General features: G+C 40.8%; 98 protein-coding genes, 6 tRNA genes, 3 rRNA genes and 1 riboswitch (2 of these 108 running past the window's edge). Of the genes, 50 read left to right on the top strand and 57 right to left on the bottom strand.

Annotation, left to right across the window (positions count from 1 at the left end):
• Together M1D52_RS05835 and ytxJ are read left to right on the top strand one after the other, a co-directional pair.
• On the top strand, positions 1-478 hold the 3' portion of the coding sequence (locus tag M1D52_RS05835) for a hypothetical protein (RefSeq protein ID WP_437391833.1). Its footprint begins 242 nt before the window's first position; the window shows 478 of its 720 coding nt (coding positions 243-720); the start codon falls outside the window, past its left edge; it ends in the stop codon at positions 476-478.
• Between the two features lie 9 nt (positions 479-487).
• The gene (gene ytxJ, locus M1D52_RS05830) at positions 488-820 is read left to right on the top strand and encodes a bacillithiol system redox-active protein YtxJ (RefSeq protein WP_013668446.1); all 333 of its coding nucleotides are present in this window, start codon (positions 488-490) and stop codon (positions 818-820) included.
• Here the strand turns inward: ytxJ and M1D52_RS05825 are convergent.
• Complete coding sequence (locus M1D52_RS05825) at positions 804-1,217, bottom strand: OsmC family protein (protein WP_013668447.1); 414 nt, start codon at positions 1,215-1,217, stop codon at positions 804-806. The genes ytxJ and M1D52_RS05825 overlap by 17 nt on opposite strands.
• 105 nt (positions 1,218-1,322) lie before the next feature.
• On the opposite strand from M1D52_RS05825, the gene lipA reads away from it, so the two are divergent.
• Positions 1,323-2,204, top strand: coding sequence for a lipoyl synthase (gene lipA, locus M1D52_RS05820; protein ID WP_130858586.1), 882 nt, complete (start codon positions 1,323-1,325; stop codon positions 2,202-2,204).
• 11 nt (positions 2,205-2,215) lie between these two features.
• Here lipA and M1D52_RS05815 read toward each other — a convergent pair whose 3' ends face one another.
• Both M1D52_RS05815 and metE read right to left on the bottom strand, forming a co-directional pair.
• Entirely contained in the window at positions 2,216-3,715 is a 1,500-nt protein-coding gene (locus tag M1D52_RS05815) for a bifunctional ADP-dependent NAD(P)H-hydrate dehydratase/NAD(P)H-hydrate epimerase (RefSeq protein ID WP_013668449.1), read from the bottom strand.
• A gap of 169 nt (positions 3,716-3,884) precedes the next feature.
• A complete protein-coding gene (gene metE / locus M1D52_RS05810) occupies positions 3,885-6,206 on the bottom strand; it encodes a 5-methyltetrahydropteroyltriglutamate--homocysteine S-methyltransferase (RefSeq protein ID WP_013668450.1) in 2,322 nt (773 codons plus the stop codon).
• Positions 6,207-6,348: 142 nt separating this feature from the next.
• Positions 6,349-6,550: riboswitch (cobalamin riboswitch) on the bottom strand.
• Positions 6,551-6,728: 178 nt separating this feature from the next.
• Here metE and M1D52_RS05805 point away from each other — a divergent pair.
• Positions 6,729-7,223 carry a cation:proton antiporter regulatory subunit gene (locus M1D52_RS05805; protein ID WP_013668451.1) on the top strand — a complete coding sequence of 165 codons (495 nt, stop codon included), beginning with the start codon at positions 6,729-6,731 and terminating at the stop codon, positions 7,221-7,223.
• 30 nt (positions 7,224-7,253) lie between these two features.
• Complete coding sequence (locus M1D52_RS05800; protein ID WP_130858589.1) at positions 7,254-8,522, top strand: cation:proton antiporter; 1,269 nt, start codon at positions 7,254-7,256, stop codon at positions 8,520-8,522.
• A 16-nt stretch (positions 8,523-8,538) separates the two neighbouring features.
• Here M1D52_RS05800 and M1D52_RS05795 read toward each other — a convergent pair whose 3' ends face one another.
• From M1D52_RS05795 to M1D52_RS05780, 4 genes are all read right to left on the bottom strand, one after another.
• The gene (locus M1D52_RS05795) at positions 8,539-9,210 is read right to left on the bottom strand and encodes an MgtC/SapB family protein (RefSeq protein WP_437391831.1); all 672 of its coding nucleotides are present in this window, start codon (positions 9,208-9,210) and stop codon (positions 8,539-8,541) included.
• Between the two features lie 9 nt (positions 9,211-9,219).
• A complete protein-coding gene (locus M1D52_RS05790; RefSeq protein ID WP_013668454.1) occupies positions 9,220-9,540 on the bottom strand; it encodes an iron-sulfur cluster assembly protein in 321 nt (106 codons plus the stop codon).
• Between the two features lie 11 nt (positions 9,541-9,551).
• On the bottom strand, positions 9,552-12,410 hold the full coding sequence (uvrA, locus tag M1D52_RS05785) for an excinuclease ABC subunit UvrA (protein ID WP_437391829.1): 2,859 nt from the start codon (positions 12,408-12,410) through the stop codon (positions 9,552-9,554).
• Positions 12,411-12,631: 221 nt separating this feature from the next.
• Entirely contained in the window at positions 12,632-13,426 is a 795-nt protein-coding gene (locus M1D52_RS05780; RefSeq protein ID WP_013668456.1) for a lytic transglycosylase domain-containing protein, read from the bottom strand.
• Positions 13,427-13,637: 211 nt separating this feature from the next.
• Between M1D52_RS05780 and M1D52_RS05775 the strand changes: the two genes are divergently transcribed.
• Positions 13,638-14,903 carry a pseudouridine synthase gene (locus M1D52_RS05775; protein ID WP_437391827.1) on the top strand — a complete coding sequence of 422 codons (1,266 nt, stop codon included), beginning with the start codon at positions 13,638-13,640 and terminating at the stop codon, positions 14,901-14,903.
• A 366-nt stretch (positions 14,904-15,269) separates the two neighbouring features.
• On the opposite strand, the gene rrf is transcribed toward M1D52_RS05775, so the two are convergent.
• The 5 genes from rrf to M1D52_RS05750 all read right to left on the bottom strand — a co-directional run bounded on the left by rrf (position 15,270) and on the right by M1D52_RS05750 (position 20,451).
• A 5S ribosomal RNA gene (rrf, locus tag M1D52_RS05770) occupies positions 15,270-15,381 on the bottom strand.
• 133 nt (positions 15,382-15,514) lie between these two features.
• A 23S ribosomal RNA gene (locus tag M1D52_RS05765) occupies positions 15,515-18,391 on the bottom strand.
• A 216-nt stretch (positions 18,392-18,607) separates the two neighbouring features.
• Positions 18,608-18,681, bottom strand: a tRNA-Ala gene (locus M1D52_RS05760).
• A 58-nt stretch (positions 18,682-18,739) separates the two neighbouring features.
• Positions 18,740-18,813: transfer RNA gene (locus M1D52_RS05755), tRNA-Ile, on the bottom strand.
• A gap of 116 nt (positions 18,814-18,929) precedes the next feature.
• Positions 18,930-20,451: ribosomal RNA gene (locus tag M1D52_RS05750) — 16S ribosomal RNA — on the bottom strand.
• The 16S, 23S and 5S rRNA genes sit together here with 2 tRNA genes alongside, the layout of an rRNA operon.
• Positions 20,452-21,673: 1,222 nt before the next feature.
• Here M1D52_RS05750 and dnaA point away from each other — a divergent pair.
• Positions 21,674-23,104, top strand: coding sequence for a chromosomal replication initiator protein DnaA (dnaA, locus tag M1D52_RS05745; RefSeq protein WP_013663329.1), 1,431 nt, complete (start codon positions 21,674-21,676; stop codon positions 23,102-23,104).
• 74 nt (positions 23,105-23,178) lie between these two features.
• Here the strand turns inward: dnaA and M1D52_RS05740 are convergent, their stop codons facing one another.
• Complete coding sequence (locus M1D52_RS05740; RefSeq protein ID WP_013663330.1) at positions 23,179-23,616, bottom strand: Hsp20/alpha crystallin family protein; 438 nt, start codon at positions 23,614-23,616, stop codon at positions 23,179-23,181.
• A gap of 130 nt (positions 23,617-23,746) precedes the next feature.
• Between M1D52_RS05740 and M1D52_RS05735 the strand changes: the two genes are divergently transcribed.
• Positions 23,747-24,193 carry an acyl-CoA thioesterase gene (locus M1D52_RS05735; RefSeq protein WP_437394379.1) on the top strand — a complete coding sequence of 149 codons (447 nt, stop codon included), beginning with the start codon at positions 23,747-23,749 and terminating at the stop codon, positions 24,191-24,193.
• Between the two features lie 90 nt (positions 24,194-24,283).
• On the top strand, positions 24,284-24,637 hold the full coding sequence (locus M1D52_RS05730; protein ID WP_013663332.1) for a HesB/IscA family protein: 354 nt from the start codon (positions 24,284-24,286) through the stop codon (positions 24,635-24,637).
• A 93-nt stretch (positions 24,638-24,730) separates the two neighbouring features.
• On the opposite strand, the gene M1D52_RS05725 is transcribed toward M1D52_RS05730, so the two are convergent.
• Positions 24,731-25,705, bottom strand: a complete 975-nt coding sequence (locus M1D52_RS05725; RefSeq protein ID WP_013663333.1) for an NAD(P)-dependent oxidoreductase — start codon at positions 25,703-25,705, stop codon at positions 24,731-24,733.
• Between the two features lie 8 nt (positions 25,706-25,713).
• Complete coding sequence (gene rsmA / locus M1D52_RS05720) at positions 25,714-26,496, bottom strand: 16S rRNA (adenine(1518)-N(6)/adenine(1519)-N(6))-dimethyltransferase RsmA (protein ID WP_041386989.1); 783 nt, start codon at positions 26,494-26,496, stop codon at positions 25,714-25,716.
• Positions 26,497-26,713: 217 nt separating this feature from the next.
• On the opposite strand from rsmA, the gene pdxA reads away from it, so the two are divergent.
• From pdxA to M1D52_RS05665, 11 genes are all read left to right on the top strand, one after another.
• The gene (gene pdxA / locus M1D52_RS05715; protein ID WP_437394380.1) at positions 26,714-27,769 is read left to right on the top strand and encodes a 4-hydroxythreonine-4-phosphate dehydrogenase PdxA; all 1,056 of its coding nucleotides are present in this window, start codon (positions 26,714-26,716) and stop codon (positions 27,767-27,769) included.
• Between the two features lie 165 nt (positions 27,770-27,934).
• Positions 27,935-28,471, top strand: coding sequence for a YceD family protein (locus M1D52_RS05710; RefSeq protein ID WP_013663336.1), 537 nt, complete (start codon positions 27,935-27,937; stop codon positions 28,469-28,471).
• A 14-nt stretch (positions 28,472-28,485) separates the two neighbouring features.
• Positions 28,486-28,677, top strand: coding sequence for a 50S ribosomal protein L32 (gene rpmF / locus M1D52_RS05705; RefSeq protein WP_013663337.1), 192 nt, complete (start codon positions 28,486-28,488; stop codon positions 28,675-28,677).
• Between the two features lie 105 nt (positions 28,678-28,782).
• On the top strand, positions 28,783-29,721 hold the full coding sequence (gene plsX, locus M1D52_RS05700; RefSeq protein WP_013663338.1) for a phosphate acyltransferase PlsX: 939 nt from the start codon (positions 28,783-28,785) through the stop codon (positions 29,719-29,721).
• Between the two features lie 8 nt (positions 29,722-29,729).
• On the top strand, positions 29,730-30,719 hold the full coding sequence (locus tag M1D52_RS05695) for a beta-ketoacyl-ACP synthase III (RefSeq protein WP_437394382.1): 990 nt from the start codon (positions 29,730-29,732) through the stop codon (positions 30,717-30,719).
• A gap of 104 nt (positions 30,720-30,823) precedes the next feature.
• Positions 30,824-31,309: an acetyl-CoA carboxylase biotin carboxyl carrier protein gene (gene accB, locus M1D52_RS05690; protein WP_013663340.1), complete on the top strand. Its 486-nt coding sequence runs from the start codon at positions 30,824-30,826 to the stop codon at positions 31,307-31,309.
• A gap of 49 nt (positions 31,310-31,358) precedes the next feature.
• On the top strand, positions 31,359-32,699 hold the full coding sequence (accC, locus tag M1D52_RS05685; RefSeq protein ID WP_013663341.1) for an acetyl-CoA carboxylase biotin carboxylase subunit: 1,341 nt from the start codon (positions 31,359-31,361) through the stop codon (positions 32,697-32,699).
• 227 nt (positions 32,700-32,926) lie between these two features.
• Entirely contained in the window at positions 32,927-33,811 is an 885-nt protein-coding gene (gene tatC / locus M1D52_RS05680; RefSeq protein ID WP_013663342.1) for a twin-arginine translocase subunit TatC, read from the top strand.
• 12 nt (positions 33,812-33,823) lie between these two features.
• Positions 33,824-34,264, top strand: coding sequence for a ribose 5-phosphate isomerase B (gene rpiB / locus M1D52_RS05675; RefSeq protein WP_013663343.1), 441 nt, complete (start codon positions 33,824-33,826; stop codon positions 34,262-34,264).
• Positions 34,265-34,274: 10 nt separating this feature from the next.
• Complete coding sequence (locus M1D52_RS05670; RefSeq protein WP_437394384.1) at positions 34,275-35,855, top strand: M28 family peptidase; 1,581 nt, start codon at positions 34,275-34,277, stop codon at positions 35,853-35,855.
• 42 nt (positions 35,856-35,897) lie between these two features.
• Positions 35,898-37,286, top strand: a complete 1,389-nt coding sequence (locus M1D52_RS05665; RefSeq protein WP_013663345.1) for a LutB/LldF family L-lactate oxidation iron-sulfur protein — start codon at positions 35,898-35,900, stop codon at positions 37,284-37,286.
• 17 nt (positions 37,287-37,303) lie between these two features.
• On the opposite strand, the gene M1D52_RS05660 is transcribed toward M1D52_RS05665, so the two are convergent.
• The 5 genes from M1D52_RS05660 to M1D52_RS05640 all read right to left on the bottom strand — a co-directional run bounded on the left by M1D52_RS05660 (position 37,304) and on the right by M1D52_RS05640 (position 44,255).
• On the bottom strand, positions 37,304-38,104 hold the full coding sequence (locus M1D52_RS05660; protein WP_437394385.1) for a DUF4198 domain-containing protein: 801 nt from the start codon (positions 38,102-38,104) through the stop codon (positions 37,304-37,306).
• A 172-nt stretch (positions 38,105-38,276) separates the two neighbouring features.
• A complete protein-coding gene (locus M1D52_RS05655; protein WP_437394386.1) occupies positions 38,277-40,070 on the bottom strand; it encodes an acyl-CoA dehydrogenase family protein in 1,794 nt (597 codons plus the stop codon).
• Positions 40,071-40,132: 62 nt separating this feature from the next.
• Positions 40,133-41,305, bottom strand: a complete 1,173-nt coding sequence (locus M1D52_RS05650; protein ID WP_013663348.1) for an acetyl-CoA C-acyltransferase — start codon at positions 41,303-41,305, stop codon at positions 40,133-40,135.
• Between the two features lie 22 nt (positions 41,306-41,327).
• Positions 41,328-43,757, bottom strand: a complete 2,430-nt coding sequence (locus M1D52_RS05645) for a 3-hydroxyacyl-CoA dehydrogenase/enoyl-CoA hydratase family protein (protein WP_013663349.1) — start codon at positions 43,755-43,757, stop codon at positions 41,328-41,330.
• Positions 43,758-43,817: 60 nt separating this feature from the next.
• Positions 43,818-44,255, bottom strand: coding sequence for a MarR family winged helix-turn-helix transcriptional regulator (locus tag M1D52_RS05640; protein ID WP_437394388.1), 438 nt, complete (start codon positions 44,253-44,255; stop codon positions 43,818-43,820).
• A gap of 255 nt (positions 44,256-44,510) precedes the next feature.
• Here M1D52_RS05640 and M1D52_RS05635 point away from each other — a divergent pair, with 255 nt between their 5' ends.
• Positions 44,511-45,377 (top strand): cupin-like domain-containing protein, encoded by an 867-nt coding sequence (locus tag M1D52_RS05635; protein ID WP_013663352.1) that lies wholly within the window; start codon positions 44,511-44,513, stop codon positions 45,375-45,377.
• Between the two features lie 27 nt (positions 45,378-45,404).
• Here the strand turns inward: M1D52_RS05635 and M1D52_RS05630 are convergent, their stop codons facing one another.
• Positions 45,405-47,198, bottom strand: coding sequence for an AMP-dependent synthetase/ligase (locus M1D52_RS05630; RefSeq protein WP_437394389.1), 1,794 nt, complete (start codon positions 47,196-47,198; stop codon positions 45,405-45,407).
• Between the two features lie 268 nt (positions 47,199-47,466).
• Between M1D52_RS05630 and M1D52_RS05625 the strand changes: the two genes are divergently transcribed.
• Positions 47,467-47,961: a hypothetical protein gene (locus tag M1D52_RS05625; RefSeq protein ID WP_013663354.1), complete on the top strand. Its 495-nt coding sequence runs from the start codon at positions 47,467-47,469 to the stop codon at positions 47,959-47,961.
• A gap of 50 nt (positions 47,962-48,011) precedes the next feature.
• On the opposite strand, the gene M1D52_RS05620 is transcribed toward M1D52_RS05625, so the two are convergent.
• The gene (locus tag M1D52_RS05620) at positions 48,012-49,781 is read right to left on the bottom strand and encodes a M61 family metallopeptidase (protein WP_437394390.1); all 1,770 of its coding nucleotides are present in this window, start codon (positions 49,779-49,781) and stop codon (positions 48,012-48,014) included.
• Positions 49,782-50,049: 268 nt separating this feature from the next.
• Between M1D52_RS05620 and M1D52_RS05615 the strand changes: the two genes are divergently transcribed.
• The 5 genes from M1D52_RS05615 to M1D52_RS05595 all read left to right on the top strand — a co-directional run bounded on the left by M1D52_RS05615 (position 50,050) and on the right by M1D52_RS05595 (position 57,016).
• Positions 50,050-51,108: an efflux RND transporter periplasmic adaptor subunit gene (locus M1D52_RS05615; RefSeq protein ID WP_013663356.1), complete on the top strand. Its 1,059-nt coding sequence runs from the start codon at positions 50,050-50,052 to the stop codon at positions 51,106-51,108.
• A gap of 3 nt (positions 51,109-51,111) precedes the next feature.
• Positions 51,112-54,228 (top strand): efflux RND transporter permease subunit, encoded by a 3,117-nt coding sequence (locus tag M1D52_RS05610; protein ID WP_013663357.1) that lies wholly within the window; start codon positions 51,112-51,114, stop codon positions 54,226-54,228.
• 13 nt (positions 54,229-54,241) lie between these two features.
• Positions 54,242-55,549 carry a TolC family protein gene (locus M1D52_RS05605; protein WP_013663358.1) on the top strand — a complete coding sequence of 436 codons (1,308 nt, stop codon included), beginning with the start codon at positions 54,242-54,244 and terminating at the stop codon, positions 55,547-55,549.
• A gap of 90 nt (positions 55,550-55,639) precedes the next feature.
• Positions 55,640-56,491, top strand: coding sequence for an N-acetylglucosamine kinase (locus M1D52_RS05600; RefSeq protein ID WP_013663359.1), 852 nt, complete (start codon positions 55,640-55,642; stop codon positions 56,489-56,491).
• Between the two features lie 12 nt (positions 56,492-56,503).
• The gene (locus tag M1D52_RS05595; RefSeq protein WP_013663360.1) at positions 56,504-57,016 is read left to right on the top strand and encodes a glutathione peroxidase; all 513 of its coding nucleotides are present in this window, start codon (positions 56,504-56,506) and stop codon (positions 57,014-57,016) included.
• Positions 57,017-57,420: 404 nt separating this feature from the next.
• Here M1D52_RS05595 and M1D52_RS05590 read toward each other — a convergent pair.
• A tRNA-Val gene (locus M1D52_RS05590) sits at positions 57,421-57,495 on the bottom strand.
• Between the two features lie 52 nt (positions 57,496-57,547).
• Positions 57,548-57,625 (bottom strand) — tRNA-Val (locus M1D52_RS05585).
• A gap of 333 nt (positions 57,626-57,958) precedes the next feature.
• On the opposite strand from M1D52_RS05585, the gene M1D52_RS05580 reads away from it, so the two are divergent.
• Positions 57,959-58,594, top strand: coding sequence for a hypothetical protein (locus M1D52_RS05580; RefSeq protein WP_013663363.1), 636 nt, complete (start codon positions 57,959-57,961; stop codon positions 58,592-58,594).
• Between the two features lie 68 nt (positions 58,595-58,662).
• Here the strand turns inward: M1D52_RS05580 and M1D52_RS05575 are convergent, their stop codons facing one another.
• The 5 genes from M1D52_RS05575 to M1D52_RS05555 all read right to left on the bottom strand — a co-directional run bounded on the left by M1D52_RS05575 (position 58,663) and on the right by M1D52_RS05555 (position 61,905).
• Positions 58,663-59,562, bottom strand: a complete 900-nt coding sequence (locus M1D52_RS05575; RefSeq protein ID WP_437365352.1) for a DUF72 domain-containing protein — start codon at positions 59,560-59,562, stop codon at positions 58,663-58,665.
• Positions 59,563-59,630: 68 nt separating this feature from the next.
• A complete protein-coding gene (locus M1D52_RS05570; RefSeq protein WP_013663365.1) occupies positions 59,631-60,590 on the bottom strand; it encodes a M20/M25/M40 family metallo-hydrolase in 960 nt (319 codons plus the stop codon).
• 25 nt (positions 60,591-60,615) lie between these two features.
• Positions 60,616-61,338 carry a DNA repair protein RecO gene (gene recO, locus M1D52_RS05565; protein ID WP_013663366.1) on the bottom strand — a complete coding sequence of 241 codons (723 nt, stop codon included), beginning with the start codon at positions 61,336-61,338 and terminating at the stop codon, positions 60,616-60,618.
• Complete coding sequence (locus M1D52_RS05560; protein ID WP_130858338.1) at positions 61,328-61,702, bottom strand: diacylglycerol kinase family protein; 375 nt, start codon at positions 61,700-61,702, stop codon at positions 61,328-61,330. The genes recO and M1D52_RS05560 overlap by 11 nt, the downstream gene beginning before the upstream one ends.
• 2 nt (positions 61,703-61,704) lie before the next feature.
• Positions 61,705-61,905, bottom strand: a complete 201-nt coding sequence (locus tag M1D52_RS05555; protein WP_437394392.1) for a signal peptidase — start codon at positions 61,903-61,905, stop codon at positions 61,705-61,707.
• A gap of 207 nt (positions 61,906-62,112) precedes the next feature.
• Between M1D52_RS05555 and ileS the strand changes: the two genes are divergently transcribed.
• The 8 genes from ileS (at position 62,113) to dapA (ending at position 74,054) form a co-directional block, all read left to right on the top strand.
• The gene (gene ileS / locus M1D52_RS05550; RefSeq protein ID WP_437394393.1) at positions 62,113-65,526 is read left to right on the top strand and encodes an isoleucine--tRNA ligase; all 3,414 of its coding nucleotides are present in this window, start codon (positions 62,113-62,115) and stop codon (positions 65,524-65,526) included.
• 82 nt (positions 65,527-65,608) lie between these two features.
• Positions 65,609-65,992 carry a TraR/DksA family transcriptional regulator gene (locus M1D52_RS05545; RefSeq protein WP_013663370.1) on the top strand — a complete coding sequence of 128 codons (384 nt, stop codon included), beginning with the start codon at positions 65,609-65,611 and terminating at the stop codon, positions 65,990-65,992.
• A gap of 82 nt (positions 65,993-66,074) precedes the next feature.
• Entirely contained in the window at positions 66,075-66,725 is a 651-nt protein-coding gene (locus tag M1D52_RS05540) for a lipoprotein signal peptidase (RefSeq protein WP_130858337.1), read from the top strand.
• Positions 66,726-66,877: 152 nt separating this feature from the next.
• Complete coding sequence (locus M1D52_RS05535) at positions 66,878-67,588, top strand: SIMPL domain-containing protein (protein ID WP_013663372.1); 711 nt, start codon at positions 66,878-66,880, stop codon at positions 67,586-67,588.
• A 148-nt stretch (positions 67,589-67,736) separates the two neighbouring features.
• Positions 67,737-70,460 (top strand): aconitate hydratase AcnA, encoded by a 2,724-nt coding sequence (gene acnA / locus M1D52_RS05530; protein ID WP_437394394.1) that lies wholly within the window; start codon positions 67,737-67,739, stop codon positions 70,458-70,460.
• 202 nt (positions 70,461-70,662) lie between these two features.
• Entirely contained in the window at positions 70,663-70,848 is a 186-nt protein-coding gene (locus tag M1D52_RS05525) for a hypothetical protein (protein ID WP_013663375.1), read from the top strand.
• 215 nt (positions 70,849-71,063) lie between these two features.
• Complete coding sequence (ligA, locus tag M1D52_RS05520) at positions 71,064-73,082, top strand: NAD-dependent DNA ligase LigA (protein WP_013663376.1); 2,019 nt, start codon at positions 71,064-71,066, stop codon at positions 73,080-73,082.
• Positions 73,083-73,148: 66 nt separating this feature from the next.
• On the top strand, positions 73,149-74,054 hold the full coding sequence (gene dapA / locus M1D52_RS05515) for a 4-hydroxy-tetrahydrodipicolinate synthase (RefSeq protein ID WP_013663377.1): 906 nt from the start codon (positions 73,149-73,151) through the stop codon (positions 74,052-74,054).
• Between the two features lie 97 nt (positions 74,055-74,151).
• Here dapA and M1D52_RS05510 read toward each other — a convergent pair whose 3' ends face one another.
• The 14 genes from M1D52_RS05510 to mraZ form a co-directional block, all read right to left on the bottom strand.
• Complete coding sequence (locus M1D52_RS05510; RefSeq protein ID WP_013663378.1) at positions 74,152-75,393, bottom strand: aminotransferase class I/II-fold pyridoxal phosphate-dependent enzyme; 1,242 nt, start codon at positions 75,391-75,393, stop codon at positions 74,152-74,154.
• A gap of 317 nt (positions 75,394-75,710) precedes the next feature.
• Positions 75,711-77,408: a cell division protein FtsZ gene (gene ftsZ / locus M1D52_RS05505; protein WP_013663380.1), complete on the bottom strand. Its 1,698-nt coding sequence runs from the start codon at positions 77,406-77,408 to the stop codon at positions 75,711-75,713.
• 256 nt (positions 77,409-77,664) lie between these two features.
• A complete protein-coding gene (gene ftsA / locus M1D52_RS05500) occupies positions 77,665-78,999 on the bottom strand; it encodes a cell division protein FtsA (RefSeq protein WP_013663381.1) in 1,335 nt (444 codons plus the stop codon).
• Between the two features lie 2 nt (positions 79,000-79,001).
• The gene (locus tag M1D52_RS05495) at positions 79,002-79,835 is read right to left on the bottom strand and encodes a cell division protein FtsQ/DivIB (protein ID WP_013663382.1); all 834 of its coding nucleotides are present in this window, start codon (positions 79,833-79,835) and stop codon (positions 79,002-79,004) included.
• The gene (murC, locus tag M1D52_RS05490; protein ID WP_437394396.1) at positions 79,828-81,192 is read right to left on the bottom strand and encodes a UDP-N-acetylmuramate--L-alanine ligase; all 1,365 of its coding nucleotides are present in this window, start codon (positions 81,190-81,192) and stop codon (positions 79,828-79,830) included. Before murC ends, M1D52_RS05495 begins: the two co-directional genes overlap by 8 nt.
• Positions 81,193-81,213: 21 nt before the next feature.
• Positions 81,214-82,329, bottom strand: a complete 1,116-nt coding sequence (gene murG / locus M1D52_RS05485; protein WP_013663384.1) for an undecaprenyldiphospho-muramoylpentapeptide beta-N-acetylglucosaminyltransferase — start codon at positions 82,327-82,329, stop codon at positions 81,214-81,216.
• An 11-nt stretch (positions 82,330-82,340) separates the two neighbouring features.
• A complete protein-coding gene (locus tag M1D52_RS05480) occupies positions 82,341-83,534 on the bottom strand; it encodes an FtsW/RodA/SpoVE family cell cycle protein (RefSeq protein ID WP_130858329.1) in 1,194 nt (397 codons plus the stop codon).
• Positions 83,535-83,564: 30 nt separating this feature from the next.
• Positions 83,565-84,938, bottom strand: coding sequence for a UDP-N-acetylmuramoyl-L-alanine--D-glutamate ligase (murD, locus tag M1D52_RS05475; protein WP_437365367.1), 1,374 nt, complete (start codon positions 84,936-84,938; stop codon positions 83,565-83,567).
• A gap of 7 nt (positions 84,939-84,945) precedes the next feature.
• A complete protein-coding gene (gene mraY, locus M1D52_RS05470; protein ID WP_013663387.1) occupies positions 84,946-86,190 on the bottom strand; it encodes a phospho-N-acetylmuramoyl-pentapeptide-transferase in 1,245 nt (414 codons plus the stop codon).
• A 23-nt stretch (positions 86,191-86,213) separates the two neighbouring features.
• On the bottom strand, positions 86,214-87,677 hold the full coding sequence (locus M1D52_RS05465; RefSeq protein WP_013663388.1) for a UDP-N-acetylmuramoyl-L-alanyl-D-glutamate--2,6-diaminopimelate ligase: 1,464 nt from the start codon (positions 87,675-87,677) through the stop codon (positions 86,214-86,216).
• Positions 87,674-89,755 carry a penicillin-binding protein gene (locus M1D52_RS05460; RefSeq protein WP_013663389.1) on the bottom strand — a complete coding sequence of 694 codons (2,082 nt, stop codon included), beginning with the start codon at positions 89,753-89,755 and terminating at the stop codon, positions 87,674-87,676. The genes M1D52_RS05465 and M1D52_RS05460 overlap by 4 nt, the downstream gene beginning before the upstream one ends.
• A complete protein-coding gene (locus tag M1D52_RS05455; RefSeq protein WP_013663390.1) occupies positions 89,756-90,169 on the bottom strand; it encodes an FtsL-like putative cell division protein in 414 nt (137 codons plus the stop codon).
• A gap of 4 nt (positions 90,170-90,173) precedes the next feature.
• Positions 90,174-91,085: a 16S rRNA (cytosine(1402)-N(4))-methyltransferase RsmH gene (gene rsmH / locus M1D52_RS05450; protein WP_013663391.1), complete on the bottom strand. Its 912-nt coding sequence runs from the start codon at positions 91,083-91,085 to the stop codon at positions 90,174-90,176.
• Positions 91,078-91,542 carry a division/cell wall cluster transcriptional repressor MraZ gene (gene mraZ, locus M1D52_RS05445; protein ID WP_013663392.1) on the bottom strand — a complete coding sequence of 155 codons (465 nt, stop codon included), beginning with the start codon at positions 91,540-91,542 and terminating at the stop codon, positions 91,078-91,080. Before mraZ ends, rsmH begins: the two co-directional genes overlap by 8 nt.
• Before the next feature lie 497 nt (positions 91,543-92,039).
• Here mraZ and M1D52_RS05440 point away from each other — a divergent pair, with 497 nt between their 5' ends.
• Entirely contained in the window at positions 92,040-92,270 is a 231-nt protein-coding gene (locus M1D52_RS05440; RefSeq protein ID WP_041386995.1) for a BON domain-containing protein, read from the top strand.
• A 68-nt stretch (positions 92,271-92,338) separates the two neighbouring features.
• On the opposite strand, the gene M1D52_RS05435 is transcribed toward M1D52_RS05440, so the two are convergent.
• Together M1D52_RS05435 and gap are read right to left on the bottom strand one after the other, a co-directional pair.
• A complete protein-coding gene (locus tag M1D52_RS05435) occupies positions 92,339-93,529 on the bottom strand; it encodes a phosphoglycerate kinase (RefSeq protein WP_130858326.1) in 1,191 nt (396 codons plus the stop codon).
• Positions 93,530-93,792: 263 nt separating this feature from the next.
• The gene (gap, locus tag M1D52_RS05430; protein WP_437394398.1) at positions 93,793-94,797 is read right to left on the bottom strand and encodes a type I glyceraldehyde-3-phosphate dehydrogenase; all 1,005 of its coding nucleotides are present in this window, start codon (positions 94,795-94,797) and stop codon (positions 93,793-93,795) included.
• A 114-nt stretch (positions 94,798-94,911) separates the two neighbouring features.
• Here gap and M1D52_RS05425 point away from each other — a divergent pair, with 114 nt between their 5' ends.
• Positions 94,912-95,097 carry a hypothetical protein gene (locus tag M1D52_RS05425; protein WP_013663396.1) on the top strand — a complete coding sequence of 62 codons (186 nt, stop codon included), beginning with the start codon at positions 94,912-94,914 and terminating at the stop codon, positions 95,095-95,097.
• Here M1D52_RS05425 and M1D52_RS05420 read toward each other — a convergent pair.
• Positions 95,094-95,921: an alpha/beta fold hydrolase gene (locus M1D52_RS05420; RefSeq protein ID WP_437394400.1), complete on the bottom strand. Its 828-nt coding sequence runs from the start codon at positions 95,919-95,921 to the stop codon at positions 95,094-95,096. The genes M1D52_RS05425 and M1D52_RS05420 overlap by 4 nt on opposite strands.
• A gap of 235 nt (positions 95,922-96,156) precedes the next feature.
• Between M1D52_RS05420 and M1D52_RS05415 the strand changes: the two genes are divergently transcribed.
• Positions 96,157-96,230, top strand: a tRNA-Arg gene (locus M1D52_RS05415).
• 246 nt (positions 96,231-96,476) lie between these two features.
• On the opposite strand, the gene M1D52_RS05410 is transcribed toward M1D52_RS05415, so the two are convergent.
• Positions 96,477-97,871, bottom strand: a complete 1,395-nt coding sequence (locus M1D52_RS05410) for a hypothetical protein (protein WP_437394401.1) — start codon at positions 97,869-97,871, stop codon at positions 96,477-96,479.
• A gap of 266 nt (positions 97,872-98,137) precedes the next feature.
• Between M1D52_RS05410 and M1D52_RS05405 the strand changes: the two genes are divergently transcribed.
• The 4 genes from M1D52_RS05405 (at position 98,138) to obgE (ending at position 101,385) form a co-directional block, all read left to right on the top strand.
• Positions 98,138-98,518, top strand: a complete 381-nt coding sequence (locus M1D52_RS05405; RefSeq protein ID WP_013663400.1) for a helix-turn-helix domain-containing protein — start codon at positions 98,138-98,140, stop codon at positions 98,516-98,518.
• Between the two features lie 82 nt (positions 98,519-98,600).
• Complete coding sequence (locus tag M1D52_RS05400; protein ID WP_013663401.1) at positions 98,601-99,356, top strand: SDR family oxidoreductase; 756 nt, start codon at positions 98,601-98,603, stop codon at positions 99,354-99,356.
• Between the two features lie 434 nt (positions 99,357-99,790).
• Complete coding sequence (locus M1D52_RS05395; RefSeq protein WP_130858321.1) at positions 99,791-100,363, top strand: adenylate kinase; 573 nt, start codon at positions 99,791-99,793, stop codon at positions 100,361-100,363.
• 23 nt (positions 100,364-100,386) lie between these two features.
• Positions 100,387-101,385, top strand: coding sequence for a GTPase ObgE (obgE, locus tag M1D52_RS05390; RefSeq protein WP_437394402.1), 999 nt, complete (start codon positions 100,387-100,389; stop codon positions 101,383-101,385).
• A 56-nt stretch (positions 101,386-101,441) separates the two neighbouring features.
• Here the strand turns inward: obgE and M1D52_RS05385 are convergent, their stop codons facing one another.
• Together M1D52_RS05385 and M1D52_RS05380 are read right to left on the bottom strand one after the other, a co-directional pair.
• On the bottom strand, positions 101,442-102,128 hold the full coding sequence (locus tag M1D52_RS05385; RefSeq protein ID WP_437394404.1) for a hypothetical protein: 687 nt from the start codon (positions 102,126-102,128) through the stop codon (positions 101,442-101,444).
• Between the two features lie 24 nt (positions 102,129-102,152).
• Positions 102,153-103,115: a hypothetical protein gene (locus tag M1D52_RS05380; protein WP_437394405.1), complete on the bottom strand. Its 963-nt coding sequence runs from the start codon at positions 103,113-103,115 to the stop codon at positions 102,153-102,155.
• Between the two features lie 177 nt (positions 103,116-103,292).
• On the opposite strand from M1D52_RS05380, the gene M1D52_RS05375 reads away from it, so the two are divergent.
• Positions 103,293-103,643: a VOC family protein gene (locus M1D52_RS05375; protein ID WP_013663406.1), complete on the top strand. Its 351-nt coding sequence runs from the start codon at positions 103,293-103,295 to the stop codon at positions 103,641-103,643.
• Positions 103,644-103,693: 50 nt separating this feature from the next.
• Here M1D52_RS05375 and M1D52_RS05370 read toward each other — a convergent pair whose 3' ends face one another.
• Positions 103,694-104,887, bottom strand: a complete 1,194-nt coding sequence (locus M1D52_RS05370; RefSeq protein ID WP_013663407.1) for a pepsin/retropepsin-like aspartic protease family protein — start codon at positions 104,885-104,887, stop codon at positions 103,694-103,696.
• 223 nt (positions 104,888-105,110) lie between these two features.
• Positions 105,111-105,680: a porin family protein gene (locus M1D52_RS05365; RefSeq protein WP_013663408.1), complete on the bottom strand. Its 570-nt coding sequence runs from the start codon at positions 105,678-105,680 to the stop codon at positions 105,111-105,113.
• Positions 105,681-105,785: 105 nt separating this feature from the next.
• Here M1D52_RS05365 and nhaA point away from each other — a divergent pair, with 105 nt between their 5' ends.
• Both nhaA and M1D52_RS05355 read left to right on the top strand, forming a co-directional pair.
• Positions 105,786-106,970: a Na+/H+ antiporter NhaA gene (gene nhaA / locus M1D52_RS05360; RefSeq protein ID WP_437394407.1), complete on the top strand. Its 1,185-nt coding sequence runs from the start codon at positions 105,786-105,788 to the stop codon at positions 106,968-106,970.
• A gap of 116 nt (positions 106,971-107,086) precedes the next feature.
• A tRNA-Glu gene (locus tag M1D52_RS05355) sits at positions 107,087-107,158 on the top strand.
• Positions 107,159-107,462: 304 nt separating this feature from the next.
• Here M1D52_RS05355 and M1D52_RS05350 read toward each other — a convergent pair.
• Positions 107,463-109,268: a DUF4091 domain-containing protein gene (locus M1D52_RS05350; protein WP_437394408.1), complete on the bottom strand. Its 1,806-nt coding sequence runs from the start codon at positions 109,266-109,268 to the stop codon at positions 107,463-107,465.
• Between the two features lie 171 nt (positions 109,269-109,439).
• On the opposite strand from M1D52_RS05350, the gene M1D52_RS05345 reads away from it, so the two are divergent.
• Positions 109,440-109,718, top strand: coding sequence for a hypothetical protein (locus tag M1D52_RS05345; RefSeq protein WP_437394409.1), 279 nt, complete (start codon positions 109,440-109,442; stop codon positions 109,716-109,718).
• 22 nt (positions 109,719-109,740) lie between these two features.
• On the opposite strand, the gene M1D52_RS05340 is transcribed toward M1D52_RS05345, so the two are convergent.
• Positions 109,741-109,920: a hypothetical protein gene (locus M1D52_RS05340; RefSeq protein ID WP_437365401.1), complete on the bottom strand. Its 180-nt coding sequence runs from the start codon at positions 109,918-109,920 to the stop codon at positions 109,741-109,743.
• A gap of 862 nt (positions 109,921-110,782) precedes the next feature.
• Between M1D52_RS05340 and M1D52_RS05335 the strand changes: the two genes are divergently transcribed.
• Positions 110,783-111,244 carry a hypothetical protein gene (locus M1D52_RS05335; protein WP_437394411.1) on the top strand — a complete coding sequence of 154 codons (462 nt, stop codon included), beginning with the start codon at positions 110,783-110,785 and terminating at the stop codon, positions 111,242-111,244.
• Between the two features lie 31 nt (positions 111,245-111,275).
• Here the strand turns inward: M1D52_RS05335 and M1D52_RS05330 are convergent, their stop codons facing one another.
• Positions 111,276-112,808, bottom strand: coding sequence for a glycosyltransferase family 39 protein (locus M1D52_RS05330; RefSeq protein WP_437394413.1), 1,533 nt, complete (start codon positions 112,806-112,808; stop codon positions 111,276-111,278).
• Between the two features lie 273 nt (positions 112,809-113,081).
• Between M1D52_RS05330 and M1D52_RS05325 the strand changes: the two genes are divergently transcribed.
• Both M1D52_RS05325 and M1D52_RS05320 read left to right on the top strand, forming a co-directional pair.
• On the top strand, positions 113,082-113,504 hold the full coding sequence (locus M1D52_RS05325; protein ID WP_130858019.1) for a nuclear transport factor 2 family protein: 423 nt from the start codon (positions 113,082-113,084) through the stop codon (positions 113,502-113,504).
• A gap of 112 nt (positions 113,505-113,616) precedes the next feature.
• Positions 113,617-114,231, top strand: coding sequence for a suppressor of fused domain protein (locus M1D52_RS05320; protein ID WP_377610236.1), 615 nt, complete (start codon positions 113,617-113,619; stop codon positions 114,229-114,231).
• A 36-nt stretch (positions 114,232-114,267) separates the two neighbouring features.
• Here M1D52_RS05320 and M1D52_RS05315 read toward each other — a convergent pair whose 3' ends face one another.
• The 3 genes from M1D52_RS05315 to M1D52_RS05305 form a co-directional block, all read right to left on the bottom strand.
• The gene (locus M1D52_RS05315; protein ID WP_013663490.1) at positions 114,268-114,561 is read right to left on the bottom strand and encodes a DNA-directed RNA polymerase subunit alpha C-terminal domain-containing protein; all 294 of its coding nucleotides are present in this window, start codon (positions 114,559-114,561) and stop codon (positions 114,268-114,270) included.
• Between the two features lie 21 nt (positions 114,562-114,582).
• A complete protein-coding gene (locus M1D52_RS05310) occupies positions 114,583-114,996 on the bottom strand; it encodes a DUF6157 family protein (RefSeq protein ID WP_437365406.1) in 414 nt (137 codons plus the stop codon).
• Positions 114,997-115,146: 150 nt separating this feature from the next.
• Positions 115,147-115,343: the 3' portion of a GMC oxidoreductase gene (locus tag M1D52_RS05305; RefSeq protein ID WP_437394414.1), read on the bottom strand. It continues 1,483 nt past the right edge of the window; only the last 197 of its 1,680 coding nucleotides appear in the window; the start codon falls outside the window, past its right edge; it ends in the stop codon at positions 115,147-115,149.

Below are 115,343 nucleotides of genomic sequence, written 5' to 3'. Positions count from 1 at the left end.
TGCATTATTTAATACGGAAAATAATAAAGGCAGAGCCTTTGTAGATAATAAAACAATAAACAATAGTGATTCGGCGGCTCTTCTAATTTCTTCCATAATCAATGCCTTTAATACAGAAACATTTTGGTTATTTCCGCCCAAGAATCTGACAGAATCGTCCCTACTCACCGTAAAAGAAGCAGAGCTAATAGGAAGCGTTCGATACAATGTAATTGAAATTCGACAGTCACCTACAGATAGCGCAGAATTCCGTACAAAAATATACGTCGATGCCAATACGGGTCGGATCTTTCAATGGCAAACACTGGACGAGGGTGGCAATATTAAATACAATTTTGTGACATCTGATTTCAAAGATGTAGGAGGCGGACTCACCCTAGCTACTACCTTTACAGATACAAAGGATGGCTTTTTTATAAAATTCCCCATTGTTTCCGCCCTTATTAACGTAGAATCTGATAAATTTTCAAAACCATAGCTGATACATATGAAGTGGATTGAACTGAACACACAAGATACGCTTGAAACGATAGCGGCATCAAACTCGTATGCCATTATTTTCAAACATAGCACGCGCTGTCCTGTGAGCAGTATGGCAAAAAGAACGTTCGAATTTGAGTCGTCCCTGATACCAGAAGAAACCCCAGTGTACTTGGTCGATTTGATTAAATATCGTGAGATATCTAATCAAATCGCTGATAAATGGAAGGTACGGCACGAATCTCCCCAGGTGCTGTTAATTAAGGGCGATGATTGTGTATATAACGAATCGCACAATGAAATAGAAGTAGCCAAAATTGTTGTTAAGATGGCCAATTAAAAGTTAGGGTTTTCTTAATATCAGGATGTAAGCTTAAGTAAACCGGACAGGTTTCCGCTGCCTTTTGCAAAATGCGTTGGTCATGATCCGAATAGTTTACATTATCAGCGAAATTCAGTACAACTTGTATTTCTGCAATTTTTCGTGGGTTCGACTGCATAATCTTCGTGGTGGCTGCTTCTATTTTTCCAAGTGAGATCTCGTGAGCTTGCGCAGCAATACCCATGATAGTTAGCATGCAGCTGGTAAGCGAAGCAGCCAAGAGATCGGTCGGCGAAAAAGCCTCTCCTTTACCTTGATTGTCAACCGGTGCATCGGTTATTATTTTCGATTGCGATTGCAGGTGTACTGCTTCGGTACGCAAATCGCCTAAATAGGTTGTTCGAACAGTAGTCATTGTAAATATAATTAGAATGTAATAAGCTATTGTCTGGGTGTGCAACTGTCCAAGTTGGCACAAAATACGCCGCTAATTTAGAAAATTATTAATTACTTTTGTGTTATGATTGAACTACCCGTTATCCCTGCCAATCAATTGCAGCGCAAGCCGGATTGGTTACGTGTTAAGCTTCCTGTAGGTAAAGAATATAAACATGTAAGAGGTTTAGTAGACGAACATAAACTCCATACTATCTGCGAAAGTGGTAATTGTCCTAATATGGGTGAGTGTTGGGGTGCAGGTACAGCGACATTTATGATTCTCGGGAATATCTGTACCCGGTCGTGCTCGTTTTGTGCAGTAGCGACTGGCCGGCCAAAAGCGGTTGAATTAGATGAACCCATGCGTGTAGCCACCTCTGTTAAGCTCATGCAGGTAAAGCATTGCGTAATTACTTCAGTAGATCGAGATGATTTGAAAGATGGTGGATCGACTATTTGGGCCGAAACAGTAAATGCCATTCGAAGGGAAAGTCCCGGAACAACTCTAGAGACACTCATACCGGATTTTAAAGGCATTTGGGAGAATTTAGATCGGGTATTAGCGGTACGTCCTGAAGTCGTATCTCATAATTTAGAGACTGTTCGACGTCTCACAAGAGAAGTACGTATACAAGCCAAATATGACAGAAGCCTTGAATGCTTAAGAAGAATATCTGCTGCAGGCTTACGCACGAAGTCTGGTATAATGCTTGGTTTCGGTGAGACGGAAGCTGATGTGATTGAGGCGATGCAGGATTTATATGATGCCGGTGTGCATATTCTCACGTTGGGACAATATTTACAACCGACGAAAGCTCATCATCCCGTAATTGAATGGATTACGCCCGAGCAATTTAAACATTATCAGGATATTGGCTTAAAGATGGGCTTTAAATATGTAGAAAGTGGACCTTTGGTACGTTCTTCTTACCATGCAGAAAAGCATTTATTCGATATGCAATAATTGATTTATGTCTATATCGACGACGAAAAATCCTCAATAACATTGGGGATTTTTTTTATCAAACAGCTTGCGGGTATTACACCCATGCCCTCTGCAGCTAATAGGTCTCCTGCTTTTCCATGTATAAAAACACCTAATATTGCAGCATCCGCTGCTTTATAACCTTGCGCCAATAAGGCTACTAAAATGCCCGTCAATACATCGCCCATACCGCCACTCGCCATAGCGGGATTTCCCGTAAAGTTAACCCATATCTTGCCATCTGGCAGAGCCACAAAGGTATATCGATTTTTTAGTACAATGATTAGTTTCCTCCTTGAAGCCTCTGTTCTTGCTTTTATGACACGATCCCACCAGTGATCACTATGTCCAAAAAGGCGGTCAAATTCTTTCATATGAGGTGTAAGGATTGTTTCCGCTTTTAATAGCGTCAGCAAGTTTTTATTTGCTGCCACTACATTTAACGCATCTGCATCCAACACGAGGGGGGGGAGATCATCTGCTAACAATTCGCTTAAACATCCCCTTATTTCCTCTCCCGTTCCTAAACCCGGGCCTATGCCTAATGACTTATACTTCCCTGTTCCTAATTCTGATAGTTTTGATCGGTCAAGTGCCATTACCTCGGGCAATCGAGTATTCAGGGCGCTTAATCCGCTTGACGGGATACAAACAGTAGTCAGCCCCGCTCCTGTATATAAACAAGCTTCAGCAGACAGCAATGCAGCTCCCATTGTATGCTCATTGCCAGCCAATATGCAGGCATGTCCATAGGTACCCTTATGACTAAAATTCTCTCGCACCTTTAAGCGAGAACGGATATCGTCATTCATAATCGAACAAAATTCAGTATCCAAGGAGGCCATAAAACCTTGGTGCAAACCGATATCCACCACATGGAAGCGTTTCAAAAACTTTCCGCTTTCGGGAAATAAGAAACTTATCTTAGGTGCTTGAAAAGTAATCACATCCTGCGCGATAATAACATTTTCGAAAGTCTCCATATTGCCTTCTGCAGGCATTCCGGTTGGAATATCGACCGAAACTACCACCTTTGCCTCTTTATTAATGTATCTAACAAGGGAACGCCAAGGATCAATTAGTGGCTTATTCAATCCGGAACCGAAAAGTGCATCAATCACAACGTCAGCTGTTATCGAAGGGAGCTGCTCAGCGGGAAATAATTCTTGAATTTGAATAGAATAGGTCAATAATCGTTTATAGTTGACCTCAAAGTCATCAGTTTTTTTATTATTATACCTAACTATCCATACCGCAATATTGGTATAACCTCTTTCGAAAAGTAAACGAGCTATGGCTAGACCGTCTCCACCATTATTTCCCGTGCCACAGCAAATTATTACAGATGGGCGGTCTGTATATAAACTAACAAACTTATTCACAAAAGCCTCGGCTGCTCGTTCCATTAAATCAATGGACGAAACTGGTTCATTTATTATCGTATAAGCATCTACCTCCCGAATTTGAGAAGCTGTCAATAAATTTTGCATAGCGTAAGTTAACCAAAAAAAGTGGCATATTAAACATAGATAAATCCCTTATTATAGGAAACGTAATACGTTATCTATTAATAAGGGACTCATCAATATCCGTCACTATTGAGGCTTATTTAGAAGAAAACAAGCTGCACAGCTCAAACTGAAAAAAGCCTATTCATTATTAAACGACTTCTACGACACCTCTGAGTGTTTTTGCAGCGTCCACCATTGCTTCCAGCGCTGCTTTTGTTTCCGGCCAAGCTCTTGTTTTTAGTCCACAGTCCGGATTTACCCATAATTGTTTAGGATTTATTACAGCCGATGCTTTGTCCATTAGCGAGATCATCTCCTCCTTACTTGGAATTCTCGGGGAATGGATGTCATAAACTCCCGGACCGATGTCATTTGGATAGTTAAAGTTAGCAAAAGCGTCTAGTAATTCCATTTGTGAACGAGACGTTTCGATAGTAATAACATCAGCATCCATAGCAGCGATGTCTGAAATAATGTCATTAAATTCAGAGTAGCACATATGAGTATGGATCTGGGTATCATCCTCGACACCAGCAGCAGTTAATCTAAAAGCTTTTACTGCCCAGTTTAAATAATCTCGTTGGTCTTTTTGACGCAAGGGCAGTCCTTCCCGAATAGCTGGCTCATCTATCTGTATTATCTTAATACCTGCGTGCTCCAATGCCAGTACTTCATCTCTTATGGCTAGTGCGATTTGAAAAGCAGTTTGCCAGCGAGGTTGATCATCTCTTACAAATGACCATTGTAGAATGGTGACCGGCCCCGTTAACATCCCTTTTACAGGCAGTCGAGTAATTGACTGGGCATAAGACGTCCAATATACCGTCATGTCTTTTGGTCGGCTAACATCACCAAATAAAACGGGCGGTTTTACGCACCGTGATCCGTAGCTTTGCACCCATCCGTTCTTTGTGAAGGCATAGCCCTGTAATTGCTCGCCAAAATACTCAACCATATCATTCCTTTCGAACTCCCCATGTACCAAGACATCCAAACCGACCTGCTCTTGCCAGGCAATCGCCTCTTTTGTTTCTGCTCTAATTAGATTTTCGTATTCATCAATGGTGATTTCTCCTTTTTTAAATTTCGCCCGCCAACCCCTCACTTCTTTTGTCTGCGGAAATGAACCGATGGTAGTGGTTGGATATAAGGGCAGTTTTAACGTTTCGAGCTGCTTTGCTTTTCGCTCCGCAAAAACGCTACGCCTGTTTGTATCTTTATCTGAAATTGCATTAACACGGTCTTTTACCTCTTGATGATGAATTAAGGCAGAAGCCTTACGCCGATTTTGCGAAACTTTGTTATCCTTAAATCGCTGAAGAACAGCTGTATCTTCATACTCGCTTCGTAACAAGGCCAGATCTTTTACTTCTTCCAATTTTTGTTTAGCAAAAGCAAGCCAGTCCTTCACTTCCAATGGTAATGTCTCTTCATTATCCTCATAAGCCAAGTCACATGGAACATGTAACAGCGAACATGAAGGGGCAATCCATATCCGCTCCTTACCGATTTTCCGGATTGCTTTGTCAATCAGTGTGAGAGAGCGTTCATAATCATTTTTCCAAATATTTCGACCATCTACGACTCCTAAAGACAAAATAAGCTCGTTCGGTATGTTATCCAGCACTGCTTCGAGTTGATTTGCTGCCCTGACAAGATCTAAATGTAACGCATTAATAGGAAGTGACAAAGCGACCTCTAAATTATCATTCACTCCCTCGAAATAGGTTGCAATTAAAAGTTTAGTATCCCCGGCACTTTTAGCTAAACGCTTATAGACCTGCTGATATAACTTGCGAGCTTTATCAGGTAAATCCAATGCCAAAAAAGGTTCATCGAATTGAATCCATTTCACTCCATACTTTCGCAATCTCCCAATCACCTCTTCATAAACAGGCAGTAATGCCTCGATTAAATCTAAGCGATCGAAACCCGCTTCCTTTTCTTTACCCAATAGAAGATAAGTTATTGGCCCGATCAATACCGGTTTGGTATCGACACCCAATTGTTTCGCCTCGTAATATTCGTTGATAATTTTTTCCGAAAAAAGACTGAACTGCTGATTCTTTGTAAATTCCGGCACTAGGTAATGGTAATTGGTGTCAAACCATTTAGTCATTTCCATTGCAGTGACATCGATACCCTCATGTTGGAAACCTCTTGCCATAGCAAAATAGAGATCTAGTTCATGTTCCGAACTCTTATTTGCTGCAAGTCCGTGATACCGCGCAGGGATAGCCCCTACCATCAGTGTTGTGTCCAATACTTGATCATAGAAAGAGAAATCATTCGAAGGGATAAGATCTATTCCTATTTCCTTTTGAATTTTCCAATTAGTAGCGCGGATTTTAAGTCCTGCATCCAATAGCTCTTTTCTCGTAATCTTACCGCTCCAAAAGGCCTCACTTGCCTTTTTTAATTCCCGTTGGGCACCAATGCGCGGGTACCCTAAATTGTTTGTAAACAACATAGTTAAATAATTTAATGAATAACACTTGTTCTTTTTCAAAAACCCGCGGCTTGTAAAGAAGGAACTTTAAGGCATAGTACGACAGGCTCCGATAAAGGAGTAGTATACTAAATGGCCTCAACACAGCTTCTTCTCGCGAAAGCCTGTTGAAAATTCAATGGCAAGTCTCCTGGCTTGCATTCGTCCGTTTTACGTCTTCCCATTCTGGATTTTCCTGAACAGTGACTGTGGTATGTAAAACCTATCCCAAGAGGGAGAATGCTTACAGTTGCGCGACAGCCCATGATTTGCACATGGTTCCTTATTAATTCCCGTTAAGGGAAACCATTAAACGCTCAATCTGAGTATTACTTGATTAACAAGTCTCCAAACCTAAGATATTTTTAGTAACTTTGCAATTTGTTTACAAAGTATTCGACATAATAGGTAGACTACTACAATAATAAAATTTCCGCCAAACAGATAGTACAGGGTTGGCAATGGCGCCCAACTCATATATTGTTAACTAAATTAAGGATCAAAATGTCTATAGTTAGGGAAAGTGACTTACCTGGTATAGGTAAGAAATACCAAATTGAAACCGGAGCCGGTGATAACATGGTAGTGGTTATCCACGATGATGGTAATCGCGAGTTGTATCGTTTAGATGAGGAAGAGAATGAATCTAAATGTGTAATGACACTAAATGATGAGGAGTCTCGTCAAGTAGCAGGTATTATAGGTGGTTTATCTTACAAACCCAAGGCTCTTGAGACGATGGAGTTAGCAGTTAATGATCTTGTTATTGAATGGTATAAAATCGAAGAAAAGGCAGTCATTAATCAACAAACTATCGGACAATTAGGCGTTAGGCAAAAAACCGGGGCTTCTATTATTGCAGCGATTAAAAATGAAGACAGCGTAATAAACCCAGGTCCTGACTATTTAATAACACCCGGTACTACGTTAGTGGTTGCTGGAAAGCGGAGTAATATAAAAGCGTTAAAAGAATTATTAAAAAGCTATCAAGTTGTATAGTTAACCTTATAGGAAAACCCATGTGAAAGTATGCATACAGAAACCCTGATCTTAGAAATTGGAATAGCCGTTGGACTTGTCGCTTTAGTAGGTCTATTAGCCAATAAACTGCGTTTTTCAGTTATACCTTTCTTTATTTTGATTGGCATGGCCTTGGGAGAACACGCACCAACAATCGGTTTAATCGACTTGCAATTCACTGAAAGCAAACCCTTTATCGATTTCATGGGCAGATTAGGTGTTTTGTTTTTACTTTTCTATTTAGGTCTTGAGTTTTCAGTTGGACGGCTCATAAAATCGGGGAAAGCAATTGTATCCGGCGGATCAATCTATGTGTTTCTAAATTTTGTTTCCGGTTTATTAGTGGGGTGGATGATGAATTTACCTTTTGCGGAAATGATGATTCTATGCGGCATCATGACCAGCTCGTCCACAGCAATTGTTGCAAAAGTGTTGACAGACTTAAAGCGAACCGCAAACCCGGAAACGGAGGTTATTATGGGTATGATCATGTTTGACGACTTGTTCATAGCCATGCATATCTCTTTTCTTTCCGGTTTGGTTCTAACCGGTGGTGGCTCATTTTGGACCGTAGCCAGCACCTCCTTACTAGCACTTGCCTTCATTCTGCTTTTTTTGGTTCTCGGAAGGAAGGTGATCCCTTATATCGATAAGGTACTAAATGTTAAATCGGGCGAACTATTTATACTGATAATTTTCTCACTTCTATTCTTAGTTGCCGGCTTTTCGGAAACAATTCACGTTGCTGAAGCGATTGGGGCGCTGATGGCAGGCCTCGTTCTTGCTGATTCTCAATATATTAAACGAATAGAACAAATCGTATTGCCATATAAAGACTATTTTGGTGCGATGTTCTTCTTTAGCTTCGGTTTATCCATTGATCCTTTTTCCCTTGGAGGCGCCGTCATGTGGGGAGCTATAGCTGCATTGATAACTATCTTCGGAAATCTCGCCTCTGGTTATTTTGCTTCACATTTTGCCGGGTTGAAAAAGAAAACTTCTTTTGATATTGGCTTTACCTTATCTGCTAGAGGAGAGTTTTCCATTATCATGGCTAACATAGGCAAAGCGGGAGGGCTTAATCCGATTATCCAGTCTTTTGTGGTCGTATACGTGCTAATTCTAGCTATCGTTGCTCCAATATTAACCAAAGAATCCAGAAATATCTGGCATGGAATATTTGGAGGAGGATTATATGCGAAGGATAAGCAACCAGCGAAAACGCTTGAGGCATTAGAAGCGAAAAGTGCGGAGCAAGTACAAGTAGAAGATAAATAACCTACAAATATTATTATTATTTTCTCCAAGCAATCTCTTTGATGGAACTATGATGTTGAATTTTGTCTATGGCAGCCAAGATCTCTTTGTCTTTCTGCCCCTGAAACCCAATTTCAATAGTGATCTCATTATTAGCCTTATCAAAAAACAAATTGGCCAGCTTTAATTGCTCCGTATCTAACCATTCGTCAACGAATCTCATCGGATTGGTATCGTTGGTAAGCGTTAAACGTAGGATACGAGGTGCATAACGTTGTACAAGTCGCTTTTCTAGCGGTTGCAAAATCCACAATATAATAAGAACAAAGATTGTTGCAATTAGCGCGGCAAAATACATGCCACCACCGCAGGCCAAACCAATTCCGGCAACGGTCCATAATCCTGAGGCTGTCGTAAGCCCCTTCACAATGCCCTGTTTTAGAAACATAATGGTGCCTGCACCTAAGAAACCTATACCGCTCACTACCTGAGCCGCGACACGAGAAGGATCTAAAGTTACATGCCCTGTTTTGAGAATATCCGAAAAACCGAAAGACGAAACCATCATCATCAAAGAAGCGCCAAGACAGACCATCATATGGGTGCGCATACCCGCAGCCCAATTCTTACGCTCGCGTTCTAATCCCACAGCAGCGCCAAATGCAGCTGCCAGCACAAGACGTATAACGGTTTCCTGATAGGATAACATAAAACATTTTTACATAAATCCCAACTCCAATCGAGCTTCCTCACTCATCATACTTTTATCCCATTTAGGCTCGAACGTAAGCTCCACAAGAGCATTCTTTACTCCCTCCACCTTCGCTACCTTTCGTTGCACTTCATCCAACAACTCACCTGCAACCGGACAGGCTGGTGCTGTAAGCGTCATAACTATTTTAGCCGTCCCATCCTCTTTGGTAATAATCTCGTAGACAAGTCCTAGCTCACATATATTAACAGGAATCTCAGGATCGAAAACTGTTTCTAACTCTGACTTGATTTTATCCGCTATTCCAAGTTTATCTAAAACTATCATGTTATATCGAATTATTTAGCAATACTCTCTTTGACGCTTTCCAGAAGCTCTGTTTTAAGAAAACGAGCCGTCTCACTCTTCTTATTTTTCACCATCTCCTCAGGCGTTCCGCTAAAAAGAATTTTTCCCCCACCCGCTCCACCTTCGGGGCCTAAATCTATAATCCAGTCCGAAACCTTAATAACGTCTAAATTATGTTCTATAACAAGAACGGTATTACCCCGATCTACTAATCGATTTAAAACACCCAACAGAACGTTAACGTCTTCGAAGTGTAGTCCTGTTGTGGGTTCATCAAGTATATAGAATGTATTCCCGGTATCTTTCTTTGATAATTCAGTTGCTAATTTTACCCGTTGTGCCTCACCTCCGGATAAAGTTACGGAAGATTGTCCTAAAGTGAGATATCCCAGGCCAACATCTTGCAATGTTTTGATTTTCCGATAAATTGCAGGAATTGACTCAAAAAACGGAACAGCTTCGTCAATACTCATATCTAGCACATCGCTGATAGATTTTCCTTTATATCTTACTTCGAGCGTTTCCCTATTATAACGTTTTCCATTACATCCTTCACATGGTACTTGTACATCCGGCAAAAAATTCATTTCAATCACCTTCATTCCGGCTCCCTGACAAACTTCGCAACGTCCACCTTTCACATTGAATGAAAATCTACCTGGCTTATATCCACGAATTTTAGCTTCAGGAAGCTGAACAAATAGACTTCGAATGTCTGAAAATACGCCAGTATACGTTGATGGATTTGACCGAGGTGTCCGGCCTATTGGAGTCTGATCTATTTCGATTACTTTATCAATATGCTCTAAGCCCTCAATCTTCGCATAAGGCATCGGAATCTTTTTTGCCCTAAAAAAATGGTGGTTAAGAATTGGATAAAGAGTTTCCGTAATTAAAGTTGATTTACCACTTCCTGACACACCAGTAACCGAAATCAACGTTCCCAATGGAAAATCTACTGAAACATTTTTTAAATTGTTGCCCGTAGCCCCTCTTAAGCGTAAATGAAAGCCATTGCCTGTTCTTCTATTTTTCGGTACACGGATTTGCTTTGTGCCATTTAAATATGCGGCGGTTAACGTATCAGCTTCTTTAATCTGCGTAGGCTTCCCTTGTGCAACGACCACCCCGCCATTGAGGCCGGCCGCGGGGCCCATATCGATAACATAATCAGCTTCTAATATCATATCCTTATCGTGCTCCACAACAAGCACTGAATTACCGATGTCGCGAAGATCTTTTAATGCATTAATTAGACGCGCATTATCTCGTTGGTGCAAACCAATGCTCGGCTCGTCCAGAATATATAGTACATTAACTAACTGTGATCCTATTTGAGTAGCCAAACGTATCCTCTGTGCCTCCCCACCAGATAGCGTTTTTGCAGTACGATCCAACGTAAGATAACCTAAACCAACGTTTAACAGAAAATTCAAACGATTAATGATTTCTTTTAAAATTTCCTCGGCTATCACGATCTGACGTTCATTTAGTTTCTCTTTTAAAGAAGAAAACCAAGAGCTAAGCGCTACAACATCCATATTTGCCAGTTCGGATATGTTCTTATTAGCAAGCTTGAAATGAAGAGATTCTTTTTTTAGTCGTGCACCACTGCAAGCTGGACATTTCTTCATCACCCTGAAAAGTTCAATGTCTTCCGTTTTCCGTTCAGATTGCTCTTCCAGTAGTTTAAATATTCCGTCAAAGGTTATCTTGTATTCTTTAACATTCCACTTGTTATAGGCAACGGGCACTGTTATTAAATCAGGCGAACCATTTAACAATATGTCCAACTGTTCTTCTGTAAGCTTATTAAGAGGCTCAGACAATGAAAACTCATATTTCTTGGCAACAGCCTTTAACTGCTGAAAGGTCCAATTGTCTTTATACTCTCCCAGCGGAGCTATTCCTCCTTTAAGAATGCTTAATTTTGGGTTAGGTATAACGGACTCCTTGTCGATTTCAAACACATAACCTAGACCGTCGCATTGGTCACAGGCACCATACGGCGAATTAAAAGAAAAAGTGTTGGGCTGTGGCTCATCATAAGAAATGCCACTTTCCGGATCCATTAAGTAACGACTAAAGAAATATTCATTATTATCTTGGTCACTCAGCTTTATGATTCCTTTGGCTGCTTTCATAGCCTGTTGAATAGATGCTTGAAGCCGCTTTCTCTCTTTCTCACTAATCGTCAACCGATCGATAACCATTTCGATATCATGAATCTTGTATCGATCAACCTGCATTTTAGGTACTAAATCCATCATCTCACCGTCAACTCTCACTTTAACAAAGCCTTGTTTGCGAATCTGCTCAAACAGTTCTCGATAATGCCCTTTTCGGCCTTTTACTAAAGGGGCCAAAATATTCACGGCTTGCCCATCAAATTGTGTTAATATTCTTGTAATAATCTGATCTTCGGACATCCGTTCCATTTTACGGCCCGTAACATATGAATATGCTTCGCCAATACGGGCATACAGTAATCGCATAAAATCATATATTTCAGTAATAGTGCCAACTGTAGACCGCGGATTTTTACTGGTTGTTTTCTGCTCGATTGCAATTACAGGACTTAGACCAGCAATTTTGTCTACATCAGGGCGTTCCATGCCCCCCATAAATTGCCTGCTGTAAGCACTAAAAGTCTCCATATAACGCCGCTGTCCCTCGGCGTAAATTGTATCAAATGCAAGTGACGATTTACCACTTCCGCTTAAACCTGTTATTACTACCAGCTCGTTCCGTGGTATCACAACGTCTATATTCTTTAGATTGTGAACACGCGCGCCAAAAACTTCAAGTTCACTTTGCTCTCCTAAATCAGGTGTATTCCGATTACTCATGTATAAAAAAGGATATAAATTGTGAATCTGTCAAGGGATAATCGCTGATGCTTTTATTTAGTATTTTTAACCTCTCCTCAACAGCCCAAGCATAGTACAAACTTAGGTAAATTACTTCGATATACAATCAAAGCTACGTCAATACTAACCATTTTTGCTAAAAAAATTAACAAAAAAAGTCACAGCATAAGCTGCGACTTTTTTTAAATCAGCGTAATAAGCTACAGCCGATCGGAATGTCCCTCGCTTTCATGGTTGGCATCAAGCGCAAGTTTTGAGTTTGGGCTGCTGACACCCTTATATCCGTAGCTTGTTGGGTTTTCAATAACCTCTTTCGTAGAAATTAGTTTATAAACGTAATTAGCTGTCTCTTTATTCAGCTTCAGTTTATAGTAATCTTCCTCGTTCTGTCGACGGATAGTCTTTCTAAGGCTCCCTCCTCCTACATTATAAGCCGCAGCTACGAGTGTCCAGTTTCCAAAATCTTTATATAAGACTTTCAAATACTTGCATGCTGCCTCAGTAGACTTTTCTACGTCAAGGCGCTCATCGAAGGACGGTCCAACTTTTAATCCGAAAGCCTTCGCGGTAGCTGGCATAAATTGCCATAGACCTGCCGCTCCTTTGTGTGAGGTGCCTTCGATTAACCCACTTTCGACAAGTGGCAAATACTTGAAGTCTTCTGGGATTCCGTATGCGCGAAGAATAGGTTCAATTTTTGGGAACCATGCTTTCGCATTCTTGTGAAGTTTGTGAGTCTTAAGCCGCTCAAAGGAGTGTGCTTTTAAAGAACGCTTAATCTTTCGTTCAACATTTTCATCTCCTACTGGAAGATATTCATCTGCAAAATTTAAGCTCGCAAATAAAGATCTCTTACTTTTTGACCCACTTTTTGTACTTGCTGGTATGGCGTTATAAGTTCGATGCTCAACTACAGGCCGGCTGTAAATAAACATTTTTGAAAGAACTAAAACAACTAAAACCACCACGCTTGTACATAGGTGTTTTTTTATCATTTTTTACCTTTCTGTTTTGGTTATGCAAAAAAGCGCAGCAAATATAAAAATTATTTCCTTACAATACAAACACTTACAAAACACACCTTGATTATGTGAAATTTTATACGTATAATATAAGTCTAATATTTTGGTAAAATTCACATTCAAAGTACTTTAATACTCATTATTTTGAGTACCTTTGCGAGATAATTTTACGGATAAAATAATTATGCCATTCAGCAACAAAAGGAACAGTCGAGATGACAAATCCGCTTATTCAAGACGTTCTTCTTCAAGGAACGACACCAGGAACAGTCGAGATGACAAATCCCCCTATGTAAAACGTTCTTCTTCGAGGGATGAAGACAGGAATCAACGAAGCGATAAACCTTATCCTACGCGTTCGTTTTCACAAAGCGACAACAACAAAGAATTTAGAGACAAAGAGGAAAAACCGGCCTTTTCAAAAAAATCGAATTACGGAAGTCAAAAACACAAAAGGGACGACCGATCTTCCAGTACAAATCAAACGAACAAAACAGATAGATATAATAAACAAGAAAGGTCCTATTCAGGAACTAGAAGAAACACAAGAGACGAACGGCCTTACTCGTCGGACAGGAAAAATCAAAACACGAGGTTTAAGTCTGACAACAATTTTGCTGAGGGATCAAGGTATCGTTCCGATGAAAAAATGGGTAACCGATCTTATGGCAACACAAAGCGTGATAAATTTAAATCCAACGAACAGCGCTTTTCAAAAGAAAGAGAAGAAAATGGTTTAATCAGGCTTAACCGCTATATTGCGAATTCAGGTGTTTGTTCACGCCGAAAGGCGGATGAACTCATACAGGCAGGAGTTGTGACAGTGAACGGTGTGGTTGTTACGGAATTAGGCACCAAGGTCGATGCTGCGAAAGATGAAATAAGATATAATGGTGAGAAGTTGAAAAGGGAAAAAATGGTGTATGTGCTTCTGAACAAGCCTAAAGACTATATTACCACAACTGATGATCCACAAGAAAGAAAAACGGTGATGCATTTGGTTGAAAAGGCTTCAAGAGAGCGGATTTATCCTGTAGGTCGATTAGACAGAAATACGACAGGCCTTCTGCTTTTGACAAACGATGGTAATCTGGCAGAGAAGCTCTCTCATCCGAGAAACAACATCATGAAAATATATCATGTGGAGCTAAATAAAAGCTTAACCCAAGGAGATTTCAACAAAATAGGCTATGGGGTTGAACTAGAAGATGGCTTCATTAAACCCGATGAAGTAAGTTATATTCAAGGAGCAAGTAAACGGGAAATTGGGATACAGATTCATAGTGGTAGAAATAGAATCGTGCGGCGCATATTCGAATCTTTAGGCTATGATGTTATAAAACTAGATCGGGTAATATATGCGAACCTAACTAAAAAAGATTTACCAAGAGGCCGTTGGAGGTATCTAGAAGAAAAGGAAATTATCCAGCTAAAGCATTTTATTAAATAATTCAATTTTGCGCATAAAAAGAAAGGGCGCTTATCATACTAATAAGCGCCTTTTTATATTTAAAAAAATCTCATCCCTTCCCGTTACGATTTCTTTAGTTAACACTGATTCCTTGTTTACAAGGAAATTCCTTAGAAAAGCAGTTATTACAGCATTGGCATCAATTCCGTGCCGATCCTTTTTTCCTTTATAATCAACTGGGAAAGGATTTCCAGGTTAATAAATTCAAGTCCTGCCACATGGGAAGTTTCTCCGCGGCCGACGGTAACTTTGACGGCTTACGATAAGCTGCTCCGACATGATTACAAACCGATGGGCACCAAAACAGGAAAGGCCGCCGTGCAATGCACGGCGGCCTTCTGTAAAGATCGGCACCGACCTACTCTCCCACATGTTACTGCAGTACCATCGGCTCTGGCGGGCTTAACTTCTCTGTTCGGGATGGGAAGAGGTGGACACCGCCGATATAGGCACCTGAATACCTTTCTAAGTAAAAATTCAAAATTCAAAAATCCGGCACGCCGGCCTTTCTACCTTTTACCTTTTACTTTTCAATTTTTTATTTGACTGATAACGGAAGAAAAAAACAGGAAGACAACAGCCTGCTGCGCTTGAGAAAGCTTCGGGCTATTAGTACGGCTCGGCTGTGGTATCTCTACCTTTACACCTGCCGCCTATCGACGTGGTAGTCTCCCACGGCCCTGTAAGGAAGTCTCATCTCGTGGCTAGTTTCGCACTTAGATGCTTTCAGCGCTTATCTATTCCCGGCATAGCTACTCTGCCGTACACCTGGCGGCATAACAGATTCACCAGCGGCCGGTCCAACCCGGTCCTCTCGTACTAAGGTCAGCCCCACTCAGACTTCCTGCGCCCACAACAGATAGGGACCGAACTGTCTCGCGACGTTCTGAACCCAGCTCGCGTGCCACTTTAATCGGCGAACAGCCGAACCCTTGGGACCTTCTCCAGCCCCAGGATGTGACGAGCCGACATCGAGGTGCCAAACCTCCCCGTCGATATGAGCTCTTGGGGGAGATCAGCCTGTTATCCCCAGAGTACCTTTTATCCTTTGAGCGATGGCCCTTCCATGCAGAACCACCGGATCACTATGTCCGTCTTTCGACCCTGTCCGACTTGTATGTCTCACAGTCAAGCAAGCTTTTGCCATTGCACTCCGCGTACGGTTACCAAGCGTACTGAGCTTACCTTTGAAAGCCTCCGTTACCTTTTTGGAGGCGACCACCCCAGTCAAACTACCCACCAAACAATGTCCCCCCCCAAGGGGGGTTAGGAACCGGATACAGAAAGGGCGGTATTTCAAGGACGATTCCGCGGATCCTGGCGAACCCGCTTCACAATCTCCCGCCTATCCTACACATCCTGCACCCAGTCCCAATGTTAAGCTATAGTGAAGGTTCATGGGGTCTTTCCGTCCCGTTGCGGGTAACCGGCGTCTTCACCGGTACCACAATTTCACCGAGCTCATGGCCGAGACAGCGCCCAGATCGTTACACCATTCGTGCAGGTCGGAACTTACCCGACAAGGAATTTCGCTACCTTAGGACCGTTATAGTTACGGCCGCCGTTTACCGGGGCTTCGATTCAATGCTTCACCCGAAGGTTGACATCCCCTCTTAACCTTCCGGCACCGGGCAGGTGTCAGGCCTTATACGTCATCTTTCGATTTGGCAAAGCCATATGTTTTTGTTAAACAGTCGCCTGGGCCTTTTCACTGCGGCTTCTCCGTCGCCGGAGGAAGCGCCCCTTCTCCCGAAGTTACAGGGCCATTTTGCCGAGTTCCTTAGCCATGATTCACTCGAGCACCTTGGGATTCTCTCCCCGACCACCTGTGTCGGTTTGCGGTACGGGTCTTATATGCCTGGAGCTTAGCGGCTTTTCTCGGGAGTATGGTTACCCGCGCTATCGGCGCCCCCGGAGGTTTGCCGTACTTTCGGCCTTCGGCACACGACCCGGATTTGCCTGGGTCACGTTTACCTACGGCCTTCAACGCACTATTCCGTCAGTGCGCGGCGGTGTCACTCCTCCGTCCCCGCTTCGCAGCATACAAGAGTACGGGAATCTTTACCCGTTGGCCATCCGCTGCCCCTTTCGGGTCCGCGTTAGGTCCCGACTTACCCTGATCCGATTAGCGTTGATCAGGAAACCTTGGTCTTTCGGTGGGCGGGTTTCTCGCCCGCCTTATCGTTACTTATGCCTACATTTGCTTTTCCGGAACGTCCACGGATACTCACGTAACCGCTTCTCCCGTGCCGGAATGCTCCCCTACCGATATTTCTATCCCACGGCTTCGGTGGTACACTTCATGCCCGTTTATTATCCACGCCCGGCCGCTCGACTAGTGAGCTGTTACGCACTCTTTAAATGAATGGCTGCTTCCAAGCCAACATCCTAGCTGTCTGGGCAACCGGACCTCGTTAGTTCAACTTAGCGTACACTCGGGGACCTTAGCCGGTGGTCTGGGTTCTTTCCCTCTCGGCGCAGGACCTTAGCACCCTGCGCCTCACTGCGGACCATATCTCCCGGTATTCGGAGTTCGTCTGGATTTGGTAGGATGTGACTCCCCCGCACCCAATCGGTAGCTCTACCTCCGGAAGACTCAATGTCCACGCTGTTCCTAAAAACATTTCGGGGAGTACGAGCTATTTCCCAGTTTGATTGGCCTTTCACCCCTACCCACAGGTCATCCGGAAACTTTTCAACGTTTATCGGTTCGGTCCTCCAGTACGTGTTACCGCACCTTCAACCTGCCCATGGGTAGATCACAAGGTTTCGCGTCTACCTCCACTGACTGTACGCCCTGTTCAGACTCGCTTTCGCTTCGGCTGCGCGGCTTAACCGCTTAACCTCGCCAGTGAAGTGTAACTCGTAGGCTCATTATGCAAAAGGCACGCCGTCACCCCATTAAGGGCTCCGACAGTTTGTAAGCACACGGTTTCAGGTTCTCTTTCACTCCCCTGTTCGGGGTTCTTTTCACCTTTCCCTCACGGTACTGGTCCACTATCGGTCTCTCGGTAGTATTTAGCCTTGGCGGATGGTGCCGCCGGATTCCCACAGGGCGTCTCCGACCCCGCGGTACTCAGGAACTCACTAGGCCGGTCTTCATTGCGTGTACGCAGCTCTCATGCTCTACGGCGGGCCTTCCCAGACCCTTCCACTTCTTCCGACTGTACCACATTGCGGTCCTACAACCCCGAATATGCCGTAACATATCCGGTTTGGGCTCTTTCCCTTTCGCTCGCCACTACTCAGGAAATCATTCTTATTTTCTTTTCCTGCGCCTACTTAGATGTTTCAGTTCGGCGCGTTCGCGTTGTTAAACGGCATGTCTTCAACATGCCGGGTTTCCCCATTCGGAAATCGCCGGATCTCATCTCATTTGCAGATCCCCGGCGCTTATCGCAGCTTATCACGTCCTTCATCGCCTCCGAGAGCCTAGGCATCCCCCGTGTGCCCTTTCTTACTTTCTTCTCCCCGTACCCTTTTGCCGTACGGGGATGCTTTTGTGTCATGTCCCTTCCCCGTAGGAAAGAAACGTCTCTGCTGTTGTCTTCTCTTGTGTTTTTTCTTCCGATATGTCAAAGAACCTTTTCCGGAGTCTTAAGTAGTAAGTCCTACGTTTTAAGTATCCCGGCACAATGGCCTTCACTTATAACCTACAACCTATAACTTACCGCTCCGAAGCGTGGAGAATAACGGATTCGAACCGTTGACCCCCTGCGTGCAAGGCAGGTGCTCTAGCCAGCTGAGCTAATTCCCCCCGTTACGTGGACAGGACCGCCCGCCTCCGGTTTCCCGGACGGCCTCCCTCTTTCAGGTAGTCCCGAGCAGATTTGAACTGCTGACCCCTACATTATCAGTGTAGTGCTCTGACCAACTGAGCTACGGGACTGCTTCGCTTCCGCACCGGTGACCCCGAAGGGGCACTGTGGCACTTTCCTCTTTTTTCTCTTTCTCTTTTTTCAAGAAATCTTCATGGCGTAACCGAACGGCCCGAGGGCCCTCTAGAAAGGAGGTATTCCAGCCGCACCTTCCGGTACGGCTACCTTGTTACGACTTAGCCCCAATTACCGGTTTTACCCTGACACGCTCCTTGCGGTTACATGCTTTAGGTACCCCCGGCTTTCATGGCTTGACGGGCGGTGTGTACAAGGCCCGGGAACGTATTCACCGCGTCATTGCTGATACGCGATTACTAGCGAATCCAACTTCACGGGGTCGAGTTGCAGACCCCGATCCGAACTGTGAGGGGCTTTCTGAGATTGGCTTCACCTCGCGGTGTCGCTGCCCTCTGTACCCCCCATTGTAGCACGTGTGTAGCCCCGGACGTAAGGGCCATGATGACTTGACGTCGTCCCCGCCTTCCTCTCTGTTTGCACAGGCAGTCTGTTTAGAGTCCCCACCTTTACGTGCTGGCAACTAAACATAGGGGTTGCGCTCGTTGCGGGACTTAACCCAACACCTCACGGCACGAGCTGACGACAGCCATGCAGCACCTAGTTTCCTGTCCCGAAGGACTTGCCCATCTCTGGACAATTCAGTAACTTTCAAGCCCGGGTAAGGTTCCTCGCGTATCATCGAATTAAACCACATGCTCCTCCGCTTGTGCGGGCCCCCGTCAATTCCTTTGAGTTTCACCCTTGCGGGCGTACTCCCCAGGTGGAACACTTAACGCTTTCGCTTGGACGCCGACTGTCTATCGCCGACATCGAGTGTTCATCGTTTAGGGCGTGGACTACCAGGGTATCTAATCCTGTTCGATCCCCACGCTTTCGTGCCTCAGCGTCAATCGTACTTTGGTAAGCTGCCTTCGCAATCGGTGTTCTGTGGCATATCTATGCATTTCACCGCTACTTGCCACATTCCGCCTACCTCAGGTACATTCAAGCGCGCCAGTATCAAAGGCACTGCGATGGTTGAGCCACCGTCTTTCACCCCTGACTTAGCGCGCCGCCTACGCACCCTTTAAACCCAATAATTCCGGATAACGCTCGGATCCTCCGTATTACCGCGGCTGCTGGCACGGAGTTAGCCGATCCTTATTCTCACGGTACATTCAGCCCGGTATACATACCGGGGGTTATTCCCGTGCAAAAGCAGTTTACAACCCGTAGGGCCGTCTTCCTGCACGCGGCATGGCTGGTTCAGGGTTCCCCCCATTGACCAATATTCCTTACTGCTGCCTCCCGTAGGAGTCTGGTCCGTGTCTCAGTACCAGTGTGGGGGTTTCTCCTCTCAGAGCCCCTAGACATCGTCGCCTTGGTGGGCCGTTACCCCGCCAACCAGCTAATGTCACGCGAGCCCATCCGTCCCCTATGAATATTTAAATGAAGGCCCATGCGGACCTGCATTCTCATGCGGTATTAATCCGGATTTCTCCGGGCTATCCCCCTGGGACGGGCAGGTTGCTCACGCGTTACGCACCCGTGCGCCACTCTCACGGGGACCGAAGCCCCCGATCCCGTTCGACTTGCATGTATTAGGCCTGCCGCTAGCGTTCATCCTGAGCCAGGATCAAACTCTCCATTGTATAATGTTAAGTTTCCGATCTCGGCATTCGCACTTCTTTCAGTGCAGCCTTCCGATCTTTTTTGTATCTTCCGGCCGACGGACCGTTCAGGCCTGTCCTTTTGACTTTCGCCAAAAAACAGGCCGCCCGTTACGCTACATGAATCTGATTTCTTAAAGAACTTTAAACGCCTCCGCTCACGCTTCGGCCTCCGCCGTATCCATCGGGTCACCCCTCCGGTACTTCCTGTTTTTTCTTTCACCTTCCCGGGCATCGCGCCCGTTCCGTCGTCCCCTCTCTCCCGATTGGGAGTGCAAAGGTAACAGCTTTTTTCTTTTCTCCAAAATATTTTTTTAAAATATTTTTTCCTCCCCCGCCGTTCACCTCCGTACCTCAAAAAACAACCGCATCCCTTCGTTTGCGGAGCGCCCGCCTTCCGAACGGGATGGCAAAGGTATGAATTTCCCCCGTTCCCCCAAATGTTTCGCGCTCCGGACCACAGCTTTTTTTACAACAAACTGGAAATCAAATCGTTTTTTTTCCTCCCGCTATGCAAGCTTTGAATATGGATTCATTCATAAATCGTATAACTTAGAACCTGCCGTATCTTATCCTTTACTCCTTTCGTTATTTGATGCACCATTTGTACTTACGCGATCTACAGACCATGCGGGAAGGCAGCGCCGAAAAAAGATCTAGCTCCATTTAGGGGTACTATGAATAGATTCATAACACCTTTTATAGTACTAGACAAGTAAGCTCTGTTAAATGACATTTAAATAGCATGATTATTGTCCGCTGCGATTGATAGCCAATCTTATCACCTATATATAATAGTCACTCATTTTTTAAACTGCTTCATAAACTCCCTTATCGAACAGCGGGACAAAAGAAAAAGCCAATTTAAATTTTTATTTTTTTTTTAGGATTAATTTGAGAAATTTATGGCAGACATAGAACCCTCACCGAAGGGAATTCAACTATCATTTTTTACCAAAAAAAAGCACAAAAACATGGGTGAAAAAAACCACACTTTATCTGGTTGTGGAAAAATTTCACATTCCAAAAAACAAGTATAGATAAACAGCATATAAACGATATAATAAACTATAAAACAATCAGTTAAAACATTATTTAAATTTTAATTTTTTTAGTTGTTTTTTTTTGTGAACTTCGACTCTCCGATAGGTTATTAACATTTTAACCTTCGATTATTGATAATCAGAATATTAGAATTTACGGTATGGAAAAAACGAGTACAAGTGTATGGAATAGCTGTCTAGAAATCATCAAAGATAACATTCCGGCTCAAAGCTTCAAGACATGGTTCGAACCAATATCGGCTTTGCGTTTGGAAGGAAACGTATTAACCATACAGGTACCCAGTTTATTTTTTTACGAATGGTTGGAGGAACACTATGTTGGCTTATTGCGAAAAACGGTAAAGAAGCAATTAGGAGAGAATGGTCGACTAGAATATAACATTGTTGTAGAAAAGTCATCGAATAAAAACATACCTTATACAACAAACATGCCCTCTAATGGGAATGGCGCAGAAGGCAAAAAACAATCTATCCCCGTACCTGTTGCACTCAATAAAGATATAAAGAATCCATTTGTTATCCCCGGGTTAAAAAAGCTTCAAGTCGACCCACAACTTAACCAAAATTATACATTTGATAATTTTATCGAAGGCGACTGTAACCGCCTGGCACGATCAGCAGGTTTTGCGGTAGCTAGCAAACCTGGTGGAACCTCTTTTAATCCACTCATGATATATGGTGGCGTCGGTTTGGGAAAAACGCACCTTGCCCAAGCTATAGGAAATGAAGTAAAGCGTCATATGCCAGACAAGTTGGTCATCTATGTCTCCTGTGAAAAGTTTTGTCAACAATTTGTTGATTCCTTAAAAAACAACACGATCAATGATTTTGTCAACTTCTATCAGGCAATGGATGTGATTATCATGGATGACGTGCACAATTTTGCCGGAAAAGATAAAACTCAAGATATTTTCTTTCATATTTTCAATCACCTTCACCAATCAGGCAAACAGATCATACTCACATCGGATAAAGCGCCCAAGGATTTAGCTGGATTAGAAGAGCGGCTGTTAAGTCGTTTCAAGTGGGGACTTTCGGCCGATATGCAAGTACCCGATTTAGAGACGAGAATGGCCATCCTCAAGAAAAAAATGTATGCAGATGGTATTGAACTCCCCTATGAAGTAGTGGAATATGTGGCTAACAATATTGACAACAACGTCCGAGAGCTTGAAGGGGCAATGGTTTCGCTACTAGCGCAAGCGACATTGAACAAAAAAGAAATAGACCTGAATTTAGCCAAGTCAATGCTAAAGAATTTCATCAAGAATTCGCATAAAGAAATCTCTATTGACTACATACAGAAACTAGTTTGTGAATATTTTGAAGTTCCTGTAGAGATGGTTAAATCAAAAACCAGAAAACGAGAAATCGTTCAGGCGAGACAAATTTCTATGTATCTTGCCAAGAATCACACTAAAACTTCTCTTAAATCAATTGGGGCTTACTTCGGTGGCCGTGACCATTCCACCGTGATATACGCCTGCCAAACGGTAGAGGATTTAATAGATACTGATAAAAAATTTAAAGCTTACGTGCAGGACATTCAGAAAAAGCTTAAAATGAGTTAAAAACCTTCTGAACGAAAATGCGAATAAAATAACAAAAGGCCGTATAGGCCTTTTGTTATTTTATTCGCATCAACTTACTTTACCGAAATTTCCTTTACAACCGGTTTCACTTCTTCTTTCTTTGCTACAGTTAACGTCAGCACACCATCTTTGAAATTAGCCTCGATCTTATTCACATCTACACTCTCTGGCAGAGTAAAGGAACGTTTAAAAGAGCTATAACTAAACTCTTTGCGGCTATATTGCTTCGCTTCATCTAAACTTTCTGCCTTATGCTCGCCACTAACAGCTAAAACGTCCTTTTCTACACTAATTTTAAAATCTTCTTTACTAAATCCAGGTACCGCAAATTCAACATGAAAACCCTCCGCTGACTCAGAAACGTTTACGGCAGGGAACTTCGATAAGCTACGACCGGATCCATCATTAAACAGATTGTCAATTAAATTACTTACCCATGGATCAAAGGTTTTAACACGGTTATTCGTATCAATAAATCTTGAAATGTTCATTATATTGTCCTCCTAATTATTACTTTTTATTTGACAAACTTTGTTCAAATTGGATACCAACAGAAACAAATAATGCGAAATCAGAAACAATAAGACATTTTGTCATTTAAATTCATCAAATAACGACAATATGACAGAAAATCAATTAGCCAATTTTGCGTTCTCAACATCAATTCAGATCCGCTTTGTTGATCTTGATGCCTTTAGGCATGTCAATAATGCTAACTACCTCACCTATTGTGAAATTGCGCGTACTATTTATTGGAACCAAAAGATTAAATGGAACTGGAATACAATCGGCGTGATTATCGCGCGTGCGGAAGTTGATTATTTGAGTCCTTTAACGCTCAAAAATAATCTGCGCGTATATATAAGAACATCAAAAGTGGGAAATAAAAGTTTCGAACTGGAGTATCTTATGATCTCGAAACGAAATTGGAAGCTAACGACACATGCCAAGGCAAAAACTGTATGTGTATGTATCGATTACAGAAGCAACGAAACAGTTTTGATCCCAGAGAAGCAAAAGAAACTGATGCTGCAAGAGCTTAATCACTTTGTTAATAAAGGGTCATAAAGCCATAGCGCTTCGAAAAAACACTGATTTCCTGTATCTTTGTAAACAAGTATTCAAATTTCAAAAGGAAAGCGAATAAAAGAAACGATTATGAGTACAGAAGTAATAACAAGTGCTGCACCCTTAACCTTGACCGAAGGTGCAGTAAAGGAATTGAAGAAGCTCCGGGAACAGCAAGAGATTGCAGATGACTTCGGTTTACGCGTCGGCGTCGAAGGCGGTGGTTGTGCCGGCATGAATTATATTTTAGGTTTTGATCAAAGAAAAGAGGGCGATACGGAATACCTTATCTCAGGAATTAAAGTGTTCATGAATAAAGCTCACGGATTATATCTCGCTGGAATGGAAATTGATTTTCAAAACGGATTGAATGCCCGCGGGTTCACATTTAATAATCCTAACGCAACCAGCACTTGCGGATGCGGGACTTCTTTTTCTGCTTAAATAATAGGAAACCGAAAGCTATAGCAACGCTGCGATGTCGTTCTGGATATCGCAGCGTTCTTAAATTATTAGGCAGAAACGATTCAATCCAAGCTATATGTGGAGTTTAGTTTCATTCGCATGAAAAAATTCAATTACTTTATCGGCTAAAATAGCCGCTATTTTATAATACGACTCAACTGTCCATCCTGCTACATGAGGACTCATCAACACCTTCTCGTTCATTTTTAATTTCTCGTACCAATCGCTTTGTGTCAAAGCAGGGAAGCCCTCGATTGGCAAGACATCAAACGATGCGCCTAAAATTCTACCTTTCTCTATCCCTTTAAGCACAGCATTCACGTCAACAATTTCACCTCGTGCTCCGTTTAGAAAGAAAATCGGCTTACGGAATTGCGACAAATACTCTTCATTCACCATGTTACGAGTTTCTCGTGTTAATGGAATATGCAAACTCAACACATCTACCTGTTTCACCATTTGTTCCATACGAACTTCTTCCACATATATATCAGAAAAACCAGTTTTATATTTATCGTACGCTATGACCTTTACACCAAATCCATTGAGTTTTCTTGCCATCGCCTGTCCGTTATTGCCGTAGCCAATTAAACCTACTGTCCGTCCCGCCAATTCAAAGCCTCGATTAGCTTCACGCAACCACTGCCCCTCTCTGATTTGAACGTTTCCCCGAATTAAATTGTTCATCATGGCAAGCAACATACCTATCAAATGTTCGGCCACTGCATCCCGGTTGCCTTCAGGAGCGTTTAATAATTGTATACCTTTCTCTACCGCTAAAGGCTCATCAATGTTGTCCATACCTGCTCCTGCCCTTCCTATGCATTTCAACCGCTGTGCAACATGGAGAACCTCCGCATCGATCCTAAACTTAGATCGAATAATTAAAACTTCATAGTTAGGAAGTATTTGAAGTGCTTCGAAACGCGTAATCTCAGGACGATAATCACAAATCACCCCTGTATTTTTTAATTTATCAAGAAAAACCCCATGGATATCGTCTACAACCAAAACTCTCCACATAAAAGAATTGTCTTTTTGAGCCATTACAATATTTATTTTAGCGACTTTTCGATTTCATTCGTTAACTCTATGAAATCGTCGACCGATAGCCTCTCGGCACGCAAATCTAAAAATGGATGATTGGGCATCCTTGCCTTATCAGCTATTACGCTTAAGGCATTTCGTAATGTTTTTCGACGTTGGTTAAATCCCGCCTTAACGATTTTTTGGAAAAGATTTTCGTTACAAGCCAACCTGTCAATGCTATTACGCTCCAAACGAATAACGCCGGATAAAACTTTTGGTGGTGGGTTAAACGCCCCCGCCTTCACGGTAAAAAGATAAGCAATATCATAATAAGCTTGCAAAAACACACTTAAGATACCATAATCCTTACCCCCCGGCTTCGCCGCGCAGCGTTCAGCGACCTCCTTTTGAAACATTCCCACCAACTCAATAACCTGATGTCTATGCTCTAACACTTTAAATAGAATTTGAGAAGATATATTATAAGGGAAATTCCCAATGATCGCTAGCGGTCCGGGAAAAACAGAAGCAAAATCTAATAATAAGAAGTCGCCATGTATTAATCTTTTATCAAGTGAGGGGTACTTAGTCTTCAAAAATTCAACTGATTCTATGTCCAAATCAATTAACCAAGATTCAAATCGTTTATCTTCAAGGAGAAAATCTGATAATATCCCCATCCCTGGACCTACCTCCAAAACCTTATCAAAACCCTTCTCGGGTCGCAAAGCGTTCACTATGCGCTTTGCTGTATTCTTATCCGTGAGAAAATGCTGCCCTAAATGTTTCTTTGCGCGAACTACTGTCATCTTTGATGGTACCTTTCGCCAAAGATACATTTATTAGCTTAAATGTACTTTTAGATAAACAGTTTTATCCTGCAATTTGGCATAAAGGGCAGATAAAAGAGTTCCATGTTCCTGTGTTCTGTCTAATAATTGTTTTAAATTGTTTTAAGCAGCATTATCCGAATTGCATATAAGTTCAATTTTACATAAGTTTGGCCTATTAAAAGAAGCAGTTAATATGAGCGACAAACTGAAGGTAGGAATAACTATTGGAGACGTGAATGGAATCGGCCTAGAGATTATTATAAAAACTCTTGCGGATAATAGAATATTAGATTTCTTCACACCAATTGTATATGGAAACACCAAAGTTGCTTCTTTTCACCGCAAAACAATGGGAGTCAACGATTTCAGTTTTAATGTAATCAATAGTCCGGAGCAAGCGCATGACAAAAGACCAAATATGATTAATTGTTGGCAGGAAGATGTCAAAATCACACTCGGAGAGTCAAATGAAATAGGAGGAAAATATGCTTTCTTATCCTTAGAACGGGCGACTCAAGATTTGATAGATGGCCAAATCGACGTTTTAGTCACGGCTCCAATAAATAAACACAACATTCAGCAAGAAGCATTCTCTTTTCCAGGGCATACCGAATATATACAAGCAAAAACAGGAGCAGATGACGCACTTATGTTTATGGTAAGTGACGAATTGAAAATAGGGGTGGTTACTGGGCACATTCCGGTCAACGAAATTGCAAAGTCAATTACAAAAGAAGCCATTCTAAAAAAGCTTGAGTTGATGAATGCAAGTTTGCGAACAGATTTTTGGATCCAGAAACCAAAAATTGCCGTTTTAGGGTTGAATCCTCATGCTGGCGACAACGGACTTATTGGCACAGAAGATATTGAAATCATTCTTCCCGCCATACGAGAAGCCAATGAACGCGATATTTTTGCTTTTGGGCCCTATGCTGCAGACGGGTTTTTTGCCGGAGACAATTATAAAAACTTCGATGGTGTATTAGCCATGTATCACGATCAGGGCCTTATTCCGTTTAAACAGATTGCTTTTCACAACGGCGTCAATTTTACGGCCGGATTACCTGTTATCCGAACCTCTCCCGACCATGGAACGGGCTATGATATCGCGGGAAAGAGTAAAGCATCAGAAACATCCTTTAGAGAAGCTATTTTTACTGCTCTCAAAATCGTCAGGAGAAGAAGAGAACAGGAAGAACTGATGGCAAATCCACTCAAAATAAGAAAACTCTCGAAGGATAGGGATTAACAATCTTATAGCATCCATCGTTTATCATCGATACGCTTACTTGCAAGGAGCAAAACGGGGTGGTAAAATCTTTACATCGTATCCAAGCCAGTAGACACACTACTTTCAAAAAAACTTTCAGTTCTAATTTATTATTTCTAAATTTGCGAGCTTAATTGTCGTGCTTTGAAAACTTTAGATCAATATCGAATACCATTTACGGGTTTAAAGCCTGGGAAACACGAATTTGAATTTGAGATAAGCAAACTTTTTTTTGAGGAATTCGACTATTCCTTGGTTAAAAATGGTGAGCTAAAAGTTTCCCTTGTTCTTGATAAGCAAGAGACAATGATGGTTGCAGATATCCATATCACCGGCAAGATAGAATTGACCTGCGATGTTTGTCTCAATCAATTTTGGGGTAAGTCGGATATTTTGCAGCGACTCATTATCAAATTTGATGATGAAGACAGTGTTTCAGATCTTACGGATGAAATAATGGTTCTTAAAAAGAACGAACACGAACTTGATTTGGCGAATATATTTTACGAGTATATCACATTATCCGTACCGTATTATAGTCGATGTGAGGAACAAGGGATAAATGTTAGTTGCGATCAGTCGATGATTGATAAATTAAACAGTTTAAATAGTCAGGACGATGCATCAACCGATACAGATCCCCGCTGGGAAATATTAAAAAAAATAAAAAACAATAATTAAATAGAAAAGACGAGATGGCACATCCAAAACGTAAAACCTCTAAGTCTAGAAGAGACAAAAGAAGAACACATTATAAGGCAGAGTTACCAACACTTACGACCTGCCAAACTACCGGTGCAGTACATTTGCCACACCGTGCTTACAATGTTGACGGCAATCTTTATTATAACGGCAAGTTACTCATTGAAAACACCTCGATTGCCTAAGTTGATTTTTCAATATTAAAAAAACATCCCAAGGTTCGCTATTTCTGAAAAAATGCGGTACTTTGGGATGTTTTTAGTTAATAGAACAGCAAACGATAATCAAGGATGAAGATTGGTTTAGATATCATGGGCGGAGACTTTGCACCAAACGCCACTGTTTTAGGTGCAATAGAGGCCTCAAAGGTATTATCGAACGATCAGCAATTAGTACTGATTGGCAATAAGGAACTAGCATTACCCATTTTTGAACAGGCAGGTATAGACGCGTCATTATTTGAATTTATACATACTACCGAAACAATTAGTATGGGCGAGCATCCAACAAAGGCAATCACTCACAAACCCAACGCAAGTATTAGTTTAGGTTTTCAATTGCTAAAAGAAGGAGGCATTGACTCTTTCGCATCTGCAGGTAATACGGGTGCCATGCTAGTTGGCTCTATGTTCAGTGTCAAAACTGTACCAGGTGTTATCAGACCAGCCATAGCTACAAATGTGCCACGTTTAACCAGTGGATTCAGCGTTTTATTAGATGTTGGTGCAAACGCAGATTGTAAACCTGATAATTTACTGCAATTTGGTATATTGGGAAGTTTATATGCCCAACATGTCTACAGCAGTGAAAACCCTGCAGTTGCTTTATTAAACATAGGAGAAGAGGAAGAAAAGGGCAATATGCTTACCAACGCTGCCCATAGCTTAATGAAAGAAGCACAAGCTTTTAATTTTATCGGAAATATTGAGGGCAGAGATTTGTTTGAAGATCATATTGACGTTATCGTATGTGATGGATTTACAGGAAATGTTGTATTAAAGCTTGCAGAGTCTTTCTACAGCTTAACTGTAAAAAAAGGTTTTAAAGATCCATTTTTTGATCGATTCAATTATGAACAATATGGGGGTAGTCCAATCTTAGGGGTCAATGCCCCCGTGATCATAGGACATGGTATTTCCAATCCGGAAGCAATCAAAAACATGATCCTTTTATCTCGGGATATGATTGAATCAAAATTCGTAGATAAGGTAAAAGCTGCTTTTAAATAAATAAGAGAATGTCTAAAATTCATGCTGCCATAACTGCCGTTAACGGATATGTTCCTGATTATATACTAACAAATCAGGAATTGGAGACTATGGTTGAAACGAACGATGAGTGGATTACCACACGAACAGGTATTAAGGAACGGCGCATTTTAAAAGGGGAAGGACAAGCGACCTCTGACATGGCAGTACCGGCTGTTGAGGGCCTTTTACGCAAACGAGGGGTTTCAGCGGAGGAGATTGATCTAATCATTTTCTGTACCAGCACTCCAGACATGCCTTTTCCTGCTACCGCAAACATTTTAGCCGATAAAATAGGCGCTATTAATGCCTGGGGCTATGATCTTCAAGCAGCCTGTTCAGGTTTTATTTATGGTCTTACTACCGGTGCCCAATTTATCGAGTCCGGAAAACATCAAAAGGTATTAGTAGTTGGTGGAGATAAAATGTCTTCGATTATAAATTATGAAGATCGAGCGACATGCATCATATTTGGAGATGGTTGTGGGGCTGTCTTATTAGAACCTAATACAGAAGGACTGGGAGTTTTGGATGCTATTTTGAAAAGTGACGGCAGTGGAAAAGAATACCTCAATATCAAAGCGGGAGGATCTTTAATGCCTGCAACCCATGAAACTGTCGATCAAAAGTTGCATTATGCTTTTCAGGAAGGTAAAACAGTATTTAAATTTGCTGTTACCAATATGGCTAACGTTGCCGCTGAGATCATGGAAAGGAATCAACTCACCGCTGCAGATGTCAACTGGCTTGTTCCTCACCAAGCAAATAAACGCATTATCGATGCAACTGCTGAAAGAATGGGACTAGGTCCCGAAAAAGTAATGATCAATATTCAAAAATACGGGAACACAACCAGTGGTACAATCCCTTTGTGCTTGTGGGAATGGGAAAACCAGCTGAAGAAAGGCGACGTGCTGATCTTAGCCGCTTTTGGCGGGGGCTTCACTTGGGGTTCTGTATACCTCAAATGGGCTTATTAATACAATTTTAGTTTCAGTTTTGATCAAAGATACTAACTTTGCAATCTCTTTATCGATTTCGTAAAATATACAATTGTTAGATATTAAACATAGAACCAACGAATATGAGCATGGATATTAAACAAATTCAGGACCTGATAAAGTTTGTCGCAAAATCAGGAGTCAATGAAGTTGCTATTGAGGAAAAAGACTTTAAAATAACCATAAAAACAAATCAAGAGCCAACTTATGTCACTGCAACCCTGCCCACTGCTACTCCCGTGGTGCCACAAACTCCTGTAAGTTCTCCTGTTGCAGCAGTGCCGGCATTAAACACAGATACGCCAAAGCCTGCAGAAGACTCTTCAAAATATTTAACGATCAAATCACCAATGATCGGTACATTTTATCGTTCTTCAAGCCCAGATAAACCAGCCTTCGTGAATGTAGGAGACGAAGTGAAAACAGGGCAAGTCGTTTGTATTGTAGAAGCAATGAAACTATTCAATGAAATTGAATCAGATATTTCAGGAAAAATTGTTAAAATACTGGTAGACAATGCACAACCAGTGGAATACGATCAGCCTTTGTTTTTAGTTGATCCTTCATAATAGTAACTTTTGGACCGAATTTAGTACACTGGTTTATTGAAAAAAATTCATGTTTAAAAAAATTTTAATAGCAAATAGAGGAGAAATTGCTCTACGAATTATAAGGACATGTAAGGAAATGGGGATTAAGAGTGTTGCTGTATACTCAACTGCCGACCGTGAGAGCTTACATGTGCGTTTTGCCGATGAGGCTGTCTGTATCGGCCCTCCAGCCAGTAAAGATTCTTATCTTAACATTCCTAACATTATTGCCGCTGCTGAGCTCACTAATGCGGACGCGATCCATCCCGGATATGGTTTCTTATCGGAAAATGAGAAATTTTCTGCTATATGTCGAGACTATGGCATTAAATTTATCGGTGCAACGCCTGAGCAGATTCGCAGTATGGGAGATAAGGCCTCAGCCAAAGAGACCATGAAAAATGCTGGCGTACCCACAATACCTGGATCTGATGGTTTGGTTCCCAATGTTTCGGAAGGGTTAAAAATAGCGAACGAAATAGGTTATCCTGTCATTCTAAAAGCTACCGCTGGAGGTGGTGGACGAGGTATGCGTGTTGTTTGGAAAGATAGTGAATTTGAACCGGCATGGGACTCGGCACGTCAAGAAGCAGGTGCAGCATTTGGAAATGATGGTATCTACCTAGAAAAGTTTGTGGAAGATCCACGTCATATCGAAATCCAGGTCATTGGCGATCAGTATGGAACCGTTTGTCATCTGTCCGAAAGAGATTGCTCTATACAAAGACGCCATCAGAAACTGGTAGAGGAAGCGCCATCTCCCTTTATTACACCTGAGCTCAGACAAAAAATGGGTGATGCAGCAATTGCAGGTGCAAAGGCAGTGAAGTATGAAGGAGCCGGTACCATCGAATTTCTTGTAGATAAACACCGAAATTTCTACTTTATGGAGATGAATACACGCATTCAAGTGGAACATCCCGTAACGGAAGAAGTCATTAATTTCGATTTAATAAAAGAGCAAATAAAAGTTGCAGCAGGTGTTCCGTTATCTGGCAGGAATTATGAGCCGAATATGCATGCAATAGAATGTAGAATAAACGCAGAGGACCCCTTCAACGGATTCCGTCCATCCCCTGGAAAAATCACAACATTTCATTCGCCTGGCGGTCACGGAGTTAGAGTTGACACACATGTTTATGCAGGTTACCAGATCCCGCCTAATTATGACTCTATGATCGCTAAGCTTATTTGTGTTGCACAAACTAGAGAAGAAGCTATTTCGACAATGGAAAGAGCTCTTAGCGAATTTGTTATTGAAGGTATTAAAACTACCATTCCTTTGCATTTACGATTAATGAGAGATCCTAACTTTAGAGCGGGAAATTTCACAACAAAGTTTATGGAAAACTTCGACCTTTCAGAGTAATAGTTATAGCCCCGGCAACGCTACTCTTGTCGCTAGCTTTCAAAATAAAATACGCTTTTATAAGCGAAAGTCTTTTAAGATATGAGCTTTTCATGCGATAATCTTTAATTTAAATACCATTCTTATATTAAGAATGGTATTTTTGTTTTCTTATGAAATACGATTGGTGAGTTGGATCAACCTATTTCATTAACACTTTGATTGGTTTTTATTTACTACTAAATATTATGAGTGAAATCTCCGGAAAAAAAATTATTGAAACCATTAAACAAAAAGGCAAAACCATCGAAGCCGAAATGTCATTCTTTGACCATTTGGAGGTTCTAAGATGGCATCTGATTCGTTCAGCCATAGCAATAGCGATATTTATGGGATTGGCTTTCGCCTTCTATGATTTCATTTTCGATACCGTTATTATGGGTCCGAAAAAACCTGATTTTTGGACATATAGAATGATGTGTATCATTGGAGAAAAATTTAATTTAGGCCCTGATTTCTGTGTAACCGAAATCCCGATCAATATTATAAACACTGATATGGCGGGACAATTCACCTTGCAATTGAACTCTTCGCTTTTAATTGGCTTGGTTTTGGGCTTTCCTTATCTTCTCTACGAAATATGGCTCTTTGTAAAACCGGCCTTAACCGATATTGAAAGAAAGTCGGCCAATGGTTTTGTATTTTACGCGACACTTTTATTCATTTTAGGAATCCTTTTTGGCTATTTCATGATTGCTCCTTTGTCTGTCAATTTTCTGGCGCATTATTCGGTAAGTCCGGAGATTGATAACCAAATAACGGTCGACTCATACTTATCTTCGGTTGCCACATTGACCCTGGGTACAGGTATCGTTTTTGAGCTACCGATCATTATATACATTCTGTCGAAAATCGGCATTATGACACCCCAATTTATGAGAGCAACTAGACGCTATGCTATCGTCGTCATTTTAGTGATAGCCGCTATTGTGACACCTACGCCAGACATACTGACCATGTTAACGGTAAGCTTCCCTCTGTTTTTGCTATATGAGCTTAGTATAGTAATTGCGGGACGGGTTGAAAGAGCTAAATTAAAAGCAGAAAAAGCATTTTACAATAACGAACAATAAATCAGTATAAAGATGCAAATCAAAACAGTAGCTATCGGCGGCGATCATGCAGGCTTCGAATATAAAGCAGCCATTATTCAATATTTAGAAGAATTAGGATATACCGTGCGCAACTTTGGAACGGATAGTGTTGAATCCGTAGATTATCCTGATTTCGCCCATCCTACTGCCAGCGCAGTAGAAAGTGGTTCTTGCGATATAGGCATATTGGTTTGCGGCAGTGCTAACGGTGTCGCCATTACAGCTAATAAACACCAAGGAATACGGGCTGCCATTTGTTGGAAGCCAGAGATAGCAGCGCTTGCTCGCCAACACAACAATGCAAATATTATCTGTTTGCCGGCACGTTTCACATCCATAGAAGAATGTAAAGAAATGGTACAGATCTTTCTCGCTACCGAATTTGAAGGGGGAAGACACGGTACTCGTGTTAATAAGATAGCCTGTTTATAGTTTTTCGCCTATGTCGATTAAAGGGATAGTCACTACAATACTTTTTTTCGTTCTTACCGGATGTTACGCACAACGCAGCGTACCTTCCACCTATGCCGAGCTCATCGACCCTACATCTGCGAGAAAACACTTAACAATTATCGCATCAGATGAGTTTGAGGGAAGGGAAACGGGAAAAGTAGGAGCAGACAAAGCTGCGAATTACATTGCGCAGCAATTTGAACTATTAGGTTTAACGGCACCCGTTAACAGTAGCTATTACCAACCCGTGGAACTAGCTACGAAAGCTTTTTCGGTTGATACCTTTGAAGTAGGTGAACATACCTTTCGGCATGAGAAGGATTTTCTGATTATTGGCAAAAGATCGAAACAGGAAATAAAAACTGACCGGCTGATTTTTATTGGTTATGGTATTAGCGACAAGCATTACGACGATTTAGCTAAAATCGATATTACTGATAAGGTAGTTCTGTTACTTAATGAGGATGAACCGAGGGATAAGATGGGGAAATCACTTATAACGGGGCAAACGAAAGGCTCTATTTGGTCGACCAGTAATAGCAAGCGAATGCAGCATATAATCAGTAAGAAGCCAAAATTGATTTTAGCTATATCAAAAAATGCAGACACCTTAATACAGCAAATCAGTAAGAAAAAATATGCAGAAAAGATTCAATTAAAAGAAGATTTGACACAGGAAAATCTAAGCACGGATCATTCCCCCACAGTCGTTTATATTTCTCCACAAACGGCTAATTTAATATTATCATCCCATGGATACAATCTTGAAAAATTGAAGCAGGAGATTACCGAAAGTGGAAAACCAAGAAGTCGGGTGCTTAAAAGTACCTTAAAATTATCCTTCGGGCAAAAAATCATTGATGTCAAAGCGCAAAACGTTTTGGGCTATTTGGAGGGCACCGACTTAAAGGACGAACTTTTAGTGATAACAGCTCACTATGATCACATTGGGGTTAACCCAAATGGTGAAATAAACAATGGAGCGGACGATGATGGCTCGGGGGTTACGGCTGTACTTGAGATTGCAAAGGCATTCGCACGAGCGAAGGAGAATGGTCATTCACCAAGAAGAAGTATCTTATTTATGATGGTTACAGGCGAGGAAAAAGGTCTATTAGGATCCGACTATTATACGAGGCACCCGGTATTTCCATTAAATAAAACCATCGCCAATCTTAATATAGATATGATTGGTAGAATTGATCCGTCGCATTTCGCTAAAGCGGATTACGTTTATTTGGTAGGTTCGGATAAATTGAGTTCAGAACTTCATCACATTAGTGAAGCGGCGAATAAAACATATACCAAATTGGATTTAGATTATCGATATAACGATCCTAACGATCCCGAAAAGATATATTATCGTTCGGATCATTACAATTTTGCAAAAAACGACATCCCTGTTATTTTTTACTTTAATGGCGTCCATGAGGATTATCATGATATTGGAGATACAGTGGATAAAATTGATTTCCCACTGCTCTGCAAACGAGCAAAGCTTGTCTTTTATACAGCATGGGATTTAGTCACGAGAGATACAAAACCCATTGTCGATTCACATAAAAAATAACAATCGGGTATTTACGTTATTAAAGTAAAAACACGCGGCCCTATGTCTACAAAAACTGCATCAAATTTCATATTAGCGAGCGAGAGCAAAGCCTTTGATCTACAACATCGAAGGGTTATCAGCTTTAATATTGACCGATATGATACGGCAGTCAGTAATGGGCTTAAGCGATGGAATAATCTAGAAAATGCAAAACGCAAAGCGCACAGCCTGAAGTGGCGGGTAATGGAAAATTTGGATAAGCTTTTACCTGAGTTTGAAGCGAATTTCCAAAAAAATGGCGGAAAAGTCATTTGGGCCAATGATATACAAGAAGCGCAGCAGGAAATACTAACGATACTGAAAAGAATACAGGCAAAGAAGGTAGTGAAGTCAAAATCAATGGTAACCGAGGAGATTGAACTGAATGCCTTCTTGGAAAGCAATCAAATCGAATCAGTTGAAACTGATTTAGGAGAGTATATTGTTCAGCTACTTGGTCAAAAGCCCTATCATATTGTCACTCCAGCTATGCATCTCAGCTTGCCCGATATAGCGAAGCTATTCCACGAAAAATTCGGCACACCCGAAAATGCAAGTGCAGAACAACTTACCTTGAAAGCACGGGAGTTATTAAGAGATGAATATCTGTCTGCCGATGTTGGAATTACAGGCGCAAATTTTCTCCTTGTAGATACAGGTAGCATCGCCATTACCGAGAATGAAGGGAATGCACGATTAAGCACGAGCTTTCCAAAAATACACATAGCCGTTGTTGGTATAGAAAAACTGATTCCGTCTATCAGCGATTTGGATTTATACTGGCCTCTTTTGGGGAATCACGGTACTGGCCAAAACCTCACCGTTTATAACACCATTTTAAGTGGCCCGAAGCGAGAAAACGAGTCTGACGGGCCTGATGAGATGTATGTTATTTTACTCGATAATGGTCGGACAGATTTATTAGCACAGAAAGATCAAAGACAGGGACTTTATTGTATCCGCTGTGGAGCCTGTCTGAATGCATGCCCAATTTATAAAAATGTTGGGGGCCATACTTACGGCACAACCTACAGCGGCCCTATAGGATCAATTATTACGCCCCATATGAAGGGGATGCAAGAGTTCAAGCATTTAAGTTATGCCAGTAGCTTGTGCGGCAAGTGTTCAGAAGTATGTCCCGTTAAAATTGATATTCATAAAATGCTTTTACTAAATCGGCGGGACTCCGTTAAGGAAGGACTAAACCCTCAAGTTGAAAACTGGGGATGGAAGGCTTTCGTGAAGATTGCAACCAAAAGGAAATGGCTAGACTTTTGGGGTGGCAAATGGAAAAATTTCTTTCTAAGCAGGTTTTTTGCAAAAGCTTGGGGAACCAAAAGAACATTACCCTCTATTGCCCCTGAATCCTTTAGCAAGCAATGGAAAGAACAGCAAAAGGACAAGATCTGATACGGATACACCGATTATCATTGAAACCGAAAGGAAAAGGAGCTTTGATAATAGTTGTAATTAATGTCCTTTTCCTGACTTGGATTAGCGTACACTGTTTGTAGAAGCCACAACCCGGATCGATTAAGTTTGAAGTATATTTTACCCTCTGCATTGGAACGATATTTTGCCGCATGCACTTGCCCATTGCCTGATTTCGTGTAAATAGTGGTACTCGTTCCTTCCAATGGTTTGCCATCCAATAAGATTACGGCAGTTATATCATCTCCATATTGTAATTTATAGGGATTTTGTTCAAGTATAATTTCCAGCTGTTTGCATTCCTTTGCTTTATAAAGATTTCCATTTGACTTGTCAGTGATTGTAAGAGCCTTCGCAGTAAAAAAAGTATTTGCAGTATATTCAGTGGTAAACCCCGATGAGTCAATAACCGAAGCCAAATCAGTCAAATTTTCAGTTTTTGCGAAATCTTCTACTACTAGTTGGTCATAAGTAACTGCTCCGCCTTTAAACTCAATTGTCAATAGACTTTGTCCCCCATTTTGTTGAACAGCCGCATATTTTAGAAAGTCTTTATTCAATGGAATAGTGTCGGCCACCTTCTTTCCTCCTTGGGTATAATTTGCATAAATTAGATTTTTAACCGCTTCCGGCGCTATTTCTGAAGATTCTAAGCCTCGTCCTTGATATATGGTATAAGTTACACTATCTCCTGATGAAGCGACATACTTATCGGCAATCAGGGAATAATCTTGCGCGTTGGCTTGAAAAATCGATAAAACAAGAAAAGAAGAGATGACTAGGAAACTTTTGATCATATTATACATTGGACTATCCTCAACGTTAAGTAAGTCCAAACCTAACATAAAATTTTTACTTCAAAAAGCCTTAGAACTAATTTTAACACTTTTCCAACATTAATGACCTTGATCAATACCTCATGGCAAAACTTCGATTTTGCCATGAGGTTTGACTTCGCTAATAATTTATCTAAAAACAATATCCGTTGGCATCAATAAGCAGCTTGGCCACTCGTTGCCTCGCCTCTTTAACATTAAATGGCTCTAGCTTTGTAAATCTTCGTAAGCCTGCCAACATCATTTTTAACTCATCGCCTTCTGCAAAAGAATTCAGTGCTTCTTTACCAGCCAAGTACACTTTGTCAACTGCATTGTATAAAAAGATCCGTGCCATGTCTATCTGTCCCGTCACTTCTTGCTCATTTTTGAAGTGTACTAATTTTTCTGCCCTTAATAAAGTAGATTCAGCAAGATAAACGGTGCCGATAATATCGGCGATATTCATTAAGATCTCCTGTTCCTTTTGTAGCGTCATCATTAACTTCTGAACGGCAGCACCGGCAACTAATAGGCCCGCTTTCTTCAGATTCGCAATAACTCTTTTTTCGTAAGCAAGCAAAACATCCTCAGGTTCTGAAAAGTCAGGTATAGCCATTAATTCTCCTACCACCTCTTGTGCCGGCCCCATGAGATCAAGTTCACCTTTGAGCGCTCGCTTTAGTAACATATCAACAATGAGTAAACGGTTTACTTCGTTAGTTCCTTCGAATATTCTATTAATTCTCGAATCGCGATAAGATCTCTCCATTGGAGCGTCAGCTGAATAACCCATTCCACCATAAATTTGCACGCCTTCATCAACGATATAGTCGAGCATTTCTGAACCCCAAACCTTAAGGATTGCGCATTCGATAGCAAATTGTTCGGTCGACTTTAGTTTGGCTTTGGCGGGTTCCATACCGTCGGAAACAAGCGCTTCATAGGCATCATCAATATTCTGCCCGGCACGGTAAGCGGCACTTTCCACTGCGAAATTTCGAGTTGCCATCTCCGCAAGTTTATACCGAATTGCACCGAATTTCGCAATTGGCAATTTAAACTGCACCCGTTCATTTGCATAGTTAATTGCTTGGGAGATAACCTTACGTGAAGAGCCGATAGCTGCTGCACCAAGTTTAATTCGCCCAATATTTAGAATATTGACCGCTATTTTAAATCCGTTTTCGCGTTCTGATAGCAGATTTTCTTTTGGGACAGGGCAATCATTAAAAAACACCTGTCTTGTTGAAGAACCTTTAATTCCCAGTTTATGTTCTTCGGGATTCATCGTAATACCCCCAAAGGCCCGCTCTACAATAAACGCCGAAAGATTCTTATCATCATCAATCTTAGCAAATACGATAAATATATCGGCAAAACCACCGTTTGTAATCCACATCTTTTGACCGTTGATTAGGTAGTGCGTTCCCTCATCATTTAATTTAGCGGTCGTGCGACCGCTATTAGCATCCGACCCTGCATTAGGCTCCGTTAAGCAATAAGCTGCTTTATACGCTCCTGTGGCTAGTTTTGGAATGTACTTTTGCTTTTGCTCGGTATTCCCGTAATAAAGGATAGGTAAAGTTCCTATACCGGTATGAGCAGAAAGTGCTACTGCAAAACTATGTCCGGCACCCACTGCATCTGTAACAAGCATAGACGTGTTGAAGTTCTTTCCAAAGCCCCCATATTCTTCCGGTATAGAAACACCTAACAAACCAAGTTCTCCTGCCTTATCAAGCAAGGTTTGCATTAGGCCTTCTTCTTGATTATCGATTCTTTCTAAATTTGGAGTAACCTCCGTCTGAAGAAAATCTTGGCAGGTTTTCTTGATCATCAGCTGTTCCTCATCAAACTCCTCAGGAATAAAAACGTCTTCGTAACGGGTCTCTTTAATAACGAATTCGCCACCTTTTATTGCTCTCTTTTTATCCACGGTTTCCATAATCTGTATTTTTAGTAATTGTTAGGCAATGGTCTTAAGTTCCACAACATAAAGCATAAACACTAAAGCATTTCGAAGATTCCTGCAGCCCCTTGCCCTGTTCCGACACACATCGTCACCATTCCGTATTTTTGCCTCCTTCTTTTTAGTTCGTTAAAAATTTGTACGCTTAATTTAGCTCCTGTACAACCTAATGGGTGTCCCAAAGCAACAGCTCCGCCATTTACATTAACTAAATCAGGATTTAAATTTAACTCGCGAATAACGGCCAGCGATTGGGAAGCAAAGGCCTCATTTAATTCAATAAGACTAAGATCATCCAAATTTAGTCCCGCTTGTTTCAGCGCTTTTGGTATAGCAAATATGGGACCTATTCCCATAATACGTGGTGGAACACCGGCTACGGCATAACTAACTAATCTGGCAATCGGTTGACAATTTAATTGCTTTAGCTTTCTCTCTGATACAACCAATACAAACGCTGCACCATCTGACGTCTGGCTCGAGTTACCAGCTGTTACAAGTCCGTCCGCCGCAAAAACAGGCTTCAGTTTAGCCAGCGCTTCAAGGCTTGTATCAGCCCGGGGTCCTTCATCTGTATCCACTATATATTCTCTCGTACCGATCTTATTATCGCGAACAAAGTTTTCCATTACCGTAAAAGGCATAATTTCCTCTTTAAACAAACCCTTTGTAATCGCTGAAATTGCCTTTTGATGCGAATGATAAGAAAACGAATCCATATCTTCCCTGTTCACCTTATATTCTTTAGCGACCGCTTCGGCCGTCAAGCCCATATTCCAATACCAGTCGGGGTGTGTCTTTGCTACATCTGCATTTGGAACCACTTTCCACCCCCCCATAGGCATACCCGACATCACTTCAACACCGCCGGCAACAATTACATCTGCCATTCCTGCTTTTATTTTAGCCACAGCAGTTGCTATTGTCTCCAAACCTGATGCACAATATCTATTGACCGTAACGCCGGGAACCTTATCAGTATCGAGTGCCATCAAAGAAATGAGCCTTGCCATATTTAACCCTTGCTCTGCTTCAGGCGTAGCGTTTCCAACAATGACATCATCTATTTCTTCTTTATTAAGGTTAGGAACAGAATTGACCAGGTGTCTTATGACCGCCGCAGCCATATCATCAGCACGTGTAAATCGGAAAGCGCCTTTTGGAGCCTTTCCTACAGCCGTTCTGTAACCCGCTATTATATATGCTTCCATATCTTCACTATTTTAAGATAACTTAGTTTCTGAGTGCTTTACCTTTCGTTAACATGTGCTGTATTCGTTCCAGTGTTTTCCTTTCCGCTGTCAGCTCCAAAAAGGCCTTTCTTTCAAGATCCAACAAGTATTGCTCGGAAACTTCCGTAGGTGCCGAGAGGTCTCCCCCACACAATACCCAGCCAAGCTTCTCTGATATTTTCTGATCATGTTCGCTAATATAATTTCCTGATTTCATTGAGTTTGCTCCAACGTACACGATGCCTAATCCCTGCTTTCCCAATACTTTAATATTGTTTCTCGGAATAGGCGCAGTATAGCCGGCTTCAGCCAGACCTAAAGCCTTTGCCTTTGCATCCGCAAGCAATCGGCTACGATTCATCGTAATGGCAAATTTACCTTGTTGGAGATAACCTAGTTCGTATGCCTCTATTCCGGAAGTACTTACTTTTGCTTGGCCGATGGTTAAAAAACGTTCCTTTAGCACATTTTGACTAATTTGATCTGCTTTATACTCATCTGAAGCCCTTAAGGCAAATTCTTTCGAGCCACCACCACCCGGTATCACCCCAACCCCAAATTCAACGAGTCCCATATAAGTTTCCGCATGGAGCTGCACGAAATCAGCATGCATAGCAAATTCACACCCTCCTCCCAAGGTCAGATTAAATGGAGCAACTACGACGGGTATATTCGAGTAACGCAAGCGCATGGCCGTATTCTGAAATAACTTAACGGCCATATTTAACTCATCGTAATCCTGCTCTACGGCCATCATAAAAATCATCCCGATATTGGCTCCGGCAGAGAAGTTGGCTCCGTCGTTCCCGATAACCAAGCCCTTATATTCTTTTTCGGCCATATCAATTGCTTTGTTAATGCCTTGAATCACATCTCCACCGATCGTATTCATCTTCGTATGGATCTCTGCATTAAGTATCCCGTCACCTAGGTCGATGATTGATACGCCACTATTTTTCCATAAGGTCTTCGTTTTTCGGAGATCGTCTAAGTTGATAAAATCAGCTATACCAGGGATTTCTTTATAGTCTTTGCTCTGAATATCATAAAATAATCTTTTCCCGTTTTCGACCTTATAAAAGCTTTTATGCTCGGATTGCAACATTTCCAATACCCACGATGCGACTTCGCCCGTTTGCCCTGGAATCCGCTTTTCTTCTTGCTTTATTTTTTCTAATGTTTCCTCAACACCTAGCGCATCCCATACTTGAAAGGGTCCTAATTCCCAACCAAAGCCCGCGCGCATCGCATCGTCAATTCGATAAAGCTCATCACTTATCTCCGGAATACGTTTAGATACATATTCAAACAGTGGATAATGCATGGCGCGAAATAATTCCGCTGCTTTATCATTTCCCTGTTCATAAACTTTCATTCGTTTCGCCAGGTCATCAATCTTTTTGGTTTCCTCTAATGTTACCGATTTTATCTTTTCCTGCTTTCGATAAGACATGGTGCCCAAATCAAGCACCAAGATTTCACTATTTCCCTTCTCATCTTTTACTTTCTTATAAAAGCCTTGTTTAGTTTTTTCACCCAGCCACTTTCTTTCAGCCATGTTGTCAATATAGCTTGGCAAAACGAAAATATCCCGCGCTTCATCTTCAGGAACATTGTCGTATAGGCCTTTTGCAACATTCACCATCGTATCCAACCCGACAACATCCGAGGTCCTAAAAGTGGCAGATTTGGGGTGTCCCATAGCAGGACCTGTATATTTATCTACTTCTTCTAGGGTGAGATCTAGCTTCTTAACCAAATGTGTGACGGCCAACATTGAGTATACACCAATCCTATTTCCAATAAATGCGGGAGTGTCTTTGCACAACACAGTTGTTTTGCCTAGAAATTTATCTCCATAATGCATTAAAAACTCGATAATCGCAGGGTCCGTTTCGCGTGATGGGATGATTTCCAACAACCTCAGATAACGAGGTGGGTTAAAAAAATGAGTACCACAAAAGTGTTTTTTGAAATCTTCACTTCGTCCCTCAATCATTAGATGCATAGGAATACCAGAGGTATTACTACTAACAAGCGTCCCTGGTTTTCGATATTGTTCTATCTGCGTGAAAATCTGTCGCTTAATGTCCAAACGCTCTACAACCACCTCTATAATCCAATCGACATGCGCTATATCAGCCATATTATCTGTAAAGTTACCTGTTGTGATACGCTGAACATATTGCTTGCTATATATAGGCGATGGGTTTGTCTTTAATGCGGTTTCTAATGATTGACTAACGATACGGTTTCTAACCTGTCGGCTTTCCAAAGTTAGACCTTTGGCCTGTTCGTCAGGGGAAAGCTCCGTCGGAGCGATATCCAATAATAAAACAGAAACACCTATATTGGCGAAATGACAGGCAATACGAGACCCCATTACCCCTGAACCCAATACGGCTACCTTCTTTATACTTTTATTGATCATAACTAAGAGGCTTTTGATAAAACATAGTGACAATAGCTTTTTTCAAGCTTTTTATTCAGCTTACTCTTCTTTCGGAACATATTTAACAGCCAATTCATTTAATCGTTTCAATGTATCTATAAGTTTTTGTCGCTCACTATCTTTAATTAAGCTGTCTAGGTAACTATTAAATTCCCTTACAATATTTTTTGCAATCTCTCGCCTTTTCTGTCCTTCCTCCGTTAAAAAAACACGTACCGAACGCTTATCCTGTGCGTCGGCTCTTCTATAAATTAGCCCTTGTTGTTCCATTCCGCTTAACATACGCGATAAACTTGTTGATTTAACACCTAATAATCCGGCTATTTGCGTAACGGGTGTCCCGTCTTTTCTGATATTGATCAAAACATATCCTGTTGCCTGTGTAATGCCGTGTTTCGATGCTAATTGATTGTATTTACTAGCAATTGACTGCCAGGTAATCTTTAAGTAATAATCAATGGTATTCTCTTGGCTCATTTTTTATTATGCTTGCATAGCAAATCTAATCTATAATTCCATAAGAAACAAGAACTTTATAAAGTTTTCAGTTAATTGAGGATTTTCGAAGCAATTTGGCTTCACACTGTCTTTATCATTCAATTCTAAGATCATATCGTCTCTTAAGAGCGATTTTGGCATTTCTCTTGTATATAATTTATCTAAATAAAAAGCATACTACATATGCAAAAGAATTTATAAGTTTGCAGTTACACGTGTCATAACCTATAAAAAGTGCAACTAAAGAAGACAGATAGGCGATCAGGGTTGAGCTCAAAAGAGTTCCTTGACCAATATTTTAACAAAGGGGTTCCGGTTATCTTGGAAGATTTCGTCAGTAAAGATAGTCCTGCATTCAGTAAATGGAACTACGACTACTTCAAGGAGATTGCAGGCGATCATGTTATTGAACTATATGGCAAAGAGGACACTTCAAACGATCGGGCGAAAAGTGCTCCGGTGACGAAGATGAAATTCTCCGAATATCTGGATTTGATCGAACGTGAACCAACGGACCTGCGTATATTTTTGTTTAATTTGATAAAACTAAAACCTGAACTAAATAATGATATAATATACAATGATTTAACGGGTGGCAAGGTTCTTAAATGGCTTCCCTTTTTATTTTTCGGCGGAGAAGGCTCGAGCACACGGAATCATTTTGATATCGATATGTCACATGTGTTCATTACACAATACAAAGGTATCAAGCGAATCTGGCTTTTTCCTTTGGACCAGTCGGATTTGATGTACAAACTTCCTTATAATTTTCATAGTATTGCCAACTTAAAAAATCCCGACTACGCTAAATACCCAGCGCTTAAATACTTAAACGGCTATGAAGCGGAAATCCATCCTGGTGAAACCTTGTTGATGCCTTCCGGCTATTGGCACTACATACAGTATGTGACAGAAGGCTATTCCATCAGTGTTCGGGCGTTGCCTTCAAAAAGAATGGACAAGTGGCGCGGTTTCAGAAATCTGGTGATCACACGTCATTTCGACAATACGATGCGGAAAATCTTCAAGGACAGGTGGTATCAGTACAAGATCGCTATAGCGACTTCACGGGCAAACAGAGCGATTAAAAAGATTAAATAGAGGATTATAATTTCCTCTATTTCGCTGCTATGGATGTTGTTCCCTTGGTTTCTGATCATGTTCATCGCTATAAATATGATCAATCAGTTCTTTGGTTCGCTCTAATATCACTTTTCGTTTCAGGCTTAATTTCGGTGTCAGCTCACCACCATCAATCGTCCATTCATTTGGTAGCAGAACAAATTTCTTAACCTGTTCCCAATGCCCAAAACTTTCATTAGTTTTATCAAGAACATGTTGATATTTTTCTATAACCTTGGGATCTTTTATCAGATCTTCCTTCGTACTTCCGGAAATTCCATTTTTGCCTGCCCACTTTTTTAACTCCTCAAACGCAGGAACGATGAGCGCGGCAGGAAAACGTTTTCCTTCTCCAATCACCATAATTTGTGCAATCAATGTCGATTCCATAAATTTATTCTCTATTATCTGAGGAGCGACATACTTACCACCTGCCGTTTTAAACATTTCCTTTTTACGATCTGTTATTCGCAAAAAGCCCTCTGTTGTCAACTCACCAATGTCGCCGGTTTTAAAGTACCCATCTTCATCGAAGGCCTCTCGTGTAGCCTCATCATTTTTATAATAGCCCTTCGTCACATTTGGCCCTTTACACAGAATCTCTCCATCACTAGCTATTTTTACCTTCACTGATTTTAACAAAGGACCTACAGTTCCAAACCCCAATCCATTTCTCTCAAAATTATTTACTGCTATAACCGGTGAAGTTTCCGTTAAACCGTAACCTTCCAACACTGGGATACCTGCGGCCCAAAATACTCGTGCCAAACGCTCTTGTAAAGCAGCACCTCCACTGATAATGCCCACAATATTACCTCCAAGAGCCATCTGCCACTTTTTGAAGATAAGCTTTCTAGCTATTGCCAACTTAATCTTGTAGAAAAGCGAATTCTTACGGGGTTCCTTAAATTTCAAGCCCAAATCTAAAGCCCAGAAGAACAACGCATGTTTAATCCCGGTAAGTGCCTTTCCTTTATCCACAATCTTGTCGTAAACCTTTTCCAATACCCGGGGCACTGTTGTAAAGCCATTCGGCTTCACGTCATTGATGTCGGCAACAATGGTATCCATATTTTCCGCATAATAAACACTTATCCCTTTATAAAAGTATAGGTAAACGACCATCCTCTCAAAGATATGGCATAGAGGCAAAAAGCTAATGGCTGTCTTATAATTCTCTGGAAGCAAATGGGCACAATCGGTGAAATTACTTACCAAATTTTTGTGTGATAAAAACACGCCTTTAGGACTACCGGTAGTTCCCGAGGTATAAATGAGCGTCAATAAATCATCTTCATGAATATCATTTCGGTAAACGTCGAGATCAACGGTGGTGAGCGATGCCCCAATCTCTTCAATTTCCTTCCAATATTTCTCCCCCTCTACTTTGTCAAAAGTATATAATGGAATATCCAGATTGTGTAAGGTAAGTGCAGTCTTCAATTTTTTAGCTAAATCCGAGGTGCCTACAAAGGCCATTTTCACTTCTGCGTTTTCGGTAATATAATTTAGGTCGTGATCCGATAAGGTTGGGTACAACGGAACTACCGCAGCACCTATTTGGTTGATCGCAAAGTCGGTAAAGTTCCATTCCGGTCGGTTAGCTGACATAATGGCAAGCTTATCTCCTTTTTTTATGCCTAAATTGAGCAAGCCTTTACTAAGGTTATCAACAATCTGAAGAAAATGATCGGTTTCATAACGCATCCATTTTCCTCCCTCCTTCCCCGCCACAACCGTTTTTTGTCCAAAGGAAGACTTATAATTAGATAACAAATCAAAAACGCGCGAAAGTGCCATAAGTTTATGTATTAATTTATGAATCGGTTTATTCAGCGTCCATTAAAGATAGCAAAATTTATCGGCTCTGTATCATTTTAAGCTAAGAAAAAATTGAAGCAGAACAAGTAAAACGGCAAATATATGCTATGTATACATAATAAAAAGACATTTACATTTTGTCTCTTGAACAATAAAATCAATCAAAAATTGTTTTTGTAACAAGTTAGCGTAACTTTGGCGCTTAAAACTGACGACTTACTGTTAACATTTATTTAAGATTAATTCTATGAAAAAATTGCTTTTTATTGCATGGGGTGTGGTTTCTCTTTTGTTCATATCCGTTAAATCACAAGCGCAAGCCACAGACGGTTACGAATATAAAAGTGCAATCGGAGGTCGCTTTGGTGTCGCCAATGGAGTGACTTTTAAAACTTTTCTACAAGGCCAAAATGCATTGGATGTGATTCTGAACTTCCGCTCCAATAGTAAATCATCCACCTTCAAGCTGGTAGGTTTATACGAAATCCATAATGACTTTGAAGGTGCTCCCGGTCTACGGTGGTATTATGGTGCCGGTGCAGGTATCGGAACTTATAAAAATAAAGAGACAGATAATAGCGGCGCTGCTTTCAGTATTGACGGCGTCCTAGGCTTAGATTATAAAATTGATGGCGCGCCGATTAACCTTTCTTTGGATTGGAAACCGGAAATGCGTTTTGCTCCCGACAATACCGGTTTAGACTTTGCCGGTTTCGGCCTTTCCATTCGCTTCGCTTTTTAAACAATCGAAAAAGAGGGAAGCAATCGTCCTTCCCTCTCTTAAACAACTATTTATTGCTCAGCCAACCACTTCTCTCTTAGTTGCTGTTGCTCAGCAGTCACATTTTCAGCTGGCATGAATGCATATTTTCCTGTTTTACTTGCCTGCACTTTTACAGCTAATTCTTGAATAATGCCATCACGGGAAACAAGCATTTTTACAACGTCCCCGATTCTACTGGCTTGAACTACTCGTTCTAATTCTTTTCCGGTTGCGTCTATGCGATAGCCGTTAATTGCAATTAGCTCATCCTTCACGTTAATGCCTCCGTCCCATGCTCCTCCACCACGTATTACATTCTGAACCAACAATTTATTATCTGTTGTTGAAGTCTTAATGCCTAGATCCGGCGTTTCGTAGCCGGCGTTTAAGTCGACAAGCTCCAATCCGACAAACTGCAAATATTTATTATAGTCAGGCGAACCGGCGGTATTAACCAAATGATAAATATCATCCAAAGAAGTTCCTGCTACTTTTTCAGCTAAGTCTTTGAAGGCTGCATCAGAATAGCCTTTGCCCTGTTTTTTATAAAATTCGTTATAAGCCTCTCGCATGACGTCATCCAGACCTTTTTGCCCTTTGGTAGAATGCAATATTTTCAGGTCCATCATCATCGCAATCAAAGCTCCTTTATTATAGTAGGAGACGATACTGTTCAATGAATTCTCATCCTGGCGATAATATTTGATCCAAGCATCAAAGCTTGATTCACTTAACGGTTGAACCTGGTTGCCTGGTCGGTTTTCGACGGCTGTTACGTCTGTCGCCAACATCTGTAAATAACTGTCTTCTGTATGAAAACCAGCGCGTCGCACTAATAAATTATCATAATAAGCGGTAAAACCTTCTCCTATCCAAAGGTTAGTAGTATAATTCTCCTGATCATAGTTAAACGGCCCCAAAGCTTCCGGGCGTAATCTTTTAATGTTCCATAAGTGGAAATATTCGTGTGCAACTAAACTGAGAAAAGATTTATATCCGCTTTCAGTGTTATAGTTAAACCGACTTGCACCGAGTACAGTAGAATTAAGGTGCTCCAATCCACCACCTCCTGAATGGTAGTTATGAACAATAAATACATATTTTTTATTCGGGTTCTCCCCAAAAATGGCGGTAGCAGATTCCACGATCCTAGCCATGTCTTTAGCCAATCTCACCTTGTCGTAATTACCGCCGCTAACCATTGCAACCTCATGCGGAATTCCGGCCGCAGTAAACTCGAACACATCTTGGTTTCCTACTTCTATCGGTGCATCAAATAAAATATCAAAATCAGCTGCGAAATATGTATTGACTTCGCCTTCTTTTTCCATCAATCCTGTTGAAATCTTGTTCCACGATTTGTGAGGTATGATTTTCACCTCTGCAGGCCGATTTATTTGATTATCTACATACATAAAGATACCCGTCGGCGATAAAAAAGCATGCGAAGCATCAATAAAACTAGTGCGCACCGATACTTCAAACGCATAAACACGATAACTCACCATAATCTTTCCGGCGCCTTTGCTTGAAACCCTCCAGGTATTCTTGCTTACTTTTCGACTGGTCAGCGGCCTCCCATTGGCATCTTTGGCATGGAACCCTTCTACATTCTTCGAAAATTCTCTCACTAAATAAGAGCCCGGTGCCCAAACAGGCATTTTTACGTCCACGTAATCTTCTTTAACGCGATCAATTTCCATGGTAATTTCCGCGTAATGGGCCTGAGGCTCTTTAAAAGACACTTCAAAACGAATAGGGTTAAGTGCCAGCGCTTCGGCAGATAAGGTTGTTATCATGATAGTTAAAAAGCTAAAAAGTTTAATAAATATATTGTTCATGCGTGAAAGAATTAAACTGCAAAGGTAGCAATTTACAGCAGCATCACTGCACCTATTTGTCCTCTTCCATTGGGAGGGCGATTTTAACATCAATAATGTTGCAAAACTGTATGGCAAATAATAATTAACTTTATGCCTTGTAACGCTTGGCAGAATCCGTCAGATCAACTTTTGTGAGCTAACATCTAATATAAAAGAGAACTAAAACGCAGTCAATTTTTTCTGAATGAAGAGAAAGTACATTTACTTAATCATTATTGTAGGTATTATCGCTTTCGTTGCCTACAAGTTTTCCAGTGAAAAAGGAGGTAAAATTGCCCCACCTAGTGAAAGTCCAAAAGGTGCTCCCATTGAAGTAAATGGGATTGTGGTATCACCGAAAGATTTTGAGAATATTTTAACGGTATCGGGTAGCGTTGAACCAAACGAGCAAGTTCAAATTCGGAGCGAGGTTTCAGGTATTATACGAAATCTTTACTTCCATGAAGGATCTTTTGTAACAAAAGGACAAATTCTGTTTAACATTGACGACACAGAATTACAAGCTCAATTATTGCAACGTCAAACCGAAGAAAAACTTGCGGAAGAGAACGCTCGCCGAGCCTCCCTCTTGTTAGAAAAGGAGGCGATCAGCACGCAAGAAAAGGATGTGGCACTCGCAGATTTACAATCAGCTCAGGCGCAAACACAATTAATAAAAGCGCAGATAGCGAAAACAAAGGTAAGGGCACCTTTCAGTGGAAAAATAGGTCTTCGCTCGGTATCGGCAGGAGAATATTTGACACCCACTACGATTGTCGCAAATTTAATGAGTACCAACCCGGTAAAAATTTTATTTTCGGTTCCTGAAAAATATACAGCACAAATAAAAGAAGGGCTGCCTTTAAACTTTACGATAAGCGGCTCGTCAAAGCAGTATAGCGCAAAAATATATGCCATCGAACCTGGAATTGATGCACAGACAAGGACAATACAAATTAGAGCTTTAGCTGCCAACGATTCAGGCGAGTTATTTCCAGGCTCTTTCGCCAGGGTGCAACTACCCATCAATATGGTAAAAGAAGCCGTTTTAATCCCCACGGAAGCCGTTATCCCGGTACAAGGAGGCAAGCAAGTTTTTGTATGCAAGGGAGGCAAGGCGAGCGCGGTGGACATTGAAAGCGATAGCAGAACAAGCACAGATATCCTCGTGAACAAGGGTATTTCTATCGGTGATACCGTGCTCACTTCGGGTGTCATGGCCTTAAAAAACGGGATGAATGTGCATGTTAACTTAAAAAATTAAGCCATGAGTCTTTCAACCACCAGTATAAAACGTCCAGTTCTGACGATCGTCATGAACCTAATCTTGATTCTTTTTGGGATTATTGGTTACACCTTTTTAGGTATACGAGAATTCCCCTCTATCGACCCCCCTATCGTTTCGGTCCGTACCAATTATGCCGGGGCAAACCCCGACATCATCGAATCACAAATTACGGAACCCCTGGAAAAGTCGATCAATCAAATAGATGGCATTCGCAATATTTCATCGTCCAGCAATCAAGGTTCAAGTAATATTAACATAGAATTTGTTCTTGGTAAAAATTTAGAAGAAGCAGCAAACGACGTAAGAGACAAAGTCTCACAAGCGCTCAGAAGCCTGCCACAAGATATAGACGCACCTCCGGTTGTTTCAAAGGCAGATGCTGATTCGGAACCCATACTTACTTTGACTGTAAGAAGTGACACGCGCGATCCATTAGACCTAAATGACATCGCAGAAAATGTCATTGCACAACGATTACAAACCCTTCCCGGCGTGAGTACCGTTCAAATTTGGGGACAACAACGTTACGCTATGCGTCTATGGATTGAGCCAATGCGTTTAGCCGCTTACGGTTTAACTCCCCTAGATGTCCGAAACGCATTGACGCTACAAAACGTCGAATTGCCATCCGGAAAGATTACGGGAGCCAATACAGAGCTTACTGTTAAAACAGCGGGAAACCTTGTAACCGAAGAAGATTTTAATAGATTGATCATTAAAACCGATGGTAATCGGATTATACGTTTTAGCGATGTTGGACGTGCCGTATTGGGACCTGAAAATATTGAAACGAAGATGACGGAATCAGGTATTCCAATGGTGGGGCTAGCTGTGATTCCTCAACCCGGAACTAATTATATCGAAATTGCAGAAGCATTCTACAAAAGAATTGAACAAATAAAGAACGAAATTCCTACCGATATTATACTAGACGTCGCATTGGACAACACGCTGTTCATCAAAAAATCCGTTACGGAAGTGGCCGAAACGATTGCTATAGCCCTGGTATTGGTTATATTGATCATATTTTTGTTCTTCCGAAACTGGGGTATCGCCTTCAGGCCGTTAATCGATATCCCTGTATCTTTAATTGCCACCTTCTTTATTATGTACCTTTTTGGTTTTTCCATTAATGTATTAACACTTCTCGCCATTGTATTGGCAACCGGACTTGTTGTGGACGACGGAATCGTTGTAACCGAAAATATTTACAAAAAGGTGGAAGAAGGTATGTCACCGATGCAGGCTGCCATCAAAGGATCAAATGAAATTTTCTTTGCTGTCATCTCCATTTCGATAACCTTAGCAGCGGTTTTCTTACCCGTTATGTTTCTGGAAGGATTTGTAGGACGGCTTTTTCGTGAATTTGGTGTCGTTATTGCGTCGGCGGTACTCATTTCTGCCTTTGTCTCGCTGACATTAACGCCAATGCTGAATGCTTACCTGATGAAGAAGGGCGGCACCAAGCACTCTCGGTTTTATGAACTCACCGAACCCTATTTTGTAAAAATGACTACTGGTTATGGTAAATCATTGACTCATTTCCTACAGCATAAATGGCTTAGCTTTCCTATCCTTTTCATCTGTTTTGGATTGATTGCCTTCTTTTGGACACATATCAAAAAAGAAACGGCTCCATATGAAGATCGGAGTCTGATTCGCGTCAATGTAACAGCTCCAGAAGGAAGTTCCTATGATTACATGGACCGTTTTATGACCGAACTTACACAGCTCGTTAATGACTCCATTCCTGAAAAATCTGTTAATTTGGTCATGACATCACCGGGATTCGGTTCATCTTCAATTAACAGCGGGAGAATGCGCATGACCCTAGTAGCTCCGGAAGACCGGGTACGTTCACAGGCAGAAATTGCAGAGGCATTAACTAAACAAACGAGAAAATATACCGAAGCCCGGACCTTCGTCACGCAAACGCCGACAATCTCGGTAAATAGACGAGGCGGGCTACCTGTACAATATATTATACAAGCACCAACATTCGACAAGCTCCGTGAAAAAATACCGGAATTTATGGACGAAGCGAACAATGATCCGACGTTTTCAGTGGTTGACATTGACCTTAAGTTCAATAAACCGGAACTCAATATAAGCATCGATCGCGACAAAGCCCAAAGTTTAGGCGTATCGGTACTCGACGTTGCTCAAACCCTGCAGCTCTCGCTAAGCGGCCAACGCTTTGCCTATTTTATCATGAATGGCAAACAATATCAAGTAATCGGTCAATTTGACGATGTAGACAGAAGTTCTCCTTTGGATTTAGCCGCTATATTTGTTCGAAGCAATACAGGGCAATTGATTCAATTGGACAACGTTGTAACGATCGAAGAACGTTCTAGCCCACCTCAATTATATCATAATAACCGGTTTATGTCGGCTACCGTATCGGCAGGATTAGCACCCGGCGTAAGTCTCGGCGAAGGTATTGATGCAATGGACAGAATTGCAGCCAAAGTACTTGACGACAGCTTTTCTACAGATTTAGGCGGCGAATCACGCGACTTTAGGGAAAGTGGGTCGAATACCTTATTCGCATTCGGGCTCGCTTTATTATTAGTATATTTAATATTGGCGGCGCAATTTGAGAGTTTTCTCGATCCATTTATCATTATACTTACCGTTCCTATGGCTGTGGCCGGTGCACTGTTATCCTTATGGGTGGTTGGAGAAAGTTGGAATGTATTCAGTCAGATCGGCACTATTATGTTGATCGGTTTAGTCACTAAAAATGGTATTCTGATAGTTGAATTTGCCAATCAACTTAAAGAAGAAGGCAAGACCGTTAAAGAGGCTATCTTAGAAGCGTCCGAGGCTCGGTTACGACCGATATTGATGACAAGCTTTGCAATCGCATTGGGAGCTCTTCCCATTGCATTGGCCCTTGGTGCAGCTGCAACAAGCAGAATAGGCATGGGAGTTGTAATTGTAGGCGGAACGATTTTCTCATTGATCCTAACCTTATTTGTCATCCCTGCCATTTACTCGTTATGGTCAAGAGAGTATAAACCGAATTTGGATTTGAAAGAAGCAGAAGAAGTAGAAAGACAGGAACTAAAAGCCGCTCAGGCAATGCTATAATAGCTAATCGTTTATGAAAAAATTATTGTATATTTTTTTACCGATATATATTTTGCCCTTTATTGCCTTTGCACAAGAGATATTGAATTTGGAAGATGCTGTCGCTATTGCCCTTAAACAAAACTATGACATCAGGCTTGTTAGCAATGATGTTGCTATTGCAAAGAACAATGCAAATTTGGCCAATGCCGGCATGTTGCCAAGTGTTACGGGCGATGCTTCTGCATCCGCTGCTACACAGAACACGACACAAACACTATTAAGCGGTGAAACCCGATCGTTAAAAGGGGCACGGAACACATCCATGGCTTATGGTGCAAATCTGGATTGGACTGTTTTTGATGGGTTTCAAATGTTTGCGCGTTACGATCAATTGAAAGAATTACAGAAGCTAGGTGATGCGAATTTAAAACAGGCAATTTTATCCACCGTTTTTAACGTCGTTAGCGAATATTTTAACCTGGTACAACAAAAACAACAACTTACCGCCTTACGAACAGCACTAGACCTTTCAAAATATCGCCTAGAAATGGCTGAGAATCGATATCAGATTGGAAGAGCCTCTAAATTAGAGGTTTTAGCCTCCAAAGTCGACTTAAATACCGATACCACAAATCTTATGCGTCAAAATGTGCTTTTCAGCAACACAAAAATCAGATTGAACGAAATCTTAGCTCGCGATGTCAATACGCTTTTTGACGTAACGGACAGTATCAGTATAGAAGACAATCTTAAATATGATAACTTATTAAATCTCGCACTCCAACATAATCCGGCTTTGCAAGCAGCTTTAATTAATCGAAGGATAGCACAGCTTGAATTGAAAGAAGTAAAAGGTCAGCGTTATCCCACAATAGACATAAATTCCGCGTATACACGAACACGAACTACGGCTGAATTAGGCTTTGCGACGAAAAATCAGGGCAATGGATTTAGTTACGGCGTGTCAGCATCAATGAATATATTCAATGGGTTTTTACAGAAAAGGAATGAGAGGAATGCAGCATTAGCCATTGAAAATGCGAGCATTAACCTGGAGAAAACGAATCAAGCACTTCTTTCACAGCTTTCATCTGCCTATCAGACTTATCTCGTTAATCTAGAATTAGTTGATCGAGAACAAGGAAATCAAATGGTTGCTAAGCAAAATATGGATATAACGCTCGAAAAATATCGTCTAGGAAGCATTACACCCTTAGAGTTTCGCGAAGCCCAAAGAAACTATGTTGATGCGAGCGTTCGATTCAGCAATGCTCAATATGAAGCAAAAATGGCAGAAATTGGTCTAAAACAGATTGCTGGGTCACTCACGCTCAATTAATGTGCTTTAGACACTTTATAAATGGTTATTCCAGTATTTTAGTATATTTGTATCTAAAACGTTAACACATAAAGCCTACCAAATTTTACTATGATATTGGTTGTAGATAGCGGATCGTATAAATCTGACTGGATGCTTGCACTTCCAAACAGCGAACCTTTAACTTTCAGAACAAGAGGATTAAATCCCTTTTTTACCACGGAGAAGGAAATCGTAAAGATTGTGCAGAATATCACAGATATAGCACCCTATGCAGATCTTATTTCAGAAGTCTATTTTTTTGGATCGGGCTGCACAAATCCCGACCGTCGGGAAATGGTATCAAATGCTCTTTCTCAAATCTTCAAAAAGGCTTTTATTTCAGTAGAAACCGACCTTATCGGCTCCGCTTATGCTACCTGTGGAAATGATAGTGGTTATACCGCAGTACTTGGAACGGGGTCCAATGTTACCTTTTTTGATGGTGAACAGGTACAACCAACAAGGCAAGGACTGGGTTTTATACTAGGTGATGAAGGTTCCGGCGCTTGGTTCGGAAAAAAATTGATAACAGCTTTTCTCTATGGTGCTTTACCCGAAGAGCTCTCTAGGAAATTTGAAAGTACTTACCGGATCAATAAAGAAATGGTTATCAAAAACGTTTATCAAAGGAATTCTCCAAACACCTATCTCGCCTCCTTTGCGCCTTTCATGGAAAGCAATCAAACGCACCCATATATTATGGGTCTATTGCACCGTGGCTTTGAGGAATTTGTAAAAACAAACATTTTATTGTTCCCTGATTATCAAAATCATTTATTTCATTTTGTGGGATCTATCGCTTATTACTTCAGTGACCAACTAAGGATCGTATGCGAGCAATACGCCGTACAAATCGGCAAAATAATTAAACAGCCTATTGAAGAATTGTTTAACTTCGTTATCGAAAGAGAAACAGTTTAAATCAATAGAAACATGAAAACGCTGCTTTTAATTATGAGCATGTTTATGGCTCTCCCACCTGAAAATATTTATCAGTTTTCATTTACCTCCATCGACGGTAAAACAATTGATCTAAAAGATTTCAAAGGAAAAAAAATCCTTTTGGTTAACACCGCCTCTAAATGCGGCTTCACTCCCCAGTATAAAGAACTGGAGGAATTATCAAAAAGATTCAAAGACAAGGTTGTCGTGATCGGATTTCCTGCCAACAATTTCGGCTCACAGGAGCCTGGTTCTAATGACGACATAAAGTCGTTTTGTGAACAAAATTATGGCGTGACTTTTTTACTCGCAGAAAAAAGCAGTGTGAAAGGCGACGATATTAACCCTATTTTTGATTATTTAACAAAAGCGGAGAATCCGGATTTTACAGGCGACATCAAATGGAACTTTGAGAAGTTCTTAATTGACGAAAACGGCCACTTGATACATCGTTATCGTTCCGCCACCAAGCCGCTATCAACTGAAATCACTTCTCAACTTTGAGTATATATTAAAATTGAAATAAAAAGCCTTGATGATGGGCATCAAGGCTTTTACTTAACCAATTATAAACCTAAATTATGAAAAGACTACTTTAATACTGCATGACAGCAGTCAAAACACTTACCACAAAGTCCATGCCAATAAAAAAAATGAGCAACCCTTTTTCGGATTGCCCATTTACATTTTAGGTTTGTAATCGGTATTTATAAAAGTATGACAAACAAGTGATAAATCAAAATTAAACTGCAATCTTTTTTATTGTCATGACACAGATTCAGTAATCGCTGTCAGTTAGAAAGTAGTATCAGTTTTACTCATCAATCGAGTGTCATTTAATATCAAATAATAAAAGGGAATAAAAATAGATATAAAATAAAAAAGCACCTTGAATAGATGCTTAAGTGTGGAGGCTACTGGATTCGAACCAGTGACCCTCTGCTTGTAAGGCAGATGCTCTGAACCAGCTGAGCTAAGCCTCCTTAAATTTTATCTACTTAAACAAAGTAGATCATATAACCTATAAAAACCTTATGGTGGAGGCTACTGGATTCGAACCAGTGACCCTCTGCTTGTAAGGCAGATGCTCTGAACCAGCTGAGCTAAGCCTCCTTTTCCTACCTATCCAGGTATTCTTCCCGTTTGGGACTGCAAATATAGAGTTGTTCCACAACAATGCAAAATATTTTTGAACTATTTCTTCGCTTATTATGTAATCAGTTAATTTTTAATATTTTACTCTTTTGGCAAAAGTGGTTTTCTTAAACTTATTGACGCTATTCCTTCCTTCTGGGCTTTTTTATCGTCATTTAAAGCCTTTTTTATACACTTTCGTTTGCTCCCAGGGTCTGCCGTCTTATCCAAATACCGGAAAACCATGGCATTCTATAAGGTTTGTGTTATATTTGCCGGAGTTAAATACGTCAAACACAACTTATATTACTTATGCAAAGACTAAAATTTTCTTTCTTCATTTTCGTTCTTTCCTTTTCTTTAGCTAATGCACAAGCGCAAACTGCACCTACTTCACCTGTTAAAACGTCAAAAATTTCCCAGGCAAAATCACAACAGGGATTGAACGGAGGATCTATTGCAAGTCAGTTTGACTATATTAACAACACTTCAAATAATTATCAGGACTATAAAGTAGTTCGAAAAACCTCCTTAGAAAAATTAGAGACAAACATAACAGATTCAATCAAAGCTATGCAGACCAAACTGGCCAATGTAAAAGCCACTTTGGACAACCATGATCGTGAGGTTTCTTCTCTTCAAGATAGCTTGAACAAGGTAGCACAGGAACTCAAAACTACCAGGGAACAAAAAGAGAGCTTTAGTTTTTTAGGGATCCTCTTACCGAAGAGTACCTATAACTTACTTATATGGTGTATAATTGGTGTACTTGCTCTGGCACTTACGTTTTATATATATCGTTTCAACCAAAGTCATTTAGTAACTGCCGATGCAAAAAAAACATTGGAAGAACTACGCCTCGAATTCGAGCAACATCGCAAGAAAGCTATGGAAAGGGAACAAAAGCTAAACAGGCAGCTCCAAGATGAATTAAACAAGAGGCTGTAAACCATAATATAGAGTGCTCCATGTTTTTGACAAGATATAGGAGACACTCTTTTTTTTGTAGCTTATTTTCAAAGTAGCTTAGCCTGTTCACCTGTCTCCGCTAGTCCTTTCGGAACGTGTAAGTCAAGATCAAAAACGCTGTTCAACTTTTCAATAAAATAAGCGGAGAGTAAAGGCGACTCCCTTTCTATATTCTGATGCACAAAAAAGTACAAAGATTGCAAGCCTTCCGATCGCCATTCCTGTATTCTGTCTATCCATCGATCCAAACGTTCGTAGTCGCTTGAGTGATTTGCCCCAACATAGCGAATAAAGGCCTCAGGAGAGGTTAGTCGCATGTGCAACATATCCCTACGGCCCGCGGTATCAACTATTATATTTGCCATACGATGCTCTTTTAGTAGATTACTATACTCGTCAAATATCTCTTTATTCTGAAACCACTCTTCATTTCTAACCTCTACCGCCAGTGGTATGCCTTTTGGAAAAGCTGACAAATAAGCAGAAAGGCGGTCCAAATTAGTTGGTTTAAAATTGTCATGAAGCTGCAAAAATGCCATGCCAAGTTTTTCTTCAAAAAAGCTAATCGCATCGCAAAAAGCAATCGTAGGTTCCTCAGCATTTAATAAACGTCTGTAGTGACTGATCTGATTTGGCAATTTCGGGAAAAATTTAAAATCAGCAGGCACTTTATTCTTCCAAGTCAATACTTGTTGTTTATCCGGCGCATTGTAGAAGGTAGCATTGAGTTCAATTGCATTAAACTGGTTTGCGTAGTACGATAACTCGTCTTTTGTTCCACGTGGATAAAATCCTTTTAAATCTTGTTTATTCCACTTAGCACATCCTATGCTCACCTTAAAAGCCGCCTTGTTTCTAGTAGCATTCAGTAGGTTAATTGTATCCGAATGGGTGTCAGGCAAAGTAAAATCCACTTGCCCGGGGTCTTCAACTTGTCCAAATTTCATTGTTAATTTTTTTTATTATCGACATCGATCAAGAGACACACGCATAAATATACAAACATGTAAAAATCTTACTTGACTTCCGTAAAGTTAAGTTTATTTTTATTCATTGCTTTCAAAATGATTTCTATTTCCAAATCGACTATTTTTGCCAATGCTGTTATATTGACTTTTTCAGGAGTATCCGTAGGCATATGGTAATCTTCATGTCCACCCGTGTGAAAAAAAAGAACCGGGATACCTTTAGCGTAAAAGGAGCCATGATCAGAACCACCACTTCCGCTTCTGTCTGTAAAATATTTAATATCGCTTGTAATACCTTCAAAAACGGCTGGCCAACTATCGCTTGTACCGAAACCGCCTATTCCAAGTCCACGCCCCGGATCATACCTGCCAATCATATCCATGTTCACCATAAAATTCACTTTATTCATTGATGTAACAGGATGTTCTACATAATACTTAGAGCCCAGCAGCCCCAATTCCTCTCCCGAAAAAGCTACGAAAAGAATATTATAATTCTCTTGCCGTCCATTTTGTGAAAAACACCTTGCTAGTTCCAATAGTCCCGCGACGCCCGAGGCATTGTCATCGGCACCATGATGGATCTTCCCTTCAGGCAAAGCGTCCTTAGAACTGCCCTGTGTACCTAGCCCCAAATGATCATAATGGGCTCCAATGATGATTGTATTTGTCGCCCTATTATCCAAATATCCTATCAGGTTATCGGCTTTCCGCAAACTATCGGGAACAACCACCTTTTTCACTTTTGCTATAAACGGCTGTCGATAACCCTTATCTCCTAATGGCTTCAGGCCATATTTCTTAAAATAGCGCTCAATATACTTCGCCGCCTTTTTTATACCTTTACTGCCCGTTCCTCTACCTTCCAACTTATTTGCTGCCAAAAAATAGATATGCTTTTTTATCAAAAGTGAGTCTGCTTTAATTTCGCCGCTTTGAGCATGACAAAAGGAAACAGTTAAAAAAAACATAGAAGGCAGCACGTAACTTTTAATGAATGTAAACATATTATTCGTATATGATATGATTGCTTTAAGCCAAAACTTCTTCCAGTATTTCGAGTGATTTTATTTCGCCTAAACCATCGATATGGAGTTGATAAAAATCGATCAATTTCTGCAAAAGAATTCTTCGGTCCCGGTTACCTATTTTCACATTGTTAAGCGATGCAAAACTGGTATTTAAAAGTGTATTCCACTGACCGGTATGTGGTTCCTGCAAAACTAAGATATGACCTGGGGTGAATCGAGTAAAAACACCTTCCTTAAGATCAAAATAAATTTGTTCTCCTGTTCGGGATGCTGGATAGAAGCCTAAATATTTGGTGAGTTTTAGAAGAAAAGCTAAATGAAAATTGATCGGTGTTTCCTCGGACGAATCTAACCAGCATATTGCACTAAAGAGGTATTCAAAAAGCTTTTCATCCGGCCCCTGCTGCCGAATGCTTTTATATATTATTTCCGTAATAAACAAGGCCATGGAGCTTTTTATAATATCGTAGGGAATCCGTTGAAAAACCGGTAATTGCCGAGCCTCCGCCATCCGGTTTAATCCCGTTGTAGTTTTTTGATATACGACAAGATCTAATAAATGTAGTGGTTGCAATATATTAAGGTGAATCTTCGCCCGTGCCCTCTTTACGCCGTTGATAAGATAAGACTGTATACCAAACTTTTCCGTAAATATTTGCGCCACAACACTCGTCTCGGCATAAGGAGTAATCTTCAGGACAATTCCTCTGGTTTTATGTAACACTATTGAAATGCTTTATTACTTGCACAAGTTTAGGCAAAAAAATAATGATTCCACAAATAATAGAAAATACAGCCAACAGCAGAACGGCGGAGGCGGCGGCATCCTTCGCCTTTTTTGCTAAGGGATGCCAGGTAGGTGAAACCAGATTGGTTAAAGCTTCCAGCGCAGTATTAAATAGCTCAGCAGCCAATACAAGAAAAATGGATACCCCAATCCAAAGCCACTCATTGAGATCGATTTTCAATAAAAGCCCCATTATAAGGGCAAGTATTGCAAAAGCAGATTGGATCCTGAAGTTCCTTTCGGTTTTAAATGTATCACGTAAACCATACCAAGCAAATCTTAACGCAGATAGAAAGCCCATAATTAATCACTTTCGGAGGATTGCTGTTGCTCTTCTCTTGATTCAAGGATGCTTTGACGCTCTATTTTTCTAATTAAACTATAGACAATAGTAACAAAGCCGACACCAAATACCAGTACACCCAATGTTAATGTGATTCCATAGAAATCATTTTCCAACCTTTTCAGACACATGCCCAACATGCCCATCAGAATTCCCAACATTGTAATTAGGATACCGCGTTTCAGATATTTATTCATAACTACTAAGAGCTAAACTGTCAGTTAAAGATAATAAATTTTCGCTTTGTGACGATCTAAAGGTTTAAATCGAAAGAAAATACAGGAATAAGCAGGGAAGCGATTACACCGTTTTCACTTTTCGCCTTAATGTCTTAACTTTGCATCCTTAATTTTTGGATTAATACACTGATGTACAAGGAATATAAACAGCTCGATTTACCGAATATAGGCAACAATATCTTAGCTAATTGGCAGGCAAAGAATGTGTTTGAGAAAAGTGTCACCAGCAGGCCTTCTACAAAGCCCTATACTTTTTATGAAGGTCCTCCCTCTGCCAATGGTATGCCTGGCATACACCACGTCATGGCTAGGACAATAAAGGATATTTTCTGCCGATATAAAACCTTAAAAGGCTTCCAGGTAAAGCGGAAAGGCGGATGGGATACCCATGGTCTTCCCATCGAACTTGCTGTAGAAAAAACTTTAGGTATTACTAAAGAAGATATTGGTAAAAAGATATCAGTAGAGGAATACAATAACGCCTGTAAGCGCGAAGTAATGCGCTATACGGATGTTTGGAATGATCTGACTGAAAAAATGGGTTATTGGGTTGATCTCAAAAACCCCTACATTACTTATCAAAACGAATACATCGAAACCATTTGGTGGATATTAAAGGAATTATACAATAAAGACTTATTATACAAAGGTTATACTATTCAGCCATACTCTCCTGCTGCGGGAACCGGCCTAAGCTCACATGAGCTAAATCAACCCGGCACCTATAAACCTGTTAAAGACACGACAATTGTAGCAGAATTTAGAATCGTCAAAGATCAGATTCACCCATTAATGCCTCAGTTGTTCGAAGAGGAAGGAGAAGATACGGCAATCATCGCCTGGACTACCACACCTTGGACTTTACCGGCAAATTGCGCACTCGTCGTGGGAAAAAATATTACCTACGTAAAGATACGGACGTTTAATCCCTATACATTTGAGCCGATCAGCATTGTTTTGGCAAAAGATTTAGTTGGCAAGTATTTCAAATCGGAGGCGAAAGATCTTCCCTTCCAAGATTACAAAGAAGGTGACAAACTGATTCCTTGGGAACTTGCAACTGAATTTAAAGGAGAAGACTTGCTCAATTTACGTTATGAACAACTACTTCCTTATGTCATTAATGATGATTTACAGCAACATGCATTCCGTGTCATCCCTGGCGATTTTGTGACGACCGAAGATGGCACCGGTATCGTACATGCTGCTGCTACATTTGGTGCAGACGACTTTAGAGCCTGTCGTGAAAACGGAGTTCCCGGAGTTTTAGTAAAAGATGAAAATGGCAAAGATGTTCCAATTGTAGACAAACAGGGACGATTCGTCAAAGAAATTACAGATTTCGCCGGACGTTTTGTTAAGGAAGAATACTACAGCGACGAAGAAAGGCAAGAGCCGGACTTTAAACCAACGGATGTGTTAATTGCGATCAAGTTAAAGGAGGAGAATAAAGCCTTTGATGTCAAACGATATGAACACAGTTATCCACATTGTTGGCGTACCGACAAGCCTATCTTGTATTATCCCTTAGACAGCTGGTTTATAAAAACCACTGCCGTTAAGGAAAAACTCGTGGCACTTAATAAAACGATCAATTGGAAGCCTGAAGCTACCGGCACAGGACGTTTTGGAAATTGGCTGGAAAATCTAGTTGATTGGAATCTATCTCGATCTAGGTATTGGGGCACTCCCCTGCCTATCTGGCGTTCAGAAGATGAAAATGAAGAAATTTGTATAGGATCGATACAGGAATTACGTGAATATATCGAGTTTAGTTTAACTACCAATGTGTTAAATGAAGAAGAAAGCGCCAAACTACGCGAATATCTGGTAAAACTCGACACTGATAAATTTGATCTTCACCGACCTTATGTAGACGACATTGTGCTTGTGTCTGATAGCCTTCAGAAATTGTTTAGAGAGCCTGACCTTATCGATGTGTGGTTCGATTCCGGATCAATGCCGTATGCACAGTGGGGGTTAGACCATGAAAAATTAGCAAAAGGAGAGAAATTTCCATTCAAAGAAGGTTTTGAAGAGGCGTATCCAGCCGACTTTATAGCTGAGGGCGTAGACCAAACGCGTGGGTGGTTTTTTACATTGCATGCAATAGCAACCATGCTTTGTGATTCCGTAGCATTTAAAAATGTGGTTTCTAACGGTCTGGTGCTCGATAAGAATGGAAACAAAATGTCCAAACGCTTAGGTAATGCGGTAGATCCTTTTGCCACCATTTCAAAATACAGTGCCGATGCTACCCGTTGGTACATGATCAGCAATGCTGCACCTTGGGATAACTTAAAATTCAATGAAGAAGGTTTAGATGAAGTGCGGCGTAAGTTCTTCGGAACACTATACAACACTTATGCTTTCTTTGCGCTATATGCTAACATTGACGGCTTCTCTTACATGGAAGCAGAGATCGCCTATAATGACCGTCCTGAAATTGATCGTTGGATCATATCACTCTTGAATAGTTTGACAAAAGAGGTAGATACATTCTATCAAGATTTCGAGCCAACAAAAGCAGCTCGTGCCATCCAAAATTTCGTGGATGAGCATTTAAGTAATTGGTATGTACGACTATGTCGCCGCCGTTTTTGGAAAGGCGAATATAGTGAAGATAAAATATCTGCTTATCAAACCCTATATACCTGCTTAGACACAGTTGCGAAACTCATGTCTCCAATCGCTCCTTTTTTCAGTGATCAACTATTTCTGGACCTCAATAACGCAACGCAGAAAGATCGGGCGGAATCAGTTCACCTTTCGTTCTACCCAACTTATAATGAAACGCTTGTAGACAAAAACCTGGAAGAACGGATGACCTTGGCCCAAGATATATCGTCGTTAACTTTATCTCTACGTAAAAAAGTGGGTATAAATGTTCGTCAACCACTAAACAAAATTCTACTTCCGGTGTTAGATGATACATTCAGGGAGAAAGTAGCGAAAGTGAAAGATTTGATTTTATCGGAGACAAACATCAAAGAAATAGAGTTTATAAAGGATACTTCCGGGATTATACGAAAAAAAATCAGACCTAACTTCAAGGCCTTGGGACCTAAGGTTGGAAAAGATATGAAACTGGTTGCAGCAGCTATTCAAGCGTTTGGAGAGTCGGAAATTAGTCAATTGGAAACATCTGGATCCTTTACCTTAACGGAGGCTCCTTATACAGTTACCTTAGCGGATGTAGAAATAATCGCAGAAGATGTAGCTGGCTGGCAAGTTGCCAACTTAGACAAGCTCACGGTAGCTTTAGATGTTCATATTACACCGGCACTAAAAAATGAAGGCCTGGCGCGCGAACTTGTGAATCGCATACAAACACTTCGAAAGGAACTTAACTTTGAAGTAACTGATAAGATCAATGTGACGATAAGCAATAGTTCCTTAATTGCCGATGCTATTAAAGATAATTTATCTTATATTAGCACAGAGATCCTAGCCAACTCGTTTAAAGTTGAAAACAACTTAACCGGTGGAGAACGTGTTGAAATAGAAGAGACTGAGCTAAATGTATTAATTGAAAAAGTGTAGTTTTAGAATCTATAACCCGTATTATAGCAAGGTCTTTAGCAAAACCTTGGCAGATTTAGATTCTTGTTAAAAAATTTGAAAAATGGAAAACACAGAAAAGACACGTTACAGCGATGCCGAACTACAAGAGTTTAAAGAAATTATCTTGGAAAAACTTCGAGTAGCGAAAGAAGAATTAGCCTCTTTGACTAAATCTTTAAGTAACCCAAACAGCAATGGTACAGATGATACGGCGGGTACTTTCAAAACGTTGGAAGATGGTTCGGCTACGCTTGAAAAAGAGCAGATCAATCAATTAGCTGCTCGTCAGAAAAAGTTCATTGACAATTTAGAGGCTGCATTGGTAAGAATAGAAAATAAAACATATGGAGTGTGCAGAGAAACGGGTAAACTAATTCAAAAAGAGCGTTTACGCGCTGTTCCCCACACTACTCTAAGCATGGAAGCCAAATTAAAACAATATTAAAAACAAATCGGCCATTTCTCATTAACGGAGGATCTCATTCTTCTTTAGGGAAATGGCTGATTGATTTTGTGCGAACGAAATAATGAAAGGATATACTAGACCGCTCTTCCTCGTATTAGTTGTTTTATTTTTAGATCAAGTTATCAAATTTTGGGTCAAGCTCAACATGACCTTGGGACAGGAATTTAAAATTGTCGGAAACCGGGCACTCATTCATTTTACTGAAAACAACGGTATGGCTTTCGGTATGGAATTTGGTGGCGAGAGCGGAAAATTAGCATTATCTGTGTTCCGTATATTGGCTGTATTGGGCATTGGATATGGATTGGTTTACATGATTAAACGTAAATATCACCGCGGACTCATTCTTTGTGTATCGTTAATTTTTGCCGGTGCTGTAGGAAATATCATTGACTCTACTTTCTATGGTATGATTTTTAGTGAAAGCACGTGGTATGAAAAAGCGGTTCTGTTTCCTGCTGGAGGTGGATATAGTAGTATTTTCCACGGAAAAGTAGTAGATATGTTTTATTTCCCTCTGTTGCAAGGGACTTTCCCATCATGGTTTCCGTTATGGTCAAATGAAGAATTTATCTTCTTCAGACCGGTTTTTAATTTAGCAGACTCTGCCATTTCAGTAGGCGTAATTATCATACTAATCTTCCAGAAACGTTACTTTAAGGAGGAAGTTCAAGAATCTGCAAGCTATCACAGCGAAGTTATAGAAGAATAAAATTCTAAAAAAACAACCTATTGTAGCATTTTCTTTTACAGTATCGTTTCATACACAAATATAAAACTTATAGCATACGAAACCTGTTTGGGCCATAGTAATACGTGCAAAGCTCATGCAGGATTCACCACTTTTAAGAAAAAATTATGCAGATGAAAAAAATATTAGCAGCAGTATTGTTAGGAACAATCGCATTATCCGCTTCAGCACAAAATGTTGATACAAGAAGGAAGATAGAAGTTTATGGATCTGCTGAGGAGGAAGTAACCCCGGATATTATTTATGTGTCCATATCTTTAAAAGAGTATTTTAAGGATAATAACAACAAAAATAAGGTAGCAATTGATGAATTGGAAAAGCAGTTGTCAACTGCTGTAAAAAAAGCCGGAATAAAGGAAGAGGATTTCACTATAGAAAACATCTCAAGCTATAATTATATAGATCCCAAGAAGAAGAAAGATCCCGGTTTTTTAGCAAGCAAGCAATACAAAGTGAAAGTAGCTAATTTAAATGCCATCAATTCCATTCTTTCAAGCGTAGATGAAAAAGGAATTCAATCTACCGCTATTGCTGGGTATGACCATAGCAGGATGACCGAAATACGGAATGAGCTACGCATAAAAGCGGTAAAAAATGCGCGGGAGAAAGCAACCGTGTTAGCTCAAGCGTTAGGCGACAGCTTAGGAAAGGCCTTGGAAGTAAACGATAATAATACAGACGCAGGCAGTCCGCAGCCAGCTATGTACAGTGCAATGGCCATGCGCGGAAAAGCGGCAGATTATGCACAGGAGGAATCACTAGATATCGATTTTAAGAAAATTAAGATTAACTATCAATTTCGTGTTGTATTTGAACTAAAGTAATAAACACCGAATTATATTGATGAGCCAAGAGATTTTAAATCATCTCTTGGCTTTTCTTTTTATAAGTCATTTAAAATTCAGGAATGAGGTAGTTAAAAACATTTTTAAGGAAAATGAAGTATTATAATAGTACTAAAACTAAACTAAAATGGACAAAAAAATAGCTTCACTTAGTCAATTGAGAAAGGAGGGAAAGCCTATAGAAAAACTTCCATTTTCTATTCGAATCCTATTGGAGAATGTTATACGCAATCATGATGGATTTTCTATTACCGATGAGCATTTAGAAACACTTATTCAGTGGAACCCCGCCGGTACTGACAAAGAGATCCCATTCAAACCTGCACGTGTGTTAATGCAGGATTTTACCGGCGTACCTGCAGTCGTAGATATTGCTTCAATTAGGGCTGAAGTAATACGAAAGGGGAAAGACGGAGATAAAATTAACCCGGCAATCCCGGTCGACCTGGTAATTGATCATTCTGTTCAAGTGGATTATTTCGGTACCGACTATGCTTATGAAAAAAATGTTGACTTAGAATATGAACGAAATGCAGAGCGTTATCAATTACTGAAATGGGCGCAAAAAGGATTAAATAACTTTACAGTAGTTCCTCCAGGAATGGGAATCTGTCATCAGGTAAATCTTGAATACTTGGCCAAGGGCGTTATTGACCGAGACGGCTGGTATTTCCCGGATACCTTGGTAGGCACAGACTCACATACTCCTATGGTCAACGGCATCGGTGTGTTGGGGTGGGGTGTCGGTGGTATAGAAGCAGAAGCTGCGATGCTGGGGCAACCAATATATTTCACCTGCCCTCAAGTCATCGGATTAAAACTTACGGGAAAAATACCGGAGGGATGTACAGCTACGGATATGGTATTAGCTATTACCAAGCTGCTCCGTGATTATGGAGTTGTGGGAAAATTCGTAGAAGTGTTTGGAGAAGGCCTCGATAACTTAACGGTTACCGATCGGGCAACCATTTCCAATATGTCACCCGAGTTCGGTTGTACCGTCACTTATTTCCCCATTGATCACCAGACACTTGATTATATGCAGCGGACAAATCGATCAGAGGACCACATTCGTTTGGTAGCGGATTATTGCAAGGAAAATCTATTATGGCGTACGGGGGAAGAAAAAATTCATTATACCGATATCCTTCATTTGGACCTGAATACTTTAGAACCTACAGTTGCCGGTCCAAAACGACCTCAGGACAAGATTCTGATCAAAGATCTATATCACAAGTTCGGTGCCTTGTTAGAAAAGGAATATAGTCGTACCTACGTTTCTTTCAAAGACAGGGAGGTTAATACCTGGCTGTCGGAAGGTGGATCCAGAACACAGTTCACGCCTACGAAACCCCATCCATCGCCGCAAACGACGGTCAAAAGTGACCAACTGAAAACAGTAAGAATAATCGACAATAACCAAGAATATGAACTGAGTGACGGTTCCATCGTAATTGCTGCAATCACCAGCTGCACAAATACCTCCAACCCTGCGGTCATGATTGGTGCCGGCTTAGTCGCTCGAAAGGCCGTTGCTCGCGGCTTACGGACCAAATCATGGGTTAAAACAAGCTTGGCCCCTGGTTCCAAAGTAGTAACGGCTTATTTGGAGCGCTCAGGTTTATTAGAAGATCTTGAAGCCCTGCGATTTCATCACGTAGGCTATGGATGCACATCTTGCATCGGCAACAGTGGTCCGCTACCGCCCCACATTGCAGAAGCAGTTGATCAAGCGGAACTAGTGGTAGCCTCCATTCTAAGTGGCAACCGAAATTTTGAAGCACGCGTTCATCCTCAGGTAAAAATGAATTTCCTTGCTTCGCCAATGCTCGTTGTTATATATGCACTTATCGGCAGAATCGATGTTGATATTTTAAATGACCCCATCGACACAGACCCTAATGGAGAACCCGTCTATTTAAAAGATATTTGGCCGACGCAAGAGGAAATTAATCAAGTCATTCTATCGTCACTTCAGCAGAGCGATTTTAAGAAAGTGTATGACGTAATCTTCGACGGAAATGAACAATGGCAAAATTTAATTGCACCTACCGGAAGCGATTACCAGTGGGACGAAAATTCTACTTATATACAGGAAGCTCCCTTCTTTAAAAATATTAGTAGCGAGCTTACACCATCAAACGATATTAAAGAAGCGCGTGTACTGCTATATTTAGGTGATTCTGTAACGACCGATCATATCTCGCCTGCCGGTTCCTTCAAATCAGATACGTCCGCCGGCCAATATCTGGAAAACAAAGGCGTCGAGGTTAAGGATTTCAATTCTTACGGCTCTAGACGTGGTAACCATGAAGTGATGATGCGAGGAACATTTGCCAACGTACGCATCAAAAATAAAATTTCCGATAAAGAAGGTGGCTATACAACCTACTTTGGAACCAATGAAACACTTAACATTTATGATGCTGCCTCGCTTTATCAACGGGATTCTACACCACTTATTATCCTTGCCGGCAAAGAATACGGCAGCGGTTCATCACGGGACTGGGCAGCAAAAGGTACGAACCTACTCGGCGTTAAAGCGGTTATAGCGGAAAGTTTCGAACGCATACACCGCAGTAATCTGGTAGGTATGGGAGTAGCGCCATTGGAGTTTTTACCTGGAGAAAGTGCCGATACGCTGGGTTTAACCGGTAGGGAAACCTTTAATATCACCGGGATAGCCGATGATTTAGTACCGCACAAGCTGCTCGACGTACAAGCAAAAGACGAACAGGGACGAAATTTATCATTTAAAGTTAAAGCTCGATTTGATTCGGCTATTGAAATAGCTTACTACAAAAACGGCGGCATACTCCACTATGTTTTAAGAGATTTTTTAAAAAAATAAAACGAAGAAAGACAAGCATACAAATCTATCTTTCAGACTGTTAGCACGTTTTTGTAAAAATTTTCTCCAATTAAGCACAAAATAATATTAAATTTCATTTTTTATATTATTTTTCTTATATTTATGTTTTATAATCAATAAAGGCCTAAAAATCACGTTACGTGTTTTTACTTTTTATTAAAATCAAGGAGGGACTAGGAAAATGAAGAAATTATTTTTAGTGTTGATGGCAGCGATTTATTCTAACTTAGCATTAGCGAACCAGGTAGGTACGGACGAAGAGTATAGTACACCCAAAACCGTAGCTTATCTTGTTATTGGCGTTATCTTGGTAACAATTATTGCAACCGTGCTTTATAAGCGTCCTAAACGCAAATTTAATGAATAAGTAGTACCCTTGTGCAAGGGTACTACTCTAAAATTGATAGCAATTCATTTTTCCAACTCGATTTCCCGGTTTAAATAGGCAGCTCCAATTTCTAATAAGGTGGCACGTTCAGATTCAAAGTATAGTTTCTCTCCCAAAAAATGCACCCGATCCTAAAAAACACCATTCCCATTTAAGATTGTCCTAGAGAACTAGAATTTTTATTAACTTCGCATATGCAAAGGAATGATGCATTAAGCCGCATTGAAGCGCTAACAAAAGAACTGAACGATCACAATTACAAATATTATGTACTCGCACAACCGAGTATATCTGATTTCGATTTTGACCAAAAGTTAGCTGAATTAGCTGCCTTGGAAAAGGACTATCCCGAGTTTTTAGACCCTGATTCACCAACGCAGAAAGTTGGCGGGGATATTACTAAACAATTCAAGACAGTCCGTCATAAGTGGCCTATGCTCTCTTTGAGTAATACCTATAGCGAGAAAGAGCTAAAAGACTTTGATGAACGGATCCGTAAGGTGCTGGGTGACGATTTTGAATATGTATGCGAGCTGAAATTTGACGGCCTATCTATCAGTTTAACTTACGAACAGGGCGTACTTACCAGGGGTGTCACAAGAGGTGACGGTACGCAAGGCGACGAAGTAACCAGCAATATAAAAACGATAAAAAGTGTTCCCAATAAAATTAAATCAGGCCACTTTCCGGATCTTTTTGAGATCAGAGGAGAGGTTTTTATGCATAGAGCGGCCTTTGAACGACTGAATAAGGAACGCCTGGAAAACGACGAAATTCCTTATGCCAATCCGCGTAATTTCGCAGCAGGCACCATCAAGCTGCAGGACTCCTCAGAAGTAGCTAAGCGTCCACTGGATTGCTTTCTTTATTTCTTATATATGGATAACCGCGATCGGTTATTCAAAACACATTGGGAGAGCCTAGAAGCCGTTAAATCGTGGGGCTTTCATGTTAGCGAACATACAAAGCTTTGCCGCACGATCGACGAGGTCTTACAGTTTATTTCCTATTGGGATGATGCTAGGCATAAGCTTTCTTACGATATTGACGGGATAGTGATTAAAGTAAACAGTTATGCACAACAGCACGAGCTCGGCTTTACCGCAAAGTCGCCGCGCTGGGCAATTGCTTATAAATATAAAGCTGAGGAAGTGGAGACCATCCTCAAATCCGTAAGCTATCAAGTAGGACGAACCGGTGCAGTAACACCCGTTGCAAATCTAGAACCCGTACAACTCTCCGGAACAACAGTAAAAAGAGCCACACTTCATAATGCCAATGAAATAACGAGACTCGATCTTCATGAGTTGGATACCGTCATGGTAGAGAAGGGCGGCGAAATTATTCCAAAAATCATTGGTGTAAACAAGGACAAACGCGTTCCTGACACGAAACAGATAGCCTACCCCACACACTGCCCGGTATGCAACACAGTGTTGATCCGCAAAGAGGGCGAAGCCGTGCATTATTGTCCCAACGAATTGGGATGCCCTCCTCAAATAGTCGGGAAGATTCAACATTTCATCAGCAGAAAAGCAATGGATATTGAAGGGATGGGAAATGAAACAGTTGAAGTATTGTACAAAAAGGGATTACTGAAACAGATAAGCGATCTTTATCAATTACATCATCATAAAGAAGAACTTGAACAGATTGAACGCTTTGGTGAAAAATCGATCAACAATATGCTTCTTGGTATTCAGAAGTCGAAAGAGCGACCTTTTCAGAAAGTGCTGTTCGGTCTCGGAATCCGTTATGTAGGCGAAACTATTGCCAAGAAATTAGCGAATAGCTTTAAAAACATCGACAACCTCATTCAGGCGAGTGTAGAAGAGATTGCCGCTGTTGACGAAATAGGAGAGCGAATTGCCCAAAGCGTTAAGGAGTATTTCAGCAACACGCTTCACTTACATCAAGTTGAAATCCTAAAAGGCGAGAATCTACAGTTCGCTATTATTGAAGAAGAATTTCAATTGAACAGCAATAAGCTAGCCGACAAGTCTTTCGTGATATCAGGCGTATTCGAACACTATAGTAGAGAAGACCTCGGTAAAATCATTGTTCAAAATGGAGGCAAACTACTAAGCGGTATTAGCGCCAAGCTAAATTACCTCGTAGCCGGAGACAATATGGGCCCCTCCAAGCTCGCCAAAGCACAGAAATTTAATATCCCAATCATTTCAGAAGTGGAGTTAATAAAAATGATTCAGTAGCTTTGCAAAACGTACTTCACATAATGAATATAGAAGAAAGAATAATAAATCAAAACATAAAAAGGAATGAATAGCCTACATGGTGCCGGAGTGGCATTAGTAACCCCATTCAACAGCGATGGGAGTATCGACTTTGAGGGATTAGCTAATTTGATCGAGTATCAAATAGAAGGAGGTATGGACTATCTGGTTAGTATGGGTACAACCGGAGAAGTCGCTACATTGACAAAAGAAGAGAAGAAAAGTATTTTAGACTTCACTGCCGAGAAAGTTGCGGGACGCGTACCTTTGGTAGCCGGTTTCGGAGGAAATAACACCGCTGAATTGGTTGCGCAAATAAAGGACTTCAAAAATCCGGCTTATCAAGCTATTTTATCCGTAAGCCCCTATTATAATAAACCAACTCAAGAAGGAATTTATCAGCATTATAAGGCAATCGCACAAGCTACGGATCTTCCTATTATACTATATAATGTACCCGGCAGAACGGGAAGTATGATAAATGTCGATACCATTATTCGCTTAGCCAATGATTTTGACAATATCATTGGTGTAAAAGAAGCCTCCGCTAACTTTGAGCATTTTACACGTATTATGGCAAACAAGCCGGATAGCTTCTTATTGATTTCAGGCGACGATGCCCTTACCCTTCCCATGATGTCTTTGGGAGCTGTTGGCGTAATCACGGTAGTCGGGAATGCCTTCCCAAAGCAAACTCAGCAGCTAGTGAAATATTGCAATGAGTGGCACTATGAAGAAGCTCGCAAGCTTCATTATGAGCTACTAAATATCGATGACTTATGTTTCATTGAAGGGAACCCTGCAGGTGTCAAAGAGATGCTCCAGGAGCTCGGCGTATGCAAAAATTATGTACGGTTACCTTTAGTAAGTGTAAGTGAAGAAACAAAACGGAAAATTGCGCTGGCCGTTAATGATCTACAAGCTAAAACAAAACTAGCAGAAGCGAACTAAGCAATAATAACAATAAAGCTAAAGCTAAGACAATAATAAGAAAGCCTCCTAACATTCGATTAGAAGGCTTTTTTATCATAAAAACAAGGTCGCGCGATTAGGCCGGCACAACTTGTTGTTCTCTATAGTGACCGTTGTTCAATTTCTCAGCGATTTCCGAGAAAGCGAAAATTGTTCGATTCACATCTTCAAGAGTATGCATTGCCGTCGGAATCAAGCGCAGTTCAATTTGTCCCTTCGGAATTACCGGATAAACAACAATAGAACAAAAAATACCGTAATTTTCTCTCAAGTCCATCGTTAATGCAGTCGCTTCTGATAGGTCGCCTTTCAGAAATACAGGCGTAACCATGGTATTCGTATGGCCTATATCAAATCCGTTATCTCTTAGGCCTTTCTGCAAGGATAAAGCTACTTCCCAAAGTTTTTCCCGAAGCACAGGCTGCCCCTTCAACAATTCTAAACGCTTCTGAAGGCCCACAACCATAGGCATAGGTAAAGATTTCGCAAAGGTCTGAGAACGCATATTATAGCGCAAGAAGGTTACAATTTCCTCATTAGCTGCCACAAAAGCACCAATACCGGCCATTGACTTGGCAAAAGTGCCGAAATAAATATCTACACCATCTACGCAATCCTGAGCCTCATGCGTTCCAGCTCCAGTTGGTCCCATAGTGCCGAAGCCATGGGCATCGTCTACTAACAATCTAAAATTAAACTCACTCTTTAACTCGTTGATCTCCTTTAATTTGCCTTGGGCACCCGACATACCAAATACACCTTCAGTAATAAGAAGAATGGCTCCACCTGTTTGTTCAACTATTTTGGTTGCACGCTCTAATTGCTTTTTACAACTTTCTACATCATTGTGTTGATAGACATATCGCTTGCCCATATGCAATCGAACGCCGTCTATAATGCAAGCATGCGACTCAGCATCATATACAATCACGTCATTTCTATCAACCAAGGCATCGATGATCGACACCATACCCTGATAGCCATAATTCAAAAGAAAAGCATCCTCCTTTCCCACAAAAGCGGCTAGATCTTGTTCCAACACTTCATGTTGATTTGAATTACCGGACATCATCCTTGCGCCCATCGGATAAGCCATACCATATAACTTTGCGGCTTCAGCATCTGTTGCGCGCACTTCCGGATGATTGGCCAAACCGAGATAATTGTTTAGGCTCCAAACAAGATGATCCTTCCCTCTAAATTTCATGTGTGGACCAATCTCACCTTCCAATTTGGGAAAAGAAAAATAACCATGAGACCACTTGTGATGTTGTCCGATTGGACCTAAATTTTTTGATATTTTATCGAATAAATCCAAAGTAAATACGTTTAATTTAATTAATACCTCTCAAAACCACAAATCCAACTTAGGTCTTTCGTAGAAAACGAATTGAAATGTATCCCGTTTACTTGCCTACCCACGGGTTAATCACTACTGTTCAGATTTCCTAAAAGCCACAATACGTGGTTATTAAATTGTTTACAAAGATAAAGTTTCACCTCAGAATTATCAACTTTCTAGTGAACCATATTCGAAATGAGTATAAAAACTTCTCTTTTATGCATTTATTTAAACAAAAAGGCCAGAAGAGTATACTACTCTTTCCGGCCTTTTTTGATATCGTTTATAACAATTTAATCGACATTGTCATGAAGAAAAGAGTTGTTAGGTCTTATTTCAGTGATTCCATCTTCTGAAGAAAGTGTAAATCTTGAAACCTGTGACTCAGAAGAGTGAGGCACCTGATCTAAAGACCGCTGCTTCCTTCTATAGGCTGGCTCATTCTCTATCTCCTGTAGGCCATTGGTAGAACGCAGCTTCATACTTAAGTCTTTTAGACGTAATATACGCTCCTTTGTTTTTCGAAGTTGCTCCTCAATACTTTCGTCCGATTTATATTCATCAACTTGCTTGCTTACCGGGGTGCTCTCTGCTTTTGGTGCTTCATTAAAATCAACAGATTCCGGCGTTGAGGTGGCCGCTGGATCAGACACCTGTTGATTAGTATTCGCTTCGTTCGTAAAGAGAAATTCACTTTCGGAAACCTTCAATTGATATTCGTCAGCGGGCTTATTTTGCTCCGATACCGGCTCTTCCTCTACCAATGTGTGTCTGATAATCTCCTCTTTCTTCGGTGTTGCCACCTTATTATCAACCGGGTTCTGGCCAGATGGTCGTCCAAAGCCGCTAAATAAATCGGCCTGCGGCATCGCTGTCGGCTGTACCTTTGCCTGCACAGGCTCAGCTGGAGCTTTTTCTACAATCTCTTCTTTAGGCTTGTTAATAATTTGATTTACAGGCCTTACCAAAGGCACTTTCTCCTCCTCTAATGGAATTGCAATCCGTCGGTTGCTTTCCTCCTGTTTACGCTCCTCGGTAGTTTGGAAACCGGTTGCAATAATAGTAACCGACAGATCCTTATCCAAGGACTCGTCTAAACAATTACCCCAGATAATTTCTGCCGTGAAACCGGCTCGCTCCTGGATATAATCCGTAATGACCGAAATCTCGTCCATCGTAACCTCTTGCGTTCCGGAAGAAATATTCAACAAAATATAACGAGCACCCTCAATTTCACTATCCTTTAACAAAGGTGATGCCAAAGCACCTTCCACGGCTTTTTGCGCGCGATCATCGCCACTAGCTTTCGCATTCCCCATAATAGCCACGCCGCTATCATTCATCACCGTCCGAACATCCTTGAAATCGACATTGATATAACCGGGAATGGTGATAATTTCCGCGATACCTTTTGCCGCCGTTGTTAAAATATCATCTGCTTTGGCAAAAGCTGAACTCATCGTGAGATTACCAAAGATTTCCCTTAATCTATCATTGGATATAACCAAATATGAGTCGACATATTTCCGCAACTCGCCAAGCCCCTCTTCCGCTTGACTCCTCCGCCTCTTTCCCTCGAATGCAAAAGGGGTGGTAACAATTGCTACGGTTAAGATACCTAGCTCTTTAGCAGCTTTCGCAATAACAGGACTTGCACCGGTTCCGGTTCCGCCACCCATACCGGCAGTGATGAACAACATTTTGGTATTCACCCCTAGCATGCGTTTTATATCTTCGATACTTTCAATCGCAGAATTTTCACCTACATCAGGATCCGAACCAGCTCCCATCCCCTCTGTTAAACTGGCACCTAATTGTACTTTATTAGGTATAGGACTTAACTCTAATGCTTGTGCATCGGTATTGCAAATTATAAAGTCCACACCGCTAATACCCTGTCTGTACATGTGGTTAACTGCATTGCCACCACCTCCGCCAACACCTATTACCTTTATAATAGATGATTGTTCTTTAAGCATTTCAAATTTCATACGTGTATAATTTGTTCCTTAAAGGCTCTATGAAATGTATTTATTCCCTGCTCCTTTTCAAATCTGTAAAAGTATGCCGCGTCCTTTTCTTCCTGTTCATCTGCAAGTACGCGTACCCATACTGTCTTAATTTACTCTAAATGAGTGGTATCCTGATTTAATATTTACGTAACTTTCGCATTGTAATATTAATACTTTTTCCACAATTGTTTTCCACAATTGTTTATAATGTGGAAAAAAAACCGAGTGTTGAAAACTATTTAATATAGTCTGTATCTTCAATTTTATTATCATCGCTGATATAGCGAATAATCTTATCTAAGAAGCCAAATGTCTTCTTTCCTTCTTCCGCTATACCTTTGACAGCTTGGCTCTTTACCGGGTGCTCCACCTCGTTATATTCGGCGGCCTCAATTCCCTTGATTAACAAGCCAATACCCGTTGCATAGAGTGGACTTTTCAGTTCATCATAAGTGTTCTTCGGCAGCACTTCATTTTTCGACAAATGTTCATTTGGCATACCGATACGACATTCCAAACCAGTCACGTATTCCACCAATTGAACTAGGTGTTTTAATTGCGCCCCTCCTCCTGTAATAACGATTCCACCGATAAGTTTACGCTCATATCCGGATGACTTTATTTCATAATAAACATGTTCTATAATTTCTTCCATCCGGGCTTGAATGATATAGGCTAAATTTTTAACCGAAATCTCTTTGTGTTCCCTTCCACGCAACCCCGGCACACAAATTATTTCATTTTCCCGGTTTTCTTCCGCTAATGCGGAACCGAATCTAACTTTTAACAATTCTGCCTGATTACGCAGAACCGAGCATCCTTGTTTGATATCTTCGGTTACAATATTCCCTCCCAAAGGAATAACGGCCGTGTGTCTAATAATACCTTCATGGAAAATCGCTACATCCGTAGTTCCGCCACCAATATCGACTAAAACAACACCTGCGTCCTTCTCTTCAGGGCTAAGCACAGCTTCGGAAGAGGCTAGCGGTTCCAGAATAAGCTCTTGCGCCTCTAAACTAGCATATTCAACACAACGCTTAATATTTCTTACCGCGCTGACATGGCCCGAAATAATATGAAAATTAGCTTCCATACGTCGACCGGCCATACCAATCGGGTCTTTTATACCTGGCTCATTATCAATTGTAAACTCTTGCGGTAGCACATGGATGATCTCCTCCCCCGGAGGAAGCACCAATTTATACATATCCTCTACCAGCTTCTCTATATCTTTCCTACCAATCTCATTATCATCTTTTCTTGTTAGAATACCCCGATGTTGAAGACTTTTGATATGTTGACCAGCAATACCAACATTTACAACTTTGATATCGACATTGGACTGCGCACTTGCTTCTTCGACAGCTTTAACAATACTTGTAACTGTTTTTTGAATATTGGCAACTACTCCACGGCTCACGCCCAGCGATTCTGCTTTACCAATGCCCAATACCTCTATCTTATTATGCTCGCTCCTCCGACCTACTGTTACGCAGATCTTTGTTGTACCAATATCTAGACCAACAACTATAGGAGCGTCCTTCGGATTAGTAGTTCGTTTTTCCATGTCTAATGCGTGTTAATATGCTGTTTATTATTTTTTTCCTTCTGTATAATACTATCTGCCTTCTCGCAAACAATTTGATTTGCAAATTTTAAATTCACGGTCTTGTAAGTTCCCCATCCTGCCTTCGGAATAATTTGCTTATAAAAGACCATTAACCTGTTAAATTTATTCGGCAACGAATCAGCGTTACCCAAAACGATCTTTTGGTTTCCTACTCTAGGCACAATTTCGATATCTTGTTCTTCATTTACATATAGCTGCTCCACTTGACTGTTCCATAACGAGTCCTTTCCTAAAAAATCAGCCACCTTGCATAAATCCTTTACGAGTGTGGAACGAACGGTATCTCTTTTTCCATCAAAACGTTCGGATACATTCCCATTTGCAACTATGATATGCGGTGCGTACAATTTAGATGTGGGAAATTTGACACCTTCTTTATCAATATAAAAATCATTTCCAACATTATTAATAATACGCATGATGGCCTCCCGTTGCTCAATTTTAACATGCACCATGCCGTCCATCTCGGTAAAAACCTTTACACTTTGAATAAAAGGATTTTGCGCTAACTTATTTTCTAACTCGTGTATCGGCACGTTTTTCAAAAGGTGTCCTGTCAGCGGACCTTCGCTTTCTTCGATAATGTCGAATACATCTTCCTGCGAAACAAAAGCCTGCGATCCGGGAACAATAATTTTAACTCCTTTACAGGCTATCTCATTCTTTTTGGTATTAATAAACCCCATCAGCACAAAAAAACCGGCTAAGGCTAACACCCAGGTGAATAAATAAGTCACCCGACGCCAATTGATCTTTTTGATGCTATTAAACATTTGTCAAAACCTCCTTTATTGGATTTACTAACAGATCAATATCACCTGCCCCAACAGTAAGCAGCACTGGCGGCCGTTCCCTTTTTATATAAGCCAACACATCCGATGCCGATTGCTTATACTTATGTGTTAACTGCACTTTACTCAATAACCAATCTGAATTCACTCCCTCGATAGGCTGCTCTCTGGCAGGGTATATATCCATTAATAACAAAACGTCTGCCAAGCCCAGCACCTCCGCAAATTCGTCGACGAAATCACGTGTACGTGTAAATAAATGGGGCTGAAAAACGCAGGTAATTTCCTTGTCACCATACAGTTCTTTCATAGCAGACAAACAAGCCCTCAACTCTTCCGGATGATGCGCATAATCGTCCACGTAAACCTGGTCTTCGCGATTTACAATGTATTCGAAACGACGCTTAACTCCTTTAAAGGAAGCAAGTGATCCGCTAATCGCCTCGTCGTCAACACCCAACAGCTTAGCAACGGTGATTGCTGCAACGGCGTTCTCAATATTATGTTTGCCGGCAATACCTAGCTTAATATCAAAAATGGATTTATTGTAACCCAGATAATCAAAATAAAAGCATTTATTCCTTATTTGGATATTTGTTGCGTATACGTCCGCCCTTCTTTCAACTGCATAACGAATATCTGTTGGCAAGTGCAAACCTTCCTTAATAATACGTTTGCCATCTTTGGCTACTTGATTTACAAAAAGCCGGAAAGATTCTAACATATGTTCTGAGTCGCCATATATATCAAGATGATCAGGATCAGTCGCCGTCACCACCGCAATATTGGGATGCAGCGTAAGGAATGACCTGTCAAATTCGTCCGCCTCTACTACGAATAAATCAGAATCCGCAAGCAGTAAATTTGTATTATAATTAGCTGCAATCCCACCCAAAAATGCAGAACAAGGGCGCCCGCTACTTGTTAAAATATGCGCAATCATACTACTTGTCGTCGTTTTTCCATGGGTGCCCGCCACAGCTATCGTAAAATGCGACTCACTTATCTTTCCCAAGATTTCAGATCGTTTATACAAGCGATAGCCCAGCCGCTGAAAAAAAGCTACCAAATCCAAATCTTTTGGAACAGCAGGTGTATAAATCACTAAACTGCCCTCTCGATCTTCAACAAACGGTGGCGCAATCAGGTCTATGTTATCGCTATAAAAAACATTGATTCCTTCACTTGTCAATTGCCTTGTCAAAGAAGTTTCGGTCTTGTCATAGCCATAAACACGCATTCCTTTATGATGGAAGTAACGGGCGAGCGCACTCATACCGATACCGCCTATACCTATCAGGAACACTTGTTTTATCGCTGTCAATACCGTATTTTCCATTTGTCAACCTTTACGTGTCCGTTATTTGTTAAGTTTAATAAGTTCTAAAACCTCTTTCGCGATTACTTCATCAGCATCCACTTTTGCCAAATTTTTTATATTTGCTGATAAAACTTTACATTCTTCCTTATCCTTTATTAACGCAATCACTTCGTCCATTAATGTTTCCCGTGCCTTCAAATCTTCCACCATAATCGCTGCATTTTTCTTGATCAATGCCAGCGCATTTTTTGTTTGGTGATCTTCAGCGACATTTGGCGACGGCACCAGGATTGCCGGTTTTCCAACAGCACATAATTCAGCAATTGTGCCGGCCCCTGCCCGCGCAACGATTACGTCAGCTGCCGCATAAGCTAAGTCCATGCGGTGGAGAAAGGGCTTCAAACAAACATCCTCCAACCCATCGTCTTTGAGCACATCTTGCATTTTTTCATAATAGTAGCTTCCACACTGCCATATAATCTGCAAATTAGCCTTACGCATTTTTTTCAGACCGTTCAGTATACTTTCGTTTAGCGTTCGAGCGCCCAAACTGCCGCCTGTTAGTAAAATCGTCTTCTTATCGTGATCTAAGCCCAGCAATTCTTTCGCCTCAAACTCCTTCCCTACAATATCAACGGCATCACGTCGAATGGGGTTTCCCGTAATCAGCAATTTATCTTTGGGGAAAAAGCGATCCATCCCTTCAAAAGCCACACATATCTTTGATGCTTTCGCTCCTAATTTCTTGTTTGTTATGCCCGCATATGAATTTTGCTCTTGTATTAGATATGGAATATTCAGTCGACCGGCAGCATGCAATAAAGGTCCCGAGGCATAACCACCCACACCGACGACTACATCCGGGCGGAAATTTCGGATAATAGCTCTTGCCCGCTGTATACTTTTCCACAATTTAAAAGGTAGGAGTATATTTTTAAGCAGCGACTGCCTATTGATACCTTGGATATCCAAACCGATAATCTTATAGCCAGCGGCAGGCACCTTATCCATCTCCATTCTCCCATTAGCACCAACGAATAGAATTTCAATAGACGGCTCCAGACGTCGCAACGCATTAGCAATGGCGATGGCAGGGAAAATATGTCCTCCTGTTCCTCCTCCACTAATAATCACACGTTTTGTCTTGCTTTCCATACCTTTTAAGTTTATGCCATTGCCGGAATTTCACCAACAATTACTTTATCATTTGCCTTTTTACCCCTAGTTTCCTTTTCCTTTCCTTTTGACTTAAGTTCTTCAATATTTCGGCTTACACTCAAAATAATTCCGAATGCCACACTGGTAAACAAAATCGACGTTCCCCCCATACTCACCAAAGGTAAAGGCACACCTGTTACCGGCCCAAGCCCCACGGCCACAGCCATATTTCCAAAGGCTTGGATCGTTAAACTAAAACCTAAGCCCGCAGCCAATAAGGCGCCGAAGGCTTTCGGGCTCTGCGTAACGATACGTATACATCTATACATAAATACTAGATATAAAGCTGCCAAAACGACGCCTCCTACGGCACCATATTCTTCTATGATTATAGCAAAAATGAAATCAGAATAAGGGTGAGGTAACATATTACGCTGTGTACTATTTCCGGGGCCTTTACCAAACAGGCCACCGGTCGCAATTGCAATCTTGGCCTGATTAGCCTGAAACTCCTTATCGGGATCGGGTTCACCTTTGCCTAAAAACGTTTCTACACGGGATATATAGGTTTGTCGACGAGGGCCTAAGAGCACAACTAATGTAAGCAAGAAAACACCCGCTACGCTTACATAAGCTATTTGCTTAATACTGATGCGTCCGATAATAAGTAATAAAATACTCACCGCAAAGAGCATAATGGCCGTAGACATGTTTGCAATAGCAATCAGAATGATAACAATGCAAACTGACCCCATTATAGGCATAAATGCTCTCTTTACGTCTTTTATATTTTCCTGCTTTCGAGTTAACATCCTAGCCAAAAAGGTTATAAGCGCCAATTTAGCCATGTCGGATGTTTGGAACGTTTGGTTAATAACCGGAATGGTAACCCACCTGTTGGCATCATTCACTGATTCGGTAAACAATAGGGTATACAAAAGAAGCGGGATGGTAATGATCATCAAAATTTTTGAGATTCCCGCATAATACCTATAATCCAAAAGATGGGAAAAATACATCAGGATAAGGCCCGCAAAAATAAGCGTAAAATGTTTGATCAAGTATGTTTCAGTTCCTCGCCCCTCTTTATAAGCCAAAGTTCCTGTAGAGCTATAAACGGCCAATAAAGACCAAACGGATAATAATATGACTATTATCCAAATCCATTTGTCTCCTTTCAGTTTATTGAATATACGCTCCATAATTCGTTATTATAAAATAAATCAATTTATTCAAAGCTCACGCACAGCCGCTTTAAACTGATCGCCCCGGTCCTCATAATTTTTGAACAGGTCGAAACTGGCGCAAGCAGGTGACAACAACACCGTATCCCCTTTTTGTGCAATATGATAAGCAATCTGAACGGCCTCACTCATTGTTTGGGTATTCACAATTACATCCGTATCAGCTTCGAAAGCGTTATGAATATTACGATTATCTTTACCTAGGCAAACAATACCGCGCACTTTACTTTGCACCAATTCACGAAGCATACTATAGTCATTGCCCTTATCTACCCCCCCCATAATCAATACAATTTTCCCTGGTAAGCTCTCCAATGCGTACCATACAGAGTTTACGTTCGTTGCTTTTGAGTCGTTTATAAATTCTATCCCGGAAATTTTGGTTACATGCTCCAAACGATGCGGAATATTCACAAAGTCGCCCATACTCTCCCGAATCGACTCGTTCCGTAACTCCCAAACCTTGGCAACAATTCCAGAAGCCATATTATTGTAAACATTGTGTTTTCCCTGTAATGCTAAATCGTTAATAGACATGATAAATCTTTCCTGGTTAGGTAATGTTATTACTATTTCTTTTTCTTCATTCAAATAAGCCCCATATTGCACCTCTTCTGTCAAGCTAAAAGGATACATTGTTGCGTTAATTTCTTTCGCGGTCAGCGCTTTATTTGTTTCCGGATCATCTTTACAATAGATAAAGATGTCGTTCTCGCGTTGATTTCTAGTAATTCTAAATTTAGAATTAACATAGTTTTCCATTTTGTAATCGTAGCGGTCCAAATGATCGGGCGTTATATTCAACAGCACTGCAATATCAGCTCGAAAATCGTACATATCATCCAACATGAAGCTGCTAATTTCGAGCACATATACCTCATATTGTTCCGTAGCGACCTGTAGGGCGAAACTTTTCCCGATATTTCCCGCTAAGCCAACGTTGATACCCGCTTTTTGGAGGATATGGTACGTAAGCATCGTGGTTGTCGATTTGCCATTTGAGCCAGTGATACAAACGGTCTTCGCATCCGTATAACGTGCCGCAAATTCGATTTCTCCTATCACAGGAATCCTTTGTTTCCTTAAGGCTTGTACAATCCCTGCTTTTTCGGGTATGCCCGGGCTTTTAATGACTAAATCAGCGACTAGAATTTTATCGATCGAATGCCCCTTTTCTTCAAATGGAATGCGATGATGTTTTAGCTGACTCTTATATATCTCTTTGATTTCGCCTCCATCCGACACAAACACGTCAAAGCCCTGTTTCATTCCTAAAACAGCTGCACCAAAACCACTTTCCCCTGCTCCCAGAATTACTAGCAGTGGTTTCTTTTGACGTGTATGATGACTCCTATGCTCCATCTCGTTATTATCTCACTTTTAACGTTACAATTGTAATAACAGCTAATATGATTCCGACAATCCAGAATCGAGTAACGATCTTCGATTCATGATAGCCCTTCTTTTGGTAGTGATGATGTAACGGAGACATTAAGAAGATTCTTCTTCCTTCTCCGAATTTCTTTTTTGTATATTTAAAATACGATACCTGCATAATGACTGATACAAGTTCAATGAGGAAGATGCCACATAATACAGGTATGAGTAATTCTTTACGAATCATGATGGCAAAAGCAGCGATAACGCCACCAATAGCCAAGCTCCCGGTATCACCCATGAAGACTTGAGCAGGATAGGAATTATACCATAAAAACCCGACACAAGCCCCAACAAAGGCGCCCGCAAACACTACTAGCTCACCGGAATTGGGGATATACATGATATTTAAATAATCGGCAAAAATGCTATTACCCGACACGTAAGCCAAAATGGCTAATGTTGCACCTATGATAGCGGATGTACCTGTTGCCAAACCATCAATGCCGTCCGTAATATTAGCACCATTTGACACAGCGGTAATGATAAATACGACGAAAGCTAAAAAAACAAAAAAAGCATATTTTCCATCCGGAACGCCAAAAACGCTTAATACCTTTCCATAATCAAACTCGTTATTCTTATAAAAAGGAATATTTGTTTTTGTAGATTTAACTTCTACGTTGTAATAGCTTTTCGTACCATCAAAGTTTTGCTGCATTTCAATATTCTCACCTTTTATTGGGCCATTCACTTTCTGTCTTGTCACAATAGACGGATGATCATGCATTGTCCAGGCAATAATAATTCCCAATCCTACCTGTCCAACCACCTTAAATTTTCCGGCGAGCCCCTCTTTATTCTTTCTAAATACTTTGATATAATCATCTATGAAACCAACGGTTCCCATCCAGACCGTAGCAATGATCATTAGAATAATATAAACGTTCTCTAACTTAGCAAACAGCAGCGTAGGTAAAAGAATACCGGCGATGATAATTAGCCCACCCATTGTAGGCGTACCTTGCTTCTGCGTCTCGCCTTCCAACCCTAAGCTTCGCACCGTTTCACCAACCTGTTTTTTCCGTAGCAGACCGATAAGCCGACCACCATAAACAGTAGTAATAATAAGGGACAATATAACGGTCATACCAAAGCGAAAGGAGATATACTGGAATACCCCGGCACCAGGTAAATTAAAATGATCATGTAAATATGTAAATAAATAATACAGCATCCCCTTTGGTATATTGTTTATTATTAGTCGTTTACCTCTTTAAAAAGATCCTTTAATATTGCTTTATCGTCAAAAGGTCTTTTTTCCCCCATAACTTCCTGATATTTTTCATGTCCCTTGCCCGCTATGAGAACAATGTCACCCGGTTGTGCAAGATGAACAGCTGCTTTGATGGCTTCATAGCGATCCGTGATGGAAAACACATGTCTTTTCTTATCGGCAGGTATCCCAGCTTCCATTTCGCGAATAATCTGTTGCGGATCTTCGCTTCTTGGGTTATCTGAGGTTAAAATCACCTTATCACTTAAGTTTGCGGCTACCGCCGCCATTTCGGGTCGCTTTGTCTTATCCCTATCTCCGCCGCAGCCTAATACAGCTATTATTTGTTCCTTATTTTTTCGCAAATCTACAATCGTTCGCAAGACATTTTCCACCGCGTCAGGCGTATGCGCATAATCCACGATACCAATAACACCGTTACCCGAAACTAGCGTATCGAATCTACCTTCTGCTCCGGTTAATCTGCTTAAAATCGTTAACACTCGGGTCGTATCCTGTTCCAAAAGAATGGCAACACTATACACTGCCAACAAATTATAAGCATTGAACGCACCAACTAAACGTATCCATACTTCACGTGTATCGATTTGCATTAGCATACCATTGAAATGGCTTTCCACAATCCTCCCTTTAAAGTCGGCAATATTCTTTAAACCGTATGTCTTTTTGTAAGCGTCGGTATTCTGGAGCATGACGCTTCCATTTTTATCATCTATATTCACCAAGGCAAAAGCCGACTTAGGCAGCATATCGAAAAAAGCCTTTTTCGCTTTTAGATAGGCATCAAAAGTTTTGTGAAAATCCAAATGGTCATGCGTTAAGTTGGTAAAAACACCACCAACAAAGGACAAACCTGTAATTCGATGCTGTGCAACCGCATGCGAGCTAACCTCCATGAAGCAATAATCACAACCACTGTTTACCATCTCACATAAAAGCTCATTTAAGCTTATCGGATCAGGTGTGGTATGGGTTGATTCAATGACGCGCTCGTTCACCTTATTTTGTACAGTCGAAATAAGGCCAACTCTAAATCCGAGTTCAACAAATAATTTATATAGTAACGTCGCAACCGTCGTTTTTCCGTTCGTGCCGGTTACGCCCACTAACTTCAATTTGGCGGATGGGTTATCATAAAAGTTAGCAGCTATCAACCCTAGTGCAAAGCCTGCATTCTCAACTTGTATATAGGTAATGTGCCCACTAAGGTCTTGAGGTAGCTGCTCGCATACCACTATCTTAGCTCCCAGGGCAACTGCTTTATCTATAAATACATGACCATCGGTAAGAGTTCCCCTGACAGCAACGAAAAGATCACCATCTACCACTTGGCGGGAATCAAAACGTACCGCATGAACAGTCACATCCATGCTACCTATAAGCTGTTTTATAGATACACCATTCAATATTTTCGATAGCGAAATCATTCTAACTCAATTGTAATAAATCCACCTTTATTTACCAGCTCTCCGGGGTTAACAGATTGCTTAACTACTCTACCTTTTCCCTTTACAAAGGTCTTTACTCCTATATTGCCTAATAGATACATGGCATCTTTAAGCCCCATCCCTTTCAAATCAGGGATTTTATCTTCCGGTAGATGATCATCAGATAACAACACTTTCGCCGTATCTTGTTTCAGGTGTTGCGTCGACTTTAAACCTAAAGCACCGAATACATATTGACTATCCTTCTGAAAGCCATATTTAATCGGCGGAGCAGCTGGTACGGAAGCCATTTGCAATTTCTTAAAATCATGATACATCCGACTGTCTCCTGCGTATACCTTTTCTGCAATTTCCTTAAAAACAGGCGCGGCAATCGTGGTTGCGTAGTACCCTCCCTTCCTTGGATTTTGTACAACGACAATCATCGAATATTTTGGGTTATCTGCCGGGAAATACCCTGCAAAAGACCCTTGATACCTTCTTTTGGTTTTATATCCGGCAGCTCCATCTGCCATTTGGGCTGTTCCGGTTTTACCCGCCATCTTAAAAAGAGAATTTTTTAGCTGTTTAGCGGTTCCTTCTTCAACGACCCCTTCCAACATTCCCCTCATTTTAGCAATCGTTTGGTCTGAAGCAATCTTCTCATTGATCACTCTTGCCTCAAACTTCTCTACAGTATTGCCTAAGCGCCGAATCTCTTTTACAAAAAGTGGGGCGATCATTTTACCATTATTTGCGACCGCATTGTATAACGTAAGCATTTGTAATGGCGTTATCTTTAGTTCATATCCATAAGCCATTTGAGGGAGCGTTAACCCGCTCCACGATCTGCTTTTAGGCGTTTTTATCAAAGGTTGCCCTTCTCCCGGTATTTGTAACCCGAGCGGCTCATTTAGATGCATTGCATAGAGTCTATCTGTAAAAGCAGACGGATTATCTTTATAATATTTATAGATTAATTTGGTGACCGCGGTATTAGATGAAACTTCAAAGGCGCGCTTTACTGAAATCTTGCCATCTCCTTTATGCGAATCCCGAATCGTATGCCTATAGACTCTAAATGTTCCATCTTCCGTATCTACAATATCGCTGGTATCAATCTTACCATCTTCAATCGCCGCCATGTAAGAGGCCAATTTAAACGTTGATCCGGGCTCAGAACTTTGCGCAATGGCATAGTTGAACTTTTCCTTATAAACACCTTCTTCCACTCTTGTGAAATTCGCTACAGCGCGCACCTCCCCGGTTGCTACTTCCATTAAAATCACACAGCCATTATCTGCGTCGCTGGCAATCAACTGTTTTTCGAGCGCCTTTTGTGCAATATCTTGCATATTGATATCAATAGTAGATATGATATCAGCTCCATCGGTTGGAGCGACTTCCGTATCCTCGTTGATAGGCATCCAGCTTCCGCCGGCAATTCGTTGTACCAGCCTGCTCCCACTAACGCCGTCCATATACTCAGCGTAGGCCCCCTCTAAACCAACGGGCTGCACGTTATCATTTTTATAACCTATTGTTCGGGCCGCCAAGGTTTTGAAAGGCAAAATCCTTTTGTTTTTTTGCTCCGCGATAAGCCCTCCTTTGTATTTCCCCAATTTAAATATGGGAAAAGAACGCACGGCTTTCATTTCCTGAAAGCTCACGTTTCTCTTCACCAAAAAATAACGGTTCTTATCCTTTCTGGCTTTACGCAATAAACGTCGATACTGTTCAACCGATTTATCCTGAAAGAAAGATGCCAAACGCGCAGCTAATGAATCAACTTTAGAATAAAAGACATCGTCTTCCAGAATACCTGGCGCCATCATATCCATGCGTACATCATATTCCGGTACCGATGTGGCAAGCAGACTTCCATCTACTGAAAAAATATTCCCTCTAGTGGCTTCTATGGTTTGATAGCGGGTAGACAAACTATCTGCCATTGCCTGCCAATGCGCTCCCTGTACAACCTGAAGGCTGAACATTTTATATAGTACAGCCACCGCAAAGAGAACCATAGCCCCGAAGGAGAGGTACACCCGCAACAATATGTCTGTTCTAATATTCATTTATTTATTAACAATATCTTCTTGCCCTAAAACGATTTTCTTTGGTGGCTCAACCAAAGCCTTCAGTCCGATCGTATCAACCTTCCTCGCCACTTCACTCTGTGTACTCTTAAGCATGAGATCGGCCTTTAGCGACTTATATTCCCAGCTCAAATACTTTACTTCTTTTGACAAGGTGTCGATTTCACGTACACTGTCTTCTGCAAAATGCCGATTGGCTATATATATAATAGCTAAAAGTGCCAAATAACCAATAAAAGGAACCGCCGCAACCGCCCTTGCCGCGGAAAAGCCTTTAGGTGTTAACAGCGATTTCAGAAAGTCCTTTGATTCATCTGCTTTCGCTTCTACATCATTTTGCAAGGCCTCTTGTTGCTCTTCACTTAATCCTTCATTTTTGTACCTGTTCAACATACCTTTAACCATTTAACTTCTCCGCCACCCGTAATTTAGCACTTCTTGCTCGGTTGTTTTGTCTTATTTCATCCTCCGAAGCAATAATGGCTTTTCGACTCACCAGCATAAAAGGCTTTATTTCATTCCCATAAAAATCCTTTTCAACCTCCCCTTTAAATTTGCCTTTTGCCATAAAGTTCTTAACTAATCGATCTTCAAGTGAATGATACGACATCACGACTAACCTTCCTCCCGGCTTTAAAACCGCTTGCGCCTGTACCAAAAACTCTTGCAGGGCCTCCAATTCTTTATTTACTTCTATACGTAGGGCCTGAAAAAGTTGTGCATAGTACTTATTCTCCTTTCCCCTCGGAACCAATTTCGATACGATGGACTTCAAGTCAGACACCGTATTAATAGGCCTCGACAAACGACTTGTCACGATTACCTTGGCCAGGCTTTTTGCATTTTGAACTTCTCCGTACATCCCAAAAATGCGATGCAAATCCTCTTCGGAATACGAATTCAAAATACCTTTTGCATCTAATTCACCTACTCGATCCATTCGCATATCCAAGTCTGCATCAAAACGAATGGAAAACCCTCTTTCCGCTTCATCAAATTGATGCGAAGACACACCCAAATCTGCTAAAATCCCATCAACTTGTTTAAGTCCCTGTAAACGCAAATTATTCTTTAAATACCTAAAATTTTGATGAATCAGCGTAAACCGTTCATCCGGCAGGGCATTATTTAAAGCGTCCGGATCTTGGTCGAAAGCAATGAGTCTCCCTTCCTCACCTAAATGTTGGATAATAGCACTCGAATGCCCCCCGCCTCCAAATGTGACGTCTACATAAACGCCATTGGGCTTTATGGCAAGTGCCTCGATGCATTCTTGCAACATGACCGGTAAATGATAACCATTATCCATCCAGTCTTTTATTTAAATTCCCCATCACCTCCTCCGCCAAAGCAGCAAAATCATCTCCTTCATCATCCCATTGCGCGTCATAAGCATCTTTGGCCCACATTTCAATCTTGTTAAACTGACTCGCCAAGACCACCTCCCCGTCAATTCCCGCGTATTCTAACAAAGGCTTGGGTACTAATACCCGGTTAGCAGCATCCAAAGTAAGTTCAGTGGCTCCGCGCATAAATTTTCTCACAAATTCCCGAGTCTTACGCTCGAAGGTATTTAGCCTACTCAACTCCTCCATAATACGATCCCACTCCTTTCTTGGATAAATCACTAGATGAGCTTCCAACCCCCGGTTAATAACAAGCCCTTCCCGCTCCACCTCAGGCATTTGCTTCTTGAGGCCGGCAGGTAATACCATTCTTCCTTTGGTATCTAGCTTGCATTCAAATTCTCCGAGAAAATGAGCCATCTATACAGTTTATCCAAATAATCAAATGTAAAATTAGATAAATCTTCCACTTTCTCCCACTTTCTCCCACAAAAAAGTTTTCCACAGGTACTTCCTCCCACTCACCGCCATTTTTTCGCAATTTCCAACCATAAATTGACGATTGGAAAAAACCAGTCTCTTAAGCGCTTCAAGTCCTTTTTTACCTTCGACCATCAGCCCCTTCAAACGAAAAAAGAAAAAATATCAGCTGAAAAAAACCGAATGAAATACTGAAAAATATTGTAACATTGATGGAATATCCCTAAATTTATAACAGATTAAACAACTGAGGAGCAACAGTTTAAAACATTATACAACCAAAATTGTATTAGAGAAAACCGCATCCATAAAACAAATAGCGGCCAATTATAATTTAGAATCAAATTTTAGCAGTCATGAACTCCAAACGGTTATTCGTACTACCTGTTATAGTAATGGGAGTATGTTTCTGGCTAATATCATGTAGCTCAAAATCATTGAAGGATCAGCGTGCCCAGCAGGAAATTGAATACGTATTAGAACCAGGAGCACAAGTTGTTGTGTCAGAAGGCATCGCAACATTTACCGGCACTTTTCCGGATGAAGAAAGCATGAGAGAAGCGGAACAGACGGCAAGAAGTATTAAAAGTGTCAAATCGGTAGTCAACAAGGCCACCGTCGCACACAAAGTGCAAACAGCGGTAGATTCAAATGAACCAACGCAATAATTTCTGTAAAAATAAACAGCAAAGGAGGGCAGTGTCCCTCCTTTGCTGTCTTATATCTTTAGGTAAAACTAATCGTTCACTGCTTTTACTCCTGGCAGCTCTTTACCTTCCATATACTCAAGCAGGGCACCTCCACCGGTACTTACGTAACTTACATCATCTGTCATATTAAACTTTGTAACAGCCGCAGCAGAGTCGCCACCACCTATTAAAGAAAAAGCCCCCTCCTTCGTCGCTTCCACCACCGCTTCCGCAACCGCTTTGGTTCCTTTTGCAAAAGTGTCCATCTCAAACACACCCATTGGTCCGTTCCACAAAATAGTTTTAGACGATTTAATAACTTCTGAAAACTTCTTCGCTGATTCGGACCCAATATCTAAGCCCATCTTATCGGCTGGTATTTGGTTGTTCGGACCATCATAGACAGCAGCATCATTTGCAAATTTGTCAGCAATCTGCGAGTCTGTAGGCAAAATCAACTGGACTCCTTTTGCTTTCGCCTTTTCCACTAAGCTATTTGCTAAGTCAAGTTTATCCAACTCAACAAGCGATTGTCCAATTTCTCCTCCTTTTGCTTTCACAAAAGTATAGGCCATCCCGCCACCGATAATCAGATTATCCACTTTAGAAAGTAATGCATCAATCAGTTCTAATTTATCAGAAACCTTTGCACCACCCATAATAGCTGTAAATGGTCTTTCTGGATTATTCAATACCTTTTCCGCGTTTTTTAATTCTGCGGCCATCAAATAACCGAAATATTTAGCCTGAGGGAAAAACTTCGCAATCACTGCTGTTGATGCATGAGCCCGGTGGGCAGTACCGAATGCATCATTTACATAAACATCACCCAATGCCGCTAATTTTTCGGCAAAAGTCTCATCACCTTTTTCCTCTTCTTTATAGAAGCGCAAATTCTCTAGCAACAATACCTCGCCATTTTTTAGATTCTTTGCTTTATCAATTGCCTCTTGACCAATGCAGTCATTTGCAAAAGCGACCTGAACACCCAGCTCTTTAGAGAGATGGTTTACAATATGTTTTAAGGAAAATTTGTCGGTAGGCCCATCTTTTGGTCGTCCAAGGTGCGACATCAAAATCACAGCTCCACCGTCCTTTAAAATCTTTTCGATTGTTGGTTTTGCTCCTTTTATACGATTATCGTCTGTGATATTAAAATTTTCATCCAATGGCACATTAAAATCCACCCGCACTAAAGCCTTCTTCCCGGAAAAGTTAAAATCTTCAATTGTCTTCATTTGAATAGTTATTAATAATATGTTGTTCGCGTTGCTAAGTCAGTAAAAAAGAACCTGCTGCTCAGTATGCCATTACGGGCTACTTCCGTCTCGCAAAAGCTCGAAAGCACCCTGTTCATTAACCTTGCAGCTTGCACTGTTGCAGCAAACATATAGAAAAATGCTTGCTTCTGCAATAAAGCAATACCGCGGAAAGCGTGAATTAACATAGACTTAAACACATCACGCTCCGAAGTCCTATTCCCTAAACATCAAATCGATAACTAAAAAGCCTGATTAGCTTTTAACTTAAGCAATAGATCTACTAAGCGATTAGAATACCCAAATTCATTATCATACCAGCCCACAACCTTTACCAGTCCCCCTACAACTGACGTTAGTTGGGCATCGAAAATACAGGAAAAAGGTGAGTTGACAATATCGATCGAAACGATGGGATCTTCCGTATACTGTAAAATTCCTTTCAGATCGTTTTCAGCTGCTTTAGCAAACGCATTGTTAATTTCCGATACCGACGGCTTTCCCTCCAATATGCAGGTAAAATCAGTTAGCGAACCATTCAATACAGGCACACGGATGCCTGCACCACCTAATTTTCCATCCAAATGAGGAAAAACATTCGTTACTGCCTTCGCAGCCCCTGTTGTGGTCGGTATAATGGATGAAGAAGCAGCTCGCGCTCGTCTCAAATCTTTATGTGGCGCGTCGTGCAGATTCTGATCACCGGTCATGGAATGGACGGTCGTTATATAACCATCTATAACCTTCCAATGTGCATCCAATACTTTAATGAGTGGAGCTACATTATTTGTGGTACAGGAAGCATTAGACAAAATGGGACTACTCCAATCGACCGTTTCATCATTTACTCCTAATACGATTGTTGGCACTTCCTTATCAGGAGAGGGAGCCGAAATCAAAACCTTTTTCGCGCCCGCCTTCAAATGTTCCGCTGCCAGGTTCTTAGCCGTAAACTTTCCGGTACTTTCTACCACCACATCAATGTCGAGCGTATCCCAAGGTAAATCCTGTGGAGAACGGACGTTAACAATCCGAATGGATTTTCCATTTACAACCAAATCATCACCACTGATAGCGACTTGCCCTTCGAACGGACCATGTACCGAATCATATTTAAATAAATGTGCAAGCGTCGCTACATCAGCCAAGTCATTAATGGCAACTATTTCAATCGCATCATTTCTTCGTATTATATTTCGTAAAGTGTTTCGGCCGATACGACCAAAACCATTAATAGCTACCCTCATTCGTTTGATATATTAGGAATAGGCAAATTTACTTTACCTAACTGTGCAGTTAAAACAAAAAATGTGTTTTTGTGTTAAATCAACGTAAACATTCTACAAACAAATCGTTACACCATGAACAGGCAAAGCAAAAACAAGTTTGAACCCCACGACTCCGAGCAATCTACACCGGAGGATAATAAAGTCGTTAAAAAAAAGAAAGACACGCAATACAAAAAAGAGCCGGCCAATTTAAAAAGCCCTGCCAAAAAGAAAGAATTCAGCGAACAACCTCCCACAAAGCACAATACCCACAACTAAACAAGTTTGGCAAGATATTGCTCCAAGATCTGATTAAAAATTTCAGGGGCTTCTAAATTAGGCAGATGCCCACAGTGCTCAATCTCCACTAATTCTGCATATTTAATATACTCTTTCAATACTTGGGCTTGCTCTCGGGTCATCAACTTATCTTCACTTCCCCTAATGATCAAACAAGGAAAAGGGATGGTATGCAGACTTTCTGTTGTATCCGTTCTTGAAGCCAAAGCCAAAAGAGTTGCACATATACTACGGATATCATTCCTTCTGATGCTACTACGAATCAAGTCGACCTCTTCCGTCCTTGTCTGCAAGCTCGTCTCCGAAAAAACATTCCTTACAAAACCTATAGCAAAAGTTCGTCTACCATATTTTAGTACCGACTGTATGGTATCGAAGCGTTTAATTTTAGCCTCATTTGAATCCGCTTGCGAGTTCGTATCGGCCAGCACCATTCCATGGAAGACTGAAGGAGCTAATTGATAGGCCCGTAAAGCTATATAACCTCCCATAGAAATTCCACACAACACCACTTTATCCAATCCCAATCTCTCTACAAACGCGATTAAATCCTGTGCAAAAACATCCACACTGAAGTAACCATGTCCACTTGTACTCCTCCCATGACCACGTACATCGATAGCAATACCTCGAATGTCTTCCGGTAGTGCTTCTAACTGATATATCCACATATTTTTATTAAAGGGAAAGCCATGGATAAAAATGACGGTCTTCGTTGGACGGGCAGACTCTTTCAGCAAATAAGAGACGCTAATATCCCCCACTCGTATTTTTTTTCGTTGTACGGAAAACTGATAATTCATGTTCTTTATAAACTTCAAAGCTAAAAATAAGTTTTACCAATGCATGCATTTTACCACATATCTTGTACCAAGATGTACAAATATTCACTGAAATACATCCCATCAAAAAAATCACTTCTTTTTTTACCCACATAATCAATTATTTAACAAAGAGCACAAAATTTTTAAGCTATTTTTATTTAAATATTTTTGGAATTTTAACAATCGTTCATATCTTTGCATTCCAATTCGGAACGCACTTGTAGCTTAATTGGATAGAGCACCTGACTACGGATCAGGAGGTTAGGGGTTCGACTCCCTTCAAGTGCACATCAGAAAGCGAGATATATAATGAATATATTTCGCTTTTTTATTTTGCAAAAATCTTTATTCTTTTCTAGCCCAAATGTAACCTTGCGTACTTGGTATTTCACTTTTCATTCGGCTCCTTTCTATAGCATCCATTATAGAAACCCTGTTCCATCGAGTAATAGTAATTTTATACTCTCAACTTTTTTTGCTCTTAATTTTCTACCACTTTAATTTGCCCATTCTATTACGTTCGTTTTTATATTTCTACGGTATCTTCCAGTCATTACTCATCAAAACCGGATTAAACTCAATCGAAGTAGTGGTTGCGGTAACTTTTGTCTTTCCATCGGAAGATTCCGTAGTACAGGGGTATGTGATGCCGTTTGTCTCCCTAAAATCTTTATAAATGGACATATTGGGATCAGCATGAATGGTATAGGCGTTTCCTTTCAAGGAATAATCACTGCCAATCAAATAAACAATTTTATGCTGATTTTTGTAGAAAGTAATGATATAATCGTCTCCGGATGGAGAGACAACTCCGCTTAAGAAATAGCTATTTAAATTTTTATGTAAACCCAGCACCCCTTGGTACAAGCTTAACATTAGCTCCTCTTTTTCGTCTTGCGATAGGGCTTTTTTTACTCCCTCTACCCACTGCCAGCCTTCATTTCCGTTCAGCTGTTTTACCAGCAGCAACTTACCGTTTCGTCGCAGCTCGGCGCGTATTTTATTGTTGACAATATCGGTTACAAGGGTAGCTTGTATATTACCTGTTATGGTGGCAATTTCTCTGACAGTTGTTATCTTATCTATACTTTCGCCACCATACTGCCTCCGGAGACCAGTTAATAGATCGGCTGGTGTAGGAAGCCGGGTTGTCACAGATAGGTCGGCGGGGCCGCTATCCTCTGTTGTTCGTTGTGTAGTTATAGTCGCTTCCCCCTCTTCCTGTCGGAAATAGAATTCTCCATCCAGCAAAACCAGGTCTTCTTCGTTCGGTGGACTATAAAAGAAGCTATGTTTGGAAACTGTTCCATTGCCGAATGTAAACGTTATTTCTCCATCGCCAAGTTGATACGTTCCACTGCTTATACCCCTTTTTTCAAATTGGCCACCCACGGTACCCCCTGTTACATCTCCTGCTACTCCTACCATGCCGGAACGGTCCATCGAAAAATTTCCCTTTCCATCAAAATACAGATAATTTGAAGAAAAAGCACCTACAGCCGGCATACCTGTTCCCATACCTCCACTGGTAGAAGCATTCCTTTTTTCATATACGCCCGCGGGAAGAACCGCCACTTTCTTCACCTTATGTAAAGTATGCTTCACACCAGCGGTGCTTTCGAGATTACCATTGGTTGCCAACGTATACTTTTCGCTTTCATCCCCGTTTTGGAATGTCAGCTGTACGATATTATTTGTAATTGTATAATAACCGCTAACTTTCGTTTTCCAGTCAGTTTGGCTTAATGCGTTATTAAAGGTACCATCGTTTCTGAAATAGATCACGATATTATTGATCTGCATGCCTTGGAAGGGTGTGGTATATAGCTCTGCACCAACATATACACCGTTAATCCTTAACGACTGTGCATGCACAACAAATATCATTACGATGAACAGACAAAGGGATAGGAAGCGTTTTTTTGTCATAAAAATACATGTTAAACAATCTTTTCGGACAACTTATTTGTAAAAATTATTCCAATTAAATATCCGTATTGTTCGATTAAAAATCAATAAGGAACTCAGTAAACTATTCCTTAAACTTGCGAACTGAATTTCTGGTATTTGGCGAAATGCCCAGACAAGCCGCAAATTTCAGGACTATACGCTATTCGTCTTTATAGAATTATTTTTAACTTGCGATTAACGCTAAACAATTCAACTGATTTAATAAAACCGTTAATCAGTCTACGATGAAAAACGAGAAACAGCTTACAAGGAGTGAAGAGATCACGGAACAATACTTTCGCTTATTAGATAAGCATCTACTGGATATCGTTGAGGCGCGAGCCACAGAAATGATGTCCCTTAAGCAAATCGCTGAAAAGCTTTTTGTATCGCACAATCATTTAACTGATACAATACAAAAGACGAGGGGCCACCATCCTTGTCATTTCTACGATCTAAAAATAATTGATTGGGCAAAAAGGCTTTTGTCTGATTCTGAACGTCCTGTCAGGGAAATTGCGCTTCTCTTAACTTATGATCCTTCTAATTTTTCAAAATTCTTCAAGAAAATGACCGGTCAAACTCCAGGTCAATTCCGGGAATCCCGGACACCGAAGGTCTCTTAAATAAAAATCCGAAAAGTTCACCATAATAATAGTGAACCGAATCCGATTTTTGTCTAATTCATAAACTTAAAATTTAAATGCTATGGCACGAAATGATTTGAATGGAAAAGTAGTTCTTATTGCCGGTGGAGGTAAAAACCTTGGAGGTTTGCTGAGTAGAAATCTGGCAGCAAAAGGTGCAAAAGTCGCAATTCATTACAACAGTGAGCAGACCCGGCCAGATGCCGAGCAAACACTTGCAGCTATAAAACAATCGGGTGGTGATGCGTTTCTTTTTCAGGCTGATCTCACCCAGATTGCCAATATCAAAAAGCTTTTTGAAGAAACAAAAAGCAAATATGGAGGAATCGATATTGCGATTAATACGGTAGGACGTGTATTGAAAAAACCATTCGTAGATACTACAGAAGAAGAATATGACAACATGTTTGACATCAATTCAAAAGTAGCCTACTTCTTCCTTCAGGAGGCTGGAAAACAGCTTAACGATAACGGAAAAATATGTACCATTGTAACCTCCTTACTTGCTGCCTATACCGGTTATTATTCAACTTATGCCGGTGCAAAAGCACCGGTAGAAGACTTTACGCGATCGGCTTCGAAGGAATTCGGTGAACGTGGCATATCCGTTACAGCAGTAGCGCCCGGACCAATGGATACCCCCTTCTTTTATGGGCAAGAAAGCGACGATGCGGTGGCTTATCATAAATCTGCCTCTGCTTTGGGTGGCCTAACAGACATCAAAGATATCGCGCCGTTAGTTGAATTTTTGGTAACAGATGGTTGGTGGATCACCGGACAAACCATTTTTGCAAACGGTGGCTACACCACACGCTAAAGCATATCTAAGAAAGATGATGTTTTATCCATCATCTTTCTTTTCCCCTATATAGTCAGCACATTAGGTTCTTTTGACTTAAAACATATCATCCACCTATAAAACAAACCTTCCTTCTTACAAAGTATTTCGGATACTTATCGTTCAGCGGCCTGTTTGCACATATGAATCTTTCATGATTGAATGCAAAAAATAAAAAAATAAGCCTTACCTTTGCGACCGCTCTTTTTTACTAAAGAGTCATTTATACGAATGTAACAAGGGCCGAATTCTTAAGTGGGCAAGGCTTTTGTTATCATTAACAACGTACAAAACTTCAAAGAAGTAAAGTTCCGAAGAAAGCTAGCGGCAAAGATGTAGATTGTGGAAACCGTTGGTTGTACAAGTTTAACCGTGTCTCGATGTAAAAACACATTGAGCAAAAAATTCATAACATGCTAAATTTAGTTTTATTTGGCCCTCCAGGCGCCGGAAAAGGTACACAATCCCAAAAACTTATTGAAAAGTATCAATTAGTCCATCTATCTACAGGAGACCTCCTTAGAAGTGAAATTGCGCAGGGAACTGCTTTAGGACTAGAAGCTAAAAAACTGATGGATGATGGTAAGCTGGTTCCTGATGAAGTTGTAATCGGTATGATCAGTAACAAGCTTGATAGTAATCAAGAGGCAAAGGGTTTTATTTTCGATGGTTTTCCACGTACCGTAGCGCAAGCTGAAGCTCTTGACAAACTCTTAGCATCAAAAGGAGCACAAATATCCGGCATGATAGCACTTCAGGTTGATGAAGATGAGCTGGAAAAAAGACTATTACTACGTGGAAAAGATTCCGGTCGTGCCGACGATGCTAATCCCGAAATCATCCGCAAACGTATCGTAGAATATAATTCAAAAACAGCACCGGTTGCCGGTTATTACCAGCAACAAGGAAAACTACAGAATATTGATGGAATAGGATCCATTGATGAGATTTTTAAGGCAATATGCGCTGTTGTAGACCGCTATTAATTCCAGTAATTCAATAACAAAAAATGGCTCAAGGTTCAAACTTTGTCGATTATGTTAAAATTTGTTGTCGTTCCGGTCATGGAGGGGCTGGCTCTGCCCACCTCCATCGCGACAAACATACAGCAAAGGGTGGACCTGACGGGGGCGACGGGGGCAGAGGAGGCCATATTATACTGCGGGGCAATAGTCAATTATGGACGCTTTTGCACCTTAAATACAGAAAGCACATTATCGCTGAGCCCGGCGGGCCGGGCTCCAGCGCATTGCAACATGGCAAGAACGGAAAAGATGAAATCTTGGAAGTTCCGTTGGGCACTATCGCCAGGAATGCCGAAACAGGGGAAGTCCTATTTGATATTACCGAAGACGGTGAAACCAAGGTTCTCACACCCGGGGGGCGCGGCGGATTAGGCAACTGGCATTTCAAAACACCAACGCAACAAACACCACGCTTTGCTCAACCCGGTGAGCCTGGCATAGAAGAATGGATTGTTTTGGAGCTCAAAGTATTGGCTGATGTAGGCTTGGTTGGTTTTCCGAACGCAGGTAAATCCACGCTACTTTCCGTAGTTTCTGCAGCTAAGCCCGAAATAGCCGATTACCCCTTTACAACATTAGTTCCCAATTTGGGTATCGTATCTTATCGCGATAACAAATCTTTTGTGATGGCCGACATTCCTGGCATCATTGAAGGCGCGTCTGAGGGAAAGGGACTGGGTTATCGATTCTTAAGACATATCGAGCGTAATTCCGTATTGCTTTTTATGGTTCCTGCTGACACTCACCGCTCAATTGCAGAAGAGTTTAATATTCTCTTACACGAACTCACGGCTTACAATCCGGAGCTCTTGGATAAACCCCGTCTGTTAGCCATTACAAAATCCGATATGCTAGACGAGGAACTACAGCTGGAAATGGAGCAAGACCTTCCAGGGCAAATCCCTTACATCTTCATTTCCTCCGTCGCACAAAAAGGACTGCAGGAACTTAAAGATTTAATCTGGAAAGCGATAAACAGCTAAGCACTCTTTTTTGCAAAACAGAAAACCAATGTTAAGGCTAAATTCATATTGTCCAACTACTCACGCCTAAACATTTTCACCGAACCATCTAGGTTAAAGTCGATGGCAAAACGTTGCCTTGAACCGTTTATACTTCGAGGATACCAAATAAATTCACCATCCCAAACAATACCGTACACATGGTTGACCGGTTTTGCTCCCTCTATCGTTCCCGCCTTTTCGTTATAGTTATTCATAATAGTTGACACCGTTTTGAATTTAATTCTATCCAGATCAAACAGCTTACTTTGTAGATTAGTTCTAATAGAAATTTGAACAGGCTTTGGCTCACTCCATACCCCATCATCATATTCGTAAGAATCAATATACTCCGGATTCTCCGGATGTTGAAGATTAAGCATCACCCTTCCATCATCGTAAAAGTGAATATCGTCATATAGTCTGATTTTCTTTCCATTATATTGCGGAAGTTTCCTTAAGGATTGCTCTGCCTTTCCAAGGGCAAGGGTATCACTTAAAAAATCTTTTACCGGAGGTGGTGTAACTTCTTTATATATTTTTCTTTGTTGAACAGTTTCTTGCTTACTAGTATCCGGCATGAGGTTACTTGCTGAAGCCGCAGTATCTTTCTCAGCTTTTGAAGAGTCATCAAAAGTATCTCGAATGCTTTTGGTTATACTGTTACAAGCAACCATAATATTTAGGGAACCTATCAATAAGATAGTAAGTTTGTAAGTTTTCATGAAAATTTAAATACCCTATTGAAATTAATCATTCAGATCCTTGCTAAAAGCTATTGTTTGGGGATCTTCTTCTAAATAAAAAATGTCTACCGTCTGTTGCTGAGTTATACTCACCTCCAGCAGACTTACGATTTTCTTAAGACTTACCCTATGCGTCCGACCCCTCTCGTCCTTAAAATCCAACTCAAACCGCACCTGTGGCTGTTCATTAATGTAAGTACCGGTTTGTTTTGCGCTTAAAATCCTCGCGGTAGCTTGCTTTCCATAGAAGATCAATCGTAATACATCCTTGGGTAAGCCACTAAGTTGTCCCAGTAAAGCATCCAAGCCGAGGAAGCTGAGCAATAAAATTAAAGGACATAATAATAAGGGATGCCAGAAGATAAGGAATCGCCACCCGTTGCCTCTGCTTTCCAATTGATAGGAGAAAATATAATAGGCGATAACAAGCCCTAAAGCCAATAACCATCCTATGATAGAAAGAAACATTTGACTTTTCCTTAATTCTACTTGCACCCCATCCGGTATGAAGACGGGGCTGCTTTTTAAGGTTTTATCAATCCGTAGTTTTATACGTTTACCTGCTTCGTATCGATTCTGTTGCGGCTTACTATCATTAATAGGTATTGTCTGTAAAACCTTCGTGCCTGAAAAATTCTCAAACCGCACCGATACCTCCAAGGTTTCAACGTCTTTTGCGACAGGTTTGAGCGTTTTCACGTCCACAATTTCCCCATCCTTTAACACGCCATCACGAAGCAGCGACTCAATATTTGATTTGGTCTGTAAAGTGAGCGCGATCCATCGCTGATAAAGCTTATATAAAACGATCGTCCACAATACCAGCGAAATTAACAGATAGGTTAAAGCCAACCAAGGATTTGTACCGTCTCCCCTTATTTCAGAATTGTAATTGATACTATAGTACAATATCATCGGAAAGGGAACCGCGAAGAAGAACATGTAAGCTTTCCAAAAGTAACTCATTATATTTCATTTTAAGGTCAACATGTTTGCAATACACATCCCAAAAAACACAACGATTTCAAAAGCAACGTTTACAATAATAAAGAAAGATTCTTAAATTAGGCTGATTGAACCCGGAAAACCCCTGTTTTCAGCTAGATAAATTTCCATCTAAGGGGACAAAGAAAAAGTAAGCTCATGAAGGTAAAACGTATTGTAGCAAATATAGAAACAGATAACATTGAATTGGCAGCAACCTTTTATGGTGACGTATTAGGCTTACAAAACGTGATGAACCATGGATGGATCGCAACTTATGCGTCCTCTGAAGAAAGCGGAACGCAGGTAAGTTTCGCCTCTCAGGGAGGAGACGGCCTGCCTGTACCGTATTTGTCTATCGAAGTGGACGACTTAGACCAAGCATTAACGGAAATAACAAAACATGGCTTTGAGATCATTTATGGACCTTCCCATGAACCTTGGGGAGTAAGGCGTTTTTTTGTAAAGGATCCTTTCGACAATATTATCAATATTCTATCTCATGAATAAGCCCCACTTCATCAAAGCTATCCGCATAGAAGTAAAATTAGGTTAAGTGACTAAAAAACTTGTTTTATACTTTTTATCTTGAACTTAAATATTAGCAGCTCTTCCTTTCGTCGTACCAGCAACATGACTTCCTTTTTTGGCCGCTGCAGCGCCTTTTTATATTGGGCAAAATTCACACTGAAATCACCATTTACAGCGAGCAACAAATCGCCAACTTTTAACCCGGCCAATTCTGCGGGTGACCCTTTCGCCACGCCTCCGATTTCTATGTTTCCATCAATTAATTGCAAGTCCAAGCCCGAATAGGCGTAATCAAACCGATCCCGAAAACTGTTATTAGGTATGAGGTGAATATCTCCCTTTTCATAGTTATAGATCATGTTAAAACGCCTGAAAATATCGTTCCCGATCAAGCCGCCCAAGTAGGGATAGGAAGTCACATCATACACATCATCAAAAATCAAGGTAGGGACATGTTTAAATTTGTACGGACCAAAACGGAGCTCCTTAATAACCGTTAAATCCATCTGTATCTTACCCCCCAAACCATGTCCTTCTTTCGGCCATAGCTTTCGATTCCATGCTAACAGTGTACTATCTTCAACGAACTCTTTCGAAAGCATAACACATACACCCGCACCGATATCGTGCAAAAAGCGCGCATTCACTTGGTGCTTATCTTTTAATAAGGCCCGCTGCACCACTAAACTTTTTATGTTAGGCCTTAAAAGAAAACCTCCCTTTGGATAACGAATGGTGCCTTGCGAGCAGATATGCATCAGGCTATCATCATAATTTATTTTCACTATATATCGGCTAAATAATGAGTAGCCAATGATCCCATCAACTTTAACCCCGTACACACTTGAAAGAAAAGAATAGTCGTTGATATGAAAATTTAAGCTATCAACCGTATATCCCGGGAACTTAAGATGCTGATTATATAGATAGCTAACCTGTTTAATGCCTGCAACGCCTCGGATGCGGGTGGCGCTTGGCGTCGGTTTCAATCCAAGAGAAACAACCGTGGAAGAATCCAGGGAAATACCCCCGCTCCCGGTATCTAAAATAAAATTTAATGTATCTGGAAAACCATTCAACAAGGCGGGCAAAACAACCACTCCACCCATTAAGGTTTTAAAATGCACCTCGCTTAATACTTGAGAAGGCGAAGGAACAATTTCTTCTTGCGCAGCACTACGCATATAGCCCACCAGTAATAAGGCAAAAAAGACGAGACGCATGTTCTGTTTATAAATGGTTATTAAAGTATAAAAATACTAAATAATTTTAAAAAGTAACAGGCCAATAATCGGGGAGATTAGAGGCCTGTCAACCAATTATAAACCTAAATTATGAAAGCACAAAGCTAATACTTTTTTCCATAAACACAAAATTTTCTAAGCTGTTATAACTTTTTTAAAAAACAACAAAAAGATAAGTGTCTACAAAACAATTTATTGTTACCTAAAAAATCTTAAATCCGACAGCTAATGAGTATATGCCTGCCTTTTGGCCAAGACGCTTGTCCAGATCGGTAAAACTTCTACTATAGCGCGCATCCAAGGTAATATTTCCTATGTCCACCCCCACATTAAAAACGCCGCCTATGTTGAATTTTTTAAAGTCGCCGGATTTAAACACATCCGGCTCATTCAGATTGTAACTAAAATCAGGCCCTAAAGAAACTCTTAACGCAAGTGCTTCTTGGTCCAGCAGCTTATATCCCAACATCAAAGGCACATTTAACTGGCTCAACTTTGGGTTATGCCTTTGACCGTTGTATTGAAATTCATTGGAAAAATGTACAAAATTGAGCTCCGGTTGAAAAAAAACTGTTTGGCCTATGCGAGCGAATGCACCCGCCGTAAAACCTACCTTTCCTTTTTTGTCATTTAGTCCTTGTGCATTCGAATGAAGATTAGCATAGTTGGCTCCTGCCTTTAAGCCAATGGTCCAATCCCCTATTTGCGCTTTTGTACTTGATGCACTTGTTACGATAATAGCGATAATCGCCAATAATTTAAACAGCTTCATAGTTCTCATATTATTTTAAAACTATGACACCTTTGCCCTTTCATACCCCTATAGTTTTACCATTTTTTCTGCCAAATACAGGCTTTTTTTGCTATTTTCGCCAGTATGGCTAAAATAATTAACTTCAAATCCTTTCATGAGTTCTTAAAATCCGGTACTGCGGGTGGGGTAATTCTGATTCTTTGTGTTGTCATCTCCCTTATCATTGCCAACACAACCTTCAGTGGTGCTTTTAATAATTTTTTAGAAATGAAAGTAGGTTACCATTCTGAAACCCTTCATTTGGAATATCCTATTATCATTTGGATTAATGACGGATTAATGGCCATTTTCTTTCTCTTAGTAGGCTTGGAAATTAAGCGGGAATTGGTAGAAGGTGAACTGGCATCGATCAAAAAGGCAACCTTACCTGTATTTGCTGCACTCGGTGGTGTAATCGCACCGGCATTGATCTATACCTTTTTCAATAAAAACTCGGAATTCGCAGGAGGTTGGGGCATTCCAATGGCAACTGACATAGCCTTCGCCTTGGCTATCATCACGCTCTTAGGCAGTAAAGTACCTTCCTCATTGAAAATATTCTTGGCGGCATTGGCTATTGTAGACGACTTAATGGCCATACTTGTTATTGCTATATTTTACTCGACCTCCCTGCAATATCAATACCTCCTATATGCTGGTCTATTGTTCGCCCTACTTTTGATTTTCAATAAGTTAGGAGTCAAAAAAATTATTTTTTACCTAATCCCGGGAATATTCATGTGGTATTTCATTCACCATTCAGGTATTCATGCAACGATTGCCGGTGTTCTTACAGCTTTTACCTTACCTACCACGCCGGACGCTACAGAGTCTCCTTTAGAAAAATTAGAGCATCTATTAGTAAAGCCGGTGAATTTCCTGATCATGCCGATATTCGCTTTGGCAAACACGAACATCAAATATGAAGATGGCATGCTAGAAGGTTTATTTACACCTTTAGGATTAGGAATAGCGCTTGGTTTGTTTCTTGGAAAGCCAGTCGGGATTACTGCTTTTTCCTGGTTAGCTGTTAAATTAAGAATTAGTAATCGACCACACGGTGCTTCTTGGAAACACATTTTAGGAGTCGGTATGCTGGGGGGAATTGGCTTTACCATGTCGATTTTTATTGCCATCTTATCTTTCGCGAATGCTACGCATGTATTAGCCGAAGCTAAATTTTCCATTTTAGCCGGTTCCGTATTATCCGGCATCGCGGGAAGCGTCCTACTACTGTTGACAAATAAGAAGGCTAAGAAAGCGCTGTAATTTTTATTTACTGATAGTCAAGCCCTAACAAAATATTTAAAATTTGTCTTTTGAAATATAAAATCCTTGTCTATCTTTGCAGACCGAAAAACGGACACGCATTCCGGAATAAAAAAGGCCCGTTCGTCTAGGGGTTAGGACGCAAGATTTTCATTCTTGAAACAGGGGTTCGATTCCCCTACGGGCTACCTCAGGGGAAAGATTCAAATTAAACGAATCTTTCCCTTTTTTTATTGCGTCTAATTCGTTGTTGATCAGTAAATAAGCAATAAGTCGAACAGGATGGTAAAAGGGGGCTGGAAAAAAATATCTTCCGGAAATAGGCTCGGACGGTTTGAGGGAAGAGCCTTGAGGTCCTTTCTTCGTTACAAGCACTCTTAAATTATAATATTTAAGGCGACAATGAAAATCCCCGACACTTCTGGGTATCGGGAATCTTCTTTAGTGAAGCTTTTCAGAAAGCCTCTTATTTGAACAAAAGTTGTTTTCCTCCTATTGTACCAATTGAACCGAAAGCTCATTAAGCAATCCTTTTGCATCGTTGAGATCTTGATTCCAAGTCTGGTTAGGTTTCGTAATCTTCAATTTCTGGATGGCCGTTTCCAACCGATCTAAGTTAGCTTGGTCTCCCTTATTTTCCAGTGCTCGTTTCACAACTTGAATCTTCGCATAGTCTTGAAGCCCCTCCAACAGTCGCTCGTAACGAATCGAGCTTCTAGCATTTGGGTAGACGATATAGGTATCGCCCGCCGGCCAGGTACGGAAACGGGAATCTAACAATGGATTTTCTACCCAAGAATTGAATGCCCATCGTAACATACCGTCAAAATTCGCTGCTTCTGCAAACCACGCCACGAGGACAGATTCCGCTGGGTCAGAAAATGTAAACTGATTGGGAAACGCATTACCGCAATAGATATAAAACGTCGTGTTCAATCCCCGTGATTGACGGTCTTTTAGATCTTCTTCCGAAAATGGGTGTCCCATTGCAATACTAACATCGTCGCTATTCGGATAACGTCGATAAGTTTTTTGGTTATCAGCATAAGAAACACCTAATTCCGGTGACACTTTTTGTAATAAAGTCAAAGCACCGTCCACTTCTTCCCTCGTACGTTCATCAATGGCTATATTTGTTTTTTCCAACCACCCCTTCCCCCGAAGGTGTTCTACGAAATCTTCTAAGAACGGCGTCCATAATTGCTCAAATATAGGTGTACCCGGTTTAGCCTCGACATTTACCAATTCACCACTTGTTTCATCATTATAATGGATTTCATTATTCCAAGGGATGATGGAATAACAATTTATCATCTTGTTAACACCAAGATCCAGCATAAACTGCACCCATTTATCAAATACGCTGTAATCATACTTCCAGGAACCATCCTTTTGCTTTGTCCATATAATCATATCTGCATAAGGGTCAAATGTCTGCACATTCCAAGGATCTTTGTTAAGGGTCGCAGTGATCACTTTCTGCCCGACGTCTGCTAACATCTGCATCTGTGGTTTCAGCGCTTTGAAATGTTCCTCCGACCACATTTCGAGCCCTTCTACACGTGCTACTGCCGATGGATGTTGCCATTGATCTAAATGGTAAGTCCATTCCGATGGCTTAGGCAGGAGCTTATCTATAACATGTAAAGAGAGATTCAGTTCTTGCGTGGGTACTTCAGCAGCTTTCACTTGTACCTTTGCCGTATAGTAACCTGGTTTTGCGTCTTCTGGAATACGTAATGTTACCCAAACTGGCCGTACCTTCTTTGCTTCGAGATCGAAAGAGTTCAGATTATCTAACATATCGGGCGACAGAGACGAGGCGAAATCTTCCGGCTTACGATGACCACATCCCCCGGCGTACTCATCTGTCATCACATAACGAACAAAATGGGTAGACGCTATATCCGATGGCAAATCGCTGCCGCTTTCTGCACGAAAACCTGATACGTCCACTTGCGCACCGGCAATTTCAGCATTTGTCCATAGTAATATTTGAGCAGAGACACGCTCTCCTCTCCACCCTGTCACAGACGCTTGCTTTTCGACGGCGAAGTCAGGAGCTATGGACGTCGGAAAACGTTTATCAATCGTCACAAAAGAAGCGTGTAATCCATTTTCTACTTTAGACCAATCAGACAATGTATCTGCCGTCGGGTCGGGTAATTCCTTAAAGTTGACCAAATCCAAAGGAGTTCTCCGCTCCTGTTCTTGTTTGTTTTGGCCGCATGCAGAAGTCACTCCAATGAGGATAGCACCACATAGCATACCTTTTAATTTTTGTGTTTTTAAGTTCATAATACGTCATTATTCATTGATGCCAACATGACTCCACCCAATACCGTTGACGGAGTTCTAAGAGATAACCTGACATAAACTTCGTCAAAAAGTCCAGCAGATGCAAATGTTGCTGAAACACAATCGATTGCATAAAGTTACTCGCTTGTTTTTAAGGAGCTTTACAAGGTAATGAAAGAGAAGGGCGCATACCATATCATTCCACAGCGCTTACCTGCCGATAGGCTGGCGTCTCAGAATTATTCGGGCAAGATTGGATCGATTTCCGAAATTTTTACCGACATGCGTATTACCCCCTTCGGGAACCTGCATTCTCGAAAAACACTCAATAACTTACTGGGCATCGGTCGAACACAGGTCGACGAGACCGGCTCGTTTACGAAAGAACACATTCCAAATGAACACGTTTTTATTAGCACAGGAACATTCCTAAATGTGATGTCTGGATAAAACCTTTTCGTCTCAGAAAAAGCTAGCCTCCCTCCTCTCCCTGTTCTCTCCCCTGCGAGCCAACTTGAGCGGCACTGAAGGTGCACTCGATGGGGAATTTCCCCATGGAGCTCGCCACGAGTACCCATTGAGTTCCGACCAATATTAATCGAACCACCGAAGCCATCTTCAAGAGAGGTATAAGCGCGGGGCTCGACGGCATGTGTCGATTTATTATCTATATTGGAGGCCTGTATTTAGGGCCTCTTTTTGATCTTTAAATATTTTCTCCTTTTGGGAAGAGTCTTTGGCCGACGGCCTACCTACTGGGCAAAGTCCTCCTTAAACGCCTATATCTAGTTTTGTATAAGAAAATGAGTGTAGAAAAGTATATTTGACTTTGACAGAAATCTCTGAAAAATGGACGATGCTTATTCATAATTGAGACATCATCCTAAATCAGTCCTTAACTTTATTTGTTGGGATAAAGGAACCGTAAAAGCTCCGGGAACCATTCTTCAAATGCGCCTTTCAGAAGCTCATCGTTTTTCTTTCTAGGTTTTTTGCTATTTGGATAAATATTTTTTGACACAAGGCAAATACAAGAGTTTCAGAATTTTATAATCTTTACAACCCAGCGATTGGATCATTATAAGCTGCAACGCATGAAGAAAATCTATTCTGTGCGTTCTAATAAAAATAAAGAAATGTGATAGGCGCCCATGATAAACCCTTTACCGATGTTGCTATTCTTATAAATGAAGCTCGCCATAATTGCACATACTAAATATCCCCTGTTGCCTCGTGCAGTAGATTTAAAACCCAAACAAAAACACCTATCAAAACCATCGCGGATAAAAGGGTAAAGGAAAGGATAGCGAATCCGGTCCAAAAGCAAATTGATAAGAAAATCGTCATCTTTTTAAAAAATTTCATTGCTGCGCATCAGCTAATGATAAGACAACATTAGAGCAGAAGACCCCTACCTGAGATTCGATTTAACCTATGCACCGCTATTTTGAACATAGTTGTCGCGTTTTTTGAAGGGAAATCGTTGTATAGACCTAACCTCATTAAAGCCTGTTATGAAACGAGGAATCATATTAATCTCTTTTTTCCTTTCAATTTTCGCGTGCGATAAAGAAGATAAAGAGGACAAAGAATGCATGCTACTTATGTATGTGCCATTACCTTCCCTTGAAGAAGTTTACGGGTGTACCGATACTCGCTATGCACTTCATATCGATCTAAAGGAAACACATGAATTAATCCGAACGAAGCATACTTATGATGAAAAGGTAACAGGGAGCTGTCATCCAGCCATCGATTTCGAGAAATATGACCTGTTAATAGGAAGAAAAGGACTAAAATCAGGCAATCATTCGATAACTTATGAGTTAAAAAAAAGCTGTACGGGAGAGGAACGATTAGTTGTCACCTTTCATCAGGATATAAGTGCCGTAGCGACTACTGTCACTTATCATGTCTTATTGCCAAAGGCAGACAGCAATCGAACAATTGCAGTCGAAACAAAAATAGTATATTGATAGGCTGTCCATCAAGTAAACGACCCCATGATTAGTCCCTAATTTCATTTTCGTTAATTTCTCGCCTGATACGTTCGTTTATATCAATATGGGTATTCCTGAAAATGAAGACAGTTGTCCCATATTCACGCGCGTAGGGGTTGGTTACGGAATCAGCCACAAAGGTATCGGCAAAAAAGGGACTGGTTTCCTTTAACTCCTCCTTTACCTCTCTGTAATTTTTTACACGTATCAAATGAACATACTTTTTATCCAAATTTATCCAATGAAGATAATCGGCATTGAAGGAAACGGCGGTCATCTGTTTTGTCTTCTTGTAATAATTGATGGCACCTGCTTGTCCGTAATTATCGCAGAGCACCAGTGTATGCTCTCCTTTCGGAAGCCTTGAAAAAGCAAGATCAACCTTGTTTGCCAATTCCTTCCATCCCAGCATATCAGCAAAATCCTGCGGTAGAAGGTGATCTTTACCATCCTCCCACCTAAGCAAGCCCAAAGCACGATAGGTCGCCTGATGCGTCAAGATATAGGCCGGAGTCTTATTCGGGAATGCGGTATGGTACATCGGTATAAAAAACAAAAAAGGGAGCAAAACGCAGGCAAAGCGTAAATAGTTAACCTTAGCGCTTCCTCTTTTTAATAACTCTCCCAGATAAGCAGATCCAAAAGCCAGATAGATAGGATATAAGCCAATAGCATAATATCCTTTAGCTTTTAAAGCAATAAACACCATTAAGGTGATACAAAAAGACCAAAAGAAGACCCGATACTTTTTAAAAGGAGCATAGAAGACTAATGCATAAAAGGCAGCAAAGAGAACAAACAAAGAACCTAAAAAATAAATGACCTGTTCCTTCAAAAAGCCTACTCTACTGACATTAATCAATTGTGTATCCGTTAATTCTTTTAAATGATGATATACGGGAAAGTGGTGCTTATATTGCCACCAAAGATTTGGCGCGATAAGCAGTAAGGTTAATAAAGTGGATATATAAAAGGATGGTTTAAGGAAAATACTTCGTTGCGGGGTCAAAAGCAACGCCGGAAAAAGTCCAACCAGCAGGAAAATTATATTGTATTTATTCAGAAAGCCTAAAGCGAAGATAAGTGCGCCCGCATAAAGCCATTTGCTATCCGCCGAATTGATATATTTCAAAAAGATGAAGTAAAAAGCCGTCCAGCAAAGCACATCCAATGAATTGGGTTGATAAAGAATATTCAAGCGCAAAAGAACAGAAAAAAGTATGGCCGTGGCAGCTAATATCAAAGAAAAAAGACTTCCCTTAAGCTCTTCGACAGCTTTCCAAACAAATATCAAGGTGAGGGCTCCAAACAGAGCCGGAAAAAACCGAATCCAAAACAGGGTATTACCCAGAAAATAAATTATTTTTGATATGATAGAGGTGACCGGTGGAACAGATAAAAATCCCCATGCTAAGTGGTTTCCTTGATCGAGGTGCAAAAATTCGTCACGATGCAATTCGTACGTTGAATTTACCAAAGCATATTGCAATATAAACTTCAGTAAAACAAAGACAAGCAATATGCCATTTTTTTTATTCATCGATTGAGTTTAAGCGGATTAGAATTTATTACTCAAACTTAATCAATTTCCAGCATTAGTAATATTTCTCCAGTTGACTTTAATGAAATCCTTAACAAAAAATTAAAACTAAATTAATTAGTAATACTGCGTATTTTATTAGTATTTTTGTTCTGAAGCGATACGCAAATTACCCTTTATTTGTCGTGTTTTAGCGCATAGCTCCTTAAATACGATTATTTATTTTGTAAAGCGTTATTGGAAGGAAAACGGGACCCTTTAATTGATACAGCCATGGATAAAATTGAAGCATTGAATATCGTGAAAAACATTTATACCGAAGCTGACCGGACCGGCAATATGCTGCCGATATTTAATAGTTTGGCAGAAGATGTAATCTTCCACTCCACCATTCCGGAAGGGACACCCATAAGCGGAATTTTCAAGGGCAAACAGAATGTCATTAATTTCTATAAGAATCTGCTGCCCTCAGTAGCTATTTTCCAAAAATTAACCCCTTCCGTTTTCGTTATGCGAGATGACAGGGTAATTGTTGTAGGAGAAAACATCTTCACCCTTGTCAAATCCGGTGAGACCTATCACAGGCCTTATGTCAATATTATTAGTTTGGTTGATCGCCTCATCACGTCGATTATCTTAATTCAAGATTTCTCGGGATTTAACAAGCTTTATCAGAAAGAGATAAAACGCTGTTAATTTTTATCGACCAGACGGACCCAAATAGCTTATTATAGATTTCTGGCGAGAAAGCGGTTTCTTCGTTTTGCTTTTTGTAGAAAATATTATTTCTTTACACTACGAAAAACACATGTCAGATTACCCTATACATAATCAAATGCTTCCCAGTCAAGATAACGTTCAGCTAGCGCATGCTGTAGCTGCAGCCATTGGCATTGATCCACAGGTTTATGCTTACTACGATGACAATAGAGAAAATAGTCTCCATATCCTAAACTGCATCGACCCAATGGATCCAAAAAGTAAGATTTACTGTACGATAGGCTTATCAGATTACCCCAATGAAATAGAAATGAACAAGGGCGTGTTAAAAAACATCCCAATTGAATTGATGATAGCAGGTAACGAAAGTAGCGATAAATGGGCAAATATATTATCGACGGCAGGCTTCTTCGTTACCAAGAACAAGTGGACTTGTCAACCCGGCACCGTGTTTAAGAACATGATTGATATGTACCATAAGGGCACCCATTTAAAACATTTGCTTTTTGTGGAGCCGGTGATGTGGCAAGAAAAGCTTGAGCAAATGAAACTCTCCAACAAAAAGGTTCATTTCTTATTGCTAATCCCCATTTCAGATGCCGAATGTAAATATCGGGAGAAACATGGTTTCGATGCGCTTGAAAGCATCTTTATGGAAAAAGAAATCGATATTACCAATCTCAATAGGCTATCCGTTTTATAATTATTTTACCGGGGATATGTTGGCAACAATGGCCTTCTATTTTCGAAAAGCCAGTCCTTTCTCCTCGAGCTTTTGTTTAAGTTTCGGGATCGATCCAGGTCCCATACCATGCAGGCTAAGAATTTCCTTTTCACTAAAGCTTGCCAATTTACGCAAGGTTGTAATGCCTTGGTTTTCCAAGGCCCTTCGAGCAGGTGCGGCGATTGCGGCAAGAAAATCTTCGGTTACCGCGCGCTGCTGTTCGCATAGGGGACATACGGGGCAATCGCTACTTTTATAATACTGATGTCCTTGGTCGCAGATACGAAGTGTTTTGCTTTGCTTAACCATAATCTACTATTGATGAACAAACTACACTCTTTTCGAACGCATTGCTTTTACTATTTTTAATTGCTTATCCTTGCAGAAATAAGCATAGTCGTCCGAGTCGACACCATACAAAGCCACCTTTCCTTCTTCGTTACTATGAATGCCCCATCCATAGCGCTTTGCTAAAGGAGAAGATCGCAAGCAGGCCTGTCCCTTGGAAAAAAAATCCGCTCTCGCAGCAGTCAGATCGCCTTTTAAATCATTCTTCCAGACAAAACATTGAAACAAGATATCATCAGAGGTGTATTGATAAGGATGTTTCATAATCAGATCAAACTGCATGTTGGCAATCGTTTTGCCGGATTTTTTCTCCGGAGGAATTTCGCCCTTTTTTGCAGTACAATCATCCGCTACTTCAATGAATGTATTTTTGTAATTTGTGGTATGTGTTTTCATTTATTAATTACGATACCATTGCTTAGGAACGCCCAATATTAGCGGAAATAGACAATACCCCCACCTACCATCAGATGATTCCCTTTCTCCTTCCTGTTTGCATCACTAAGGTAGCAAAAAGGAAGGGAATTACAATGGATGGATGAACGCCTAAAGGTTCCCTTTCTTCAACTCTTCTACAGCAAAAGCAGCCGCTCTCGCCGTCATGGCCATATAAGTAAGCGACGGATTAACGCAACCCGAGGAAGTCATGGCAGCGCCATCTGTTACAAAAACATTAGGTGCATCCCAAACTTGGTTATGAGCGTTTAACACGGAGGTCTTGGGATCTCGTCCCATACGAGCCG

The sequence above is a fragment of the Olivibacter sp. SA151 genome (genome assembly GCF_054130995.1).
This window is presented reverse-complemented; position numbering and strand designations above follow the sequence as displayed.

Coding starts and splice junctions, on each gene's coding strand:
- pdxA (WP_437394380.1), top strand. CDS start 26,714: ATGAGCGACAAACTGAAGGTAGGAATAACTATTGGAGACGTGAATGGA.
- murC (WP_437394396.1), bottom strand. CDS start 81,192: ATGGAAAATACGGTATTGACAGCGATAAAACAAGTGTTCCTGATAGGT.
- M1D52_RS05580 (WP_013663363.1), top strand. CDS start 57,959: ATGCAAAGACTAAAATTTTCTTTCTTCATTTTCGTTCTTTCCTTTTCT.
- M1D52_RS05315 (WP_013663490.1), bottom strand. CDS start 114,561: ATGGTTAAGCAAAGCAAAACACTTCGTATCTGCGACCAAGGACATCAG.
- M1D52_RS05385 (WP_437394404.1), bottom strand. CDS start 102,128: ATGAAAACTTACAAACTTACTATCTTATTGATAGGTTCCCTAAATATT.
- M1D52_RS05605 (WP_013663358.1), top strand. CDS start 54,242: ATGAAAAAATTATTGTATATTTTTTTACCGATATATATTTTGCCCTTT.
- M1D52_RS05775 (WP_437391827.1), top strand. CDS start 13,638: ATGCCATTCAGCAACAAAAGGAACAGTCGAGATGACAAATCCGCTTAT.
- mraY (WP_013663387.1), bottom strand. CDS start 86,190: ATGCTGTATTATTTATTTACATATTTACATGATCATTTTAATTTACCT.
- murD (WP_437365367.1), bottom strand. CDS start 84,938: ATGGAGCATAGGAGTCATCATACACGTCAAAAGAAACCACTGCTAGTA.
- M1D52_RS05460 (WP_013663389.1), bottom strand. CDS start 89,755: ATGAATATTAGAACAGACATATTGTTGCGGGTGTACCTCTCCTTCGGG.
- M1D52_RS05725 (WP_013663333.1), bottom strand. CDS start 25,705: ATGGCTCAAAAAGACAATTCTTTTATGTGGAGAGTTTTGGTTGTAGAC.
- gap (WP_437394398.1), bottom strand. CDS start 94,797: ATGAGGGTAGCTATTAATGGTTTTGGTCGTATCGGCCGAAACACTTTA.
- M1D52_RS05800 (WP_130858589.1), top strand. CDS start 7,254: ATGCATACAGAAACCCTGATCTTAGAAATTGGAATAGCCGTTGGACTT.
- ytxJ (WP_013668446.1), top strand. CDS start 488: ATGAAGTGGATTGAACTGAACACACAAGATACGCTTGAAACGATAGCG.
- M1D52_RS05410 (WP_437394401.1), bottom strand. CDS start 97,871: ATGACAAAAAAACGCTTCCTATCCCTTTGTCTGTTCATCGTAATGATA.
- mraZ (WP_013663392.1), bottom strand. CDS start 91,542: ATGGCTCATTTTCTCGGAGAATTTGAATGCAAGCTAGATACCAAAGGA.
- tatC (WP_013663342.1), top strand. CDS start 32,927: ATGAGTGAAATCTCCGGAAAAAAAATTATTGAAACCATTAAACAAAAA.
- M1D52_RS05610 (WP_013663357.1), top strand. CDS start 51,112: ATGAGTCTTTCAACCACCAGTATAAAACGTCCAGTTCTGACGATCGTC.
- obgE (WP_437394402.1), top strand. CDS start 100,387: ATGGCTCAAGGTTCAAACTTTGTCGATTATGTTAAAATTTGTTGTCGT.
- M1D52_RS05495 (WP_013663382.1), bottom strand. CDS start 79,835: ATGTTTAATAGCATCAAAAAGATCAATTGGCGTCGGGTGACTTATTTA.
- M1D52_RS05620 (WP_437394390.1), bottom strand. CDS start 49,781: ATGATAACAACCTTATCTGCCGAAGCGCTGGCACTTAACCCTATTCGT.
- M1D52_RS05630 (WP_437394389.1), bottom strand. CDS start 47,198: ATGGCACTTTCGCGCGTTTTTGATTTGTTATCTAATTATAAGTCTTCC.
- M1D52_RS05625 (WP_013663354.1), top strand. CDS start 47,467: ATGAAAAAATTGCTTTTTATTGCATGGGGTGTGGTTTCTCTTTTGTTC.
- M1D52_RS05405 (WP_013663400.1), top strand. CDS start 98,138: ATGAAAAACGAGAAACAGCTTACAAGGAGTGAAGAGATCACGGAACAA.
- dnaA (WP_013663329.1), top strand. CDS start 21,674: ATGGAAAAAACGAGTACAAGTGTATGGAATAGCTGTCTAGAAATCATC.
- accC (WP_013663341.1), top strand. CDS start 31,359: ATGTTTAAAAAAATTTTAATAGCAAATAGAGGAGAAATTGCTCTACGA.
- rsmH (WP_013663391.1), bottom strand. CDS start 91,085: ATGGATAATGGTTATCATTTACCGGTCATGTTGCAAGAATGCATCGAG.
- M1D52_RS05380 (WP_437394405.1), bottom strand. CDS start 103,115: ATGAGTTACTTTTGGAAAGCTTACATGTTCTTCTTCGCGGTTCCCTTT.
- M1D52_RS05795 (WP_437391831.1), bottom strand. CDS start 9,210: ATGTTATCCTATCAGGAAACCGTTATACGTCTTGTGCTGGCAGCTGCA.
- M1D52_RS05730 (WP_013663332.1), top strand. CDS start 24,284: ATGAGTACAGAAGTAATAACAAGTGCTGCACCCTTAACCTTGACCGAA.
- M1D52_RS05325 (WP_130858019.1), top strand. CDS start 113,082: ATGGATAAAATTGAAGCATTGAATATCGTGAAAAACATTTATACCGAA.
- lipA (WP_130858586.1), top strand. CDS start 1,323: ATGATTGAACTACCCGTTATCCCTGCCAATCAATTGCAGCGCAAGCCG.
- M1D52_RS05400 (WP_013663401.1), top strand. CDS start 98,601: ATGGCACGAAATGATTTGAATGGAAAAGTAGTTCTTATTGCCGGTGGA.
- M1D52_RS05670 (WP_437394384.1), top strand. CDS start 34,275: ATGTCGATTAAAGGGATAGTCACTACAATACTTTTTTTCGTTCTTACC.
- ileS (WP_437394393.1), top strand. CDS start 62,113: ATGTACAAGGAATATAAACAGCTCGATTTACCGAATATAGGCAACAAT.
- ftsA (WP_013663381.1), bottom strand. CDS start 78,999: ATGGAAAAACGAACTACTAATCCGAAGGACGCTCCTATAGTTGTTGGT.
- murG (WP_013663384.1), bottom strand. CDS start 82,329: ATGGAAAGCAAGACAAAACGTGTGATTATTAGTGGAGGAGGAACAGGA.
- M1D52_RS05640 (WP_437394388.1), bottom strand. CDS start 44,255: ATGAGCCAAGAGAATACCATTGATTATTACTTAAAGATTACCTGGCAG.
- M1D52_RS05570 (WP_013663365.1), bottom strand. CDS start 60,590: ATGTTTACATTCATTAAAAGTTACGTGCTGCCTTCTATGTTTTTTTTA.
- M1D52_RS05525 (WP_013663375.1), top strand. CDS start 70,663: ATGAAGAAATTATTTTTAGTGTTGATGGCAGCGATTTATTCTAACTTA.
- M1D52_RS05740 (WP_013663330.1), bottom strand. CDS start 23,616: ATGAACATTTCAAGATTTATTGATACGAATAACCGTGTTAAAACCTTT.
- M1D52_RS05365 (WP_013663408.1), bottom strand. CDS start 105,680: ATGAAGCTGTTTAAATTATTGGCGATTATCGCTATTATCGTAACAAGT.
- M1D52_RS05320 (WP_377610236.1), top strand. CDS start 113,617: ATGTCAGATTACCCTATACATAATCAAATGCTTCCCAGTCAAGATAAC.
- M1D52_RS05615 (WP_013663356.1), top strand. CDS start 50,050: ATGAAGAGAAAGTACATTTACTTAATCATTATTGTAGGTATTATCGCT.
- nhaA (WP_437394407.1), top strand. CDS start 105,786: ATGGCTAAAATAATTAACTTCAAATCCTTTCATGAGTTCTTAAAATCC.
- M1D52_RS05420 (WP_437394400.1), bottom strand. CDS start 95,921: ATGAATTATCAGTTTTCCGTACAACGAAAAAAAATACGAGTGGGGGAT.
- M1D52_RS05655 (WP_437394386.1), bottom strand. CDS start 40,070: ATGGAAACCGTGGATAAAAAGAGAGCAATAAAAGGTGGCGAATTCGTT.
- M1D52_RS05465 (WP_013663388.1), bottom strand. CDS start 87,677: ATGATTTCGCTATCGAAAATATTGAATGGTGTATCTATAAAACAGCTT.
- dapA (WP_013663377.1), top strand. CDS start 73,149: ATGAATAGCCTACATGGTGCCGGAGTGGCATTAGTAACCCCATTCAAC.
- plsX (WP_013663338.1), top strand. CDS start 28,783: ATGAAGATTGGTTTAGATATCATGGGCGGAGACTTTGCACCAAACGCC.
- M1D52_RS05350 (WP_437394408.1), bottom strand. CDS start 109,268: ATGAACTTAAAAACACAAAAATTAAAAGGTATGCTATGTGGTGCTATC.
- M1D52_RS05455 (WP_013663390.1), bottom strand. CDS start 90,169: ATGTTGAACAGGTACAAAAATGAAGGATTAAGTGAAGAGCAACAAGAG.
- M1D52_RS05340 (WP_437365401.1), bottom strand. CDS start 109,920: ATGCCGTCGAGCCCCGCGCTTATACCTCTCTTGAAGATGGCTTCGGTG.
- rsmA (WP_041386989.1), bottom strand. CDS start 26,496: ATGACAGTAGTTCGCGCAAAGAAACATTTAGGGCAGCATTTTCTCACG.
- M1D52_RS05645 (WP_013663349.1), bottom strand. CDS start 43,757: ATGATCAATAAAAGTATAAAGAAGGTAGCCGTATTGGGTTCAGGGGTA.
- rpiB (WP_013663343.1), top strand. CDS start 33,824: ATGCAAATCAAAACAGTAGCTATCGGCGGCGATCATGCAGGCTTCGAA.
- M1D52_RS05790 (WP_013668454.1), bottom strand. CDS start 9,540: ATGATAGTTTTAGATAAACTTGGAATAGCGGATAAAATCAAGTCAGAG.
- M1D52_RS05435 (WP_130858326.1), bottom strand. CDS start 93,529: ATGAAGACAATTGAAGATTTTAACTTTTCCGGGAAGAAGGCTTTAGTG.
- M1D52_RS05535 (WP_013663372.1), top strand. CDS start 66,878: ATGAAAAAAATATTAGCAGCAGTATTGTTAGGAACAATCGCATTATCC.
- M1D52_RS05310 (WP_437365406.1), bottom strand. CDS start 114,996: ATGAAAACACATACCACAAATTACAAAAATACATTCATTGAAGTAGCG.
- acnA (WP_437394394.1), top strand. CDS start 67,737: ATGGACAAAAAAATAGCTTCACTTAGTCAATTGAGAAAGGAGGGAAAG.
- M1D52_RS05560 (WP_130858338.1), bottom strand. CDS start 61,702: ATGGGCTTTCTATCTGCGTTAAGATTTGCTTGGTATGGTTTACGTGAT.
- M1D52_RS05555 (WP_437394392.1), bottom strand. CDS start 61,905: ATGTTGGGAATTCTGATGGGCATGTTGGGCATGTGTCTGAAAAGGTTG.
- M1D52_RS05650 (WP_013663348.1), bottom strand. CDS start 41,305: ATGGAAGCATATATAATAGCGGGTTACAGAACGGCTGTAGGAAAGGCT.
- rpmF (WP_013663337.1), top strand. CDS start 28,486: ATGGCACATCCAAAACGTAAAACCTCTAAGTCTAGAAGAGACAAAAGA.
- M1D52_RS05575 (WP_437365352.1), bottom strand. CDS start 59,562: ATGAAATTTGGACAAGTTGAAGACCCCGGGCAAGTGGATTTTACTTTG.
- M1D52_RS05540 (WP_130858337.1), top strand. CDS start 66,075: ATGAAAGGATATACTAGACCGCTCTTCCTCGTATTAGTTGTTTTATTT.
- M1D52_RS05545 (WP_013663370.1), top strand. CDS start 65,609: ATGGAAAACACAGAAAAGACACGTTACAGCGATGCCGAACTACAAGAG.
- M1D52_RS05335 (WP_437394411.1), top strand. CDS start 110,783: ATGAAACGAGGAATCATATTAATCTCTTTTTTCCTTTCAATTTTCGCG.
- M1D52_RS05595 (WP_013663360.1), top strand. CDS start 56,504: ATGAAAACGCTGCTTTTAATTATGAGCATGTTTATGGCTCTCCCACCT.
- M1D52_RS05370 (WP_013663407.1), bottom strand. CDS start 104,887: ATGCGTCTCGTCTTTTTTGCCTTATTACTGGTGGGCTATATGCGTAGT.
- M1D52_RS05660 (WP_437394385.1), bottom strand. CDS start 38,104: ATGATCAAAAGTTTCCTAGTCATCTCTTCTTTTCTTGTTTTATCGATT.
- M1D52_RS05480 (WP_130858329.1), bottom strand. CDS start 83,534: ATGGAGCGTATATTCAATAAACTGAAAGGAGACAAATGGATTTGGATA.
- M1D52_RS05345 (WP_437394409.1), top strand. CDS start 109,440: ATGAAAGAGAAGGGCGCATACCATATCATTCCACAGCGCTTACCTGCC.
- M1D52_RS05665 (WP_013663345.1), top strand. CDS start 35,898: ATGTCTACAAAAACTGCATCAAATTTCATATTAGCGAGCGAGAGCAAA.
- accB (WP_013663340.1), top strand. CDS start 30,824: ATGAGCATGGATATTAAACAAATTCAGGACCTGATAAAGTTTGTCGCA.
- M1D52_RS05330 (WP_437394413.1), bottom strand. CDS start 112,808: ATGAATAAAAAAAATGGCATATTGCTTGTCTTTGTTTTACTGAAGTTT.
- M1D52_RS05375 (WP_013663406.1), top strand. CDS start 103,293: ATGAAGGTAAAACGTATTGTAGCAAATATAGAAACAGATAACATTGAA.
- M1D52_RS05600 (WP_013663359.1), top strand. CDS start 55,640: ATGATATTGGTTGTAGATAGCGGATCGTATAAATCTGACTGGATGCTT.
- ligA (WP_013663376.1), top strand. CDS start 71,064: ATGCAAAGGAATGATGCATTAAGCCGCATTGAAGCGCTAACAAAAGAA.
- ftsZ (WP_013663380.1), bottom strand. CDS start 77,408: ATGAAATTTGAAATGCTTAAAGAACAATCATCTATTATAAAGGTAATA.
- M1D52_RS05695 (WP_437394382.1), top strand. CDS start 29,730: ATGTCTAAAATTCATGCTGCCATAACTGCCGTTAACGGATATGTTCCT.
- M1D52_RS05815 (WP_013668449.1), bottom strand. CDS start 3,715: ATGCAAAATTTATTGACAGCTTCTCAAATTCGGGAGGTAGATGCTTAT.
- M1D52_RS05825 (WP_013668447.1), bottom strand. CDS start 1,217: ATGACTACTGTTCGAACAACCTATTTAGGCGATTTGCGTACCGAAGCA.
- uvrA (WP_437391829.1), bottom strand. CDS start 12,410: ATGAGTAATCGGAATACACCTGATTTAGGAGAGCAAAGTGAACTTGAA.
- M1D52_RS05425 (WP_013663396.1), top strand. CDS start 94,912: ATGAACAGGCAAAGCAAAAACAAGTTTGAACCCCACGACTCCGAGCAA.
- M1D52_RS05395 (WP_130858321.1), top strand. CDS start 99,791: ATGCTAAATTTAGTTTTATTTGGCCCTCCAGGCGCCGGAAAAGGTACA.
- metE (WP_013668450.1), bottom strand. CDS start 6,206: ATGTTGTTTACAAACAATTTAGGGTACCCGCGCATTGGTGCCCAACGG.
- M1D52_RS05735 (WP_437394379.1), top strand. CDS start 23,747: ATGACAGAAAATCAATTAGCCAATTTTGCGTTCTCAACATCAATTCAG.
- M1D52_RS05780 (WP_013668456.1), bottom strand. CDS start 13,426: ATGATAAAAAAACACCTATGTACAAGCGTGGTGGTTTTAGTTGTTTTA.
- M1D52_RS05805 (WP_013668451.1), top strand. CDS start 6,729: ATGTCTATAGTTAGGGAAAGTGACTTACCTGGTATAGGTAAGAAATAC.